The 115,343-nt window shown below is 64.6% G+C and carries 87 protein-coding genes (2 of these 87 cut by a window edge); 32 read left to right on the top strand and 55 right to left on the bottom strand.

Annotated features, from left to right (window positions below):
* The 7 genes from ACS13N_RS25675 to ACS13N_RS25645 all read left to right on the top strand — a co-directional run.
* Window positions 1-68: the final stretch of an LLM class flavin-dependent oxidoreductase gene (locus ACS13N_RS25675; protein WP_438934404.1), read on the top strand. The gene continues 1,276 nt to the left of window position 1, outside the view; 68 of the gene's 1,344 nt are visible here — the last part of the coding sequence; its start codon lies beyond the left edge, outside the window; it ends in the stop codon at window positions 66-68.
* A gap of 73 nt (window positions 69-141) precedes the next feature.
* The gene (locus ACS13N_RS25670) at window positions 142-1,359 is read left to right on the top strand and encodes an acyl-CoA dehydrogenase family protein (protein ID WP_438934403.1); all 1,218 of its coding nucleotides are present in this window, start codon (window positions 142-144) and stop codon (window positions 1,357-1,359) included.
* 22 nt (window positions 1,360-1,381) lie between these two features.
* Window positions 1,382-2,737: an LLM class flavin-dependent oxidoreductase gene (locus ACS13N_RS25665; protein ID WP_438934402.1), complete on the top strand. Its 1,356-nt coding sequence runs from the start codon at window positions 1,382-1,384 to the stop codon at window positions 2,735-2,737.
* Between the two features lie 175 nt (window positions 2,738-2,912).
* Complete coding sequence (locus tag ACS13N_RS25660; protein WP_438934401.1) at window positions 2,913-3,911, top strand: fatty acid desaturase; 999 nt, start codon at window positions 2,913-2,915, stop codon at window positions 3,909-3,911.
* A complete protein-coding gene (locus tag ACS13N_RS25655; RefSeq protein ID WP_438934400.1) occupies window positions 3,889-4,725 on the top strand; it encodes a phosphate/phosphite/phosphonate ABC transporter substrate-binding protein in 837 nt (278 codons plus the stop codon). Before ACS13N_RS25660 ends, ACS13N_RS25655 begins: the two co-directional genes overlap by 23 nt.
* A gap of 420 nt (window positions 4,726-5,145) precedes the next feature.
* Entirely contained in the window at window positions 5,146-5,445 is a 300-nt protein-coding gene (locus tag ACS13N_RS25650) for a 2Fe-2S iron-sulfur cluster-binding protein (RefSeq protein WP_438934399.1), read from the top strand.
* Window positions 5,446-5,467: 22 nt separating this feature from the next.
* On the top strand, window positions 5,468-6,172 hold the full coding sequence (locus tag ACS13N_RS25645; protein WP_438934398.1) for an NAD(P)-dependent oxidoreductase: 705 nt from the start codon (window positions 5,468-5,470) through the stop codon (window positions 6,170-6,172).
* Between the two features lie 69 nt (window positions 6,173-6,241).
* Here the strand turns inward: ACS13N_RS25645 and ACS13N_RS25640 are convergent, their stop codons facing one another.
* Window positions 6,242-6,721, bottom strand: a complete 480-nt coding sequence (locus tag ACS13N_RS25640) for a GtrA family protein (protein WP_438934397.1) — start codon at window positions 6,719-6,721, stop codon at window positions 6,242-6,244.
* Window positions 6,722-7,029: 308 nt separating this feature from the next.
* Here ACS13N_RS25640 and ACS13N_RS25635 point away from each other — a divergent pair, with 308 nt between their 5' ends.
* Window positions 7,030-8,106, top strand: coding sequence for a methyl-accepting chemotaxis protein (locus ACS13N_RS25635; protein ID WP_438934493.1), 1,077 nt, complete (start codon window positions 7,030-7,032; stop codon window positions 8,104-8,106).
* Window positions 8,107-8,212: 106 nt separating this feature from the next.
* On the opposite strand, the gene ACS13N_RS25630 is transcribed toward ACS13N_RS25635, so the two are convergent.
* The 10 genes from ACS13N_RS25630 to msuE all read right to left on the bottom strand — a co-directional run bounded on the left by ACS13N_RS25630 (window position 8,213) and on the right by msuE (window position 18,871).
* Window positions 8,213-9,361, bottom strand: a complete 1,149-nt coding sequence (locus ACS13N_RS25630; RefSeq protein WP_438934396.1) for a sigma-54 interaction domain-containing protein — start codon at window positions 9,359-9,361, stop codon at window positions 8,213-8,215.
* Window positions 9,362-9,385: 24 nt separating this feature from the next.
* Window positions 9,386-10,588, bottom strand: coding sequence for an acyl-CoA dehydrogenase family protein (locus ACS13N_RS25625; RefSeq protein WP_438934395.1), 1,203 nt, complete (start codon window positions 10,586-10,588; stop codon window positions 9,386-9,388).
* Between the two features lie 29 nt (window positions 10,589-10,617).
* A complete protein-coding gene (locus tag ACS13N_RS25620; RefSeq protein ID WP_438934394.1) occupies window positions 10,618-11,394 on the bottom strand; it encodes an ABC transporter ATP-binding protein in 777 nt (258 codons plus the stop codon).
* 11 nt (window positions 11,395-11,405) lie between these two features.
* A complete protein-coding gene (locus ACS13N_RS25615) occupies window positions 11,406-12,659 on the bottom strand; it encodes a monooxygenase (RefSeq protein ID WP_438934393.1) in 1,254 nt (417 codons plus the stop codon).
* A 54-nt stretch (window positions 12,660-12,713) separates the two neighbouring features.
* A complete protein-coding gene (locus tag ACS13N_RS25610; protein WP_438934392.1) occupies window positions 12,714-14,045 on the bottom strand; it encodes an ABC transporter substrate-binding protein in 1,332 nt (443 codons plus the stop codon).
* Window positions 14,046-14,101: 56 nt separating this feature from the next.
* The gene (locus ACS13N_RS25605; RefSeq protein ID WP_438934391.1) at window positions 14,102-15,181 is read right to left on the bottom strand and encodes a branched-chain amino acid ABC transporter permease; all 1,080 of its coding nucleotides are present in this window, start codon (window positions 15,179-15,181) and stop codon (window positions 14,102-14,104) included.
* 3 nt (window positions 15,182-15,184) lie between these two features.
* Complete coding sequence (locus ACS13N_RS25600) at window positions 15,185-16,084, bottom strand: branched-chain amino acid ABC transporter permease (protein ID WP_197495062.1); 900 nt, start codon at window positions 16,082-16,084, stop codon at window positions 15,185-15,187.
* Window positions 16,081-17,016 carry an ABC transporter ATP-binding protein gene (locus ACS13N_RS25595; protein WP_438934390.1) on the bottom strand — a complete coding sequence of 312 codons (936 nt, stop codon included), beginning with the start codon at window positions 17,014-17,016 and terminating at the stop codon, window positions 16,081-16,083. Before ACS13N_RS25595 ends, ACS13N_RS25600 begins: the two co-directional genes overlap by 4 nt.
* An 89-nt stretch (window positions 17,017-17,105) precedes the next feature.
* Window positions 17,106-18,242, bottom strand: a complete 1,137-nt coding sequence (gene sfnG / locus ACS13N_RS25590) for a dimethylsulfone monooxygenase SfnG (protein WP_438934389.1) — start codon at window positions 18,240-18,242, stop codon at window positions 17,106-17,108.
* A 47-nt stretch (window positions 18,243-18,289) separates the two neighbouring features.
* Window positions 18,290-18,871: an FMN reductase gene (msuE, locus tag ACS13N_RS25585; RefSeq protein ID WP_438934388.1), complete on the bottom strand. Its 582-nt coding sequence runs from the start codon at window positions 18,869-18,871 to the stop codon at window positions 18,290-18,292.
* A gap of 639 nt (window positions 18,872-19,510) precedes the next feature.
* Between msuE and ACS13N_RS25580 the strand changes: the two genes are divergently transcribed.
* From ACS13N_RS25580 to uvrA, 3 genes are all read left to right on the top strand, one after another.
* Window positions 19,511-20,398, top strand: coding sequence for a mechanosensitive ion channel family protein (locus ACS13N_RS25580; RefSeq protein ID WP_438934387.1), 888 nt, complete (start codon window positions 19,511-19,513; stop codon window positions 20,396-20,398).
* A 114-nt stretch (window positions 20,399-20,512) separates the two neighbouring features.
* Window positions 20,513-21,397 (top strand): class II glutamine amidotransferase, encoded by an 885-nt coding sequence (locus ACS13N_RS25575; RefSeq protein ID WP_438934386.1) that lies wholly within the window; start codon window positions 20,513-20,515, stop codon window positions 21,395-21,397.
* Between the two features lie 218 nt (window positions 21,398-21,615).
* Window positions 21,616-27,465, top strand: coding sequence for an excinuclease ABC subunit UvrA (uvrA, locus tag ACS13N_RS25570; protein ID WP_438934385.1), 5,850 nt, complete (start codon window positions 21,616-21,618; stop codon window positions 27,463-27,465).
* A 36-nt stretch (window positions 27,466-27,501) separates the two neighbouring features.
* Here the strand turns inward: uvrA and ACS13N_RS25565 are convergent, their stop codons facing one another.
* The 6 genes from ACS13N_RS25565 to ACS13N_RS25540 all read right to left on the bottom strand — a co-directional run bounded on the left by ACS13N_RS25565 (window position 27,502) and on the right by ACS13N_RS25540 (window position 34,688).
* Window positions 27,502-29,058 (bottom strand): TolC family protein, encoded by a 1,557-nt coding sequence (locus tag ACS13N_RS25565; protein WP_438934384.1) that lies wholly within the window; start codon window positions 29,056-29,058, stop codon window positions 27,502-27,504.
* Complete coding sequence (locus ACS13N_RS25560) at window positions 29,045-31,036, bottom strand: FUSC family protein (protein WP_438934383.1); 1,992 nt, start codon at window positions 31,034-31,036, stop codon at window positions 29,045-29,047. The genes ACS13N_RS25565 and ACS13N_RS25560 overlap by 14 nt, the downstream gene beginning before the upstream one ends.
* Entirely contained in the window at window positions 31,017-32,066 is a 1,050-nt protein-coding gene (mdtN, locus tag ACS13N_RS25555; protein ID WP_438934382.1) for a multidrug transporter subunit MdtN, read from the bottom strand. Before mdtN ends, ACS13N_RS25560 begins: the two co-directional genes overlap by 20 nt.
* On the bottom strand, window positions 32,063-32,365 hold the full coding sequence (locus ACS13N_RS25550) for a hypothetical protein (protein WP_438934381.1): 303 nt from the start codon (window positions 32,363-32,365) through the stop codon (window positions 32,063-32,065). Before ACS13N_RS25550 ends, mdtN begins: the two co-directional genes overlap by 4 nt.
* Window positions 32,366-32,505: 140 nt before the next feature.
* Window positions 32,506-33,297 (bottom strand): ethanolamine ammonia-lyase subunit EutC, encoded by a 792-nt coding sequence (gene eutC / locus ACS13N_RS25545; protein ID WP_438934380.1) that lies wholly within the window; start codon window positions 33,295-33,297, stop codon window positions 32,506-32,508.
* Between the two features lie 8 nt (window positions 33,298-33,305).
* Entirely contained in the window at window positions 33,306-34,688 is a 1,383-nt protein-coding gene (locus ACS13N_RS25540) for an ethanolamine ammonia-lyase subunit EutB (protein WP_438934379.1), read from the bottom strand.
* Between the two features lie 276 nt (window positions 34,689-34,964).
* Here ACS13N_RS25540 and fliD point away from each other — a divergent pair, with 276 nt between their 5' ends.
* Window positions 34,965-36,992, top strand: a complete 2,028-nt coding sequence (gene fliD, locus ACS13N_RS25535) for a flagellar filament capping protein FliD (protein WP_438934378.1) — start codon at window positions 34,965-34,967, stop codon at window positions 36,990-36,992.
* Between the two features lie 23 nt (window positions 36,993-37,015).
* Here fliD and ACS13N_RS25530 read toward each other — a convergent pair whose 3' ends face one another.
* The 11 genes from ACS13N_RS25530 to kdgD all read right to left on the bottom strand — a co-directional run bounded on the left by ACS13N_RS25530 (window position 37,016) and on the right by kdgD (window position 51,516).
* A complete protein-coding gene (locus tag ACS13N_RS25530) occupies window positions 37,016-37,351 on the bottom strand; it encodes a cupin (RefSeq protein WP_438934377.1) in 336 nt (111 codons plus the stop codon).
* Between the two features lie 26 nt (window positions 37,352-37,377).
* Complete coding sequence (locus ACS13N_RS25525; RefSeq protein WP_438934376.1) at window positions 37,378-40,155, bottom strand: DNA translocase FtsK 4TM domain-containing protein; 2,778 nt, start codon at window positions 40,153-40,155, stop codon at window positions 37,378-37,380.
* Between the two features lie 114 nt (window positions 40,156-40,269).
* A complete protein-coding gene (locus tag ACS13N_RS25520) occupies window positions 40,270-41,055 on the bottom strand; it encodes an MHYT domain-containing protein (RefSeq protein WP_438934375.1) in 786 nt (261 codons plus the stop codon).
* A gap of 298 nt (window positions 41,056-41,353) precedes the next feature.
* Window positions 41,354-42,664 carry an MFS transporter gene (locus ACS13N_RS25515; protein WP_438934374.1) on the bottom strand — a complete coding sequence of 437 codons (1,311 nt, stop codon included), beginning with the start codon at window positions 42,662-42,664 and terminating at the stop codon, window positions 41,354-41,356.
* Window positions 42,665-42,720: 56 nt separating this feature from the next.
* A complete protein-coding gene (locus ACS13N_RS25510) occupies window positions 42,721-43,602 on the bottom strand; it encodes an SMP-30/gluconolactonase/LRE family protein (RefSeq protein WP_438934373.1) in 882 nt (293 codons plus the stop codon).
* A 4-nt stretch (window positions 43,603-43,606) separates the two neighbouring features.
* Window positions 43,607-44,461: an NAD-dependent epimerase/dehydratase family protein gene (locus ACS13N_RS25505; protein WP_438934372.1), complete on the bottom strand. Its 855-nt coding sequence runs from the start codon at window positions 44,459-44,461 to the stop codon at window positions 43,607-43,609.
* 1 nt (window position 44,462) lies between these two features.
* Window positions 44,463-46,064 carry a galactarate dehydratase gene (garD, locus tag ACS13N_RS25500; protein ID WP_438934371.1) on the bottom strand — a complete coding sequence of 534 codons (1,602 nt, stop codon included), beginning with the start codon at window positions 46,062-46,064 and terminating at the stop codon, window positions 44,463-44,465.
* Between the two features lie 43 nt (window positions 46,065-46,107).
* A complete protein-coding gene (locus tag ACS13N_RS25495) occupies window positions 46,108-47,517 on the bottom strand; it encodes an enolase C-terminal domain-like protein (protein WP_438934370.1) in 1,410 nt (469 codons plus the stop codon).
* Between the two features lie 18 nt (window positions 47,518-47,535).
* Window positions 47,536-48,888, bottom strand: a complete 1,353-nt coding sequence (locus tag ACS13N_RS25490) for an MFS transporter (protein ID WP_438934369.1) — start codon at window positions 48,886-48,888, stop codon at window positions 47,536-47,538.
* A gap of 92 nt (window positions 48,889-48,980) precedes the next feature.
* Complete coding sequence (locus ACS13N_RS25485; protein WP_438934368.1) at window positions 48,981-50,552, bottom strand: aldehyde dehydrogenase (NADP(+)); 1,572 nt, start codon at window positions 50,550-50,552, stop codon at window positions 48,981-48,983.
* A gap of 25 nt (window positions 50,553-50,577) precedes the next feature.
* Window positions 50,578-51,516 (bottom strand): 5-dehydro-4-deoxyglucarate dehydratase, encoded by a 939-nt coding sequence (gene kdgD, locus ACS13N_RS25480; RefSeq protein WP_438934367.1) that lies wholly within the window; start codon window positions 51,514-51,516, stop codon window positions 50,578-50,580.
* Between the two features lie 340 nt (window positions 51,517-51,856).
* On the opposite strand from kdgD, the gene ACS13N_RS25475 reads away from it, so the two are divergent.
* Window positions 51,857-52,753, top strand: a complete 897-nt coding sequence (locus ACS13N_RS25475; RefSeq protein ID WP_438934366.1) for a LysR substrate-binding domain-containing protein — start codon at window positions 51,857-51,859, stop codon at window positions 52,751-52,753.
* A gap of 5 nt (window positions 52,754-52,758) precedes the next feature.
* Here ACS13N_RS25475 and ACS13N_RS25470 read toward each other — a convergent pair whose 3' ends face one another.
* Both ACS13N_RS25470 and ACS13N_RS25465 read right to left on the bottom strand, forming a co-directional pair.
* Window positions 52,759-53,127 (bottom strand): hypothetical protein, encoded by a 369-nt coding sequence (locus tag ACS13N_RS25470; RefSeq protein WP_438934365.1) that lies wholly within the window; start codon window positions 53,125-53,127, stop codon window positions 52,759-52,761.
* 6 nt (window positions 53,128-53,133) lie between these two features.
* Complete coding sequence (locus tag ACS13N_RS25465) at window positions 53,134-54,345, bottom strand: M24 family metallopeptidase (protein ID WP_438934364.1); 1,212 nt, start codon at window positions 54,343-54,345, stop codon at window positions 53,134-53,136.
* Between the two features lie 212 nt (window positions 54,346-54,557).
* On the opposite strand from ACS13N_RS25465, the gene ACS13N_RS25460 reads away from it, so the two are divergent.
* From ACS13N_RS25460 to ACS13N_RS25450, 3 genes are read left to right on the top strand one after another with little or no spacing between them, the layout of a single operon-like run.
* Window positions 54,558-55,751 (top strand): porin, encoded by a 1,194-nt coding sequence (locus ACS13N_RS25460; protein ID WP_438934363.1) that lies wholly within the window; start codon window positions 54,558-54,560, stop codon window positions 55,749-55,751.
* A gap of 17 nt (window positions 55,752-55,768) precedes the next feature.
* Window positions 55,769-57,031: an MFS transporter gene (locus ACS13N_RS25455; RefSeq protein WP_438934362.1), complete on the top strand. Its 1,263-nt coding sequence runs from the start codon at window positions 55,769-55,771 to the stop codon at window positions 57,029-57,031.
* A 34-nt stretch (window positions 57,032-57,065) separates the two neighbouring features.
* Window positions 57,066-57,671 carry a TetR family transcriptional regulator gene (locus tag ACS13N_RS25450; protein WP_438934361.1) on the top strand — a complete coding sequence of 202 codons (606 nt, stop codon included), beginning with the start codon at window positions 57,066-57,068 and terminating at the stop codon, window positions 57,669-57,671.
* 4 nt (window positions 57,672-57,675) lie between these two features.
* Here the strand turns inward: ACS13N_RS25450 and ACS13N_RS25445 are convergent, their stop codons facing one another.
* The 7 genes from ACS13N_RS25445 to ACS13N_RS25415 are packed head-to-tail and all read right to left on the bottom strand — an operon-like array spanning window position 57,676 to window position 64,715.
* Window positions 57,676-58,617: an ABC transporter substrate-binding protein gene (locus tag ACS13N_RS25445; RefSeq protein WP_438934360.1), complete on the bottom strand. Its 942-nt coding sequence runs from the start codon at window positions 58,615-58,617 to the stop codon at window positions 57,676-57,678.
* A gap of 5 nt (window positions 58,618-58,622) precedes the next feature.
* Entirely contained in the window at window positions 58,623-59,792 is a 1,170-nt protein-coding gene (locus tag ACS13N_RS25440; protein ID WP_438934359.1) for a c-type cytochrome, read from the bottom strand.
* Between the two features lie 36 nt (window positions 59,793-59,828).
* Window positions 59,829-60,647 (bottom strand): ABC transporter ATP-binding protein, encoded by an 819-nt coding sequence (locus ACS13N_RS25435; protein ID WP_438934358.1) that lies wholly within the window; start codon window positions 60,645-60,647, stop codon window positions 59,829-59,831.
* Window positions 60,641-61,684, bottom strand: a complete 1,044-nt coding sequence (locus ACS13N_RS25430) for an ABC transporter permease (protein ID WP_438934357.1) — start codon at window positions 61,682-61,684, stop codon at window positions 60,641-60,643. Before ACS13N_RS25430 ends, ACS13N_RS25435 begins: the two co-directional genes overlap by 7 nt.
* Window positions 61,685-61,711: 27 nt before the next feature.
* Window positions 61,712-62,719 carry an ABC transporter substrate-binding protein gene (locus ACS13N_RS25425; protein WP_048935438.1) on the bottom strand — a complete coding sequence of 336 codons (1,008 nt, stop codon included), beginning with the start codon at window positions 62,717-62,719 and terminating at the stop codon, window positions 61,712-61,714.
* 54 nt (window positions 62,720-62,773) lie between these two features.
* Window positions 62,774-63,613, bottom strand: coding sequence for a class II aldolase/adducin family protein (locus ACS13N_RS25420; RefSeq protein ID WP_438934356.1), 840 nt, complete (start codon window positions 63,611-63,613; stop codon window positions 62,774-62,776).
* 10 nt (window positions 63,614-63,623) lie between these two features.
* Window positions 63,624-64,715 carry an LLM class flavin-dependent oxidoreductase gene (locus ACS13N_RS25415; protein ID WP_438934355.1) on the bottom strand — a complete coding sequence of 364 codons (1,092 nt, stop codon included), beginning with the start codon at window positions 64,713-64,715 and terminating at the stop codon, window positions 63,624-63,626.
* Between the two features lie 208 nt (window positions 64,716-64,923).
* Here ACS13N_RS25415 and ACS13N_RS25410 point away from each other — a divergent pair, with 208 nt between their 5' ends.
* The 4 genes from ACS13N_RS25410 to ACS13N_RS25395 all read left to right on the top strand — a co-directional run bounded on the left by ACS13N_RS25410 (window position 64,924) and on the right by ACS13N_RS25395 (window position 69,723).
* Window positions 64,924-66,111 carry an acyl-CoA dehydrogenase family protein gene (locus ACS13N_RS25410; RefSeq protein ID WP_438934492.1) on the top strand — a complete coding sequence of 396 codons (1,188 nt, stop codon included), beginning with the start codon at window positions 64,924-64,926 and terminating at the stop codon, window positions 66,109-66,111.
* A 60-nt stretch (window positions 66,112-66,171) separates the two neighbouring features.
* On the top strand, window positions 66,172-66,816 hold the full coding sequence (locus ACS13N_RS25405; RefSeq protein WP_438934354.1) for a cysteine dioxygenase: 645 nt from the start codon (window positions 66,172-66,174) through the stop codon (window positions 66,814-66,816).
* Window positions 66,813-68,462, top strand: a complete 1,650-nt coding sequence (locus ACS13N_RS25400; RefSeq protein WP_438934353.1) for a rhodanese-related sulfurtransferase — start codon at window positions 66,813-66,815, stop codon at window positions 68,460-68,462. Before ACS13N_RS25405 ends, ACS13N_RS25400 begins: the two co-directional genes overlap by 4 nt.
* A 373-nt stretch (window positions 68,463-68,835) precedes the next feature.
* On the top strand, window positions 68,836-69,723 hold the full coding sequence (locus tag ACS13N_RS25395) for an EamA family transporter (protein WP_438934352.1): 888 nt from the start codon (window positions 68,836-68,838) through the stop codon (window positions 69,721-69,723).
* A 3-nt stretch (window positions 69,724-69,726) separates the two neighbouring features.
* Here ACS13N_RS25395 and ACS13N_RS25390 read toward each other — a convergent pair whose 3' ends face one another.
* From ACS13N_RS25390 to ACS13N_RS25375, 4 genes are all read right to left on the bottom strand, one after another.
* Window positions 69,727-71,727, bottom strand: coding sequence for a putative bifunctional diguanylate cyclase/phosphodiesterase (locus ACS13N_RS25390; RefSeq protein WP_438934351.1), 2,001 nt, complete (start codon window positions 71,725-71,727; stop codon window positions 69,727-69,729).
* Window positions 71,724-72,281 carry a YfiR family protein gene (locus ACS13N_RS25385; protein ID WP_438934350.1) on the bottom strand — a complete coding sequence of 186 codons (558 nt, stop codon included), beginning with the start codon at window positions 72,279-72,281 and terminating at the stop codon, window positions 71,724-71,726. The genes ACS13N_RS25390 and ACS13N_RS25385 overlap by 4 nt, the downstream gene beginning before the upstream one ends.
* The gene (locus ACS13N_RS25380) at window positions 72,278-74,248 is read right to left on the bottom strand and encodes a TonB-dependent receptor plug domain-containing protein (RefSeq protein WP_438934491.1); all 1,971 of its coding nucleotides are present in this window, start codon (window positions 74,246-74,248) and stop codon (window positions 72,278-72,280) included. The genes ACS13N_RS25385 and ACS13N_RS25380 overlap by 4 nt, the downstream gene beginning before the upstream one ends.
* 306 nt (window positions 74,249-74,554) lie before the next feature.
* Window positions 74,555-74,974 (bottom strand): F0F1 ATP synthase subunit epsilon, encoded by a 420-nt coding sequence (locus ACS13N_RS25375; RefSeq protein WP_438934349.1) that lies wholly within the window; start codon window positions 74,972-74,974, stop codon window positions 74,555-74,557.
* 214 nt (window positions 74,975-75,188) lie between these two features.
* Here ACS13N_RS25375 and ACS13N_RS25370 point away from each other — a divergent pair, with 214 nt between their 5' ends.
* Both ACS13N_RS25370 and ACS13N_RS25365 read left to right on the top strand, forming a co-directional pair.
* Window positions 75,189-76,115 carry a LysR substrate-binding domain-containing protein gene (locus tag ACS13N_RS25370; RefSeq protein WP_438934348.1) on the top strand — a complete coding sequence of 309 codons (927 nt, stop codon included), beginning with the start codon at window positions 75,189-75,191 and terminating at the stop codon, window positions 76,113-76,115.
* A gap of 44 nt (window positions 76,116-76,159) precedes the next feature.
* The gene (locus ACS13N_RS25365) at window positions 76,160-76,843 is read left to right on the top strand and encodes an HAD family hydrolase (protein WP_438934347.1); all 684 of its coding nucleotides are present in this window, start codon (window positions 76,160-76,162) and stop codon (window positions 76,841-76,843) included.
* A 58-nt stretch (window positions 76,844-76,901) separates the two neighbouring features.
* Here the strand turns inward: ACS13N_RS25365 and ACS13N_RS25360 are convergent, their stop codons facing one another.
* The 6 genes from ACS13N_RS25360 to ACS13N_RS25335 all read right to left on the bottom strand — a co-directional run bounded on the left by ACS13N_RS25360 (window position 76,902) and on the right by ACS13N_RS25335 (window position 84,001).
* Window positions 76,902-78,134 (bottom strand): TIGR03364 family FAD-dependent oxidoreductase, encoded by a 1,233-nt coding sequence (locus ACS13N_RS25360; protein ID WP_438934346.1) that lies wholly within the window; start codon window positions 78,132-78,134, stop codon window positions 76,902-76,904.
* On the bottom strand, window positions 78,135-79,151 hold the full coding sequence (locus ACS13N_RS25355) for a putative 2-aminoethylphosphonate ABC transporter substrate-binding protein (protein ID WP_438934345.1): 1,017 nt from the start codon (window positions 79,149-79,151) through the stop codon (window positions 78,135-78,137).
* A 57-nt stretch (window positions 79,152-79,208) separates the two neighbouring features.
* Entirely contained in the window at window positions 79,209-80,087 is an 879-nt protein-coding gene (gene phnX, locus ACS13N_RS25350) for a phosphonoacetaldehyde hydrolase (protein ID WP_438934344.1), read from the bottom strand.
* Window positions 80,088-80,115: 28 nt separating this feature from the next.
* Window positions 80,116-81,879, bottom strand: coding sequence for a putative 2-aminoethylphosphonate ABC transporter permease subunit (locus ACS13N_RS25345; protein WP_438934343.1), 1,764 nt, complete (start codon window positions 81,877-81,879; stop codon window positions 80,116-80,118).
* A gap of 7 nt (window positions 81,880-81,886) precedes the next feature.
* Complete coding sequence (locus tag ACS13N_RS25340; RefSeq protein WP_438934342.1) at window positions 81,887-82,990, bottom strand: putative 2-aminoethylphosphonate ABC transporter ATP-binding protein; 1,104 nt, start codon at window positions 82,988-82,990, stop codon at window positions 81,887-81,889.
* Window positions 82,991-83,119: 129 nt separating this feature from the next.
* Window positions 83,120-84,001: a LysR family transcriptional regulator gene (locus ACS13N_RS25335; RefSeq protein WP_438934341.1), complete on the bottom strand. Its 882-nt coding sequence runs from the start codon at window positions 83,999-84,001 to the stop codon at window positions 83,120-83,122.
* A gap of 307 nt (window positions 84,002-84,308) precedes the next feature.
* On the opposite strand from ACS13N_RS25335, the gene ACS13N_RS25330 reads away from it, so the two are divergent.
* Window positions 84,309-86,045, top strand: a complete 1,737-nt coding sequence (locus tag ACS13N_RS25330; RefSeq protein ID WP_438934340.1) for a M30 family zinc metallopeptidase — start codon at window positions 84,309-84,311, stop codon at window positions 86,043-86,045.
* Here the strand turns inward: ACS13N_RS25330 and ACS13N_RS25325 are convergent.
* From ACS13N_RS25325 to ACS13N_RS25310, 4 genes are all read right to left on the bottom strand, one after another.
* A complete protein-coding gene (locus ACS13N_RS25325; protein ID WP_438934339.1) occupies window positions 86,042-86,728 on the bottom strand; it encodes an aspartate/glutamate racemase family protein in 687 nt (228 codons plus the stop codon). The genes ACS13N_RS25330 and ACS13N_RS25325 overlap by 4 nt on opposite strands.
* A 23-nt stretch (window positions 86,729-86,751) precedes the next feature.
* The gene (locus tag ACS13N_RS25320) at window positions 86,752-88,200 is read right to left on the bottom strand and encodes an MFS transporter (protein WP_438934338.1); all 1,449 of its coding nucleotides are present in this window, start codon (window positions 88,198-88,200) and stop codon (window positions 86,752-86,754) included.
* Window positions 88,201-88,358: 158 nt separating this feature from the next.
* Window positions 88,359-89,294 (bottom strand): MurR/RpiR family transcriptional regulator, encoded by a 936-nt coding sequence (locus ACS13N_RS25315; RefSeq protein ID WP_438934337.1) that lies wholly within the window; start codon window positions 89,292-89,294, stop codon window positions 88,359-88,361.
* A gap of 24 nt (window positions 89,295-89,318) precedes the next feature.
* Window positions 89,319-89,618, bottom strand: coding sequence for a PepSY domain-containing protein (locus ACS13N_RS25310; protein WP_438934336.1), 300 nt, complete (start codon window positions 89,616-89,618; stop codon window positions 89,319-89,321).
* Between the two features lie 239 nt (window positions 89,619-89,857).
* Between ACS13N_RS25310 and ACS13N_RS25305 the strand changes: the two genes are divergently transcribed.
* On the top strand, window positions 89,858-91,684 hold the full coding sequence (locus tag ACS13N_RS25305; protein WP_438934335.1) for an ABC transporter transmembrane domain-containing protein: 1,827 nt from the start codon (window positions 89,858-89,860) through the stop codon (window positions 91,682-91,684).
* 197 nt (window positions 91,685-91,881) lie between these two features.
* Here the strand turns inward: ACS13N_RS25305 and acnB are convergent, their stop codons facing one another.
* Window positions 91,882-94,467 (bottom strand): bifunctional aconitate hydratase 2/2-methylisocitrate dehydratase, encoded by a 2,586-nt coding sequence (acnB, locus tag ACS13N_RS25300; protein WP_438934334.1) that lies wholly within the window; start codon window positions 94,465-94,467, stop codon window positions 91,882-91,884.
* A 343-nt stretch (window positions 94,468-94,810) separates the two neighbouring features.
* Here acnB and fdxA point away from each other — a divergent pair, with 343 nt between their 5' ends.
* The gene (fdxA, locus tag ACS13N_RS25295; protein WP_438934333.1) at window positions 94,811-95,164 is read left to right on the top strand and encodes a ferredoxin FdxA; all 354 of its coding nucleotides are present in this window, start codon (window positions 94,811-94,813) and stop codon (window positions 95,162-95,164) included.
* Window positions 95,165-95,209: 45 nt separating this feature from the next.
* On the opposite strand, the gene ACS13N_RS25290 is transcribed toward fdxA, so the two are convergent.
* Together ACS13N_RS25290 and ACS13N_RS25285 are read right to left on the bottom strand one after the other, a co-directional pair.
* The gene (locus ACS13N_RS25290) at window positions 95,210-98,815 is read right to left on the bottom strand and encodes a hypothetical protein (protein WP_438934332.1); all 3,606 of its coding nucleotides are present in this window, start codon (window positions 98,813-98,815) and stop codon (window positions 95,210-95,212) included.
* Window positions 98,812-104,253: a beta strand repeat-containing protein gene (locus ACS13N_RS25285; RefSeq protein WP_438934331.1), complete on the bottom strand. Its 5,442-nt coding sequence runs from the start codon at window positions 104,251-104,253 to the stop codon at window positions 98,812-98,814. The genes ACS13N_RS25290 and ACS13N_RS25285 overlap by 4 nt, the downstream gene beginning before the upstream one ends.
* A gap of 1,443 nt (window positions 104,254-105,696) precedes the next feature.
* Between ACS13N_RS25285 and ACS13N_RS25280 the strand changes: the two genes are divergently transcribed.
* From ACS13N_RS25280 to ACS13N_RS25260, 5 genes are all read left to right on the top strand, one after another.
* On the top strand, window positions 105,697-106,530 hold the full coding sequence (locus ACS13N_RS25280) for a response regulator transcription factor (protein WP_438934490.1): 834 nt from the start codon (window positions 105,697-105,699) through the stop codon (window positions 106,528-106,530).
* Entirely contained in the window at window positions 106,523-108,856 is a 2,334-nt protein-coding gene (locus tag ACS13N_RS25275; protein WP_438934330.1) for a sensor histidine kinase, read from the top strand. Before ACS13N_RS25280 ends, ACS13N_RS25275 begins: the two co-directional genes overlap by 8 nt.
* A 357-nt stretch (window positions 108,857-109,213) precedes the next feature.
* Window positions 109,214-111,346, top strand: a complete 2,133-nt coding sequence (locus tag ACS13N_RS25270; protein ID WP_438934329.1) for a TonB-dependent siderophore receptor — start codon at window positions 109,214-109,216, stop codon at window positions 111,344-111,346.
* A gap of 173 nt (window positions 111,347-111,519) precedes the next feature.
* A complete protein-coding gene (locus ACS13N_RS25265) occupies window positions 111,520-111,750 on the top strand; it encodes a hypothetical protein (RefSeq protein WP_438934328.1) in 231 nt (76 codons plus the stop codon).
* Between the two features lie 86 nt (window positions 111,751-111,836).
* The gene (locus ACS13N_RS25260) at window positions 111,837-112,664 is read left to right on the top strand and encodes a crotonase/enoyl-CoA hydratase family protein (protein ID WP_438934327.1); all 828 of its coding nucleotides are present in this window, start codon (window positions 111,837-111,839) and stop codon (window positions 112,662-112,664) included.
* Window positions 112,665-112,679: 15 nt separating this feature from the next.
* On the opposite strand, the gene ACS13N_RS25255 is transcribed toward ACS13N_RS25260, so the two are convergent.
* Window positions 112,680-113,216, bottom strand: coding sequence for a DUF962 domain-containing protein (locus tag ACS13N_RS25255; RefSeq protein ID WP_438934326.1), 537 nt, complete (start codon window positions 113,214-113,216; stop codon window positions 112,680-112,682).
* Between the two features lie 154 nt (window positions 113,217-113,370).
* Here ACS13N_RS25255 and ACS13N_RS25250 point away from each other — a divergent pair, with 154 nt between their 5' ends.
* Both ACS13N_RS25250 and fusA read left to right on the top strand, forming a co-directional pair.
* Entirely contained in the window at window positions 113,371-114,096 is a 726-nt protein-coding gene (locus tag ACS13N_RS25250) for a Crp/Fnr family transcriptional regulator (RefSeq protein WP_438934325.1), read from the top strand.
* A 124-nt stretch (window positions 114,097-114,220) separates the two neighbouring features.
* Window positions 114,221-115,343: the 5' portion of an elongation factor G gene (fusA, locus tag ACS13N_RS25245; RefSeq protein ID WP_438934324.1), read on the top strand. Its footprint extends 980 nt past the window's final position; only the first 1,123 of its 2,103 coding nucleotides appear in the window; it begins with the start codon at window positions 114,221-114,223; its stop codon lies beyond the right edge, outside the window.

The following is a 115,343-nucleotide window of genomic DNA, read 5'->3' as shown; positions in this document are numbered from 1 at the left end:
GGACCCTACGCGAACACTTCGGGTTGGCGCGGCCAGCCAGTCAGGCGGAGACACGCGCTGCCGCATAGCCGCATAGCCGCATAGCCGCTAGGCACGTTCGTTGTGCCCCGTTTCCAGATCAACCCGCATCGTTTTGACCTTATGAACACACCACGCGATCTCCATCTCCATCACCGGCTTCAGGATGCCATTGCCGCGTTGCCGGCCCTGGCCGAGCGCATCGGTGAAGATGCCGCCGCGCGCGAGGTGCGGCGTGTATTGCCGTACGAGGGCTTCGCGCGTTTTCGCGAGTCTGGGCTGGGTTTGCTGCGGATTCCTGCGGAGTGGGGCGGGCTCGGTGGGTCCCTCGTCGATCTGTTCGAGACGGTTACCACGCTGGCCGCGCACGAATCGAACGTGGCCCACGCGCTGCGCATCCACTACGACCTGACGGAGGTGATCCGCCTGTCGCCGCTCACGGCGTTCCACCAGACGCAGCTCGATCGGCTGCTGGCCGGCGCCATCTTTGGCGGTGGCTCCACAGAGCGCGGTACATCACGCCCGGGGGAGATCACCACCACGCTGCAGCGCGAGGGTGAGCACTACCGCCTGAGCGGCCGCAAGTACTACACCACCGGCACGGCATTTGCCGACTATGGCCGTTTCAATGTGCACGACGAGGCGGGCGCCGACCTGCAGATCATCATTCCCGTGTCGCGCACGGGGGTGCAGGTGGTCGATGACTGGGATGGGATGGGCCAGCGCATGACCGCCAGCGGCAGCATCGTGTTCGATCACGTGCAGGTGCTGGCCGACGAGGTGGCCTCGCGCATCGCCAGCACGCTGGTCGGGCGCCATACGGGTGCGCTGCGCCAACTGCACCTCGTGGCTGTGGCGGCCGGCATCGTGCGCAATGTGGTGGCCGATGCGCAGCGGTATGTGGTCAACCACGGGCGGCCAGTGCTGCACAGCCCCGCCCCCACGGCGCGCGACGACCACTTCATCCAACAGGTGGTGGGCGACCTGACGGCCCACAGCCATGCCATCGACGCCCTGGTGCGCGAGAACGCGCGCGCGCTGGATCGCTCGTCCGAAGCCATCCGCCATGATGCGCCCGACGCCGACACGCTGGTGCTGGAAGGCGCGCTGGCCACGGCAAAGACACAGTTGGTAGTGAGCAAGCTGGCACTGCATGCCGCGCAGCAATTGTTCGAAGCCGGTGGCGCCTCGATGACCGCGCGCACGCACAACTTCGACCGGCACTGGCGCAACCTGCGCACGATCTTCAACCACAACCCGTTGCTGCACAAGGCGCGCGTGGTAGGCGCCTACCACCTGACCGGCGAGACGCAGCACCTGAAGGAAGGCCGCATTTTCTGAACTGTCGATCGGGAGACTGTCGATGGCACGTCGCACTGACCAACTGCGCCTTGGCGCGTTCTTGTATCCAGGCGGACACCATATTGCCGCCTGGCGACACCCCGATACGCAGGCCAACGCCGGCATCGACTTCCGGCACTACGTTGCGCTGGCGCGTGCTGCCGAGGCCGCCAAGTTCGACTTGATCTTCCTGGCCGACGGAGTGGGCACACGGGGTGAGGATGTCGCTTTCCTGAGCCGAACGGCCCATAGTTATCAAGCCCAGTTCGAGCCGATCACGCTGCTGTCGGCGTTGGCGGCGGTGACGGAGCGCATCGGGCTCGTCGGTACGGCCTCGACCAGCTTCAACGAGCCCTACCATGTCGCCCGCAAGTTCGCATCGCTCGATCACATCTCCGGCGGCCGGGCAGGGTGGAACCTGGTCACCTCGTCCAGCGAGTACGAGGCGCTGAACTTCAACCGGGACCACCACTTCGCACATGCCGAGCGCTACCAGCGCGCGGAAGAGTTTGCCGATGTGGTGACGGGCCTGTGGGACAGCTGGGACGACGATGCCTTCCTGTACGACAAGGTGGGCGGCCAGTTCTACGATCCGTCGCGCCGGCATGTGCTGGGGCACAAGGGCACGCACTTCAGCGTGCGCGGGCCGCTCAACGTGGCCCGTGCGCCGCAGGGGCATCCGGTCGTGGTACAGGCGGGCTCTTCCGAACCAGGCAAGGAGCTGGCCGCCCGCAGCGGCGAGGTCGTGTTCACCGCGCAGCAGACGCTCGCCGATGCCGTCGCGTTCTACGCCGATCTGAAGGGCCGGCTTGCCCGATATGGGCGCACGCCCGACGATCTGAAAATCATGCCGGGGGTGTTTCCGGTGGTTGGGCGTAGTGAGAGCGAGGCGCGCGAGAAGTTCGAGGCATTGCAATCGTTGATCGATCCGGTGGTCGGCCTGGCACTCGTCTCCGGGCTGACGGGCGTCAACCTGTCGGGCTATCCGCTCGATGGCCCGATTCCAGAACTGCAGGCAACGAACGGCAGCAAGAGCCGGCAGGCGCTGATGCTCGACCTTGCGCGGCGCGAGCAGCTCACCATTCGCCAGCTCTACCAACGCGTGGCAGGTGCGCGCGGCCACTGGCAGGTGATTGGCACGCCGGAGCAGATTGCCGATGCACTGGAAGAACGCTTCCTCGCGCATGGCGCAGACGGCTACAACGTCATGGCGCCTATCCTGCCCGGTGGGCTGACCGACTTCATCGAACTCGTACTGCCCGAACTGCGCCGGCGCAACCTGTTCCGCAATGAATACGCTGGCACGACCTTGCGCGAGCACCTGGGGCTGCGTCGCCCCGAGCATCCTGCAAGGGCCCAGGCGCAGCAGGTGGCCTGAGCCACAGATGCGCTCCGCGTCACGGTAAAGAACCGTTCCGACTGAACAAAGACATTTTCAGGCGCCATGTGCGCTGGGCTGCAGCGCCACATATCGTTATCGGCAATCCTTCGTTCCGGTCGTGCAGGGTGGGCCCGTAAGCTGTGCCTTCCGTCCACAGCGCGAGCTCACATGCATGGCCACCTACCTTGACGACCGACAGCGCGCGGAGCTTGCGCATGCCGCCCGTCACTGGGTATGGCGCACAGAATTGCCGACATGGTTGCTGATCGCAGTGGTGTATTCGGCGTGGTTTGGCGTTGCCACACATGCGCGTCAGCTTGGGTTGCCGCTAGCCTGTGTGCTGCTGACGCTCTGCACCACGTGGTACCTGTCGTTGCAGCATGAGCTGCTGCACGGCCACCCGACACGCTTGCCGTGGCTCAATGCGTTGCTGGGCGCCGCGCCGCTCGGCATCTGGCTGCCGTATGGCCTGTACCGGCGCTTGCATCTGCAGCACCACGAGGCTGAACTGACGCATCCCGATACCGACCCGGAGAGCTACTTCCTCTACGCTGTCGATTGGCATGCCGCCAGCCCGGCGATGCGCAAGCTGTATACCGTACGCAATACGCTGGCGGGGCGGATGCTGCTGCAGCCCGCGTTTTCGATCCTGGCCGTGGCTGCCGATGCCTTCGCAACGCTGCGCGCGGGTGGTGGGCGCGACAGGTGCATGTGGATCGCCCATGGGCTCGCGGTGGTGGCACTGCTCACATGGCTGCAAACGTCTTGCGGCATGCCAGCGTGGCTGGTGCTGGTGGGCGTGGCCTACCCGGCGCTGTCGCTGGCGGCGATCCGTTCCTTTCAGGAGCATCGCGCCGGCGGTGCCCACGCAACCAGCAGCGTGATCAACGAGGCCGGGCTGGCGTGGCGGCTACTGTTTCTCAACAACAACTACCACCTCGTGCATCACGACCTGCCTTGCGTACCCTGGTTTGCATTGGCGTGGGTCTACCGCCGCCGTGCCGGCGACTACCTCGCGCGCAACGGCGGGTTCCACGTGCGCGGTTATTGGGAGTGGCTGAGCCGCTATGCGTTGCGCGCAGCAGCACCGGTCGCGCATCCGTTGTTCCATGGCCCGACCGACCGGTATACCTACGCGGCACATCCTGATGGTGACTATGGTAAAGCTTGAGCGCTGGGCCGCGGCCCTCCCGATGTACAACGTGTCGCCCGCGTTGCGGGACGATTGGGCCACGCTGATCGAGCGCACTGCCCAGGCATTGGGCCGCGGCAGCGCCCCCGTGATGCTGGACACAGTGGACCCTGGCGAAGGCCCCGATGCGCTGCACGCGTTCTGGCGGCGCGACGACGTACTGTTGTCGCAGACGTGCGGCTATCCGCTGATCCGTGGGCTGGCATCGCAGGTGCGGTTGATCGGCACGCCTCGATTTGCGGTGCCCGGCTGCCACCATGAGGAGTACAGCAGCGCGCTCGTGGTGCGAGCCAAAGATGGTCCCGCCACGCTGGCCGCATGCCGGGGCGCGCGCGCCGCCTGCAACAGCCTCGATTCGCACAGCGGGATGAACGCGCTGCGGCACGCCGTGGCACCGCTGGTGCGCGGCGGGCGGTTCTTCGGTGCCGTGGTGCATACGGGCTCGCATCTACGGTCACTGGCGGCTGTGGCGAGTGACGAGGCCGACGTTGCGGCCATCGATTGCGTGACGTTGGCCTTTGCCGCTGAGCACAGGCCGGAGCTGGTGGCGGGGCTTCGGCAGATCGGCTCGACACGGCGGGTGGCCGGCCTGCCGTTCATCGCATCGCGCCGAGCCGAAGACGCACTGGTGGCACGCGTGAGGCAGGCAATGTGCGAGGCCTTGCAGGATGACGCCGGCCTGCGCGCGCGGTTGCGGCTGGAAGACATCGTGCCAAGCACGATGGCGCACTACCGGCCCATCGCCGTGATGGCGCGGGAGGCGCGCATGCGGGGGTATGGTGAATTGAACTGAGGCTTGCGCAGGTTGCGCCATGTAGCCGCGTTACGTGGTCGATACCGCGCCTCGCTTGGCGGGCGTTTGGCTCTGTCAGGCCCGCCACACGGTCAAGCGAGTGGGTGCATCTTGGGCTCTCATCCGAGAGTTGGAACAGTTTTCAAGGTATCCGCATTTCGCGGTTGAGTTCGCCTTGTGCACCGCAACGAATACCATGGCGCGTGGGCGGCTGAGAGAAGGGCTCTGAACGGCCGGCGCCGGTAGTGGCTGAAAAGGAAGGGAACGAGAGCTTGTCGCACAATCGGCTACGGTTGCAGCTGAAATTGTGACATCTGCTCGGGCTATTTCGATAGGCACAGATGCTGCCTGACGCACTCGCCGTTTCAGTTATCCTTGCCGCTTCGCGTTGTCACCCGCCCGTCGGCCTTTGCCCGCTGCATGACCGAAACCGATCCATCCCACCGCGTCCGCGTCGAACCGCTCGGCGTCAGCTTCGACGCACCGGAATCGCTGACACTGCTCGAAGCCGCTGGCTTCGCCGGTGTGTCGCTGCCGCGCTCGTGCCGCAACGGCACCTGCCGAAGCTGCTTCTGCCGGATCGTCAGCGGCACCGTCCGCTACACGATCGAATGGCCGGGCCTGAGCCGCGAGGAAAAAGCCAAAGGCTACACGCTGCCGTGCGTCGCGATCGCGACGTCGGACGTCATCGTCGACGTGCCCGATGCGACCGTGGCGTAAGTCCGCAGCCTCCATTACGCTCATGACGAATCCACCCACCAGCCCGCCGCCCTCCCTCCCGCGTCATGTCGCGGTGATCGGCGCAGCGGGCGGCCTCGGCCAAGCCATCCTGCGCATCTGCCGCGCCGAGGGCATCCGTTTCACCGCCATTGTCCGTTCCAGGCCCGAGCGGATCGCCGACGTGCCGGCCGGCTGCCGCGTCGCCGTCGTCCGTTCGCTCGCGGACCGCGCCGCGCTCACCGATGCATTCGCCGGCACCGACGCGGTGCTCACCGCGCTCGGCGTCACGCCGACGAGCGACGATCCGTCCTCGCGGCTTTCCGCGAATATGGACGCGGTCAACGCGTCGATGCGTGCAGCGGATGTCGACCGCATCGTCGTGGTCAATACGCTGCTGACAGCGCCGCCGGGCGAACCGCCGAGTCGCGCGATCCGGTTCTTTTCGCACGTGCCCGGCCGGATCGGCCGAGGCGCGGCCGAATTGCAGGCCGTCGTCGACGCGCTCGGCAACGGCGCGTTCGCGTCGCTGCGCTGGACGCTCGTGCGCGCGGCCGTCAATGCGCGCGGCAAGGACGAACGCCCGGCCGCGTCGGTAGACGCGAACGGCACACGCAACAACAGCCTGATGCCGGTGTCGTATGACGCAATGGGAAGATGGATGCTCGAAGAAGCGGCGGCGAACGCGTTCGTACGCCAGGCGCCGAAGGTGTCGCGGCAGCGAAACTGATCCCGCGTTCGGAGCGAACGCGGGCCGCCGGGGGTGTCAGGTTTTCCGTGCCACGCAGCATCGCCAGCATCATAGTGATAGGGCTTCAAAGTGCTCGAGAGGGTCGCTGAGCGCCGAAATCGGTGAGGAAGGCTGTGTCGTGCTGAGCGCCACGCCATCACGGAAGGTCCAGTACCGGTGCGCCAGGAAGGCGAGCGTGGCCGACAGGGCGGAGGCACACATTTGTGCAACCAGGTAGTACAGGCCTACCCGTAGGGCGACTGCCATGATGGCGGCATTGCATCCCACGGCCATGACCGCCACCAGGGCAAAGCGAATCATCGCGTTCACGTGGCCGCGGGCGGTCTGAAAAACCGCGCGCCGGCTGATCACGTAGTAAAGCCCCGCACCGATCGCGTTACTGATGACGGAGGCACGCCAGACCGGCACGTTGGCGTGCACAAGCCCGAATAGGGTGGCGTAGTGCACCAGCGTCGCACCGCTGCCGAATCCGATATAGCGGACAAACTGCTCCACCATGGCAAGAAGATGCTGCCGAGGGGTTTTCATGCGCGCGCTCCTGTTCCCGGATTCGGTGATTGCATCGTGCAATTCCTATACCAGGGGCAAGCACATGGCCAGAGAGGGTGCAGGGCGTACAACGATGCCGCCCAATGACGGCAGGATGGTGCGCGCAAGCAATGCACCATGCACGTTCGTGATGCATCGCATTGCCTGGAGTGCGCGGTTATCGTGCAACCGACCCCGCTAGCTTATGCCGCCCCGCGTTGGCACATATTTCGCATGTGGCCCGACAACAAGCACATCCAGCTCCCGCACGGCTCATGCAGGAGCCCAACGCATGGGGGCGTTATCCAATGGCAAGCGCGGAGCGCATCGTCGAGTTGTCACACCATGTTGGCCGCATTGCCAACCACAAGATTGCCGGTATTGCCGAAATTAACCGTGAAACCAAGTTCCTCGCGCTGAATGCGCTGATTGAAGCCGCACGTGCCGGCGAAACGGGCCGCAGCTTCAGCGTCGTGGCGAATCAGGTCAAGCACGTGTCGGAACGCATTGCTGGCATCACAGGTGAGTTGACGACCGAACTGGCCGGCTCGATCGTCGAGCTGACGCAGTTGGGCGATGCCATGATCCAGAAAATGCGCGGTCAACAAGGCCAGCGCCTAACGGACATGGCGCTCAACATGATCGACATCGTCGACCGCAATCTCTATGAGCGCTCCTGCGACGTGCGCTGGTGGGCGACCGACGCGGCCATTGTTGAAGCAGTCAGCCGTCCCGACGGCGATGCGGCTGCATTCGCCAGCAGGCGGCTTGGCATCATCCTCAACAGCTACACGGTATATCTGGACCTGTGGGTCATCGATGCCGAGGGGCGGGTGATTGCGAACGGCCGGCCGCAAACGTACCCTGGGGTGCGTGGCCGAGTGGTGTCAGGTGTGGATTGGTTCAAGCGTGCATTGGCAACCGCGTCGGGCGATGCATATGTGGCACACGACATCACCGTCTCGCGGACGCTTCAAAACGCCAGCGTAGCCACCTACGCCACCGCCATTCGCGAAGAGGGTCGGGCCGACGGTGCACCGCTCGGTGTGCTTGCCGTGTTCTTCAACTGGGCACCCCAGGCCGAGACGGTGGTCAAGAGCGTGCGGGTCTCTGCTGAAGACTGGCAGCGTACGCGCTGCCTGCTGCTCGACTCCTGCTACCGTGTGATTGCGGCTTCGGATGGCAAGGGCCTGTTAAGCGAGAGATTTCCATTGATGGCAGGTAACGCATCGACTGGGTGCTATGAAACGTCGGACGGCACCCAAGTCGCCTTCGCGCGTACCCCTGGCTATGAGACCTATCCCGGCCTGGGCTGGTACGGCGTGATTGTGCAGAAGCCTGAGCGGGTGCCAGGGCTCCCTGCATTGAGCACGAAGAATCGTTGACAGGGCGTTGTCCAAACCACGGGCCCGATGCGCGGGCGAAGGCTGACGAGCCCCCGGAGCCGATACCGCCGCGGTCCGATGCTCTGGTCGCTACGTTTTAAAGTCGTCAGAGCTTGTCCTCGCAAACGGCCGATGCGGTAACAAGCGGGCCTCTGCGTGACGCACCAACTTCGCCCAACCGAACAAGACGGGCGCGGACTACGTTGCGGCTCACGCCGAGCAGGCGCGCGGCGTCGCTCTGACTGTAGTGGCAATAGCGGAACACCTCACGGAACAAGGCATCCTCGACTACCTGGTAGACATCCACCACGTTTGCGTTGCAAAGCTGCTGGATGGCTTGCTGCAGCAAGCCCGCCTCATTGGTGGTGCCGGCCTTGGCTGATTGCGTGGGGGAACCGGCGGCAGCGTGGGCCGAGACTTGATGGGCCTGTACTGCGGGTGGGCTGGCGGCGCGATTCGACAGACGCAGGGTGCCGGCGTCGATGATGTTTCCGTCACACAGCAGCAGGGTCCGGTGGATGACGTTTTCGAGTTCGCGCACATTCCCGTGCCAGGGCGCGGCCGTCAGCAGGCGCTCGGCTTCGGGCGTGAGGCTTGCGCGCGGATGGCCCAGCCGCTTGCTGTAGAGATCGATGAAATAGCGTGCGAGCGGGACGATGTCGCCGGGTCGTTCCTTGAGCGTGAGGACGTTGAGGCTGACTACGTTTAGCCGATAGTAGAGATCCTTGCGAAAGCGTTTTTCCTGCACCAGTGTTTCCAGATCAACCGTGGTGGCCGCCACGATCCGCAGGTCGACCGGAATGGGCGTGCGCCCGCCCAGGCGCGTGATTTCGCGCTCCTGCAATACGCGCAGCAGCTTGTTCTGCACGGGCAGCGGCAGGTCATTGACCTCATCCAGAAAGATGGTGCCGCCGTTGGCCTGCTCAAACCAGCCGACCTGCGTGCCGAATGCGCCAGCAAATGCGCCGTTTTCATGGCCGAACAGTTCGGCGTCGACCAACGCATCGGAAAACGCGCCGCAGCTCACCACCACGAAGGGCCCGTCCTTGCGCGTGCTGTGGTTGTGCAGGTGGCGGGCGATCAGTTCTTTGCCCGTGCCGGTTTCGCCGGCAATGAGAACGGTGGCATCGCTCGGCGCCACCTGCTCGATTTCATCGAGCAGCGCCCGTGAGCGTGGGTCTTCAAAGATCCACGCCGGTGCGCTCGTCTGGGGCGCGCGGCCCAGCGGCGGAGGCCATACAGGGAACGTCGCCATGATTGCCCATGCAGTTCAGGAGTGTCAGGAATAGAAGGAAGGTTCCGGCAGCGCGCCGTTCAGGGCCCAGTCGCCAAGTTCGTGCAGCTTGTAGTCGACCGGATCGTGCAGCGTTTGCGTGCGCAGGTTGCGCCAGAAGCGGTCGAGCCGCAGCGCGCCGTGCGTGGCACGTGCACCGGTGGTCTCAAACATGCGGCTGCTTACCTCCAGCCCCACACGCGTGGCAGCCACCTTGGCCGTGGCTACGGCCACGGCCACGTGCCCGCGTTCGTGTGCACTCAGCGCGGGGCCTTGCGCCCAGGCGTCATCGAATAGGGTGGCGGCCCGCTGTGCCAGCAGCCGTACGCTTTCCAGGCCGACAAAGAATTCACCATAGTGGGCCAGCGTGTATGGGTCCTGGCTGGCGCGCTCGGCACCGGAGCGGTGCCATGGCCGCGCTTCATGCAGCGTGTAGTGCTGGGCCTGCTCGAATGCACCTTCGCCCAACCCCAGGAACACGTGTACGAAAACAAGCTGGGCCAGCAACGGCCTGAGCGCAGAGAACGGCGTGGTCAGCGGCCCCGGATCGCGCAGCAGCTCGTTTTCTTCCACACGCACCTTTTCAAAGAGGGCGCTGCCGCTGTCGGTCTGGCGCTGGCCGAAGGCGTTCCAGTCGTCGTTGATGGTGATGCCGGCGCGCGCGGTGGGCACCGCTGCAATGAGTAGCTTGCGACTGTGCTCGTCCAGTCCCGAGGCGATCAGCATCTGCGAATCGAGCGCGCCGGAGCAGAAGCTCTTCTTGCCCGAGAATTCGTACCAACCATCGAACTGGCGCACGATGGTGCGGTCGTCCAGCGGGTTGAGCGCGTTGCCCCAGAACCAGTTCCTGCGCGCGGTCTGCTCATACCACGGCTCCCACTGGTCGGGCCGCGCGAACAGGCGCACGGTGGCCAGCAGCAGGTGGTGAAAGCCGTAGACATGGGCGATTGAGCTGTCGACCTTCGCAAACTCGCGCACGGTGTCGAGTGTCTCGGCCCAGGTGGCGCCTTGGCCGCCGTAGTGCTTGGGAATGGCCAGCGACAGCAGGCCGCTTTGCCGCAACGCGTTGCGTTCGGCCAGTGGTGTGCCGGCGGCGGCGTCACGTTCCACAGCCGTGTTTGCGAACTCGGCGGCGAGAGATTTGGCCGACTGCCGGATCGGCACCGCCGGGGCTTTGGTTTCAGGAAAGATGACCGTCTCAGTCGTCATGAAAATTGGGAATACTGTGTAGAGGCCGGCTACGCCAGCGCCGGTGCGTGCCCGGCAACGTCACGGCCGAAATAGAAATGCTGGATGTCTTCGCGCTGGCTCAGCTCGTCGGCGCTACCTTCCAGCACTGCGATACCAGCCTCCAGCACGGTGGCGCGGTCCGCGTATTGCAGCGCCACGGTGGAGTTCTGCTCCGCCACCAGGATCGACAGGCCCTCGTCGCGGTTGAGCTGCCGCAGCCGCGCGAAGATGTCTTGCACCACCAGCGGCGCCAGGCCCATCGACGGCTCGTCGAGCACCAGCAGGCGTGGGCGTGACATCAGTGCTCGACCAATGGCCGCCATCTGCTGCTCGCCGCCGGACGTGAGGCCTGCAGCCACCCGGCGCCGTTCCTGCAGGCGTGGAAAGATCGCGTAGACCCGCTCAAGATCCGCAGCGGTTTCTGCGCGCGAGGCACCACGGCCCAGCGCGCCCGTCACCAGGTTCGCCTCGATCGACAGGTTGGGAAAACAGCGCCGACCCTCCAGCACCTGCACGATCCCCAAGCGTACGAGCTGTGCGGGCGTGGTGCGCGCCACATCGCGGCCGTCGAAGCGGATGGTGCCGGCTGTGATCTGACCACGCTCAGCCGGCAGCAGATTGGAGACCGCCTTGAGCGTGGTCGACTTGCCTGCGCCGTTCGCGCCCAGCAGCGCATGTATCTCGCCGCGGCGCACGGTCAGGCTGACGTCGTGCAGGGCGACGATGGCGTTCTGGTAGGTCGCCTCCACGGCGGCCAGTTGTAGCAGCACGGCGGGATCGCTCATCGCGCTTGTCCTCAGGCAGCTTTCGCCACGGGTTGCGCTGCCGCGCCTGGGCCTGCGCCGATCTGCCAGACATACGGCGGCTCGGTGCCATTGATATGCCAGTCGCCCACGATGCGTGCCTTGTAGATCAGCGGGTTGTGCGAGGCGACCGTGCGCGCGTTGCGCCAGTGGCGGTCCAGCGATTTGCTCGATGCTGTGGCCGATGCGCTGAGCGCGTTGAAGAACTGCGTGGCCGCGCGCAGTACAAAGTCCGAGATCGCCACTTGGCCCTGGGCGGATTCGAGTTCGGCTTCGATATTGGCCTGGCGCTCCTGCTCCGCATCGCCGGCCCAGTGGGCATCGTAGGCGCGCTGCGCTGCAAATGTCGCGCGGATGGCCGTGGCCTCCGCCGCGTAGGCCAGTGCCGATACCTCGCCCACCACCTGTTGCACCTGCACGTCTTGCGCCACCGCTGGCGCGTTGCCGGTGCTGAAGATGCGCTTGCGCTCGCGCACCTGCTGCGCCACCTCCCGCGTGATGGCGCGTGCGATGCCGGCCAGCGTGGCCAGGTGAAAGAGCTGGTAGAAGGCGGTCTGGTATTTGAAGCGGCTGGCAAACGGGAAGATGTTTTCTTCCTGCACGACAGCGTTCTCATACACCGAGGTGCCGCTGCCCGTGGTGCGCTGGCCAAAGCCGTCCCAGTCGTCGTGGTGCGTGACGCCTGGCTGGTGCGAGTGGACGGCGGCGATGATGTCGGTGCCGTCTTCCAGACGTGCGTACAGGTCGACCCAGTCACCAAAGATGCTGCCGGTGCTGTAGTACTTGCGGCCGTTGACCACCCAGCCGCCGTCCCATTTCGAGACGCGCGTGATGACGTCGCCAATGGCCACGTCGCCCACTTCCGTCCAGGCGTTGCCAACCAGATCACCTGCCGCGAAGCGCCGCAGCCAGACTTCGGTGCGGGCGTCGCGCGGGGCGTTCAGGCGGTCTTCCACAAAGGCGAAGTGCCCGCGCAGCGCCTGCACGATGTTGGAATCGGCGTCGGCCAGTTCGATCAGCAACTGGAACAGCTGCGGCAGCGTGGCGCCGTCGCCGCCGTACTCCACCGGCACGCGCACCGCGCCAAAGCGCGCTTCCTTGAGCCACTGGATGGCATCCACGCCCAGTTGCCGGTTGTGTTCGCGCTGCAAGGCGGTGTCGCGAATGCGCTGGAAAATGGGGCGGTACTTCTGCGCAAGGGCTTCGTACTCGGCACCGAAGAGGGTGGCGGCGTGCGCTTGGGTCATGTCAAACCTCCATCAAATTGGGGAAGGTGGCAAGGGGAGAGCCGGCAACGGGCATCAGTCGTTGATGCTGGTGCGCACCTTGATGTTCTTTTCCTTGGCATAGGCCAGCGACGATTTCTCGATGATTGGCCGCAGTAGCTTCCAGTCAGGCGCGATCCAGTCGGAGATCACGTTCCACTTGGTGCCGTCCCACTGCTGGAAGGCCACGCGGCCGTCGCCCTCGTGGTTGTCCCACGTCACGTTGATGGAGTGGAACAGACCCTTGGCACCCAGCGCGGCGGCACGCGCCTCGTCGATCTTCAGGTTCTCCAGGCCCCAGCGGACTTCGTCGCCAGTGAGGGTGCGCTTGCCGAACTTGGCTTGTGCGATGCGGATGGCCTCGACGTTCAAGATGCCGTTGAGCACGCCCAGGTTGTGGTACACGCTGCCGATGCGCTTTTTGTCCTGCAAGTTGCCCTTACCGTTGTCATACAGCGTCTTGGTGATCTGCTGCAGCACCGGGTACTGCGCCCCCGCTGCCACCGTGGTGATGGCGACATAGCCCTTGGCGGCGTCGCCGGCCGGAATCACGTCTTCTTCAGAGTTGGACCACACGTTGCCGATGATGTGGTCGGCTGGAAAGCCCGTCTTCTGCGCCGTCTTCAATGCCACCGGGTTCATCACGCCCCAGCCGCGCAGCACCACGTAGTCGGGTTTGGCGCGGCGGATGGCCAGCCATTGCGATTGCTGCTCGTTGCCCGGGTGAGGCACCTCGATCTGCTGCACCGTAAAGCCGTACTTCTTGGCCAGCAGTTCGTAGATGGGGATCGTCTCCTTGCCGTACGGGGAGCCGTGATACAGCACCACGATCTTCTTGCCCTTGAGCTTGTCGATGCCGCCTTCCTTGGTGCCGATGTAGTTCACGATGCCCGAGGTCTCGCTGTACGGGTTGAGCAGCAGCGGGAAGATGTACTTGAACACGCGGCCGTCGGTGGTATCAGTGCGGCCGTGGTTGATGGTCAGCAGTGGCACCTTGTCGGCTGTCACACGATCCAGCAGCGCGTAGGCAATGCCCACCGATAGCGGGTTCCACGCAGCAATGCCGGGGTGGGTCTTCAGGCGCTCGTACACTTCCACGCCGCGTTCGACTTCGTATTGCGTTTCGCCTTCCTCCCAGGTCAGCTTGACGCCGCCCACACCGCCATCACGCGTGTTGACTAGGTTCAGATAGTCGATGAAGCCGCCAAAGAAACCGGTGCCCCCGGCTGCGTACGGACCTACGCGGTAACTCTGCAGCGGGAAGAACTGCTCATCCGCATGGGCGGCTTGTACGCCGAGTCCGCTCAGGCCGGAAAGGGCCAGTGCGCCGGCCAGCAACGCCATCTTGATGGTGCGGGGAAAGGACATGGTGCAAATGCTCCTGTGTCGATGCGACGTAGGTGGAATGGAGACGGCGAGGGGAATCAGGTTTCAGAGGCGGGCGGCGCCGCTTTGCCTATCCGGCGCAGCATCCGCTGCCACAGGGCGGCAAGGCCCTGGGGCTCGGCAATCAAGAAGGCCACGATGAGCGCGCCGATCACGATGCGCTGGCTCAGGTCCAGCACGCCGGAATCAAACCGGCTGCCGAACACGAAGGCCCCGAAGCGGGATAGCAGCAGCGGAAACACCACCACCAGCGCCGCGCCCAGGAAGGCGCCCCGGATGGTTGCCAGGCCGCCGATGATGATGATGAACAGGATCTGGAAGGAGCGATCGAGGTTGAAGCCCGCCGGCTCCACCGTGCGCAGATAGACAAAGCCCCACAGCACGCCCGCCACGCCAATCACGAAAGACGACACCGCAAACGCCAGCAGCTTGGTGCGCAGCACTGGCACACCGGTCACGCGTGCCGCCAGTTCGTTGTCGCGCACGGCAATGAAGTGGTGGCCGGTGGGCGTCTGCACCAGGCGCCAGACCAATGCCGTGAGCACCGCCACCACCGTGAGCGCGAACAGGTAGCGCAGCACCGGGGTATCGAACAGGAAGCCCCCCACCACGATGGGCGGCGCGTCGATCACGCCCGAGGCATTGTTGTTGCTGAACCAGCCGTACTTGGTCAGCGCCCATTGCACGAAGAATTGCGCGGCCAGTGTGGACACCGCCAGATAGAAGCCACGCAGGCGCAGGCTGGGCAGCCCGAAGACCACGCCGATGGCGGTAGCAGCCAGTCCTGCCAGCCCAATGCTGGCCAGCAACGGCAAGCCTTCGACGCGCAGGTTGAAGTTGTACGCCGCGAACGCCCCCACCGCCATGAACGCAGCCGAACCCAGCGACAACTGGCCTGCGTAGCCGGTCAACAGGTTCAGGCCCACCGCCGCCAGCGACAGCGCCAGGAAGGGGATGAGGATGGCATCCAGCCAATAGTCGGACGCCACCAGCGGCACCACGAAGTAGGCCAGCAGCAAGGTCGCCGCCGGCGTTGCCCAGGTGGGCCAGGGCGCGGTCGTTCGGCCGGTGGCGTCGCGCGGTGCGCGCGCGGAAGAAGAATCCAATGCAGTCGGCATGGCTTAGGCTCGTTCGACGGGGCGCTGGCCGAACAGGCCGCCCGGTTTGACCAACAGGAAGGCCAGCGCGGCCACGTAGGCGATCCAGCTCTCAATGCCGCCGCCCACGAACGGGCCGAGATACACCTCGGCCAGCTTCTCCAGCGCGCCGATGATCAGCCCGCCGACGATGGCACCCAGAATGGAATCGAAACCGCCCAGCACCAGCACCGGCAGTGCCTTGAGCACCACCAGCGACAGCGAGAACTGCACGCCCAGGCGTGCGCCCCACAGCAGCCCGGCCACAAGGGCGATCACGCCGGCCGTGGCCCACACCGTGGCCCAGATGCGCGGTAGGCGCAGGCCCACGGCGATGGCGGCAAAGGTGTCGTCGGCCACGGCACGAAACGCCAAGCCAACGCGGGTGTAGCGGAAGAAGAGCGACAGCACCGTCACCATGAGTGCGGCGGTGGCCGCGGCAAACAGGTCGAAGCTGGAGACGAGAATGCCAGCAACCTGCAGCGGCGCATCGGAGATGCCGAGTTTCAGCTCATGCACCTGCGTGCCCCACGCCAGTTGCGCCACGCCTTCGATCACGTACGACAGGCCCAGCGTGGCCATGAACAGCGTGATGGGCGGTTGGTTGACCAGGGGCCGCAACACGGCGCGCTCGATGGCCAGCCCGAGCAACAACATGAGCGCAAAGGTGAGCAGCAGCGCCAGCGGGAACGGTACCCCGCGCTCCACCAGACTGACGAAGGTGAGCGCCGCAAACAGCAACTGCGCCCCCTGTGCAAAGTTGAGCACGCCCGAGGTCTTGTAGATCAGCACAAAGCCGATCGCCACCAGCGAATACATGACGCCGGAGAGCAAGCCGCCGACCAGCACCTCGGCAAAGAAGGCCGCGTCGAAGTCGCCGATCATGCGGCCTCCGCGACGTTGCTGGCCGCGTCTTGTGTCGCCTCATGCGCCACGCCGAGATAGGCATCGATGACCGCCGGATCGTCGCGCACCTCGGCTGGGGTACCGTCGGCGATCTTGCGGCCGTAGTCGAGCACGGCCACGCGGTCCGACAGGCCCAGCACGATGCCGATGTCATGCTCGATCAGCACGATGGTGGTGCCCCATTGATCGCGTGCGGCACGGATCAGCGCGGCCATCTGTGCCTTCTCCGTCACTGTCATGCCGGCAAGCGGTTCGTCGAGCAGCAGCAAGCGTGGGCGTGCAATCAGCGCGCGCGCAAGTTCAACGCGCTTCTGCAGACCATAGGGCAGGGTGCCGGCCAACCGGTCTTGCACGTCCGCCAGGCCGACGAAGTCGATGACCTGCGCGGCACGTTCGCGTGCGTCAGCCAGCTCGCGGCGTGCGCGGCCAAGACCGATCAGTTGTTCGACGAAGGTGGAGCGCGTGTACTGCACGCGGCCGAGCGCAATGTTGTCGCGCACGCTCAGCCCTTTGAATAGCGCCAGGTTCTGAAACGTGCGCGCGACCCCTAGGCCTGCCAACTGTGCGGGCGATACCTTGGCAAAGGCTCGGCCGTCCAACGAGATGCCGCCGCCATCGGGCCGGTACAGCCCACTGATGACGTTGACGAGCGAGCTCTTGCCCGCGCCGTTGGGGCCGATGATGGCGCGGATCTCCCCCTGTGCCACCGTCAGGTCGATGCCGCTGAGCGCCTGAATGCCGCCGAACGACAGCGTGATGCCCGACAGCCTGAGCGCCGGTGCGACCGCCTTTGCGGAGCTGGAGGTGCTGGACGCGAGGGCTCGCACAAGTTGCGGGTCGTCCGCGCCATGCGCAGCGGTGCCGCGTGCAAGCGGCGGCGGTACGGCCAGTTCAGACGACGTGTGGGGCATGGCGGGTCTCCGCAAAGCGACAGGCAACACGACTCCCCCGCGCCGGCTCGCACGAGCTGGCGCGTTGGGGGAAAGTGCAGGGGTTCAGATCAAGCGACGGACGCGGCAGGCTCCGGCTCGCGGGCGCTGGTGTTGGCGCTGGCGGCCTTGGCCTCCAATTCGCGCACCAGCGGCAGCACCTTGCGGCCGAAGTACTCGACTTCCTCGATGAAGTGGAGGAAGCCCGCGAGCACCAGATCCACGCCAATCGACTTCAGGTGGACGATGCGCTCAGCAATCTGCTGCGGCGTCCCGATCAGGTTGGTGCGGAAGCCATCGTTGTACTGGACCAGGTCTTCGAAGGTGGATTTGGCCCAGTTGCCTTCACCTTCGGGCGAGGCTTTGCCAGCCTGTTTCACCGCATCGCCAAAGGCGTGCACGGCTTCCACGTGGGCGTGCTTGATGATGTCGTCCAGCACGGCCTTGGCTTCTTCTTCGGTGTCGCGCGCGATGATGAAGGCGTTCACCCCGATGCGGACCTTGTGGCCGTTCGCACGGGCCTTCTCCTGGATGTCGTCGATTTGTGCCTTGATACCCTCGGGCGTGTTGCCGTTGGTGAAGTACCAGTCCGACACGCTGGCCGCGTTGTCGCGCGCAGCGCGCGAGCTGCCGCCCTGGAAGATTTCCGGATGCGGCTTCTGCAGCGGTTTGGGGCTCAGCGTGTAGTCGTTGATGCGATAGAAGTCGCCCTTGAAGGTGAACTTGTCCTGCGTCCAGATGCCCTTGAGCACGCGGATGAACTCGTTCGAGCGGCGATAGCGCTCGTCGTGCTCCAGCCATGGTTCGCCCAGCGCCTGGAACTCACCCTTGAACCAGCCGCTGACCACGTTGATGGCGATGCGGCCGTTGGAGATGTGGTCGATGGTCGCCAGTTGCTTGGCGACCACGGCCGGATGCCACGGCCCCGGCAGGATGGCCGCCAGCACCTTGAGCTTGGTGGTGGCGTGCAGGATGGCCTGGCTGAACGACACGGATTCGTGCTGGTGCTCGGCGCCGTAACCGGCGGTAAAGCGGATCTGGCTGAGTGCGTAGTCAAAGCCGGCGTTCTCTGCCGTCTGCGCAAGCTTCTGGTTGTATTCGAGGCTCCAGTCGGTGCGCTGCTGGATGGTGCTGACCACCAGCCCGCCGCTGACATTCGGAACCCAGTAGGCAAACTTGATACCGGCGCTGGAAGAGGATTGGCTCATGGCAAGGGTCCTGTGCTGGATAGGGGAACGAAACGACGCGGGCCGCTTCAGGCAGCCTGCGCGACGGGAGCGATGCGCGCGTCGTCGACACGCGGCACAGTCAGCAGGGGCAGCGCACGCGCCGCCGCCAGCGCAATGCGCTCGCGCAGGGCGTTGCTGGTGATCTCGTAACCGCTGAAATCCTGCTCCGACGCATACACGCCCAGTGGCAGCGTGCGGGCCTGGAAGAAGCTGAAGAGGGGGCGCAACTGGTGGTCGATCACCAGCGCGTGGCGGTCGCTTCCACCGGTGGCAGCCAGCAGCACGGGCACATCAATCAGGGCTTCGTGGTGGACGAGGTCGAAGAGATGCTTGAACAGCCCGGTGTAGGAGCCGCGGTACACGGGGCTCGCCACCACCAGCACGTCGGCCGATTCGATGGCCGCCAACTCCGCCTGCACCGTGCCCGGCAACTGGTCGCGATACGACACACCGCCAATGGCAGGGGCGAGGTCTTCAAGTTTGATCAGGTGAACATCAACCGGTACAATTTCGGCCAGCGCTGCCAGCAACTGTTCAACCAGTACGAGCGTCCGAGAGGGGCTCTGCACGCTCCCCGAGACAGCGACAACCTTGACCTTGCGACTCATCTTGAACACCTCTGCGCTTGTGCAACCAACGGAATGACATGCATGCGTGAGCGCAGCCGGCCTCAACGTATGTCTCAAGGCGTGTCCTGCGCTTGCAAATCATTCTGCTGTGCACCATGCGGGGCGGCATACGTAGAAATCGGAGCATCTATATTTCGCCGCCACCGTTGGTCGCTAAGTGGTTGAGCGATAAAGAGAATTGAACTCAGTGTTCGATGTTGCGCAGGCGCAATGGCCTGTTTTCATATGGAAAGACGGTTTCCGGATGCTGGAAAGCGAGCAATCTGCTGGTGAGTTGCGTGCAGAGCATCACGGTAGAACCCATGGCCTGTGAGGAGGCCAGCGCATTGGAAGTGCGATTGGTGAGGCGATACGACCGACGCGTCAACAAAGAGGAACGCTAGTCAGCTGTGGGCTCGAGCAAAGCAAACGCGAGCAGTGGTTCCACACACCCTGGATGTAGCCGAGATGTGAACAGAGTTGCCTCATGAAGGTGAATAGATTTGCTTCTGTTCGCCACCGTCGCTTGGCTGCAGTCGCCTAGTGTATTTAACATAAGATAGATTATGAGCAAAAATTCGGGGAACCAAGTACCGATGTCTTGTTCCCATCACAAGGCCAAGTCATCCGCATTCAACAATGGAAAACCTTCACGCATACCTTGACCCTATCCTGTGGGGAACCTTCAGTCATTTCGCCATCAGCCTGTGTACGGCATTGCTGATTCTCTTCGGCGGCTGGTGGCTGTCAAAACTCATTGGCCGTTGGCTGAACCGGCTGATGAGCCGCCAGGCCAAGCTTGATGCCACGCTTACGCCCATCCTCTGCGACATCAGCGTCTGGGGCATCCGCATTCTGGCCGTCATCGGGGCGCTGTCCCGGCTTGGCATTGAAACGGCCAGCATCATTGCGGTGCTTGGCGCAGCGGGTCTTGCGATTGGCCTGGCGTTGCAGGGCACGCTCCAGAACATCGCGGCCGGCATCATGTTGCTGGCGCTGCGTCCGTTCCGTGTGGGCGACTACATTGACGGCGGCGGTGGCGAGGTGGCAGGCACGGTGGAAGAAGTCAGCCTGTTCATGACGCGCCTGACCAAACCAGACGGTATCTGCGAATACGTGCCGAACAGCGCGCTATGGAGCCATACCGTGCGCAACTACACGCGCAATCCGACCCGCCGGCTGGACCTGGAAACCGAGGTGTCGCTGCAAGACGATATTGCCGGCGCCATTGAGGCACTCAAGGCGCTGGCCGCCAATGAGCCGCTGGTGCTGCCCGATCCGGCCCCCATGGCGATGGTCATGCGGTTTGACGACAGTGTCGCCGTGCTGAACCTGCGCGTCTGGGCCAAGACCGAGAACTTCTGGGACATGCGCTGGAAGCTCGCCCAGCAAGTTCGCACAACGCTGAAGGACGCACGCTGCACCCTGCCCGTCCGCATGCGCGAACTGCATATCGTGCATGACGCAACGCAAGACGCCGGTCATCAGCCCACTGGGCGCAGTAGCGAGGCCTTTGCGCAACAGTAGTTTGCGGCGTCGCGGGAGTACCTGGGGTGTGCCGGCGCGCAACACTTTTCCTGTGCATTCCCGACCGCATTGCCTAGACTCACTTTCCAGGTATTCACCCTACGAGCAAGCATCATGTGTCGCTGGCTGGCCTACTCTGGCAACCCCATTCAGATGGAGACGGTGCTGTTCCGGCCGACCCATTCGTTGATCGACCAGAGCCTGCGATCGCGCCTGGGGCACACCACCACCAATGGCGACGGGTTCGGCATCGGCTGGTATGGCGGCCATTCCGAGGTGCCCTTCCGGTATCGATGCCTGCACCCCGCCTGGAATGACACCAACCTGCGCGAAGCCGCCCGCGCCATCCGATCGTCATTGTTCGTTGCGCACGTTCGCGCGGCCACCGACACCCCCACGCAGGAAACCAACTGCCATCCGTTCCGCTATGGCCGATGGCTGTTTGCCCACAACGGGTTGATTCGCGAGTACCCGACATTGCGGCGTGACCTTATGATGGAGGTCGCGCCCGAGCTGTTTCGCTGGATTGAGGGCTCGACGGATTCCGAAGTCATGTTCTTCCTCGCGCTTACATTTGGACTGCAGCGCGAGCCGTGCGGCGCCTTGGAACAGATGGTGGGACTGATCGAGCACGTGGGCCACCGGCACGGCGTTGAGCACCCGTTGAACATGACGGTCTGCGTGACTGACGGCGAGCAGATCATCGCGGTGCGCTACTCCAGCGAGCGGGATTCGCGGTCCCTCTTCCACAGCACGTCGTTCCGGCATCTGAGCGAGCTTTATCCTGACACCTCCAAAATTACGGATGCCGGCGATGAGGCTTTCCTCGTGCTGTCCGAGCCGGTGGTGGATTTGCCCAACGCCTGGGAAGAAATTCCAGAGGAAACGCTGGTGATTGCCAAGGGCGGCGTGGTCGAGCACCACCGGTTCACCCCTCGGTTGCCGGTGTCCGAAGTGTCGGGCAAGCAACAATCCTCCTACGGGCTCGCCGCTGGTTGATCGGGCGCTCTCGCCTCTCCAACTTTCTCTTCCCCACTGAAGCCTCCTGACAAAACGTTGTCAGGAGGCTTGCGGTAACCTCGCGCCCGCGATTTGTGCCGTCAGTGAACCGGATCTCAAGAATCCGCTACAGTTTACGGCCCGATTTCTGATTGCCGGCCGGCGCCAGTTTGGCTAGCCGTGCCGGCATCCCCTACGTTCTCCAAGGACCACCCGTTATGTCTTCCGGTGTCATTCGCCTGCGCGGAGCCCGTCAGCACAACCTCAAGAACCTCGATCTGGACCTGCGCACGGGCGAAATGACCGTGGTGACCGGCCCGTCCGGCTCCGGCAAGTCGAGCCTGGTGTTCGACACCCTCTATGCCGAGGGCCAGCGCCGCTACGTCGAGACCTTCAGCGCCTACGCGCGCCAGTTCCTGGACCGCATGGACCGCCCACAGGTTGACCATGTGGAAGGCGTACCGCCAGCCATCGCCATCGACCAGACCAACCCGGTACGCAGCTCGCGCTCGACCGTCGGCACGATGACGGAGCTGAACGACCACCTCAAGCTGCTGTTTGCGCGCGCCGCCCAGTTGTTCGATCGCGATACCGCCTTGCCGGTGCGCCATGACACCCCGGAAACCATCTACAACGAGTTGCTGGCGCGCACGCGCGAGGCCGACCCGCGCCTGGTCGTGACCTTTCCGGTGGAGCTGCCTGCCAACACCAGCGCGGATGAAGTTGCACAGTGGCTCTCCGTCAGCGGCTATACGCGCGTGCAGGCCGAACGCGTCAGTGGTGAACGCAAGCTGCTCGACGTGGTGGCTGACCGCTTTCGCCTGCAAGGCGCCGAGCGTGTCCGCGCGCTGGAGGCCATCGAGTCGTCGCTCAAGCGCGGCGGCGGTCGCGTCAACGTGTACGTGTTGCCTGCAGACGAGGCTGCCGAACCCGAAATCTGGCGCTTTTCCACCGGCCTGCACTGCCCGGAGAGCGATCTGCGCTATGCCGATCCGCAGCCTGCGCTGTTTTCGTTCAACTCGGCGTATGGCGCGTGCGATGCGTGCCGCGGCTTTGGCCGCGTGATCGGCGTCGACCTGGGCCTGGTGATTCCGGACGAGCGCAAGACGCTGCGTGAAGGTGCCATCAAGCCGATGCAGACCCCGGCCTGGAAGGAGTGCCAGGACGACCTGATGCGCTACTCGGCGGCAGCCGACATCCCGCGCGACACGCCGTGGGCCGAGTTGACCGAGGCACAGCGCCATTGGGTCATCAACGGCGACCCGACCTTCAAGCGTGGCGGCTGGAACAAGCAGTGGTACGGTGTGCGCCGCTTCTTCGACTATCTGGAGTCGAAGGCATACAAGATGCACATCCGCGTGCTGCTCTCCAAGTACCGCAGCTATACGACCTGTGAGACCTGCGGTGGTGCGCGCCTGAAAACCGAATCCATGCAATGGCGCCTGGGCAGCAAGGAAAACGCAGATGCCGTCCTGGCACCGGAGCACCGCTTCATGCCGCGCGGCGTGAAATGGAGCCGCGCCCAGCTCGAAGCCCTGCCCGGCCTGACCGTGCACGACGTGATGCTGCTGCCCATCGCGCGCATCCGCCGGTTCTTTGACGAGCTGACGCTGCCCTCTACCCTGCTCGACGATGCGCTCAAGCTGCTGCTGGATGAGGTGCGCACGCGCCTGGCCTACCTGTGCGACGTCGGCATCGGCTACCTGACGCTGGACCGCCAGAGCCGCACGCTATCTGGCGGCGAGGTGCAGCGGATCAACCTGACCACGGCGCTGGGCACGTCGCTCGTCAACACGCTGTTCGTGCTGGACGAGCCGAGCATCGGCCTGCACCCGCGTGATCTGGATCGCATTGTGGAGGCCATGCAACGCCTGCGCGATGCCGGCAACACGCTCGTGGTGGTGGAACACGACCCTTCCGTCATGCTCGCCGCCGATCGCCTCATCGACATGGGCCCGAGCCCAGGCGAGCGTGGCGGTACCATCGTCTTCGACGGTACGCCCGCGGCCATCCGAAAAGCCGACACGCTCACAGGTGCCTATCTGTCCGGCCAGCGCCGCGTGGCCAACGCGACCGACTGGCAGGCCCGCCCCATCAACGGAGCCCCGCGCCTGGTGCTGGAAGGCGCCAGCCAGCACAACCTGCAGGACGTGACGATTGAAGTGCCGTTGCAACGGCTGGTGTGCGTGACGGGCGTGTCTGGCTCGGGCAAGTCGACACTGATCCAGGACGTGCTCCACCCTGCCCTGGCGCGCCATTTCGGCAAGGCGACGGAATCGCCCGGCACGTTCCGTGCGTTGCGCGGTGCGGACCAGATCAGCGACGTGGTCTTCGTCGACCAGTCCCCGATCGGCAAGACCGCGCGCTCGAACCCGGCCAGTTACGTGGGCGCATTCGACGAGATCCGCAAGCTGTTTGCTAAGGTGCCAATGGCGCTGCAACGCGGCTACACGGCGGGCACGTTCAGCTTCAACTCCGGCGACGGGCGTTGCCCAACCTGCGGCGGCTCGGGCTTCGAGCACGTCGAGATGCAGTTCCTGAGCGACATCTACCTGCGCTGCCCCGATTGCGACGGTACGCGCTATCGCGCGGAAATCCTCGAAGTGAAGCTGGAGCGCGATGGGCACAAGCTGTCGGTGGCCGATGTGCTGGAGCTGACCGTAAGCGAGGCTGCCAGCGTGTTTGCCGACGATGCAGACGTGCTGCGTGTGCTGCAGCCCATCGTCGACGTGGGTTTGGAGTACGTGAAGCTCGGCCAACCGGTGCCGACGCTCTCCGGTGGCGAAGCGCAGCGCCTGAAGCTCGCGGGCTTCCTGGCCGAAGCCGCGCAGGCGGCCCAGGCCGCCGCCCGCAAGCGCGTCAAGCCGGATGTGCCCGCCAACGCCGGCCGCCTGTTCATGTTCGACGAGCCGACCACCGGTCTGCACTTTGACGACATCGCCAAGCTGATGCGCGCGTTCGGCAAGCTGCTCGACGCAGGGCATTCGCTGATCGTGATCGAGCACAACCTCGACGTGATCCGTGCGGCTGACTGGATTATCGATCTCGGCCCCGAGGGCGGTGATGCGGGCGGCCTGCTGGTGTGTGCCGGCACGACCGAACAGGTGAAAGCCTGCGCCGCATCGCATACGGGCGCGGCGCTCAAGCAATACGAAGCGAGCATCGGGCAACGGCAGGCTGCTGATGAAGGCGTGCCACTGCAAAGCGCGCTGGCCGCACGCCGCGCACAGCGCGCTGCCGTGGCGGAAGTCCAGGGCGAGAACGTGGTGCGCATCGTCAACGCGCACGAGCACAACTTGAAGGCGATGAACGTTGACATCCCGCACGGCAAGTTCAACGTCGTGACGGGTGTGTCCGGTTCGGGCAAATCGACGCTGGCGTTCGACATCCTGTTCCACGAGGGGCAGCGCCGCTACCTCGAATCGCTCAATGCCTATGCACGTTCGATCGTGCAGCCAGCCGGCCGGCCGGAGGTGGATGCGGTGTACGGCATTCCACCCACGGTGGCCATCGAGCAGCGCCTGTCGCGCGGCGGCCGCAAGAGCACGGTGGCAACCACGTCCGAGGTGTGGCACTTCCTGCGGCTGCTGTACGTGAAGCTGGGCGTGCAGCACTGCATTCACGACGGCACGCCGGTGTCGGCACAGAGCCCCGAGGCCATCTTTGCCCAGTTGATGCGCGACCATCGCGGCCAGCACATCGGCCTGCTCGCGCCGCTGGTGGTGAACCGCAAGGGCGTGTACACCGACCTGGCCAAGTGGGCCAAGGCGCGCGGCTATACGCACCTGCGTGTCGATGGCGAGTTCCTGACCGTCGACCCGTGGCCCCGCCTAGACCGCTTCCGTGAGCACACGCTGGAACTGCCGGTGGGCGACATCGTTGTCTCGCCCGAGAACGAAGCTGCACTGCGCACGCTGATGGAACAGGCGCTGGAGTACGGCAAGGGCATCATGCACGTGCTCGCCCCGTTGGACGGCCTGCAAAACGCCATGCATAGCGGCGGCACCGCGCACGTCGGCAACGTCAAGGTGTTTTCGACCAAGCGTGCGTGTTCCACCTGCGGCACCAGCTACCCTGAGCTGGACCCGCGCATGTTCTCGTACAACAGCAAGCACGGCTGGTGCCCGAGCTGCGTTGGTACGGGCCTGGCACTCACGCGCGAGCAGCGCGCTGCGTTTGACGACACGGTGCTTGGTGGCGATGACCGTGGCCGCGAGCAGACACTGCCCTCGGAAGAGGTCGATCCGGACGGCATGACCGACCTGCCCTGCCCCGATTGCCACGGCACGCGCCTGAACCCGACGGCGCGCGCAGTGACGTTCGCCACCCAACCCATTGTCGACATCGCCCAGTGGACGGTCAGCCAGACCCGCCGTTGGGTGGAAGGCCTAGACCTGACCGGCCGCGACGCCGACATCGCCCGTGACGTGGTGGCCGAGATCCACAGCCGGCTGTCGTTCCTGGAAGAAGTTGGCCTGGGCTACCTGAGCCTGGACCGCGCCGCACCCAGCCTGTCCGGCGGCGAGGCACAGCGCATCCGACTGGCCGCGCAGCTCGGCAGCAACCTGCAGGGCGTGTGCTACGTGCTGGACGAGCCGACCATCGGCCTGCATCCGCGCGACAACCAGATCCTGCTCGACGCGCTGCGCAAGCTGGGTGACAAGGGCAACACGCTGGTGGTGGTCGAGCACGATGAAGACACCATCCGCCGTGCGGACCACATCATCGATATCGGCCCCGGTGCCGGCAAGCGCGGCGGCACGCTCGTCGCGCAGGGCGGTGTGCAGGACTTGGCCGCGCAGCCGGATTCGCTCACGGGCCGTTTCCTGTCGCAGCCGATCGAGCACCCGCTGCAGCCGCGCCGCGAGGTGGTTGCACCGCGTACCGGTGTCCAGGCGGTGCCCGAGCAGTGGCTGACAGTGCATGGCGCCAAGCTGCACAACCTGCGCAACGTCACGGCGACGATGCCGCTGTCGCGCCTGGTGGCGATTACGGGCGTATCCGGTTCAGGCAAGTCGACGCTCGCACGCGATGTGTTGATGACCAATCTGCTCGATGCGGTGGGTCGCTCAGTGCTGTCTTCACCGGCCACACGCCGTGCGCGCAAAGCTGCGCAGGCGGAAGTGCCCGCTTCCAAAACTGCGGCCAAGATGCCACGCAAGCTTGACGTCAAACACGATTGGCACGGCTGCGATGGTGTCACCGGTTGGGAAGCCATCGACCGCGTGCTGGAAGTTGACCAAACCCCGATCGGCAAGACGCCGCGTTCGTGCCCGGCGACGTACATCGGCGTGTGGGACACCATCCGCAAGCTCTTTGCCGACACGCTGGAAGCCCGCGCACGCGGCTACACCGCCTCGCGCTTCTCGTTCAATACCGGCGATGGCCGCTGCCCCGCCTGCGAGGGCCAGGGCGTGCGTACCATCGCCATGAGCTTCCTGCCGGATGTGAAGGTGGCGTGCGACGTGTGCCACGGCCAGCGCTTCAACCCCGAGACATTGGCTGTTACCTGGCGCGGCAAGAACATCGGCGAAGTGCTGACCATGGAGATCGACGAGGCTGTGGAGTTTTTCAGCGCCATGAATAGCATCGCCCACCCGCTGCAGTTGATGAAGGACGTGGGCCTTGGATACCTGACGCTGGGCCAGCCCTCGCCCACACTGTCGGGCGGCGAGGCGCAGCGCATCAAGCTCGTCACTGAACTCTCCAAGGTGCGCGACGACGTCACCCGCCGTGGCCAGAAGGCGCCGCACACGCTGTATGTACTGGACGAGCCGACCGTGGGCCTGCATATGGCCGATGTGGCCAAGCTGATTCGCGTGCTGCACCGCTTGGCGGATGGCGGCCACAGCGTGATCGTGATCGAGCATGATCTCGACGTCATTGCCGAGGCGGACTGGATTCTGGATCTCGGCCCCGAGGGTGGCGACGAAGGCGGCACCATCGTCGCGGCTTGCGGGCCGGAAGCGCTCGCGCGAATCCAGGCCAGCCATACCGGCGCGGCACTCGTGCCGGTGCTGGCGCGTGGCAAGCAGGTTGACCCGCGCACGGCAGACGAGACGGTCTAGCGTGGTGCGCGACGGTCTCTGCGCAGGTAGAGACCGTCAGCGCTGCGTCAAGTCTTGTTGGGCGCCGATGGAGCCCGTGGCCAGCGCCAGCGTCGCGGCGGCAGTGCGCGCGCCGCTGTAGGTGTCGACGTAGGCGTTCTTGGCCAGCAGCAGTTGGTTCTGTGCCATCAACACATCGGTAATCGATCCGACACCGTGGCGATATGCCGCCAGCGCTGCGTCGTATGTCGTCTGGGCGGCAGCCACCAGCGCTTGTGCCGCCTCATGCGAAGTGAGGCTGGTCTGCAGCGTGTTCTGCCCGGCAACGATCTGGCGCACCGCTTCTTGCGTGGTGCGCACGCGCTTGGCTGAAGCGCTTTCGGCATCGTTGCGCGCTTGCGCCAGCACGGCGGCGCGCAACCCGCCGTCATACAGCGGAATGGTCACACCCACAAAGGCACCCACGCCATAGCGCGTGCCATTGAGGTTTACCGTCGGCGCCTGCTGGCCGACGGGCGGGATGGCCGTGACGGCCGCGCGCCCTGAGTTGTAAGACGTGGAGGCCGAGACAAACACCTTGGGCATGAACTCCGCTTGCGCTGCCCGTATCTTCGACTGGCTGGCCTTTTCGGCCGCATAGGCGGTCAGCACATCAGGCCGCCGGGCAATGGCATCGGCAACGATCTGGTCGACCGGGGTGCGCAATGCCGGGTTCAACGTGCGGATGGGCAGGTCGGCAATCTTCGGTTTCGACAGCGGCGAGATACCCACCGCAGAGAGCAGCGACAGATACCGGTCGCTCTCCATCCCTTGCGCCTGGACTTGCGCCAGATTGGCCTGCGCACGGTTCTGCGTGGCCTGTGCGACCTCGACCACCGTACCGATCCCTTGCTTGAAGCGTGCCTTGGCGGCCGCCAGGATCGCATCGGCGTTGCTCAGCCCCTGCGCCGCAGTCACGGTACGCGCGCGCGCCGCCTCGTAGGCGTAGAACGCGACGGTTACGTCATAGATCACCTGCTGGTGCACCGCCGTGAAACCGATGTTGGCGGCAATCGACAACTGCTCGGCGGCATCCACGCGCGCCGCGCGGCCCCCAAAATCGAACAGCAGCCATTGCAACGACAGCACCGACACCGTTCCGTGCACCGTGGTATCGGTACCGGCCGTACCGAGCGGCGTCGACGATGAGCCATGCCCCGTTTGATACCCGGCCATGGCTGTGGCAGAGAGATAAGGCAGATAGGCGCTCTTTGCGATCCCTGCCGTGAGCGCGGCGTTGCGCGCATCGTTCCACGCCACGCGCGTGAGCGGGTTGTTCGATTCGGCAACGTCGATCAGCTCGGGCAGCGCGTAGGCGTGTACGGCGTCGAATGCGGCAGCGGGCGGGATCACCGCCGCAGCAGTGTTGGCTGGCAATGTGTAGCTGTCTTTCGCGACGCTCGAAGACGTGGGCAGTGACGGTGCACCTGGGACGATCTCACCAGTGTCAGTCGTGCGCGGCTGCCATGGGCGATCAGCGCGCTCAGGCGCCATGTCCAGCGCAGACGTCGCACACCCGGCCGTGACGGTGACAGCCAAGCTGAGAAAAACGGCCAACAGATCAGGCTGGCGCATGCGTCAGCGACTCCTTGGAGACAGCATCAGGGACTTCTCGTGCAATGCGGGCAAGGCGCTCGTCAACCAGTGCCAGCAGCGCATCGCGCGTGGTATCGGGGGTGGCGATCGATCCGGTGTCGGTCACCAGCCCGCTGACACCGGCACGCTCGGCCACGGCATGCAACCGCACTTGCGTCGCCGCATCACCGGGCGCGCGCTCTGCGATCAGGAACAGCGGGCTTTCGAGCGCTTCAAGCTCGGCCAGCGCGCGGCGGCGCTGCGCAATCCATTCAGGCGTGGGGCGCACCCAGGCCGGTTCGTACCGGAGCAGCGCAACGTTCGCTTCCAGCGCGCCTTGCTGCGCCATCGCCTGCGCGACCAACGTCCGTCTTTGGCCTGCGCGTACCGTTCGCGTGACCGTCTCCCATTGGCGCAGCAATGCGCCCAACGCGGCATCTGCCTGCCCTGCAATGCTCACCGGCCGAACCCGCGTGAACATCAGGTACACCACCACATTGCCCAGCAGGATGCCGATGATGCGGTCCCGCGCGATGGTCAGATCAAATGCCGGCGCCGCGCCCTGCAGCACGCACAGCAGAAACGCGAAGGCAATCTGGAAGCCCGCATACGCAATCCGCGGCGAGCCCTGCGCAACCCATGCCGACAGCCACATGCCCACAAACATCAGCGCCATCAGCTCGGTGACGGACGTCATGGTCGGTAGCACCCACACGATCGTCGAGATGCCCAGCGCCGCCCCCACCAGACAGCCGGCGATGCGCAGCGTCAGCTTTTCGACGGTCTCCGCAGCGCTGCTCAGCGACACCACGTAGCACGTGATGAAGCAGGTATGGATGCCGGACCAGTCGAGCTGCATGTACAGCAGGTAGCAGAACATCGCCGCGGCGGTGGTCTTCAGGGCGTAGCGTAGGTGGGCGGGGTTGGTGCGCGCATCCGGCAGGAAGAAGCCGCCGCGCGCTTTGGGTGGTGGCGCCTCGGCTTGTGCCGGTTCGCTCTCGACGACTGCAAAGTGGACGATGGCGGATTGCAGTTCCGTCGCCACGGCGCTTGCCAACGGCGGCAGCGTCACGTCAGCGGGCAGCGCCAGTTCGATGTCGACTGGGTAGCCTCCCTGCTCAAGCAGGTTCGCCATGGCGTGCAGTGTTTCGATGACCGGTGTGGCAACCGATACAGGCAACCGTGCCTGCGGTTCACTGGCAGCCAGGTCCGCCGCCATCAGAATGGCCGTGGTGGATGCCACGGCCTGCTGCAGCGCCGCCAGATCGCCTGGCGAGGTTGAGCCATCCACCTTTGACAACCGCAGCCACGTGGCAATCTGTTGGCTGCCTTCGCGCAGGCATGCTGTGAGTGCGGCACGGTCTGCGTCTGCCGCACCCAAGTACTCAGCGGCCAGGCGCAAACGCCGGGCCAGCGCTTGGCAAGCCAGCTTACGCGGGGATGGCCCCATCAGCAGATTCACGACGATGACTACCCCAACCGGAATCGCCACCATCAGCCACGCATAAAGCAGCGCCCGCGTCGCCAGCTCCCCCACCGGCGCAATCCCGAGTTCATCCAGCCCATACCCGACAATCATCGCCAGGATGGCCCCGACCGGGCGCAGCTTGCTGGCCGACGTCAGGAACAGCAGGCCCACCGACAGCACGACCATCCACACCACCCGCCACATTGGGTCATCGATACAAAAGATGGCGATGACGATAATCAGCCCGAGCACCACCGTCACCAGCAGCAACATGGCGATCGACAGCACGATGCTCGTCACGCGGTCGGGGCGGATCATGAAGAACACCACGTAGGCCGAGATGGCGGCAAAGGGCGTGCCGTACATGCTCGTGACCAGCGTCGTCAGCGCGCAGATGACGGCGATGCGGGTGGTGATCTCTGCCCTGCCGGGCGTTGGCGCCAGCAGCCGAAGCACCTCGCCGGGGCGAGGCCACAGCCCGCGTGCGATGTCACCGGCAGGCTGCGCCATGCTTGATCTCGACAATCGCGCTGGCGCCGACCCGCACCAGCCTGTCAGCCGGTTCCTCCAGGCGGATGCGCACCGGGAAGCGCTGCGCCACCCGCACCCAGTTCACCGACGGCTGGACGATGGGCAGCGTGCGCGGCAGGTTCAACCGATCCGTGCCGGAGATACCGGCGCCGATGCCGTCCACCTTGCCGTGGATGGCCTGGCTGCGGTCGATCATGGAGAACACCGTGGCGCAGTCGCCCACCTGGATGGCGGAGAGTGTCGTCTCGCGGAAGTTGGCCACGGCAAACCACTCGCCCGAGTGGATGAGCGTGAAGATCGACTGGTTGGGGGCAACGGTCTCGCCCGCCAGCACGGATAGGCCTGTTACCCAGCCATCGTGCGGCGCGCGCACCACGGTGTCTTGCAGCGCGTGCTGGGCGCGGGCCAGAGCGGCCTCGCGGGCGTGCAGCATGGCAATGGCATCCGCCTCGTCGCCAATGGTCTGCGCACTGGCACGCTTTTGCTCGTTGGCCTGCTGCAGTGAGATGGCGGCATCGCGCTGCGCCACCTGCGCCTGGTCCAGTTGCTGGGCGGGCACATACCCCTGGGCTGCCAGCGGGGCCAACCGGTTGACGGTGCGGGAGGCCAACTCGTAGTTGTGGGCGGCCCGGCTGCTCTGGTCGGCTGCGATGCTGGCTTTGGAGCGCTCGCCGATCAGCGACCGGCGCCGTGTGTCGAGCGAGGCCTGGGCCAGTTCCAGATCGGCTTGCGCCTGTGCAACGGTCAGGCGATACGGCACGGGATCAATCTCGAACAGCAGGTCGCCCTTCTTGACGTGCTGGTTCTCAATCACGGCCAGTTTCACGATGCGCCCGCCCACCGGTGTGGCAACGTGCACGACATCGGCATCGATGGTGGCGTCGTCGGTGGAGGGGTAGCGCGAGGTGTGGACGTAGGCATAAACCGCCACCACTACGCCGATGAGGATGATCGCCAGCGCGATCAGGTAGCCGCGCAGCGCGGGCTTGTGCAGGCCGGCCATTTTCATAGGAAGTGTCCCGAGCCAGACAGCCAGACGATCACGGCAATCACCACCCCGATCGCCACGCAAACAGAAAGCTGGAGCGGTATCCAGCTTGCCCACCCCGTCATGACAAAGATCCGGTGCGCGACCAGCGCACCCGCCGCGCCGATCAACCCGCTCAGCAGCCAGAGCGGGAAATACGCACCGAAGATGGCGTACGAGGGCGCGCCATGCGTGCTGCAGCCTTGAAGTGCCAACCCCAAGCCCGCCAGGGCAGGAACCAGCAAGACGCGCGTCGGAATGGACAGGTTTCGGCGTGGCATCGATGTCTCGGCGCCGCCCGCCAGCATGGCGCTGACTGGATCGACGATGGATCAGGGCCGAGTCACTTTATCAGCACACTTTGTGCTTGACCAGTTGTAACAAACCACGCCGCGCCCCCCACCCTCAAGGCCGATTCGGTCTATGTCTTCAGTTGGGCGGTATTTGACGCGGCAATGAGGTTGGCGGCAGGGGTGTCGTCCTTCAGATCGATGCCGCTGCGGCCGAGCGCCAGTGCGCCCTTGAGCAGGAACACGAGTTTGTCCGCCGCTTGGTCATAGCCCAATCCTGCCGGCCGGACGTTCGAGATGCAGTTGCGCTCGGCGTCGGTACGGCCAACGCGCGGCGCGTGTGTGAGGTAGATGCCGAGACTGTCGGGTGAGCTCAGGCCGGGTCGTTCACCAATGAGCATGACCACCTGGCGCGCGCTCAGCAGTTCGCCAATCTCATCGCCCAGTGCCACGCGGGATTGCTCGGCAATGACGACGGGGCCAATCGACCAGTCCGCCGGCAAGCGTTCGCGCACGCTGTGCAGGAGCGGCACGCCGTGGCTCTGTGCAGCCACTGCCGAGAGGCCGTCGGCAATCACGAAGATGGTGTCGAACGGTATTGCGGGCCGTGCCGCAGCAAGGCTTGCGCGGCTGGCATCGCTCAGGCGTCGGCCCAGGTCCGGCCGGCGCAGATACTGGGCCCGGTCTGCGGCGGCGCTATGCGCGCTCAGGCTGGTGAAGCCCGCTTGCTCAATCGCGGCAGCCAAGGATGGACCGTCGAGCGGCTGGTGTACGGCATCGCGGGCTTGTGCGTGCGCCAGACCAAAGGCGAGCACGGCATCGGTGGTCTGGCTGTTGCCGACCCGGCCCAGTGCGATGCGCGCATCGGTCAACGCACGCAAGTGCGCCCAGGGGTTGGGTTGAACGAGATTTCGCGTCGACATGGCGGGCCTTACAGCGTGTGCGCCAGCTGCAGCAGCGGCTGGCGTGCGGTGGCGTCTTGCAGGCGGCCGGCCATGTCGACAATGCCCATGCTTTGCAGCCACGCCTCGAACTCCGGTGCGGGCCGCAGGCCCTGCGTGTCGCGCAGGTAGAGCGCGTCATGAAACGACGTGCTCTGGTAGTTCAGCATGATGTCGTCGGCGCCCGGCACCCCCATGATGAAGTGGATGCCTGCCACGCCAAACAGCGTCAACAGGGTATCCATGTCGTCCTGGTCAGCCTCGGCATGGTTGGTGTAGCAGACGTCGCAGCCCATTGGCAGGCCCATCAACTTGCCGCAGAAATGGTCTTCCAGACCGGCGCGAATGATCTGCTTACCGTCATACAGATACTCCGGCCCGATAAAGCCAACCACCGTATTGACCAGCAACGGCGAGAACGCCCGTGCAACCGCGTAGGCTCGCGCCTCCATGGTCTGCTGGTCAACACCATGGTGTGCATTGGCCGACAGCGCACTGCCCTGCCCGGTTTCGAAATACATCAGGTTGTTGCCGACGGTGCCGCGCGCCAGGCTTTGTGCGGCGTCATGCGCCTCCGCCAGCAGTGCAAGGCTGATCCCGAACCCCGCATTGGCCTGCTCGCTGCCCGCGACGGATTGGAACACCAGATCCACCGGCGCCCCCTGTTCAATCGCACGCACCGTATTGGTGACGTGGGTCAGCACACAGGATTGCGTGGGAATGGCATAGCGGTCGCGCAACTCGTCGATCAACTGCAGCAGCGAGACGATGGCGCCCAGGTTGTCGGTGGCCGGGTTGACGCCGATGGTGGCGTCGCCGCAGCCGTAGAGCAGCCCGTCGATGATCGACGCGGCAATGCCCTTGGGGTCATCCGTCGGGTGATTGGGCTGCAGCCGGACCGACAATCGCCCAGGCAAGCCGATGGTGTTGCGAAAACGCGTGACCACGCGGCACTTGCGGGCGACGGCAATCAGGTCTTGGTTGCGCATCAGCTTGCTGACGGCTGCGGCCATCTCCGGCGTAATGCCGGGCGCGACCTTGGCCAGGGCCGCACAGTCGGTCTCATGCAGGAGCAGCCAGTTGCGGAATTCCCCCACCGTGAACGACGCGATGGGCCTGAACGCCTGTGCATCGTGGCTATCCAGGATCAAGCGCGTGACCTCGTCGTCCTCATAGGGCACGAGCACTTCGCTCAGGAAGACCGACATCGGCACGTCCGCCAGCGCCATGCGGGCCGCCATGCGTTCGGCTTCGCTGGTGGCGGCAAGACCGGCAAGGTAATCGCCCGAGCGCGCCGGGCTGGCCTTGGCCAGCAGCGTCTTGAGATCGTTGAACACATGGCGCTGTGCGCCGACGGTGTGGGCAAAGTGCATGATGGGATATACGCTTGAGAAGTGCGGCGTTGCAACGTCTACCGTCTCACTTTAGGCGCCGGCAGCCCTGGCGCTTGTTAAGACTGCGGGGTTGGCTCGCTTGCCGTTTGAAACGGCCACCCCCCTCCTCCCAGCCAACCTCCCCTCGCATTCTTTCGGTTTCCTGACGGAATCCGCACAAAAAAGTCTGCCTAGACAGGGTTTGCCCTAAAGAAGTGCGCTCGGCTGCCGTCACATTGTGAAGAAACAACCGTTTGCGCGCGCGCGTTCTCACCCATGGCGACGACCAACACCTACATCCCACCGATCTCCCTCCCGGGCATCGGCACCAACATCGACGTCAACAACCTGGTCACCAAGCTGATGCAGGCTGAAGGCAAGGGGATGGTGGTTCACCAGAACCAGCAGAAGGTCTTTCAGGCACAGCTCTCTGCGGTGGGTTCGCTCAAGAGCGCGCTGTCGTCCTTCCAGACGGCGATGGCCAACCTGACCAACGCCGACACCTTCAGCGGCATGAAGGCCAGCGGGTACGACACGTCGATCCTGAACGTGAACGTGGGCAGCACGGCGCCGTCGGGCACGTACAACGTCAAGGTGACGCAGTTGGCACAGGCGCAGGTGCTGAGCGCGCAAGGTCAGGCGTCCAACAAGGTGCCGGTGGGCAGCGGCACGCCCACCACGATCTCGTTCTCGTTCGGCACGGTGTCGGGGGGCACCTTTACCGACGGCAAGTACACCGGCGCCACGTTCACGCAGAACGGCAACCTGGCGGGCGGCTCCATCAAGATCGATGCCTCCAACAACACGCTGTCGGGCATTCGGGACGCGATCAACTCGGCCAATCTGGGTGTATCGGCCAGCATCGTCAACGACGGTAGCGGCAACCCGTACCGCCTGGTGCTGACCTCCACCGCCGGTGGCGCCAATTCGGAGATGAAGATCTCGGTGTCGGGCGATTCGACGCTGCAATCGCTGCTGGCGCACGATCCGTCCGGCACGCAAAACATGACCGAAGTGGCCACGGGCCAGAACGCCCTGGCCAACGTCAACGGCATCAATGTGCAAAGCCCCACCAACACTCTCACGGATGTGGTGGATGGCACGTCGTTCACGCTGTCCAAGACCGGCAACACAACGGTGACAGTGGGCAACGATGCGGGTCAGGCCAGCCAGTCGGTGCTGAACTTCGTCAAGGCTTACAACGCCCTGCGCATCCAACTCAATTCGTTGACCAGGTTTGATACCGCCAATGCCGCCAACAACGGCGCGCTGGCGGGGGATGTCAGCACCAAGGCGCTGATCAACCAGGTGACAGACGTGCTTGGCCAGGGGATCGGCAATGGCGCATTCCAATCACTGGGCAGCATTGGTGTGACGATGGACAAGGAAGGCACACTGTCGATTGACGACAGCAAGCTCACCGCGGCCCTCAAGAAATCGCCCGGCCAGGTGGCTGCGCTGTTTGCGGGCACCGGCACAGCAACGGACTCGATGCTCAAGGTCTCGGCCTTCTCCAAGACCACGCAGGCCGGCAACTACGCCATCAACGTTACGCAGTTGGCGACGCAGGGCTCACTCAAGGGCTCGGCGGCAGCCAATACGACGATCCAGAGCGGCGTGAACGACAGCCTGTCGGTCACGCTCAGCGGCATCACCACCAGCATCAAGGTGCCGGCCGGCAGCTACACGCCGCAAAGCCTGGCCGCCCAGGTGCAGAGCCAGATCAATGCTTCGCCGGATCTGCAGAAGGCCAAGGTGGATGTCGCGATTGCGGCGGATGCCAACGGCGTGCTGACGTTCACTGACCGCCAGTACGGCTCGATGTCGACGGTGTCGGTGTCGGGCAATGGCGCGGCGTCGCTGCTGGGCGGCAGCCCGACGGCCACGGCCGGGCGCGACGTGCAAGGCACGATCAATGGCGTGGCGGCCACCGGCTCCGGGCAGAACCTGTACGGCGCCAACGGCTCGGCAGCCGAAGGCCTGACCGTGCAGGTGATGGGCGGTGCGCTGGGGGACCGCGGGAGCGTGACCGTCCAGCGTGGCTACGCGGCACAGTTGCATACCGTATCGACCAATCTGCTGGCCGACAAAGGCATGGTGCAGAACGCTGCCGATGCCATCAACAGCTCGCTCACCACGCTCTCCAGCCGGATGACGCAGATGCAGCGCCAGTTGGACGCCAAGCAGGCGCTCTACTACGCGCAATTCAATGCACTGTCGAAGGTCGTTGCCGGCATGACGAACACCAGCAACTACCTGACGCAGCAATTGGCGATGCTGCAGAAACAGCGTACGGGTGGCTAAGCTGACGTGAAACGGCCCGGTATTCAACCGGCGCCGTAATGGACGGCCAGCCAGATCGTCGGCCGGCTGGCGTCGGTCCACGCCACACGATGCCGGCAATGCGCGGGGAGGTGCAGCCAGATGCCAGGCTGTAGCAGGCGCGGCGCAGCTTCCCCTTCGATCTGCACCGCCGCGCTGCCCTCTACCAGCAGCACCCATTCCTCCTGGGCGCTGTCGTACCAGAACCCGGGTGGGCTAGCTTGCCCGTTGGAGACGATGCGCTCGATCTTCAGCCCGGGGCGTTCCAGCAACGCGGTGAAGACCTCCTCGGGGGCGCCGGCCGGCACATCGGTGAAGAGATTGCCCTGGTTCTCGCCCATCGCTTGCCTCCATGTACCAGCGGTGCTCAATCGCTGCTGCCGGGCGCCAGCACTTCGCGTTGGCCATTGCGGCCCATTGGGGAGACCAACCCCGCGGCTTCCATCTGCTCGATTAGCCGCGCGGCGCGGTTGTAACCGATGCGCAGTTGCCGCTGTACGGACGAGATCGATGCCCGGCGCGTGTTCAGCACAAAGGCTGCGGCTTCGTCATAGAGCGGGTCAGCTTCCGCATCACCGCTTTCGCCACCGAACAGGTCGCCGCTAGCAGCAGCCTCACCCGGGTCACCGGCCAGGATGGCCTCGTCGTATTCGGGCTCGCCAAACTGCTTCCAGTGCTCGACCACGCGGTGCACTTCTTCATCGGCCACAAAGGCGCCGTGCACGCGTTGCGGATACCCGGTGCCCGGCGGCAAGAACAGCATGTCGCCCTGGCCGAGCAGCGATTCCGCGCCCATCTGGTCGAGAATCGTGCGCGAGTCGATCTTGGACGACACCTGGAATGCCACGCGCGTCGGAATGTTGGCCTTGATCAGGCCGGTGATCACGTCCACCGACGGCCGCTGTGTCGCCAGAATCAGGTGGATGCCGGCCGCACGGGCCTTCTGTGCCAGGCGTGCGATCAGCTCTTCGATCTTCTTGCCGGCCACCATCATCAGGTCGGCCAGCTCGTCGATCACCACCACGATCAGCGGTAGCGTGGACAGCGGCTCCGGTGCATCGGGCGTGAGCGAGAACGGATTCGGCACCTTGCGGCCGGCCTGCTCCGCGGCGCGGATCTTCTGGTTGTAGCCAGCCAGGTTGCGCACGCCCAGGGCGGACATCAGGCGGTAGCGCTTTTCCATCTCGCCCACGCACCAGTTGAGCGCGTGCGCGGCCTGCTTCATGTCGGTCACCACCGGCGCGAGCAGATGCGGAATGCCCTCGTACACCGAGAGTTCCAGCATCTTCGGGTCGATCATGATCATGCGCACGTCGTCGGGCGTGGCCTTGTACAGCATCGACAGGATCATCGCGTTGACGGCCACCGACTTGCCCGAACCGGTCGTGCCGGCCACCAGCAGATGCGGCGCACGGGCGAGGTCGGTTACCACCGGGTTGCCGGTGATGTCCTTGCCCATGGCCAGCACGAGGTGCGAGGCGTGCGACTGGAAATCCGCGGCGTTCACGACTTCCGACAGGCGGATCATCTCGCGCTTTGCATTGGGTAACTCCAGACCCATGCAGGTCTTGCCGGGAATGGTCTCGACCACGCGGATGGAGGTCACGCCCAGCGCGCGTGCCAGATCCTTCATTAGGCCGACGACCTGTGCGCCACGAACGCCGATGGCCGGATCGACCTCGAAGCGCGTGATGACCGGGCCAGCCGAGGCACCGACCACCGTCACGGGCACCTTGAACTCGGCCAGGCGCTGGGTAATCAGGTTGCTGGTCTCGTCCAAGTGTTCGGGAGAGACGGACTCGGTGTTGGCGGAAGCGGCCGTCAGCAGTGCGGCGCCGGGCAGGCGGTAGTCCACATGGCGCGGCACGACAGGGGCCGGCGCAGGCACGGGGGCCGCCACGGCAGCGGCCTGCGGCACCGCGCGCGAGACCACGTTGCCCACCACAGCGGGCAGAACGATGCGCGGCTTGGTGGCCGGTGCTGCGACGGCCGATGACTCCACCTCTTCCAACGATGGCTCGGGGACGGAGGCCTCAGGCATTGGCAATGCCTCGAGAATCGGCTCCAGTTCGGTGGTTTCGACTTCGATTTCCGCGTCGACTCTAGCTTCGACAGCGATTGGTGCCGGCTCGGGCGTCGCGGGAGCAGGTGTTATCAGACCGCGCAGCTCCGCCAGCAATGCTTCGGCCTCCTGGCGCACCGCCTCCAGATCCACCGTCTGCACTTCGGGTGCTGCTTCCTGTGTCTCAACGGTCTCCACTTCCGGATGTTCTGTCATGACCGTTTCGACAACAGGTTCATCGGTGGCCTTGGGTGGCTCGGGAGGCGTCTCCACTTGCGCGGTGGCAGGCGCCGGTTGCACCTGTTGCGGACGCAGTCCGAGCTGAGGCTGATGAAATGGGCTGCTGACGATCGTGGCGCGCGGCTTGGCGCGAGCCGGTGCGGATGCCGGCGCTGGCGCTGGAGAAGGCGTCGCTGCAGGTGCTGGCGCCGACGCCGTTTTTGTGTCGACGGCAGGGTTGGCAGCCGCAGCCTTCTGTGCGTCGAGCAGCGGCCAGATCTCGCCAGGCTGCGGCGGTGACGGACGCGTGCGCGGCGGCGGTTGCCATGTCGGTTGGCGGCGGGCAGAAACGGCTTCGATGCCACGATGGCGTACGGTCGGCTGCGCAGGGCCGGCGTTGCCGGTCCAATGGGCTTGCGCAGCGCCGCCCAGGCCAAGCGCAGTCGGCTTCAGGCTCTCGTCATGCGGTTCTTCGTGATCCGGGGCGGGCTCGTCGAGTGCATCTTCCTGCACGGCGCGGCTACGGTTGAACAGCTGCCGCCATGATCGTCCAAACACCATGGGTGCCACCCAGGCCAGCACGCCGAGCATCAGCAGGAAGGCGCCAGTCCAGCCCAGCATGTGGGAGAACAGCGCCGACAGCGCGCGCCCTGCCGCTCCACCGGCCTTGTCCTGCGGATCGGCGCCCGAGGTGAGCGCTTCGAGCGTGGCGCTGGTGCACAGCGCCACAACCGTGACCAGCCAGAGCCGCACGGTGCCCCGGCCCTTGAGGAAGCCGCGCTCCCCCGCCAGTGCCCGCGTCGCGTACCGCCACACCATCGGCAGCAGCCACACGGTAGAAATGCCAAACCAGCCAAGCCCCATTTCGAAATGCCATCTGCGAATCCAAGCCCGCGATTGTAGCGGGCGCGAGCGGGCAGAATGAAAACGCCCAGCCAAAAAATACATGGCTGGGCGTTTCGTGCGGCGGCGTTGCGGTCAGCGCGTGCCGCCTGGCACTGCCGTGCGAGCACTGCTTGTGCTGCGCGTGGCCTCGATCAGCAAGATGATCATCAGGATCGTGCCGGCCAGCGCAAACACGGCATAGCCGATGTTGCCGCCCTCAATGGCGAGCAGCGAGGGTGAATAACTCCGCCCAGTGCAGATCATGGTGCCGGCGGTCATGCCGGTGTAGTGCATGCCGCAGACGGCCACCCCCATGATGAGCGCGGCCCCCAACTGCTGCCCACGTGTCTTGACGGTCGTGGCCAACCACAACGCCACGACCGACACCACCACAGCAATCAACGCGGAAAACCCGATGACGGAGATGTTCCAGTCGAACGCGCTGTTGGTATGCACCGCGGCCATGCCGGTGTAGTGCATCACCACCACGCCCAGACCGGTCACGACACCGCCTTCGCCAATGTTCTTCAAGCGGTTGCCCGTGGTGCGCGAGGCCAGCACCAGCCCGGCCCCGGCAAACACCATCACCACCAGCAACGACAGCACGGTCAGAAAGAGGCCAAATTCGATCCGCACGGGTGTCCGGTACGCGGCCATGCCGATGAAGTGCATGGACCAGACGGCGCCGCCGCCCAATGCCACGCTCGCGCAGATCAGCCGATCCGTATCGATACTGCCATTCTTGTTGCGGATGCGTCTGGACCATCGCAAGCCCACGTACGCGCCCACGACTGAGATGAGATACGACAGCCCGACCAGCGGCCAGTCGTATTCGTAGGGCACGATCGCGCCCGGCACCGCTTCAAAGCCGTAGAACATGGCACACCCTCCCGTTTCAATACCAGAAAGCCGCCTGACTGCCGGGCGGCGTCGGCTGGCTGCCCGATGCGCTGGGCAGCCACGTTTTCGTTATGTCTTCGTTGGAATTGAATGGCCACTGTGGGTCGCGATGCAGCCGTCGGAGGGCAGTATGGCGAGGCGATTTTGCCTAGCCAATCACCTGATCTAGGTAACTTTTGCGCCGCGCGGGCGATTGCCGTGCGCCATGAGAAACGCGTTTCGCGGCAAGCCCGTTTTCAGGCTCGCCGCGTGTGCTTTAGAGGACGTATTCAACCGCTCAACTGCCCAGTGCACCTGCAGCAGAACGTTGATCGTCACGCTGCATGGGGATCGGTTGCGCCTGCCCATCGTTCAACATCGTCCACACCACGATGGCCGCGATGATGTCGAACACCGCCAGCGCGACGAACAGCGGGTTGTAGCCGATGGTGGTTGCCAGCGTGCCCACAGCCAGCGAGAACAGCATGCCGCCCAGCCAGCCCGACATGCCCGTCAACCCGACCGCGGTGCCAACCTCGTGCCGACCGAACATATCGGAGGTGAGCGTATAGAGGGCGCCCGAAAGCGTCTGGTGTGCAAAGCCACCGATGCAGAACAGCGCAATTGCCGTGTACGGGCTGGTTGCCAGCCCGATGCAGGCCGGGCCGATCATGCAGACGCAGCCCGTGACCATCACCAGCTTGCGCGAGGTCACAAGCGACACCGAGAACCGCTTCTGGAACCACGGAGCCAGATAGCCGCCCAGCACGCAGCCGATGTCGGCTGCCAGAAACGGGAGCCACGCAAAGAAGGCGATCTCCTTGAGATTCATGTGCCGCTCGGTCGCAAGGTAGAGCGGAATCCAGAAGTTGAACGTCTGCCACGCGGGCTCCGACAGAAAGCGCGGAATGGCAATGCCCCAGAAGCGACGGCTGCCGACGATGCTGCCCCACGAGGGCCTGGGCGCGTTTGCGCTGTCCCCTGGCATTTCCTGGCCGGCACGGATGTAGTCGTGCTCCTCCCCCGACAGCCGCGGATGCTTGGCCGGCACGCGATACAGGACGAACCACAAGACGCTCCATACCAGACCGAGCGCGCCAATCAATGCAAACGCGAAGCGCCAATCACCATGCAAGATGCACCAGACCACCAGCGGCGGCGCCACGACGGCCCCAACCGACGAGCCGATGTTGAACCAGCCGGTGGCAATTGAACGCTCCTTGGCCGGAAACCATTCCGAGGTGGCCCGCAATGCGGACGGGAAACCTGCGGCCTCTGTCATCCCCAGCATTGCACGAAATGCGGCCAGTGAAAGCCAGCCACTCGCCGTACTGTGCAACAGGCACACCACCGACCACGCCGCCGCAAACAACGCGAAACCCAGCTTGGTGCCAAGCACGTCGAGCACGTAGCCTGCAATGGGCTGCATCACCATGTACGCCGCCTGGAATGCGGCCACGATGTAGCCGTATTGCTGCGTGGTGATGTTCAGCACCTTGTTGACTTCGGGTGCTGCGACAGCCAGCGCGTTGCGCGCGAGGTAGTTCATGATCAGGCCGCTCAGGACGAGCCCGATCATCCACCAGCGCAAGCCTTTGATGGGTTTCATGGTGTGTTTGTCTCCTAGGGCGCCCCGGTGTGGTTTTGGTATGGGGCGGACTGCGGTTAGATGTGCATGGCAGGTTCCGGTAGTCCGGTCACGCCCGGGCGCACGGCAAACGTGGCGCCTGAGAGCGGGTTGTCGTCGGTGCGGATCGAAGTGACGAACAGGGTGTCCAGCCCAGGCCCGCCAAAGGCACACATGGCGGGCTTGGCGGCAGGAATGGCGATGCTGCGATCGAGCTGGCCGTCGGGCGTGAAGCGGTGGACGAGGCCGGCATCGTTGCCGCAGATCCAGTAGCAGCCGTCGGCATCCACGGCAGCGCCGTCGGGGCGGCCGGGGTGCGCATGCATGTCGATGAAGACACGGCGGTTATACGGCGTGCCGGTATCGATGTGGTAGTCAAACGCCCAGACGGTCTGGCGGCTGGCATGTGAATCCGACAGGTACATCGTGCGCCCATCGGGGCTGAAGGCCAGGCCGTTCGGGACGATCAGGTCATCGATGACAGCCTCTACGCGGCGCGCGGCGGCATCGAGACGATAGAGCTTGCCGGCAGGTACACCCAGTGCGGTGTCGAACACCATCGTGCCTGCCCAGAGGCGGCCCTGACGGTCGCAACGGCCGTCGTTGAAGCGCATGTCGGGCCGTGCGTGTTCCACCGTGGCGAGGCGTTCAAGCGGTGCAAGCGCGATGCCTGCCTTCGGCTGCTGTGCGCGAAAGACACCAGTCTCCATGGCCAATGCCCAACCACCGGAAGTCATGGCGATGCAGCCAGCCATCTCGGGCAACGCCCATGCGTCGCAGTGACCTGTCGAGGCGCTCCAACGCCACAGGGTGCGCCCGGGAATGTCCGTCCAGTACAGCGCCTGTTCGCCGGCATGCCACACCGGGCTCTCGCCGACGCCGCAGCGCATGGTGCCGATGCGTTCCACATTTGCGTGCATCGGGTCAGTCTCCGAACGGGCCAGCTTTGACGAAGGCACCGCCTTGATACAGCGCGGCCGGATCGTCTGCAGACAGTGGCGGCTGCGCCTCCACCTGCGTGCGGAAGATCTCGCTGGTCTCGGTAGGCACGTAGCCGAGGTGAGCCGCGTTGCGGTTGTCCCACCAGCGGTCTCGGTTGGCCGACATGCCGTAGACCACAGTAAAGCCAACGTTTGGTACGAACATGGCGCGGCGGATCAGCTGTTCCAGATCGTCGTAGCCGAGCCACGTGACCAGCATGCGGCGGTCCTTGGCCTCGGGGAATGACGAGCCAATGCGGATGGCCACCGTTTCGATGCCGTAGCGGTCGAAGTAGAAACTGGCGAGCTGCTCACCAAAGACCTTGCTCAACCCGTAGTAGCCATCGGGCTTGGTCGGCACGGTGTTGTCGATGACGTCACCCTGCTTGTAGAAGCCGATGGTGTGGTTCGAGCTGGCAAACACGATGCGGCGCACGCCGTGACGGCGCGCAGCCTCATAGAGGTTGTAGACGCCCTGAATGTTGGCCGGCAGGATCTCTTCAAATGGGCGTTCAACCGAGACGCCACCCAGGTGAACGATGGCATCCGTGCCTGCAACCAGCGCATCGACGGCCTGCGGATCGGCCAGGTTGCAGGGGACGACCTCCTCGCCCGGGCGTACGGCGCCCAGGTCCGAGATGTCGGAAATGCGCAGCACGTCGGCGTACTTCGGCAGGCGCTCGCGCAGCACCTTGCCCAGGTTGCCGCCCGCGCCCGTCAGCAGCAGGCGGTGGCAGCGGGTGGTGATGCCCGCCAGCGGATCGGTGTGTGCAGGCGTGTCGGTGTTGGTTACGGTCATATCAGGTTACTGGGGCGGGGTTGAACAGCGCGAGCGCATTATGCAAGCCGAGCTTGTCTGCGCAGACCTGCTTGCGGCCGCTGGCCACGTCGAGGATCAGGTGGAACAGCTCCCAGCCGACGTCGGCAATGCTGGCCTCGCCCGTGGCGATACGGCCCGCGTCGAGGTCAATCAGGTCATGCCAGCGCTCGGACAGCGCCTTGCGCGTCGACACTTTGATGACGGGTGCCATGGCCAGTCCGTAAGGTGTGCCGCGCCCAGTGGTGAACACCTGCAGGTTCATGCCCGAGGCGAGCTGCAGCGTGCCGCACACAAAATCGCTGGCCGGTGTGGCGGCAAAGATCAGCCCCTTGCGACGCACTTTCTCGCCGGGGCCGAGCACATCGACGATGGGTGTGCTGCCCGATTTGACGATGGAGCCCAGCGCCTTTTCCACCACGTTGGACAAGCCGCCCTTCTTGTTGCCCGGCGACGGGTTGGCGCTGCGATCGGTCTGGCCGCCGCTCAGGTAGTCGTCATACCACGCCATCTCGCGCAGCAATGCGCGGCCAACGTCTTCGTCGATGGCGCGCGGCGTGAGCAGGTGGATGGCGTCGCGTACCTCGGTCACTTCCGAGAACATGACGGTGCCGCCGGCCCGCACGATCAAGTCGGCGGCAAAGCCGACGGCCGGATTGGCGGTCACACCGGAAAATGCATCGCTGCCACCGCATTGCACGCCCACCACCAGATCGGAGGCGGGACAGGTTTCGCGCTGGCGCTTGTTGAGGTGTTCAAGTCGGCGCTCGGCCATCTCCATGATGGCATCAGTCATGCCGATGAAGCCGTCGAATGCTTCGTCCTGCAGACGCAGCACCGGCGAATCGGCCGTGCCGGCCACTTCAATGGGGATGCGCCCGCCCGGGGCGAGCTTTTCCGGCACGAGGCGCTCGGGCACGAGCTTCTCGCAGCCCAGGCCGATCACCATGATCTCGCCGCCAAAGTTCGGGTTGAGGGCAAGGTTTTGCAGCGTGCGGATCGGCACGATGGCCGCCGGCGCGTTGATGGCGACACCGCAGCCATACACATGATTGAGCGCAACCACATCATCGACGTTCGGGTAGCGCGGCAGCAGCTCACGCTTGATGCGGCCGACCACGTAGTCCGTCACACCGGCCACGCACTGCACGCTGGTCATGATGCCGAGCACGTTCTTCGTGCCGACCGTGCCGTCCGCGTTGCGATAGCCCTCGAAGGTGTAGCCCTCGAGCTTTGCCAGTTTGGGATCGGGGCGCGTGGCCAGGGGCAGTTCATCGAGTGCCGGCGCGGACGGTAGCTTGACGGCGTGCTCGTTGATCCAGCTACCGCGCGGCAGCGGTTTGACGGCGTAGCCGATCACCTCGCCGTAGCGGATGACGGCATCGCCTTCTGCAAGGTCGGCCAATGCCACCTTATGCCCTTGCGGTACGCCTTCGACCAGCACGGTGCCGTCGGCCAGTGCCGTGCCGGCAGGCAAGCCGCGCGCGTTGACGACGATGGCGACGTTGTCGCCGTCATGTACACGGATCGTCAGCGCTTTCTCGGTTTCAGTGCCGGCCTCGGGGGCCAGCGTGGATTCGGACATCACAGACTCCGGAATGGGGGGGCGTATCAAACAATTCAGCCGTTCAGCGCCCCAGGCTCGGGCGCTTGGGATCGTACGACCAGCCCGGCACGAGGTATTGCATGGCCATGGCGTCGTCGCGCGCACCAGGGCCGAGGGTTTTGTATAGGGCATGGGCGGCCATGACGCGCTCCATGTCGATCTCGATACCGAGGCCCGGGCGATCCGGTACGGCCACGTGGCCGCCCTGGATGCGCAGCGGCTCGCGCGTCAGGCGCTCTTCTGCTTCCTGCCAGATCCAGTGCGTATCGATGGCGGTGATGTTGCCCGGCGCGGCGGCGGCCACATGCGTGAACATCGCCAGCGAGACATCGAAGTGGTTGTTGGAATGCGAGCCCCACGTGAGGCCCCATTCATCGCACATCTGCGCGACGCGCACGGAGCCCTGCATGGTCCAGAAATGCGGATCGGCCAGGGGGATGTCCACGGCCTGCAGCGGGATCGCGTGGCCCATCTGGCGCCAGTCGGTGGCGATCATGTTGGTGGCGGTCGGGATGCCGGTAGCGCGTTTGAATTCGGCCATGATCTCGCGCCCGGAGTAGCCAGCTTCCGGGCCACAGGGGTCCTCGGCGTAGGCCAGCAGGTGCCCCTGCCCCTTGCACAGCGCAATCGCCTCGTTGAGCGACCAGGCCCCGTTCGGGTCCAGCGTGACGCGTGCTTGCGGGAAGCGCGCCTTGATGGCGGCAATCGCCTCCATCTCTTCTGCGCCGCGCATCACACCGCCTTTGAGCTTGAAGTCGGCAAAGCCGTAGCGCTGGGCGGCGGCCTCTGCCAGACGGACGATGGCTTCCGGCGTCATTGCGGCTTCGTGGCGCAAGCGCAGCCAGTCATCCGCACCGTTACCGCCGTCCAGATATGGCAGATCGGTCTTGCGGCGGTCCCCCACGTAGAACAGGTAGGCGAGCATTGGCGCGGAATTGCGCTGCTGCCCCGCACCCAGGAGTTCCGCGACCGGCACTTCCAGAAACTGGCCGAGCAGGTCCAGCAGCGCTGCTTCCACCGCGGTGATGACGTTGTCCATGCGCAGGTTGATCTCGTGCGGCTGGCGCAGCACGGCTGCTTCCGAGGCGGACGTCACCTGGTGCACGGTTGCCTGATGTGCCGCATTGCCACCGCCCGCCAGTGCACGACGGATGCTGTTGAGCACGCCGTTGGTGCGGCCGATGGACTGCCCCACCACCAGCGGAATCATGCGCTCCAGTGCCTGGTGGATACCCTCCCCGCCCGGCACCTCGCCAACGCCGGTGCGCCCGGCGTTGTCTTTGAGGACGACAAGGTTGCGGGTGAAGAACGGGGCATGGGCGCCGCACAGATTCAGCAGCATGCTGTCCCGCCCGGCGACGGGGATCACCTGCATCTCCGTCACACGCGGGGTGTGCGTACGTGCGCCGGATTCGATCGATTGCAACGTCACTTCTAGCGCTCCTGTGGCTTACAGCGGTTTGAGTTCCACGCGCTTGATCTCGCCCACCATGACCAGGTAGCAGACGATCGCAACCGCAGCATGGATACCCACGTACACCAACGCTCCGTTGAACGAGCCCGTGGTGTTGACGATGTAGCCGATGGCGATGGGGGTGGTGATGCTCGACAGATTGCCGAAGGTGTTCATCAGCGCCCCCGACAGGCCGGCGATCTGCTTCGGTGCCGTATCGGAGTTGACCGCCCAGCCCAGCGCGCCCAGCCCCTTGCCGAAGAACGACAGCGCCATCACCGCCACCACGATGGACTGCGCATCCACGTAGTTGCAGATCACCATGCTCATGGAGAGCAGCATGCCCAGCACGATTGGTACCTTGCGCGCCACCGACAGCGATGCGCCCTTGCGCAGCAGCGCGTCGGAAATGATTCCGCCCAGAATGCCGCCCAGGAAGCCGCACACCGCAGGAATCGAGGCCACGAAACCGGCCTTCAGGATCGACATGCCACGCGCCTGCACCAGGTACACCGGGAACCACGTGATGAAGAAGTACGTGAGCGCGTTGATGCAGTACTGCGCGATGTACACCCCCATCAGCATGCGGTTGCCGAGGAGTTGCTTGACGTAGCCGAGGTTCGGGCCCTCGGTCTTGGCCACGCCGGCGCGGTCCATGTTGACGAGGCCGCCGCCAGCTTCGATGTACTCGATCTCGGCGCGGTTGATGCCGGGGTGGTCCTTCGGGTCGTGCACGAAGGTCTTCCACACGAAGGCCATGGCAATGCCGATCACGCCCATCACGATAAACACGTGATGCCAGCCGAACTCGTGCACGAGCCACGCCATCAACGGGGCAAAGACCACCGTGGCCGCGTATTGCGCCGAATTGAAGATGGCGGATGCGGTACCGCGTTCGTTGGCCGGGAACCATGCAGCGACGATGCGGCTGTTGGCCGGAAAGGACGGCGCCTCGGCCGCCCCCACCAGAAAGCGCAGGCAGAACACCATGACAATGGCGGCCATGCCGGTAAAGAAGCCGATGGCGCCCTGCGCCAGCGTGAACAACGACCACAGCAGGATGCTGAACGTGTACACGCGTTTGGAGCCGAAGCGGTCGAGCAACCAGCCGCCCGGAATCTGCGAGATCACGTAGGCCCAGCCGAAGGCCGAGAAGATATAGCCGAGCGACACGGCATCGATGCCGAGTTCCTTCTGCATGGCCGAGCCGGCCATCGAGATCGTCGCGCGATCGGCATAGTTGATGGTCGTCACGATGAACAGCATCGCGAGGATCACGAAGCGCACGCGGGTCATGCGCTCGGTGCGCGGCACGCTTTGGGCGCCAACAGTTGGGGCTTTGATATCCATGGTCTCCTCCTTGGTCCGGCGTCATGCGCGCCTGGGTTCAAGCTGCCGGGTCCTGTACGGCCCGGCTTTTTATGTGCTTGTTGACGACCTGATTACTGCCACTGCCCGTCGACCAGACGACGCAGCTTGAGCGGGTTCGCGTCTTGCAACGCCTGCGGCAGCAACTCTGCCGGCAGATCCTGGTAGCACACCGGGCGCAGGAAACGCTCGATGGCCGCCGTGCCGACCGAGGTCGTGCGCGAATCCGTCGTGGCGGGCCACGGGCCGCCGTGCACCATGGCCTGACATACCTCAACGCCGGTAGGCCAGCCGTTGGCCAGGATGCGGCCCGCCTTGCGCTCCAGGATCGGCAGCAGCGAACGGGCGATGGCCGTATCGCCAGTATCCAGGTGCAGCGTGGCCGTCAGCTGGCCTTCGAGCGATTCAGCCAGCACGCGCAGCTCTTCCGCGTCACGGCAGCGAACGACGAGGCCGGTGGCACCAAAGATCTCGTCGTGCAGCGTCGGCTGTGCCCGGAAGCTTTTCGCATCCGTCGTGTAGAAGCCAGCCTGCCCACGGTTGGGCTGGTCACTGCCCTGCCCGCGTGCGACGCAACGCACGTTGGCTTCGCCGCTCAGCTTGTCGACACCGCGCGCGTACGCGGCATGAATGCCGGCAGTCAGCATCGGCTGGGCCGGTGCCTGACCCATGGCCACCGCAGCGGCTGCTTCAAACGCGTCGAGATCCGGCCCATCGATCGCGAGCAGCAAGCCTGGGTTGGTACAGAACTGGCCTGCGCCCATCGTGAGCGACGCAACGTATTGCTGACCCAATGCAGCGGCACGCTTGGCCAGCGCATCGGGCAGCAGGAAGACGGGGTTGATGGCGCTCAACTCGCCATACACGGGAATCGGTTGCGGACGTGCCTGTGCAATGCGCAGCAGTGCCTGACCACCCGCGCGCGATCCGGTAAAGCCCACCGCCTGGATGCGCGGGTCGGCCACCAACGCACCTGCCACATCGTTGTCGGCCAGGATGAGCGAGAACACGCCTTCTGGCAGGCCGCACTGGGCAACCGCTGCCTGAATGGCGCGGCCCACCAGCTCGGACGTCCCTGGATGCGCCGGGTGTGCCTTTACGACGACCGGGCAGCCGGCTGCCAGCGCCGATGCGGTATCACCGCCCGCCACCGAGAACGCCAGCGGGAAGTTGCTCGCGCCAAACACGGCCACTGGGCCCAGCGCGATACGGCGCAGGCGCAGGTCGGAACGGGGCAGCGGCTTGCGTTCGGGGAGTGCAGAATCGAGGCGTGCGCCCACGGCATCGCCGGCGCGCACCACGTTTGCAAACAGGCGGAGTTGGCCGCACGTGCGGCCGCGCTCGCCTTCCAGACGGGCACGCGGCAGTGCGGATTCCGCCATCGCGCGCTCGATCAGCGCATCGCCCAGCGCTTCGATCTGGCTGGCGATGGCTTCCAGGAACGCAGCACGCGCTTCCGGCGCTGTTTCGCGGTAAACGTCAAAAGCCGCGGCGGCCAGTTCAGCGGCACGCGCGGCATCGGCCTTGGAGGCCAGGGTGAATTCGGGTTCGAGCCATTCCCCGGTGGCGGGGTTCATGGCGCGAACCGTGCCGGCACCGCCCGCAACGCGGGCAGCACCCAGCAGCAGTTCGCCGCTCAAGGTCATAGTGGGTTCCTTGTTCAGGTTGCGTTTATGCAGCCAGTTTTTCGACTTCGGCCACGCGCGACACCAGTGCCGACAGTTCGGCCAGTTCTGCGTCGGTCAGATCCGTCAGCGGCGCACGCACCGGGCCCGCGCTGCGGCCAACCACCTTCATGCCGGCCTTGACGATCGACACTGCGTAGCCACGCTTGCGGTTGCGCAGCTGGATGTACGGCAGCACGAAGTCATTGAGCATCTTGTAGACCTTGGCGTTGTCGTACGCACGCACGGCGGCGTAGAACTCCAGGGCAAACTTCGGCACGAAGTTGAAGATGGCCGACGAATACGTCGTCACGCCCATCGTCAGGTACGGCAGCGCAAAAGTCTCTGCGGTCGGCAGGCCACCGATGTACGTGAAGCGGTCACCCAGGCGGGCGTAGATGCGCGTCATCAGCTCCAGATCGCCCACGCCGTCCTTGAAACCGACGAGGTTCGGGCAGCGATCTGCCAGACGCTCGAGGTGATCCGCGTCCAGGATCTGGTTGGCGCGGTTGTAGATGATCACGCCCAACTTGGTCGATTTGCAGACCTGCTCCACGTGGGCGGCCACGCCATCGGCGGAGGCTTCGGTCAGGTACGGGGGCAGCAGCAGGATGCCGTCTGCGCCGGCGGCTTCTGCGGCCTTGCAGTAATCGATCGATTCAGCGGTGCCGCGGCCTGCCGGAGCGATCACCGGGATCTTGCCGCCGGTCTCGGCTACGGCGGCGCGCACAACGCGGTCCGTTTCCGTAGCGGTGAGCGAGAAGAACTCACCCGTACCACCTGCGGCAAACAGGCCGGCAGCGTCGTGGCTGAACAGCCAAGCCAGGTTCTTGCGGTATGCGTCTTCGTCAAACGACAGGTCGGAAGCCTTGAAGTGCGTAACCGGGAAGGACAGCAAGCCGGAACCAATTTGTTGGGCGAATTCTTTGGGGGTATATCGGGACATGTCTCGCTCTGCGTGGGGACCACCGCAGGGGCAGTGGTCACGTGTTGTTGGTGAGCGGATTCTTGCATCGGGAACGATTCAAGTCCAAGCCAACTACTAACTCGATTGATACATATTTTGTATTGATACGGGGTATTCCCTTAGCCACCGGGGCGGATGCTGCAAATGCACATGAAGCGACCGCCGCCCGGCGCCCAGACGCGCTATCGCGCCATGCGGGAAGGTGTCCGTGCCGCATGGCGGGCGCTGTCCGGGGACTGCCGAGCGGGCCAATTCTTGCGCTGCGCATCATTCCAATTCAAGATAGTCATGAACGCCAATCCATACCCGTTTTGAATCGATGTTCGAGCTGAGCCAACTCCGTTGTTTTGTCGCTGTGGCCGAAGAACTGCACTTCGGGCGCGCTGCTGAACGCCTGCATATGACGCAGCCGCCGCTGTCGCGCCAGGTGCGTCTGCTGGAGCACCAAGTGGGCACTGAACTGCTTGAGCGCAACAGCCGCTCGGTCAGATTGACCGCTGCGGGGCGCAGCTTTTTGCCGGATGCCGCGCGCATTCTGCGGCTGGCCGATGAGGCGGCAGCCACTGCACGGCGTGTCGCCACAGGTGCCGCCGGTTCTTTGGCGATCGGCTTTACCGCAACGGTCGGTTACGGGCAGTTGCCCGCGCTGGTGAGCGCCGTGCGAGCGGCATCGCCGGGTGTGCGGTTGACGTTGAAGGAGATGGTGAGCGGCGCGCAGCTTTCGGCCCTCGACGCGCGCGAGATTGACGTTGGCCTGTTACGCCCGCCCGTAGAGCATGGCGAATTGATCGCTGTGCCGTGCTCGCAAGAGGCGCTCGTGCTGGCGCTGCCCGAAGCGGTGGCCGACACCTGGCCGCAGCGCCCCAGCCTGCGCGATTGCGAGGGCAAACCGCTGCTGATGTATTCGCCTTACGAGGCGCGCTACTTCCACCAACTGGTGAGCGGTTTGCTCGAACGCGCCGAGGTCTTGCCCGACATCGTTGAATACGTCAGCCAGATCCACTCGATGCTGGCACTGGTGCGCGCCGGGATTGGCGTGGCGCTGATTCCCGCTGCGGCATCGATGCTGCATTTTGAAGGCGTGGTCTATCGCCCGGTGCGCACCACCCCCGCGAAGCCGGTCGAGCTGTGGCTGGCTTATCGCAAGGACAACGACAACCCGGCGTTTCAGGTGTTGAAAGACACGCTGCGCCAGTCGCTCATCAGTGGCCGCTGATCGCGTCAGAGGACAGCGCGGGCACCCATCAGCGCGCCCGCTACGTTCAACACCACCCCCAACCCATTGAGGAGAATGGCGGCCACCCAGGCAACCGCCGATCGATAGGCCTGCGTCGGCCCGCGACGCAGATGGGCAAGCACGCCACCCGCGCCGAGCACCAGCACGAAGCACAGCATCGCCGCTCGGTACGCCGTATCGAACCCGGCATGCCCCGACCACAGCGCCAGCGCATACAGCGCGAACACGCCGGTGGCAACAGCCAGGTTGGTGGGCGCGAGAGGCCTGCTACCCGCCAGTGCAAGACTGGCGCTCAGTGCATTGAAGGCCAGCGCGATACACAGGTAGGCGATCTGCAGCAGAATGATCTGCATGGTCGCTCACAGGTTCAGCGCATTGCGGATCAGGCTGCGCTGCAAGCGATGGCGCAACCTGGGGCGCCCGAGCACAAGTTCACTCAGCCGTATCGGTGCCTGGGTCAGGCAGCGGTAGCCATTGGCGGTGACGAGCACGGTATCGGAGTGTCGATACCCGCCCTCGCCCGCCAGGTAGATGCCGGGCTCGATGGAGATCACCATGTTTTCCTGCAGCACATGTTCGCTGCCTTCGGCGATCCAGGGTGGCTCGTGATTGCCCAGGCCGAAGCCGTGTCCGCAGCGGTGCAGCCGCACGCTGTCGCCCGCATAGCCGCAACCGGCCAGGAAGCGGTTGACCTGCCAGTCCAGTTCCGAGCAGTGCATGCCCGGTCGTACGAGTGAGAACGCCCGCTCGCGCGCAGCCTCCAACAGGTGGAACAGCTCGCGTGCCCGTGGGTCAGGACGTGTGGTGAAGAACGTGCGCTCGCTCTCTGCCGCATAGCCATTGACACGAGTCAGCACCATCGCCACATGCGGGCCTTCGTTCAGCGTCATATCCAGGCGCGGAATGGCGTGCGGCTCCGCACTCAGCGGCGCCGGCCATGCTCCGCAGATGACGCGCGTAGCGACCGGGTCCCAATCAGGAGTCTCGCGGATGATCTTGCGCGAGAGCGCCTGCCCCGGTGTAAACGTTTCGGCCACCAACGCCCCTTCCGAGGCATTGCGCAGAATTTGCCGGACACCCCAGTCCGCATAGTGCGCAGCGCGCTCGATGGCGGCAATTTCCCATGCGGATTTGATGATGCGGATGCCTTCCATCAGCTCGTGCGGCTCGCCACCGGCATCCAGCAGCACCCGCGCCATCGACATCGGCAAGCTGGGTTCGAACGCGAAACCCGGTTGCAACAGCCCTTTGCCAAGCAACGCGTCATGCCAGGTCTCCCCAGCCGGTGCCGGGTATTCGCGATAGGTCGAGACACGGTCTTGTGCACCCCACGCCTTGCCCAGATGGTCGAGTTCAAGTGCCGGCACCACCAGCTGGCGCCCGCCGTCCGCGCCGAGGATCAGGAAGAACGGCCGCTCCAGTGCATCGAAGGTGGCGCCGGTCAGATAGAACAGGTTGTCTGTGTCGGTCAGCACCAATTGACGCAGACCCGCCGCGCGCATTGCAGCGCACACCGCATCGGCGCGCCGTTGGAATTCCTGGTCCTGCTCCGGTGTGAAGGTTGCTTTCATGGCGTTCCTGCGTCTGCTCAAGATTAAAACGTACCGCATGGTACACATATGATTTGATCAGGACAACTAGGGAATCTCGCAGATATCAACGAATAATTTTGAGAGGATGATGCCTATCTCACAGAGCTGTCCATTGACTGCTCGCGTACATAGCGTACCAATTGGTACGTTATAAAGAAGAATCTGAAAACAGAACCAGGAGGAAGGCAACTATGGGAATTGCAGGCGGCATCCGCGCGGCCAGTGTGATCGGCCTTTCCGTGATGGGCTCGGCGTATGCCCAGTCCAATGTCACGTTGTACGGCACGGTGGAGAATGCCCTGTCGTACACCACGCACGTTAATGCTGCGGGCGACAGCCTGTCGGGCATGTCGGCGGGCATTCTCACCACTAGCCGCTTCGGCATGCGCGGGCGGGAAGACCTCGGGCAAGGCTGGGGGGCCGTCTTCAACCTGGAGCAAGGGTTTTCTCCGGCCAACGGCGCGACACAGCAGCAGGCGTGGTCACGCGAATCGTGGGTCGGCCTGGAGGGCCCGTACGGCCGGGTGACGCTGGGCCGGACCTACGCGCCCATTCTGGAAGCCGCCTACATGGCCGACCCGCTGCGCGAAGGCACCGGCACGGCTTCCGTGGTGGCGCTGGGCCAGCTGAGCGTGCTGGCACCCGGCAACGGCTACCGGCTCGATAAGGCCATCCGGTACACCACACCGGCATCGTGGGGGCCGATCTCGGGCAGCATGCTTTACGCATTCGGCACTCCGGGCAGCAACGTGCAGAAGAGCGACTTCGGTGCGCACCTCATGTATGGCTCGCCTTCGCTCACGCTGGTGGCCGGTTACAACCGCGAAGACAACCCGTGGGATGCCTCAGGCTCGATGATCAACGCCGTGGCGGCCGGCACACCGCGCCCGCCCATCGCCAGCCCTGCCTACCTGAACGACTGGAAGCGCGAGACCTGGATGCTCGGCGCCAACTACACCATCGATAAGCTCAACCTCTACGCCGGCTACTCGCATGACAGCGATCGGCCCTCTTCCGGCACCGCGCGGCGCGCCTACACCACGCACCTGTACTGGGCCGGAGCAGCTTACTGGGTGACCAGCAATGTGGATGCGCGCGTCGGCTTCTACAAGCTGCGGGTGGAGGACACCAACATCCATCCGTATCTGGTGGGCGCGCAGCTTGGCTACTACCTGTCGAAGAACGTGGATGTGTATCTGCTCGGCGCGTTTGTCCATAACCAGGGCGGCGCGGGCACGAGCTATCCGGTGGTGGCGTTTGGTACGTCGGCGGCGGCTTCGGCCTATGGCGCCAATACGCTGGCACAGTCGCTCGGCACCACCAGCAGCGTCACGCCGGGCGCCAATCAGTTTCAGGCGGCCGTGGGCGTGCGGTACCGCTTCTAACCCCAGAGGCACGCGACATGACAACCCTTCGCCACAACCTGGTCGGCGCGGCCGTCGGCAATTTCTTCGAATGGCTCGACTTCACCCTGTACGGCTACTTTGCGCTGGCCATTGCGCGCAACTTCTTTCCAGCAGGCAACGAGGTGCTTTCCACGCTGGCCGCCGTCACCGCGTTCGCCGCCGGCTTTGTCGTGCGTCCGTTCGGCGCTTGGTGTATCGGCCGCTACGCTGACCGGCGCGGTCGCAAAGCCACCATGGTTGCGACTGTCCTGCTGATGGGCGCAGGCACGTTGCTGATTGCCGTTGCCCCACCCTACAAGACAGCAGGCTTACTCGGGACGGCCATGGTGATCGTGGGCCGGCTCCTGTCTGGCTTTGCCGCCTCGGGCGAAAGCGGTGCCGCAGGCGCCTTGGTGATCGAGTCCTGCCCGCCACACCAGCGCGGCTGGTATGGCGCCGTGTTCAGCGCATCCACTTACCTAGCGCTGGCGGCCGGGTCCGGGCTGGCCCTTCTGGTGTTCGGCACGCTGGGCGTGGAACGCACGCTGGATTGGGGCTGGCGTATCGGTTTCGTGGTGGGACTGTGCGTGATTCCAGTGGGGGCCTACCTGCGCCGGCATATGAATGAAAGCCTGCACGCCGGCGCCATGCAGGTCAGCGGTACCGAAGCCCGAACACTGCCGGCCCGTACGCTGGCCGCGCAGATCGTCATGGTCTCGGCATTAACGGGCTTCGGCTCGGCGGTGGTGTACCTGGCCATCGTCTTCATGCCGGCGTTTGCCACGCAGGCGCTCAAGATCGGACAGACCACCGGGGCCATCGGGTCGACGCTGGCGGCGCTTGCCATCATCGCCGGCTCGCTGATCGGCGGGCCCTGGTCGGACCGACGCGGGCGCAGCGGCATCATGCTGTTCGGCATTGTGCTTGCGCTGGGTATCGGCACGCCGCTGTACGAACAGCTGCTCGCCAGCCCCACACCCGGGGCGCTGTTTGCCTTCCAGGCGGTGTGTGCGTTTGGGTTCGGCCTGTTCCTGGGCGGCAGCTTTCCGTTCTTCGCGGAGCGCTTTCCGCCCGGGCAGCGCGCGCTGGGCATTGGGCTGGGCTACAACATCGGCGTGATGCTGTTTGGTGCGGCTTCGCCGGTGGTGTCCACCTATGCGCTCTCGCAGGGCATCGTTCGGGCGCCGCTCTACTACCTGCTGGCAGCGGCCGTAGTGTCTGTGGTGGCCATCCTTTGCATGCGCAAGCCGCCGGTGTGGCAGCGCCCGTTGATCGCGTAGACTGGCGGGCAGTCCAAGTATTGAGCTGTATCCCATGGCCACCACCGCAGCACCGCGTAAGAAGCGCACCGAGACCCCGTTCACACCCAGCGAATCCGCCGTCAAGTCACTGGATGCGGCGGTGCGCTACGTGCTCGACAACGGTATCGGCGACATGTCGTTGCGGCGCGTGGCCGAGGCCATCGGCACCAGCCACCGCATGCTGATCTACCACTTCGGCTCCGCCGACGAGTTCTGGGAGATCGTGCTGCGCGAGATCCGCCACCGCGAGCAGCTCGCGCGCGTGCGCGTCCAGAACGACATCGCTGACCCCGTGGCCGCCATTGAAGCAGCGTGGGACCGCTACGCGTCGGACGCCTACCTGCCCATCATCCGGCTGCTGTTTGAGCTCTACGCACGCGCCATTCGCGAGCCCGAGCGCTTTCATGCTTTTCTCGGCGACGTGGTGGACAGCTGGCTTGCCCCAGTTACCGCACTGTTCGAAGCGCAACTTGGCCTGCCGCCGGCCGAAGCCCGTGCCCGTGCGCGCATTCAGGTGGCGACGATGCGCGGCCTGCTGCTCGATCTTGTCACCACGGGCGATCGTAAAGGCACCACTGCCGCACTGAAGCGCTTTGCGCGGATGATCACCGCGCCCTGAGTGCTCAGGCTGTCAGCGGAAAACCAGTATCAAAGGTCGATGCCACGTCCAGCTTCTGCCTGAGCAGGCCAGACTTCAGATAGAAGTCTGCCGTGCGCTGCTGCTCGGCAATAAGTTGAGCGTCAATCGGGCGCCACACCGTCTGGCGCCGCGCGAACTGCAGCCGCGCCGCCTCGGGCGCAATGCCGATGATGCGCGCCAGCGTGGCCGAGTAGCTGTCGACATGCTGGTACGACCAGACCTGTGCACGCACCACACGCTGCAGGAAATCACGCAGAACATCGCGCTTGGCAGCCAATGCTGCGTCCGTGGCGGCCAGGTAGCTCAGGCCCGACCACAGCCCGCGCCCGCTCACCAACACGCGCGCATGCCCGGCGGTTTCGGCCATCGCCGTATAGGGTTCCCAGGTAGACCACGCATCAATGGAGCCGTTGACCAGGGCAAGCTTGGCATCGGCGGGCGGCAGAAAACGGAAGTTGGCATCTTGCGGCCCCAGCCCGGCAGATTCCAACGCCTTGAGCGCCACCAGGTGCCCGATCGAGCCCCGGTTGGTGCCGATGGATCTGCCCTTGAGGTCCGCCGCCGTCTTCAACGGTGAATCCGGGCGCACCAGCACTGCCGTGCCATAGGGATCCGACCGGTTCGCGCCGATCAGCTTGATGCGCGTGCCGGCTGCCAGCGCGAAGATGGCCGGCGCATCGCCAATCGGCCCCAGATCCACCGCGCCCGCGTTGAGTGCTTCGGCCAGCGGCGCAGCCGCAGGAAACTCTGTCCACTGAATGTCGTAGGGCACGCCTTTGAGCGCGTCTGCCGCCTCCAGCAGTGCGCGTAGCCCGCCCTTCTGGTCGCCGGCCTTGAGCACGGGGCGCGCCTGTGCAAAGGGCAAGGCCGGCGCAGCCGCCAGCAGCAGCGCAGATTGTGCAAAACGTCGTCGAGAAATCGGCATGGTGGTCAATGGATAAAGCCGCCCTTCACATAACGCACCGGTTCGGCGTCCATGCGGGCGATGAGTGTGTCGAGCCCCGCGGCGCGCGGCGTTTCAGCGGCGCGTGAGGCGGAGGTGCAAAGGAAATCGGCGTCGGACCAGGTGGTGCCCGGTTCACCGCGCGCCCGCAGCCAGCCATTGCGATCCGCCAGCAACTGCATGCCTGAGAACGTTTGTGGTGTGGCGCCGGCAATGGCCGCAAAGATGGGCCAGGCATCCTTGCCGTCCACCACGCAGCGCGCCCGCATTGGCGGTGGTGCCGAAGGCAGCGTGCCGTCTGGCGTGACGAGCAATGTTTGGAAGCGCGGGTCTTCAAAAGGCAACTGGCTTGCCGACGCAGCGTCGATGGCAACCACCCGCACGCGTTGTCCATCCCTCCACGCATTCAGCGGTTCGGGCGAGGCATCCGTGCAATGCACGGCCAGCCCCGGCAGCGCCATCGGCACCGGCCAGCCACCTGCACGCACGCCGCCGCTGGCCGCCAGTACTTTCATGTAATCGAGCACGGCCCAGATGTCGTTGTCGCTCAACCGGTTGGCAAAGGCGGGCATGGTGGCTGCGCCTTGCGCATCCTGCATGCCGTGGGCGATGTGCCAGAACAGCTCGCCATCGGCATGGCGGCCGAGCAGCGGGCCGACGACGGTGGGCGGCCAGCGTGTAAGCGTAGCGGCCAATGGGCCTTCTCCACGGCCATCCGCGCCGTGGCAGCTTGCGCAGGCGGCGTTGTAGACCCGCGCGCCATTCGCAATGGATGCCAGGGAGAACGCGGTCGGGCTGGCATGGAAACTGGTCGGCACGGCGGATGACAGCACCACCGCCGAAGGCCACGGCGCCACAACGAGGAGGCCGGCCGCCACCCCCAGCGCCACGGCACGCCAGCGACGCACCCAGACCGCCGCAAGCACGGCCACCAGTGCCAACGCCACGGCAATGAGCGTGATGCCCAGTTGCCGCGCCTGCCCCAAGTCGATCAACAGCGTTTCACCGGCAATGCGCACACCCCAAGGCCACGCCGGCTGGCCGTGCACATCGCCGGTCAAGCCCAACGCATGCCACAGCGTCAGCAGCCCTTGCTGCGCCCACTGCAGGAAGCCGAGCAACGTATTGAGCCAGGCCGTCGGTGGAGGGCCGCTCATGACTGCACTTTCATCTTGGGATGTCCTGCGCGCGCCCTACCAGGTCTGGCCCAGGCCAAGGTGGCCAAGCGCCTCGTGCCGCAGAGCATTCAGGCGTGGATCACCACGATGGCGCGGATAAGGCAGGTCGACCGTCAACTCCGCTGCAATGCGCGCCGGGCGCGGGCTGAAGATGATCACGCGCTGGGCCAGGAACAACGCCTCTTCCACATCGTGCGTAACCAGCACCGTAGAGAAACGCGCCCGCTGCCACAGCGCTACCAGCTCGCTCTGCATGGCCAGCCGCGTGAGGGAATCGAGCTTGCCCAGCGGTTCATCCAGCACCAGCAGTTGCGGATCGTTGACCAATGCGCGCGCCAGTGCCACGCGCTGCGCCATGCCGCCCGACAACTCGTGCGGAAACGCACGGTGAAAGCCCTTGAGGCCGACACGCTCCAGCGCATCATCCACCCGGTCGCGCTCCGCCTTGAGCACGCCACGCGCCTGCAAGCCGAGAGCGACGTTGTCCCACACCCGGCGCCACGGATACAGCGTCGGGTCTTGAAACACGACAACGCGCGACGGATCCGGCTCGGTGATGGGCGCATCGTCCTGCAGGATGCGGCCGCGCGTGGGCGCTTCCAGCCCGGCAATCAGGCGCAACAAGGTGGATTTGCCGCAGCCGCTGGGGCCCAGCAGTGCGACGAACTCGCCGGGCTGCACGGCCAGGTCAACGTTGTCGAGCACCTGCAGCGGGTTGGCGCGGCTGCCAAACCAGTGGCTCACGCCCTGCACGTCAATGCGTGCGCCGGTGGTGGCAGGCGTGACGGGTGCGGCCGCCTCAACCGGCGCTTCGCGTTCAAGCACGGCTACCATTTCAGCGTCCCCTTCTGCCAGACCAGCGCGCGGTCACGCACCTTGAACAGCAGCGTGATGATGCTGGAGAACAGCAGCGCCATCACGATCAGCGCCGCATACATGTTCACGTAAGAGGCCCAACCCTGGGCCCACGTCAGATACCACCCGAGGCCCGATTTCACGCCCATCATCTCGGCCGTCACCAGCACCGTAAACGACGCGCCCAGCCCCATGAACAACCCGACGAATACCTGCGGCAATGCAGCCGGAATTGCCACACGCAGCACCAGGAAGGCGTTGGAGGCACCGAGCGTACGGGCCACGTCGTAGTAGCTCTTGTTCACGCCAGCCACACCGGACCACGTGAGCACCGCCACCGGAAAGCCCGACGCCAGCGCAATCAGAAAGGCCGCCGCCGAATAGCTCGACGGGAAGAAGTAGAAGGTGATCGGCAGCAGCGCCGTGGCGGGCAACGGGCCCAGAATGCGCAGCACCGGATGCACCCAGTACCCCACGGCACGCGACCAGCCGATCGACACGCCCACCAGGAAGCCCGTCAGCGCGCCAAAGAAGTAGCCCAGCCCCAGCAGCTTGAGCGTGTTGATGACGCTGCCGCCCAGGCACGCCCAGTCTTCGGTGTAGACCTCGATCAACGCCTGCGGCGGCGCAAAGAACGGCGTAGGCAGGAAGCCCGATTTGGCTGTCAGCGCTTCCCATGCGCCCAGCACGACCGGTACGGCGATGAGCCACGGCCCGAGAGGCTGTAGCGTTTCCTGCACGGCACGCAGGGGCGCCACGTACGCACCCACCAGCGCCAGAACGAACAGCGCAACGCTCACCAGTAGTGCCGCGATACCAAGTTCTGCTGTGAAGGCCCAATCGCTGAAGCCGATCACATGGTTGGGCCAGCGCCACGTCAGCAATCCGAAGGCGGCCCACGCCAGCCCGGCCACCGTGCCAGAGCGCCATACGCGCGCATGGGTAATCGCGCCGCCAAAGGGGTTGGACAGCGCGGCAGGCGCCTCCAGCGTTTGAGGGGCGGTAGTCGTAGTCATGTCGATGCTCTCCTCATGTCGCGTGCCCTACGCCAGCACGTTCACGTAGACGTGCTGCGCCAGGCGCTGCGGGTCGGTCGTCTTCTTGATGACGCCGATGCGGCGGAAGTCTTCCGCATAGAAGGCGATCTCGTCGCGCAGGTCGACACCCGTCGGGTGGTGCGTATAGGTGAGCGTGGCGTAGAGCTTGCGCAGATCGTCCACCGCCACCTTGGGCGAGTACTTGGCAAACACCTTGGCGGCCTCGTTCGGGTTCTCGTTGACGAAGTCCGTCGCCTGCACAATGGCGCGTGCCAGGCCGGAGGCCGCCTGGCGGTCATTGCGCACGAGTTCGCCACGCGCGCCGATCACGCAGCAGACTTTGCGCGCGTACTCGCCAGTGAGGTTGGTCGCCAGTTCCACATAGGCACCGTTGGTGCGCTTTTCCAGCAGGTAGAGGTTCGGGTCGCCGTCGGCAATGGCCTGAATCTCGCCCTTGTCCACCGCCACGCCCAGCAGGTCCGCCGGGTACTGGCGCCAGGTGATGTCGCGGTCGGGGTCGATACCGTGCTTGGCCAGCAGGATGGTGAAGAAGTGCTTGCCCGGCGCGGCCAGATCGCTCACGCCCACGGTCTTGCCCTTGAGCGCGGCCAGGTTGGTCACACCCGCGGCCTTGGAGCCAACCAGCCGCACGCAGCCGCCGTGCGAGCTGCCAATGATCTTCACGTCAAAACCCGCCTCCAGCGGCTTGAGCCAGCGGTGGATCATCCCCACGGCAGCATCGGCCTTGCCGGTGGCGATGGATTCCAGCAATTGATCGGTCGAGCCGCTGTAGTTGATCAGGTCGACCTGCAGGCCGTTCTTCTCGAAGAAGCCGCGCTCCTGCGCCACCACGATGGGCGTCAGGCAGAACGAGTTCTGGTTCCACGCAAACGTGAGCTTGCGCTGCTGCGAATAGGCCTTGCGGCCCAGGATCAGGGCCGGTGCGGCCAGCGCCGTGGCGGCGGCCGCGTGCAGTACCTTGCGGCGCGAGATCCCCGCATTGTCTTGGCTCATTGAATGCTCCCCGTATGGTGATGCGTTGGATGTGTTCTGCGTTTTGTCTTCTGATCAATCCAGCACGTCCGGCTCCGCGGCGACGAGGCCTGCATACAGGCTCTCGAATGCGTGCAGCGACCCTTCGGGCCCGCCGACCTGGCTGTGCGTGTGCTGCGCGGTGGCCGCGTCGATCAACTGCGGCGTGCCGGCAGCTTCGGCCAGCAGTTGCGTATGTGCGGCGTTGTCCAGCGCGATGTACCACCATGCGGCGGCTTCCACGGTGGGGCCAGCGGTGAGGATGCCGTGGTTCTTCAGGATCACGCCCTTGTGTGTGTCGCCGCCCGGTTTGGTCAGTGCGCGCGCAATGCGTTCGCCCTCGCTGGCGTCGACCACCATGCCGGTGAAGTCGTCAAACAGCGCATGGTCTTCGTAGAACGAGCAGGCATCCTGCGTGAGCGGATCGAGCGGCCGGCCCAGCGTCGACCACGCCTTGCCATACGTCGAATGCGTATGCGCTGCCGCCACGATGTGCGGGTGCGCCTCGTGAATCGCCGCATGAATGGCAAACGCCGCCTTGTTGAGCGGCCGGTTGCCGATGACCGTCTCGCCGCACGCATTGACGAGCAGCAAGTCCGACACCTTGATGCGCGAGAAATGCACACCCAGCGGGTTCACCCAGAAGTGGTCCGGCAGCTCCGGATCGCGTGCGGTGATATGCCCGGCCAGCCCAAGATCAAAGCCATGCCGCGCAAAGATGCGAAAGGCTGCTGCCAGGCGCTCTTGCCGATGGCGCCGTTCTGCCTCAACAGACGTGCGCGCCGCGGGCGGATCGAACCAGAACTTCTGCTGCGGCTGCGGGTTGAGCCGGAGCGAGGTGGATGCCGGGCGCTCGATGGAAAGGACTTCGCTCATGCCCGCGCCCTCACGCCGCCTTGCGCTGTGCATCGCGCTGCGCCACCAGCTCGCGCACACGCGGGATGAGTGTGCGGCCGTAGTCGACCACATCTTCCAGCGGATCGAAGCCGCGGATCAGGAAGGTCGTGACGCCCAGGTCGTAGTAATCGAGCAGCGCATCGGCCACCTGCTCCGGCGTGCCGACCAGTGCGGTGGAGTTGGAGCGTGCGCCGGTTTCCTTGGCGATGGCCGTCCACAAACGTTTGTCCACGCGCTCGCCCTGCTCGGCCGCGGCCAACAGGCGGCGCGCGCCTTCGCTCTGTTGCGGGCCGCCACGGCTGTAGCCCTGCTGCAGGCGCAACGCGCGGGTACGTTCGAGAATGCGCTCGGCGCGGGCCCAGGCAGCCTCTTCCGTATCCGCCAGAATCGGCCGGAACGATACCGAGAAGCGGATGCTGCGGCCGTGCTTGGCGGCCTCCGCACGCACACGCGTGGTCAGTTCACGCACCTGGTCGAGCGATTCCCCCCACAGGGCATACACATCGGCGTGCTTGCCCGCCACCTCCACCGCCACGTCCGACGCGCCGCCAAAGTAGATCGGCACATGCGGCTTTTGCGCCGGCTTCACCTCCGAGAAACCCTGCTCGAAACGGTAGAACTCGCCCTCGTGATCGAACGGTTTGGCCTCGGTCCAGATGCGGCGCAGGATGCCGAGGTATTCGTCGGTGCGGGCGTAGCGCTGGTCGTGGTCGAGGTAGTCGCCATCGCGGCGTTGTTCGCTGTCGGAGCCGCCCGAGATGAAGTGCACCCCCAGGCGTCCGCCGGTGAACTGATCCAGCGTGGCAATCTGGCGTGCAGCCAGCGTCGGGTTGGTGAAGCCTGGCCGGTGCGCCAGCATGAAGTGGATGCGCTCGGTCAGCGCCGCCGCATACGAGATCGTCAACGTGGCCGATGGGCCGGTCGAATGGTGCGGCACCAGAATGCGGTCGAAGCCGGCCTGCTCGTGTGCCTGCGCAAAGGCACGCACATAGTCGCGATCGATCACCGGCCCATTCGGATCAGGCGGATGGATTTCCGACTGCTTCTGGCTCTGGATCATGCCGATGAAATCGACGCTCATGGTGGCTCGCTCCGCATATCGTTAGAAGATCGGCGAGGCTGCATTTGCTGCGTTGCACCTCGCCATGAATGCGAATGAAGTTACGTCACCACCAGCGTTGCACTAACGAATAAATTCAACGCTGCATATTCGGCATGGATCGTTCGCCGTGCGCGGCAACACGGCTACGCTGTGCGGCAACATCACTTGCTTCGTGCGCCGCTTCGCCATGTCGTCCATCCCTCTGCATCGCCTGCCCACGGCACCCGAACGGCTTGCCGAGGTGCTGGCCGCCATCACGCCGCAGTTGGCTGCCACCGCTGCGGAGCACGATGCGCAGGGCACGTTTGCACACGAGAACTTTGCCCTGCTGCATGCCTCCGGGCTGACCGCGCAAGTCATTCCGCAAGCACACGGCGGCGGTGGCGCAGAGCTGGCCACGGCGCGCCGCATCATCGCGTCGGTTGCATACGGCGATGCCGCAACCGCGCTTGTGTTGACGATGACGTATCTGCAGCATCGTGCGCTGGGCCGCGCCGATACGCGCTGGCCTGCACATCTCCGCCAGCAGGTGTTCTCCACTGCGTTGAATGAAGGTGCCCTCATCAACGCCTTGCGTGTGGAGCCGGACCTGGGCACACCCGCACGTGGTGGCCTGCCCGGCACCGTCGCTACACGCGTTGGCGACCACTGGCGCATCCACGGCCGCAAGCTCTACAGCACCGGCAGTCCGGCGCTGCGCTGGCTGGCGGTCTGGGCGCGCACCGATGAAGCAGAGCCGCGTGTCGGCATCTTCCTCGTCCCGCGCCCGTTGCCGGACACGCCCGGCATCCGCATCGAACCCACCTGGAACCACCTCGGCCTGCGCGCTTCGGGCAGCCACGACGTTGTGCTGGAAGACGTGGCCATTCCGCTCGATCACGCTGTTGACATCCGGCCTGCCGCTGAGTGGGCAGATAGCGGCGCGCATGTCGATCAGCAAGCCTGGATGGCCGTCTTGCTCGGCAGCCTGTACGACGCCGTGGCGCAGGCCGCACGCGACTGGCTCGTGCAGTTCCTGAATACGCGTGCGCCCGCCAACCTCGGTGCCCCCCTGGCAACGCTGCCGCGCATGCAGGAAGCCGCAGGCGAAATTGCCGCTGCGCTGCGGACCAACCGCGTGCTGCTCGACCACGCTGCCGAGGCAGCCGATGCCGGCATGCCGCTCTCCACGACCGATAGCGGGCTGCTCAAGTACACCGTCACCGGCAATGCCATCCGCGCGGTCGAACTGGCCCTGCAGCTCTCGGGCAACCACGGCCTGTCGCGCCACAACCCGCTCGAACGCCATTACCGCGATGTGCTCTGCAGCCGCATCCACACCCCGCAGAACGATTCGATCCTGCTGGCGGCCGGCCGCACTGCGCTTGGGGTTTAGCTGGACGCCAGAACCCCAGTCCAGCAAGATGAGCCGAAACCCCACATCAGGAACCTGCCGATGAGCACGCCTGCCCTCGCTACCGCACCTGCACAGACGCAATCCCCGCAATCCATCTTGCCGCTGCGCGATTTCGTGACCGCACTGTCCCGCCTGCTCGATCAGCAGCCGACGGAAGCGGAAATCCTCTCGCGTGCCGGCGCGCTGCTCGGCGCACTCGTCGCGCAGGACAACTGGCTGCCTGCCGAATACGCCCAGCCGCATCCCGAGTACTTTCAGCAGTACCTACTGCATGTCGATTCCGGCGAGCGCTTTTCCATCGTCAGCTTCGTCTGGGGTCCGGGCCAGCGCACGCCCATCCACGACCACACCACGTGGGGCCTGATCGGCATGCTGCGCGGCGCGGAGTACTCGCAGCCGTTCAAGCTCGAAGCCGACGGACGCCCGCTGCCCGATGGTGTGGCCATCCGTCTGGAGCCCGGCCAGGTCGAGCGCGTCTCACCGCGTGTGGGCGACATCCACCGCGTGCACAACGCGTTTGACGACCGCACGTCGATCAGCATCCACGTCTACGGCGGCAACATCGGCGGCATCCACCGCTCCGTCTATACGGAAGACGGCGAGCGCAAGCCGTTCATCTCCGGTTATTCGAATACCCACCTGCCCAATCTCTGGGACCGTTCCAAGGACACGTCTGCCTCATGAGTACCGTCATCGATACCCTCGAAGCCACCGACTCGCCGGTCGCCGCACCGCTGGCCGAGACCCACGTCCCCACGCTCACCTACGCTGACGTGCGCGCCGCCTTGCTGGCCCGCAAGGAAATCGCCCTGGTCGATGTGCGTGAAGAAGACCCCTACGCGCAGGCACACCCGTTGTGGGCGGCCAACCTGCCGCTCTCGCGGCTGGAGCTGGAGGCGTGGTCGCGCATTCCGCGTCGCGATACGTTGATTGTTCTGTATGGCGTGCACGACGGCGTGGACTTGGCCCCGCAAGCGGCCGCCAAACTAGCTGAACTCGGCTACACGCGTGTCTATCTGCTCGAAGGTGGTCTGGATGGCTGGCGCGCGGCAGGTGGCGAGGTCTTCCAGGACGTGAACGTGCCCAGCAAATCCTTTGGCGAATACGTGGAGGCACAACGCCATACGCCCTCGTTCAGCGCGCAGGAGGTCAAGGCGCTGCTCGATGCGAAGCAGGATGTGGTGATCGTCGATGCGCGCCGCTATGACGAATTCCAGACCATGAGCATCCCCACCGCGACCAGCGTGCCGGGGGCGGAGCTTGTGCTGCGCATCCGTGAGCTGGCGCCGGACCCGGCCACGCAGGTCATCGTCAACTGTGCCGGGCGCACGCGCAGCATCATCGGCACGCAATCGCTGGTGAATGCAGGCATTCCCAACCCGGTGGCCGCGCTGCGCAACGGCACCATCGGCTGGCTGCTGGCCGATCAGGTGCTGGACCACGGCATCAACCGCCGCCACCCGGAAGCCGTATCCGCACAGACCCGCGCCCAGGCCCAGGCCGATGCACGCGCCGTGGCAGAGCGCGCCAACGTGCCGCGCATTGCCTTGGCCGACGTTGCCAAGCTGGAAGCTCCCGACCGCACGCTCTACAAGCTGGACGTGCGCACACCCGAGGAATACGCCGCCGGCCACCTGCCCGGCTTTGCCAGCGCCCCCGGCGGGCAGCTCGTGCAAGAGACGGACCACACCGCCGCCGTGCGCGGCGCCCGCATCGTGCTGACCGATGACGACGGCGTGCGCGCCGACATGACCGCCTCCTGGCTCGCGCAGATGGGCTGGGAGGTGTACGTGGTCAACCCGGTCGACGCCAGCGAGCGCAGCGCAACCGGCCCGTGGCATGCCCCGACTGCCGATACGCCAGCGGTACGCACGGTAGATGCTCGCGCCCTGGCCGGTTGGCTGGATGCCGGCGACACAGCGGTCATCGACGTCACGCGCAGCGCCAACTACGTGGCGCGGCACATTCCGGGGGCTTGGTTTGCCGTGCGTTCAGACCTGCCCGGCGCGCTCAAGCGCATCCCGCCGGCCCGCCGCTACGTGCTGACCTGCGGCTCCAGCCTGCTCGCCCGCTTTGCCGCCGTGGATCTGGCCAGGCTCACGCAAGCTGAGGTCTGGGTGCTCGACGGCGGCACGGCAGCCTGGGTGGCAGCGGGTCTGCCGGTGGAGTCTGGCGAAACACACCTTGCCTCCGACCGTATCGACCGCTACCGCCGTCCATATGAAGGCACAAACGCCCCGCGTGCGGCCATGCAGGGCTATCTGGACTGGGAATTCGGCCTGGTGGAACAACTCGGCCGGGACGGCACGCACGGCTTCCGGGTCATCTGACGGCCGTCTGAGGTTCTGATCTCCACCCTTGAGGTTCAGAACGCCGAACTTTGGGTCGGCCAACCCGGCGCTTGAGGTTTTGAACGCCATGTTTGAGGTTCAGAACCCCGCCGTTGGGGTTCTGAACGCCGCATCTGACGTTCTGAACCTCAGGGTGTCGGCTTCGGAACCTGCCCCTCCAAGTTCTGAACGCCGTCGTTGAGGTTCTGAACGCCAACGATGGCCTTTGGAACGCGAAAGGCGGCGTTCCGAACGCGTCGCCTCCTCAAACTCACGTGCTTGCTAACGCCGCTAACAACGAGCGATAACAAAACTCGTTTTGCGCATAAGCCCGCCTTGAGTAGCATCGGGACTTCCTCGCCTGGGTTCCGACATGTCTCCCTTCATCGCGGTCTGCCTGCTCATCACGTATGTGGTGTGGGGCACGACGTATCTCGCCATCCGTTTTGCGCTGACCGATCTGCCACCCTTCCTGATGATGGGCTCGCGGTTTCTGGCGGCAGCGGCGTTGCTTGCCCCGCTGGTCATCCTGCGCCAGCGCGAGCGGCCAGAAGATCGTCCAAGCTGGCGCCAGGTACGTAACTGTGCGCTGATCGGCGCCTTCATGCTGGTGGGCGGCATGGGCATGACCGCCGTGGCCGAGCAGACTATCTCTTCCGGCGCCACTACGGTGATGATCGCGTCGATGCCGCTGTTCTCCACACTGTGGACGCTGCTGGCGGGCGGCCGTCTGCGCGCGTATGAGATTGGTGCGATTGCGCTGGGTAGCATCGGCATTGCGGTGCTGTTCCGTGGTGCGGAGTTCCAGGCCAGCACAGCTGGCGTGCTGGCGCTGACCACGGCCATTGCATCGTGGTCGTTCGGCTCGCAGCTCTCCAAGCGCATCGACATGCCCAAGGGCACAACGGCCTTTGTGCTAGAGATGGCTTTTGGCGGTGCGGCACTGGTGCTGCTCAGCCTGATCGTGGGCGAGAAGTGGCCGCACAGCATCGGCCTGCATTCCGCGCTGGCATGGGGTTATCTGGTGGTGTTCGGTTCGGCCATTGCGTTCACGGCTTACATGGCCCTAGTGGAACGCGTGTCCACCGTCATGGCGACGAGCTATGTCTACGTGAACCCGCCCATCGCCCTGTTGATGGGCGCATGGCTGGCCGACGAGCAGGTCGCACCGCAAACACTAGGGGCCACAGGTATCATCCTGGCGGCCGTGGTGGTGCTGACGGCCGGTGCCACGCGGGCGGCCCGGCGCGCGACGGCCTAAGCCCTATTCCACGAACGACGAAGGCTGCGTGCCAGAGGGCGCGGTTTCGTCGTTCAAGACGGTGTCTTCAACACCGTCCAGGCGCCTGAGCCATGCCATCAACGGCTCGGCCTGCTGTGGGCGCGAGAACAGGTAGCCCTGCCCCAGATCACAGCCGGCCTTGCGCAGCAGCGCGAGTTGTTCGGGGTCTTCCACGCCTTCGGCCACCACTTCCATCTTCAGGCTGTGCGCCATGGCGATGACCGCGCCGGCAATCGCCTCGCCGTCACCCGGCATGCGCTGCACAAAGCTGCGGTCGATCTTGAGCTTCTGGATCGGGAAGCGCTGCAGATACGCCAGCGACGAATATCCCGTGCCGAAATCGTCGATCGACAGGCTGATGCCCGCCATGTGTAGCGCTTCGAGCAACGCGATGTTGGCCTCGATGTCTTCCATCAGCACGCTTTCGGTAATCTCCAGCTCCAGCATGTGCGGCGGCAGGCCCGTCTCGGCCAGCACGTTGAGCACGTTCTGCACCAGGGCCGGATCGCGCGCCTGCCGTGCAGACAGGTTGACCGACACGCGCAGCGTGACACCGTCTTCACGCATCCAGCGCGCAGCCTGCTGACACGCCGTGCGCAGCACCCACAGGCCCAGCGGCACGATCAGGCCGGTTTCTTCCGCCACGGCGATGAACTCGCCCGGGCCGATCAGGCCGATCTCCGGATGGCGCCAGCGCACCAGCGCTTCCACGCCGTACACGTGCGAGCTGGGGACCGCGGTGCCATCCGTGTTGAGGCCCTGCAGGCGAACCTGTGGCTGATACGCCAGCAGCAGCTCGTCGCGGTCGAGCGCACGGCGCAGATCAGCCTCGACGCGCAGGCGGCGGCGGGCCTGTTGATCCATCTCGGAGGTGAAGCTGGCAGCCGCGTTCTTGCCGCGGTTCTTGGCGTAGTACATCGCTGTGTCGGCATTGCGCGTGAGGGCCTGCACGTCGCGTGCGTCATGCGGATACAGGCTCACACCGACGCTGGCCGTTACGTAGATCTGATGCAGATCCAGCGCAAACGGTGCCGCCAGCGCCGCGAGAATGCGCTTGGCCAGACCATCCGCCAGCTCAGCGGCGTCCGTCGGGGTAATCGATGCGCGCCCGGACAGTTCAGCAATGATGGCGAACTCGTCTCCGCCGATACGGCACAGCACGGCACGCAGGTTGGCCTGTTCGATGATTTCGTTCAGGCGGCGTGCCACCTGGCGCAGCAGGCGGTCGCCGTTGTTGTGGCCCAGCGTGTCATTGACCACCTTGAAGTTATCGAGGTCCAACAGCAGTAGGCCGACCGCCCCCGACTGGCCCGCGCGCTTGAGCGACACCTGCAGCCGTTCATTGAAGGCGTGCCGGTTGGGCAGCTCCGTCACCGAGTCGATGTGGGCGAGATAGTCCAGGTGGGCTTCGGCCTGCAACACCGCGCGGCGCATGCGGGCGATCACCAGATAGGCGACGCCCATGGCGCCAATGCCTACCGATACCGTCAGCACGGCATAGCCGAGCAGCTGCATGTACAGCTCGATCAGGCTGGAGCGGATCACCACGTAGCCGATCACGCGGCGCTCGGACTCCACCGGCTCAACCACCTCCAGCGTGGTCAGCGTGGAGATGTCTTCCTCGCGCAGCATGGCGGCATCGGGCGCGCGCACGGGGGCTGCATCGCCATGTTGATACAGCGCCAGCGGCTTGCGCAGCGCCGTGAAGATGCCGGCCGCACGCAGCGACGGCGATGCGCTCAGCGCACCCAGCGTCTCTTCGGCGGCGCGACGGTCGTTGAACAGCAGCGCCGCGACACTGTTGGCGCCGATGATGCGTCCCTGCACGTGCACGTCGCGCACCAGCGCCGCATGCAATGCGATGAACTGGAACACGATCAGCAGGAAGCCGGCAATGGTGAGCGCCGCACCGGCACCCGCCATGTTTGCCCGCACCACGGTGTGCCCCAGGCGGGGCCGTTGTGTCATCAGGGCCAGGTTCATTGCACGCTCCTTGCCAGACGCAGCAACTGCGAGCTGAGCTGCAGGCCAGCCTGCCGCGCCGCGCCCGCGTCGATGTCGAAAACGACCCGGTTGTCCTGCAAGGCTAGTGCAATCATCGGCGTGAGTGCACCCTTGTGACCGTCACCCACCGTTAGCACGGGGGTGGCCGGGTCCAGGCGGACACCGCGGGATGACTGTGCATCCAGCACCAGCAAATGGCAACCGCCAATGGCGCCATCGTTGATCTGTCGGATTTCCAGCCGGTGTCCGCGCACGGGTTTTCCTGTCAGTTTTTCCAAGGCTGCCTGCAGCGGGTGCTCGGCGGTCACGCACACCACCATTGGGGCGCCAGCCAACATCGCGTCGGTCGGCCAGGTGGTGAACAGCGCAAAGTTGTAGATGAAGGCCGCCTTGATCTGGGCTTCGCTGGCCTGCATCTGCGCATAGGTGACCCGCATCCATGCCACCGTTGCCAGTACCACGGCCAACGCCGCGCACAGCCTGCGCAGGCGCTGGCTCGTGGCACGACGGAGGTGGGCGCGCAGTGCGTTCATCGGAAGGTATAGGTGAGCTTCAGGCGAAACGTGCGGCCATCCTGCTGGATGGCGGGCATCAACACCTCCTGCCCAGCCGGGTCGGCATAGCGCCGGTCAAACAGGTTGTAGAGGCTGGCCGACATCTCCAGATTGGGCGCCAGCCGGGTCGTCAGCAAGGTCAGGCTGGCGATCCAGTAGCCGCCCACGCTGCCCGCGGTCGTCAAACGGTTGCTGATGTACTGCGCCTCCAGCCCGGCACGCCAGTCACTGCGCCACAGTGGCGTGCTGGCGTTGAGCTTGAGCATGTGGCGCGGGGAGTCGCTCAGCGTCTGGCCAGTGGTGACGTCTTCCGAGTGCTGGAAGCTGTAGCTCGCGCGCAGGCGGGTGCCGCCAGGCCAGTTCTGCTGGTAGCCGAGTTCTGCGCCGCGCGTGCGCACGCGCGACACGTTGCTAAAGACCAGCAATCCAGTGTTGGGGTCTTCGCTCTGGCTGATCAGGTTGGAGACGTTGTTCTGGAACACCGACAGCGTCGCCTTGCCGTCGGCACTCACCTGCTGCTCCAGCACGGCTTCATACGTGCGGATGCGCTCGGCAACCAGGCTCGTGTTGACCTGCTGGCCACCCAAGGATGCGGTCTGGTAGTTCAGCTCATAGTCGTTGGGCGCACGGTAGGCCATCCCGTAGATGGCCTTGACGGTCGTGGTGGGTGCGGCGTGCCAGATCAGGCCCACACGCGGGCTGAAGATGCCTGGGGCAAAGCTGGTGTGGTCGTAACGCAGGCCGGTATCCAGTACCCAGTTTGGGTTGAGTACGAACTGGTCTTGCACATAGATGCCAACACGGTTGTTGTTGCGATGGTCATCCAGGTAGCTGAAGTACGGGGTGACATCAAAATTGCGCATGGCATCACGGTAGTCGCGCTGCAGCTCCGTGCCAATCGCGAGTGTGTGCTGGTCGAACCGACGCGTGACGAGCTTGAGTTCAGCGCCGTACCAGGCAGAGTCGTACCAGTCGCGGTTCTCAGTCACCGGCGGATAGTTGTAGATGTAGTGGCCCTGCGATACATAGCGGCCCCAGTACAGCCGTGCCGAGACATCGGTGGCATCGTCCAGCGCGTGCTGCCACGTACCGTCGAGCATCTGGCGCGTGTCGATGCTGCGCGAGCGCGGGTCATTGAAGAACTGGTCGTACGGTGCGGTGGGCGTGCCCTTGGTGCGGTCCGCATAGCCGAAGGTCAGGCCAAACTCGCCAAAGCTGCCCTTGGCGAACAGGCGTTTGCTGCGGTCGAAATCCATGCCGCGCGCCATGCCGTCGCTGACACCGGGCTGGTTGAACTGCGCGAAGTACAGGTCACGGCCCGGCGCGTCGTTCACGCTGGCCGAGAGCAGCCATTCGGCGCCGTTGTCTGCGCGGTTGCCCCAGGTCACCCGCCCATCGCGCGCATTGGCGCTGCCGGTGGCACCGCTGACCTGCACACCGCCGATGTCCCGCCCACGCTTGGTGATGATGTTGATCACGCCAAACAGCGCATTCGAGCCATACGCTGCGGAGCCGGCACCGGGCACGTATTCCACATGGTCAATCAGGTCGACATTCAGCAGCGCATCGGTGCCTACCGCTGCTTCGTCAAAGACGGAGTCGTTGGTACGGTAGCCGTCGATCAGCAGCAGGAAGCGCGTGTCGTAATCGCCCGGGCGCAGGAAGCCGCGCGCGCCAAGCGAGGCGTAGTTGCGGTCGTAGTTGGTGTACAGCCCCGGCAGGCTGCCCAGGATGTCGGCCAGCGTGCGCCAGCCATAGGTCTTGATGTCCTCGGCCGTGATCACCTGCACGTTGGCGGGTGCTTCATTGGCCGCTTCAGCGTACTTGGACGCTCCGGTCACCACCTGCACCTGCATCAACTGCTCGATGGGAAGCTCGGTCAGATCGCTCACATCGGTTCCCGCATAGACGGTGGCTGGTGCCAGCAAAAATGCCAGCGCAAACATTTGCGCATTGCCGATCCGCCTGAAATTCCGCAAAAACAGGTGCAGCGACAGGGCAAATGGAACCATGGCACGTACGCGCTTTCGAGGGCCGTGGGGGGCACGGCGGACGAGCGCACGGGCAATCACAACTAGGGGCGACATCGGCAGACCAGCAGAACCGATCACGTCTCTGGAGGACGTTCAACGGGATTTCAATCGTTCTGCTCTAAAACGGAGGGCGGAGGCGGTTCTTTACCCCTCCCGTGGACGGGACGACACAATGTCGTGCTTGTGGTGCGCAGCGGGTGCCGCACACGGCGTGAAAACTCAGCGGCGGCGCTTGCGCAGGCGCTCGATGGCGGCCAGTTGGGCCACGGCTTCGGCCAGTTCCGCCTGGGCACGGGCGTAGTCGATCTTGCTGTGGCTGTTCTGCATGAGTTCTTCGGCGGCCTTGCGTGCCTGCTGGGCTTTGACCTCGTCCAGGTCACGCGCACGCACGGCGGTGTCGGCCAGCACGATCACCTGCTCGGGCTGCACGTCGACGAAGCCGCCGGCCACGAACAGAATCACTTCTTCGTCATTCTCCAGGGTGACGCGCACAGTGCCGGGACGCAGGCGCGTGAGCAGGCGTTCATGGCCGGGTAGGATGCCCAGCTCGCCCTCGGTGCCGGGAATGACCACGAACTTGGCCGCGCCTTCGTACAACCGTTCTTCTGCCGTCACGACATCGACCTTCAGCACCGGCATGGTGTCTCCTGTTCCTGTGTTGCACGCACTGGCTCACAAGGTAGCACGATGTGCGCCCAGCGCCCTACCCTCTCCTGCCCTGTATCACGCGGCGTTTGCCCGGCACGGCCCAGCGCTGCCCGGCCGGTTCGTAAGGTTTCACAGTGTGAAGCGTCATAAAGGCTCTCTACACTGTGCCGCCAAATAGCAAATGAAATGCAGAGGAAATACAAGCATGCTGGGCGATCTGTTGATGTCGTTCTTCGAGGTGGCCCGCCAGGGCAGCGTGACGGGCGCCGCCAAGCGCCTGCGCCTGTCGCAGCCCACCGTGACCGGACGCATCCGCCAACTGGAAGAGATGTACGGTGTGGAGCTGTTCCACCGCCGCGGCAGCCGGCTGGACCTGTCTGACCTGGGCGTGAGCCTGATGCCGATTGTCGAGCGCCTGGCACAGCAGGAAGGCGACGTCGATTTTCTCCTGCGCAATGCAGGCGACCTGCGCACCGGCAACCTGCGCGTGGGCGCCACTGGCCCCTACTACATCCTGCCCAGCGTGGCCGCCTTCCGCGCCCGCTACCCGACCATCGAGATCACCATCGAGTTTGGCAACTCACAGCAGATGCTGGAGGCGCTGTCCGAGGTCCGCATCGATCTGGCTGTGTCGTCGCACGCGGTGGACGATGAACGCCTGCACCGCATCACCCTGGCCGACGACACGATGGTGCTGGTGGTGCCGCTGGAGAGCCCGCTGGCGCGCCGCCCCCATGTGACGCTCGACGACATTGCCGGCTGCCCGCTGTTGATGCGCGAGCAAGGCTCCGTTACCCGCCGCGTGACCGAAGACGCCCTGACCGCCGCCGGCATCGAACCCGCCAGCATGAGCATCATCGGCAGCCGCGAGGCCATCTACGAGGCCATCAGCCTGGGGCTGGGCTGCAGCATCGTGCCCGCACGCGAGGCACCGCGCCGGCCCGACGTGCGCGTGCTGCCGTTTTCCGCCAATGCGCCGGTCATCCACGAGTACCTGTACTTCCTGAAGGAGCGCAGGGATTCACGGCTGGTACGCAGTTTCCTGGATTGCCTGGACAAACATCATCCGAAGAAAAACGCCGATGCGTTCATCGCCAAAGTTCTGGCGATGGACACAGCCACGACGCGTTGAGGCAGTAACCTCGCGGCTTTCCAACTGCCGCTGCTGCCCGTTGTATGCAATCGCTCGCCCTGTTCGACCTGGACCACACCCTGCTGCCCATCGACAGCGAATACGAATGGGGCCGTTTCCTGGTTGCCCAGGGCGCCGTAGACCGCGAGATCTTCGAGCAGGCCAACGAGCGCTGGATGCGCGAGTACCGCGAGGGCACGCTCGACTTCGCACGCCATGCACGCTTCTCGCTTGGGCTGCTGGCGCAACATCCGCGCACGCGGCTTGACGCATGGCGCGCCACCTTCATGCGCGACGTCATCCAACCGGCCATGCAGCCGCGCGCACGACAGCTGGTTGATGCGCACCTGCGCGCGGGCGACCTGTGCTGCATCGTCACCGCCACGCACCGCTACCTGACCGAACCGATTGCCGCCGCCTTCAACGTGCCGCACCTGCTGGCCGTGGAAGGCGAGACGGTTGCCAACCAACCTGACAGCGATTTCACGGGCAACCTGGTCGGCACCCCGAGCTTTGGCGCCGGCAAGATCGTGCGCGTGACGGAATGGCTCGCGCAGCGCGGCCAACGCATGTCGGATTTCTCTCGCACGGTGTTCTACAGCGATTCACGCAACGATCTGCCGCTGCTGGAAGCCGTCTCCCACCCCATTGCCATCAGCCCCGATGACACCTTGCGCGGCGTGGCCGAAGCGCGCGGCTGGCCGGTAGTTGAACTGTTCGTCGCTTGAAAAGAAAACGCCCGCACGGCGCAAACCGTACGGGCATTTCTCGTTGGCTGACGAAGCGTCAGGCCGTGGCCGTCGCAGGCAACGTTGCCTGCGGTGTCCACTGCGGCAATGCCGTGCCGTCGACCAACGCGTCGACATGGCGATGCGCCAGCGCTGGCCCCACGCTCATGCCAATACCGCTATGCATCAGCGCGACGGTGGTGCGGTCATCGATCGGGGTGATCGAGAACGCGCCGCTGCCGGGCACATGGCACTTGGCGCCGTACACACCCTGCCAGCGCTCCACCACGCGCAGCTTGCTGCCGAACGTGTCGCGCGCCAGGTCCAGCATGATGTTGTCGACCGACTCGGCATTGAATGGGCGAGCGTCCTGGCTGTAGTCGTGTGAATCGCCAACGATCCAGTCGCCGTACGGCGTCGGGCTCACCAGCAGGTGGATGCCGTGGCGCTGCAGTTCCGGGCGTTGATGCTCGATCTGCATGGCGAGCGCCTGGGCGGTCGGCAAATCGGCGAATGCGCCGTAGTGCGTGCACGACAGGCCGGTCAGCACCGCGTGTTCCAGCCGGAAGCCGTCTTCAGGCGTCACGCGCAGCATCTGCAGGCGGCAGACCTGCGGTTGCAGCGCACGCAGTTGATCCGCACACAGTGTCTGGTAGTCGTGGCCGCTGCAGACGATCACACGCTGCGCATTGCACGCGCCTGCCGTCGTTTCCAGCCGGCCGCCTTCCACATGGCGCACGAGCGTGCCGAAGTGGAAGCGCACGCCTTGCGTGGCGAGCCACGATGCCAGCGCCGGAATCGCTTCACGCGAATAGAGCTGCACGTCATCAAAGCCTTGCAGTGCCGCACGATGGCGCATGAAGCGACCGTCGTAGAGATTGGCCAGATCGGCACTGCGCAACAACTTCACGTTGTAGCCAAACGCCGGTGCGCGCGTGGCCATGAACTCGTCCAGCACGGCCTCTTCCGCCGCATTGCGGGCAAACAGCAACGCGCCCTTGGCGCGGGCAAAGATGCCGGCCTTGTCAGCCCAGTCGAGATACAACGCGCGGCTTTCGCGCGCGAGGTCGAGCATGATGCCGGGCGGCTGGCCGGTCACGAGCATCTGCCCAAAGTTGCGGATGGAGGCGCCAACGGCGATCTCGCTGCGCTCGAACACCGTCACGCGCAGGCCGCGTTTGACAGCGGCAGCAGCGTGCGCCAAGCCCAAAATGCCAGCCCCGACGATGGCAACGTCGGTGCTGGCATCCAGGCCCCCTTGAGCAACAGAAATCAGGGGAGCTTCACTCACTTACTTCTTCTCCGACTTGCCGTCGTAGCGCTTGGTCCACTCGGCGAGGATGCGGTCACGGTTGGCGCTGGCCCACGTGAAGTCGTTCTTGATCAGGCGCTTCTCGTAGTCGGCCGGCAGCAGCGGATCCGGCTTGGAGAAGCCCGGCGTGGCCACCACGGCAAAGTTCTTCTCGTACAGCGCCATGGCAGCCGGGCTGGCCGAGAAGTCAGCCAGCTTCTTGGCGGCGTCCAGGTTCTTCGTGCCCTTCATGATGCCGGTGGCTTCCACGTCCCAACCCAGGCCTTCCGACGGCAGCACGATGTCGATCGGGGCGCCTTCCTTTTTCGACTTCACAGCGCGGTATTCAAACGCGATACCGATCGGGAATTCACCCGAAGCCGCCATCTTGCAAGGCTTCGAACCCGAGTGTGTGTACTGGCCGATGTTCTTGTGCAGGGCGTCCATGTAGTCCCAGCCCTTCTGCTCGCCCTGCATCTGCAGCCAGGCGCTCACGTCCAGGTAACCCGTGCCCGACGAGGCCGGGTTCGGCATGACGATCTTGCCGGCATACACGGGCTTGGTCAGGTCGGCCCACGAGGTCGGCTTCGGCAGGTGCTGCTTTTCGGCTTCCACCGTGTTGAAGCAGATGGCGGCGCCCCAGGCGTCCATCCCCACCCATGCCGGCGGGTTGGCCTTGTCACGGTACGTCGCACCGATCTTTGCCAGATCAGTCGGTGCGTACGGCGTCAGCATGCCTTCCTTGTCCAGGATGGCCAGGCTCGATGCGGCCAGGCCCCACACCACGTCAGCGCGCGGGTTGTTCTTCTCGGCCAGCAGCTTGGCGGTGACGACGCCGGTGGAGTCGCGCACCCACTTGATTTCGATGTCCGGATTGGCCTTCTCGAAGGCTTCCTGGTACGCCTTCACTTGGTCAGCTTCCAGCGCCGTGTAGACGGTCAGCGTGGTCTTGGCAAAGGCAGACGTGGCCAGAGCCATTGCAGCGGCGGCAGCCAGGAGGGAAAGACGTTTCGTCATGGTTTCCTCGGTGTGGTGTGAAGCTAGGGATGGAACTGCTGAAGTTACGAACACGCGTTACAAACACTGCGGCCGTTCACCGCGCGCCAGGCGTCGGTTGATGTCGGCCACGACTTCGGGCAGATCGGCGATCGTGTCGATCTCGTAATGCGGGCGGCAGGCGGCAAAGCCTGCGGAAATGGCGACGCGATGGCGCGCACGCTCGTCAACGGACAGCGCGGCGAATTGCTCGTACGGCAGGCCCAGCGCGTTGCCCGACATCAGCAGTGCCACCGTCCACATGCCGGCGCGGCGGCCCTCTTCGATACCGGGCACGGTGTCGTCCACCTTCACGCAGGCGGCCACATCGCCAATGGCGAGATCCACCACGCAGCGCAGCGCCTGTGCGGGCCACGGGCGGGCACGCGGTACCTCATCGCAGGCGATCACGCAGTCGGGGGTGTAGCCGGCCTTGGCGGCCAGCTCGACCACGCGGTCCATGACCACACGCGGGTAGCCCGAGCACGTGCCGATCTTCAGGCCTGCTTCGCGCAGCGCGGCAATGGTTTCCAGCGCGCCGGGAATCATGGCCGAATGCGCGCCCACCTTCTCGATCTGCAGCGGCATGAAGCGGTTGTAGATGGCGGTGACGTCGTCATCGGTGGGCATGCGGCCGTGTGCGAGCGAGAAACGTGCGGCAATCGCGCCGTCGTTGCACAGCGTGCGGATGTGGTCCCACTTGCCCAGCCCCATCGGGCCGCGGGCTTCGTCCAGCGTGATGGCCACGCCGAATTCGCCAAACGCTTCCACGAAGATCTGCGTGGGGGCAAACGAGCCGAAATCGACCACGGTGCCGGCCCAGTCGAGCACGGCGGCTTCCAGGCGCAACGGCGTGGCACCGGGGTTGACGCGGTCAGTGCCCGCCTGGCGGGCCGTGATTGGGGAGGAGTCACCCATGTTCATGCTTCCTTTGCTTGCAACGAATTCAATGTGACGAGGTGCGCCAGGCCTGCGTGCGGCGCGTGATGCCGCGCGTGGCGAGTTCCAGCAGCAGAGATACGACGATCGACGTGACCAGGATCAACGTGGACATGGCCGCAGCGGGGCCGATGTCGCCGGCATCGTCCATGTTCAGCACGGCCACGGAGGCGAGCACGGTGTCAGGGCTGTACAGGAAGATCACGGCTGACACGGTGGTCATGGCCGAGACGAACAGGTAGCGTGCGCAGGACAGCACGGCGGGCAGGCACATCGGTAGCGTCACGCGCCAGTACGTGCGCAGTGCCGAGACCTTGAGCGAGGCCGATACCGCTTCGAACACCGGGTCCAACTGGCCCAGCGATGCCACCGACGTCAGGTGGGCCGCCGTGGCGCAGTGCATGATCGTGCAGAGCACCATCAACGTCATGCTGCCGTACAGGCCGTTGAGCGGATTGGCCGGGTGGTTGAAGAAGAACACGTAGCCGAGACCCAGTACGAGGCCGGGCACCGCCATGGGCAGCAGCACCGCAAAGCGGATGGCCGGATGCAGCCAGGCGGTGGCGCGCGTGGTGCGCGTCTTCTCCACGAGCCACGCGCCGGTGAAGATGAGTACGGTGCCAAACACGGTGGTGAGCGCGGCCAGCTTCAGGCTGTTGCGGTAGGCCAGCCAGCCGCCGCCATCCATGTTGTCAAAGTCGTAGTTGCGCAGCGACAGCTCAAGGTTGTACGGCCACAGCTTGACCAGCGATGCGCCGACGGCGGTGGCCAGCATCACCAGAATCCAGCCGACCACCAATACAGTCAGCAGTAGGTACAGGCCATCGCGCAGGCGATCCGGCTGCGGGTGATACGGCTGCGCGCGGCTGGCCAGTGCAGCATGCTGTCGACGCTGCACGAGGCGTTCGACGGCAAAGGTGAGCAGCGCCGGCAACAACAGCATCAGGCCGATGACGGCGCCGCGCGCAAACTGCTGCTGGCCGACCACGGCCTTGTAGGCTTCCACCGCCAGCACCTGGTAGCTGCCGCCCACCACGGTCGGCACGCCAAAGTCCGTGGCAACCAGCGTAAAGACCAGCGCAAAGGCACCAAACAGGCCATACCGCGCACCCGGCAGCGTGACGGTGCAGAATGTGCGCCACGGGCCCGCGCCCATTGCACGGGCAGCGTCATACAGGCGGCCATCCGCCAGCGTGAGCGTGGCAAGCAGCAGCATCAGCGCATAGGGGAAGGTGTAGAAGGCCTCGCCCACCACGATGCCCCAGAAGCCGTAGATGTTGCTGCCGCCGAGCCACGCCTTGAACAGCCCCTGGTTGCCGAACAGGTAGACCAGCGCGATGCCTGGCAGCAAGGACGGTGCAAACAGCGGCAGCATCGCCAGCGTGCGCATCGTGCCGCGCAACGGCATGCGCGTACGCTGCACGGCGTAGGCAAAGGCAAAGGCCAGCGGCACGACGATGGCAGCCACACTGCTCGACACGGCCAGCGTGCGCCCCACCATGGCCAGGAAGTTGGGACCCTGCACAACATGCGCGACGAGCGCCAGGCCGTGTTCATCGGAGCTGCGCGCGCTGGCGACCAGCCCCGTGGCCTGCAGCAGCATCATTGCCGTGGGCAGCAGCAGGCCGAGGGTGAGCAGGAGGAACCACCCCAGCTTCATGCCGGTGAGCACCGGCGCATCGGTACGCCAGAACGGCGTGCGTGCGGCGTGTGTTTGCGGGGTGGCCTTCACGACATTGACCACGTTGGCCTCGGGCGGGAGCATCGACATCACCACCTCAGGCATAGACGCGCAGGCCGTCGCGCTCCAGCGCGATCCACAGCTTGCTTTCGCCAAGACCACCACGGCCACCACGCAGCGCATTCGATGCCACTTCGGCAACCAGCGGCGCGTTGGCCAAGCCGTCGATGGACAGCGTCACGCGCGTGCGGCTGCCCAGGTAGATCTGGTCGACCACGCGGGCGAGATGGCGGTTGGGGGCGTCGTCGTCCGGGTGCAGCGTCACGGCCTCCGGGCGGCAGAACAGGCGGCCAGTGGCCAGTGCCGTATCGGCAAATGCGGGATCAAGCAGCAGCGGCTGACCAGCCAAGGTGGGTGTGCCATCTTCGGTGCGTCCCAGCGGTAGCCAGTTGGCCTGACCGACGAAGCCCGCAACAAAGCCCGTGGCGGGGTGCGTGTAGATTTCCGAAGGCGAGCCGGTCTGCTCGATGCGGCCGTTGGACATGACCGCGATGCGGTCCGCCATCGCCATGGCTTCATCCTGATCGTGCGTGACCATCAGCGTGGTCACGTTCAGCTTGCGTTGCAGACGGCGCAGCTCGATGCGCAGGTGTTCGCGCACCTGGGCGTCCAGCGCCGACATCGGCTCGTCCAGCAGCAGCAGCGACGGCGCGGGCGCCAGCGCACGGGCCAGTGCCACACGTTGTTGTTGGCCACCCGAGAGCTGCGACGGGTACTTCGCCTCGCTGCCAGCCAGGCCCACCAGCGCGAGCATCTCCGACACCCGCGCCTGCATGCGGGCACGGTTGCCGTTGGTGGTGTCCAGACCGTAAGCGACGTTCTGCGCAACCGTCAGGTTGGGAAACAGCGCGTACGACTGGAAGACGATGCCGTAGTCCCGCTCACGCGGCGGCAGGCTCGAAATATCGCGGCCGCCGGCAACGATCTGGCCAGCGTCCTGCGCTTCCAGCCCGGCAATGATGCGCAGCAGCGTCGTCTTGCCGCAGCCCGACGGGCCCAGCAGGCAGACGAATTCGCCCTGCGCCACGTCCAGCGAAACGCCGTCAAGCGCGGTGAAGGCGCCAAAGCGGCGGGCAACTTGCCGCACGGAAAGGAATGGCGTGGCGTTACCCGGGGTCGGGTCGGAAGCAGGCTGGGGCATTGACGGGGCGGCTGAGGCAGTAACAAAAACGGTCGCCACTGTAGCTAGCCGACATGTACCCCATGTGGCAGTTACCCCAAAAACGCCAATGCGCGCATTTCCGGATTTTTGTTCAGGTGGATGACGAAGTTACGGACGCGGCGACCGCACTTCCGCCAGGAAGGCTGCAATCAACCGCGCTTCGCGCCGGTCTTGCAGGCAGTAGAGGTATTCGCTCAGTTCCGGTGCGCCGCCCTCAATGCCCTCAAAGGCCAGCACGCGCAGTTCCCCATGGCTGGGCACCTCCTGGCGGGCGATGACGCTGACGCCCAGGTTGCGCATGATGGCCTCGCGGATGGACTCCCGGCTGCCGATTTCCACCGTGGATGCGGGGCTCACACCGGCCTGGGCCATCATCGTTTCGGTCATCGCCCGGGTGGTGGAGCCCACCTCGCGCACCAGCAACCTGCATTGCGACAGCGCCGTCACCGGCACCGCCCCGCTCGTCTGCGCGGCCAGCGGGTGGCTGCGGTGGACCACCAGCACCAGCGGGTCACGGGCCAGCTCAATGCGCAGGAACCGCGCATCATCCACCCGCTGCGACGACGACGCCACGTCCACCCGGTATTCCTGCAGCGCGTTGAGCATCTGCACCGAATTGCCGGCCTCGATGCTCACGTCGATGCCGGGGTGGCTCTGGCAGAAGCGGTCAACGATATCGAGGATGTAGTACGGCGCCGTGGCCCCGATGCGCAGGTGGCCGGAGCCCATGTCGCCGGAATTGCGCAGGAAGAAGTCGATCTCGGTTTCCTGGTGCACCAGTTGGTCGACCAGCGGCATCAGCCGCACGCCGGCGTCCGACAGCGCCAGCCGGCGCCCGCCGCGGTAGAATAGCTCCACCCCGTAAGCCTCTTCCAGCGCGCGGATCTGCGATGTCACGGTCGGCTGAGACAGCCCGAGCTGCTTGGCAGCCAGCGTGATGCTGCCCAGGCGGGCGACCATGAAGAACGATTTGAGCTGCGCGACGAGCATGAATGGGTGACGTATTCAGCGCCTGAAGCGCCGTAATCAGAAGGAGGCGGCCTATTTTAGCGGACCACCCTGTGGCAAAAGTGCAGGCCGGCGCTCTCCTCCGTTTTCCGCTTCTAGATCCTGGTGCTACGACTTTCTCAACCTTTCCGCCAAGGTGGGCGTGACGATACCCCCACATCGGGGGGAATTGAGCCTTGCCGACCCGTTATTTCCACAGATCGAATCCGTCACCTCGCCTTGAGAATCCGCCAGCGCGCCACAGTCACGAGCCGACAGCGCGCCGGAATTCGGATTTGGAGAGATGAGGATGGAAGGCAGCAAGGGCGGTAGCAGTACGAAGCAATGGACCATCACCATGATGGTGGCGGCGGCAGGCACGCTGGCGGCCTGTGGTGGTGGCGGTGGTGGGGGTGGCAGCTCGGGGGCCACGCCGGCTGCCACGCAAAGTTCAGCGGCCAACATTACCGTGGCCGCGGCGTGCAGCGGCAGCAACTGCGGCGCCCTGGGCAATACCTACGCAGGCTCCGGTGTGGGCGTGTGGCAGGTCACCAATACGGGCAGCACGGCTGGTTCGGTGCCGGTGTCGATCGCCGGGCTCACGGGTCAGAACGTCACGCTCATCTACACCAACCAGGGTGCGGCTGCACAGCCGATGCCGTCGGTGTCGCTTTCCAGCACAGGGCTGCTTGGTCTTGGCGGTGGCACGAGCACCGGCACCACGCCCACCACCGGTGCCTCCGGCAACCTGACCACGGCGTCCGTGAAGAACGACGCGATCAACGCGGCATTCGATCGCCAGCTCTCCGATTTCAACGCGCACGCACTGGATGGCTACGCCTCCGGTTCAGGCCCGCTCAAGACGCAAGGCGCTTCCAACGATACGGTGCTGCGTCCGCAGGCGGTTGCCGCCGTCGGCACCCAGCGCACCTGGAACCACCAGCAGCCGGACGGCACCGCCACCGTGCGCACCGCCACGCTGCAGCAACAAGCAACCGCCACCGACGGGCGCATCGTCAACCTGTGGGTGGAAAACTCGGAGTACGGCAGCAGCAAGATCTCCGACAGCGTCATCAGCACGCTGATCAACAAGTTTGCCTCTGGCACGCAGTCGGTCTACACGCTGGCCACCTCGATCGTCGGTCAACCGTGGGGCAGCTACTCCAGCTCGGCCAGCCTGATCGATCCGAGCCAGGCGCTCGACATCGTGGTGCTGAACATCCAGCCGGATGGCCAGCCCTATGGCCGCGTGGGCTACTTCTGGGCGCGCAACAACTTCACGACCAGCTCGCAGCCGCTGTCGAACCAGTCGCTGTCGCTCTATGTGGATTCGGAAACCATCTACCTGGGCGGCACCGACGGGCTGAACACCGTCATCTCCACGCTCGGCCACGAGTTCACGCACATGGCCAACTTCTACCAGCGCGGCGTGCTGAACGGCTCGCAGTACATGTACGGCACGTGGCTGGAAGAATTGACGGCGATGACGATGGAAGACGTGCTCTCCAGCCAGATCGACCCGAGCTTCAACAACGTGCGCGACAGCCGCTTCCCGGCCTGGCTGCAAAGCGCGTATGACTGCTCGCTGACGGCGTTCGATCCGTCGCTCACGTCGTCGTGCCCGGGGTATCCGATCTCGGGCAGCCTGGGCGGCTTCCTGCTCCGCCAGTACGGCGTGGCGTATTACAAGAACCTGCTGCAGAACTTCTCGTCGACGGACTCGGCCACGGTGCTGAGCGGCGCGATCCAGGCGGGCGGCGGTACGGGCCTGGGCGATGCGCTGGGTCGTTGGGGCACGGCCGTGGCACTGCTGCCGGTGCCGGGCAGCCCGGCAGGTTTTGCGTATCCGGCGCGGTCGGACAGCGGCTTCTCGATCCCGGGGCTCAACGGCCCGAGCTATAGCGGCCAGCGCAGTATGCCGAGTTCGGTGCCGGCCACGCTGCAGGGCTTCGGCCAGTTCCCGGTGGCGCGCGGTTTCAAGACTGGTACGTACAGCGAGACGATCACGGTGCCGGCCAACTCGACGGTGTCGATCATCGCGAACTAAGCGCGCTCAGCGGTGCCTGCTGGCACCGCCATCTCCCCTGCGATACAGGCGCTCAGACGGCGCATGGCAGCGGAGATCGGTGCGATGATCGGTACGTCGAACCGCAGCGCCAGACGCACCGCGGCCTGCCCCAACGGCCCGCCGCCAATGATCACCGCCTGCGCGCCATCCTCAAGACAGGCACGCACGGCATCACTCAGTGCGTCCTCCAACGCCCCCGCATCTGCCGTCAGCCCGCGCGGCTCGCCAGGCGTGAGCTGTACACCGGTATAGAGCGCACCGAGCCCAAGCTCGCGCGCCTTGGCATCAATCGCGGCCACCAGATCCGGCGTGACCGTGGCCACACCAAAGCGGCGCCCGCCCTCTGACGCCTCCAACATCGATGCTTCGCAAATGCCCACCACGGGTATTGGCTGGCATGCCTCGCGAATGCACGCAACGCCGGGGTCTCCAAACGCGCTGATGACCACGCCTGCATACGACGCACGCACGTTGCGCCATGTGTGTTCGACCTCGTCCGCTGCGGCCGCCAGTTCCTGCTCGTTCACGATCATGGATGGCCCCTGCGCGGCCGTGGCACCGATCACGGCGTAACCGGCCGGCGCCGTGCCCTGGGCAATGCGCACCATCATCTCGGTGGTGGCCTCAGACGAATTCGGGTTGATCAGAAGAATGTTGGGCATGTTGATACGGTAAGGAATCCGGGTCAGGCAGCATCGGGCTTGGTTGCCGCGGTCACCGGCGGCGCTTCAGATGGCAAAGGCTCGGCGTCGGGAGACTGGCCGTAGGTTTCCGGCACGCTCTGTACGCTCACGATAAAGAGCACGTACATGGCCGCCACCATGCCGAACACGCCCGAGATACCCCAGTGTTCCAGCAGGCGCCCGGCCACCAGCGGCATGAACGCGCCGCCGACTGTGCCCGTGGCAAGAATGAAGGCGGTACCGAACGCGCGCACCCGCGTCGGATACTGCTCCGGCGCAAAGATCCAGATGGTCGTGTTCAGCAGCAGCACAAAGAACTGGAAGACCGCGCCTGCTGCCAGGATCATCCCAATGTTGTGGGCGAGAAAACCGATGGTCAGCGCCATGACGCACGCGCAGATCGCACCGATCGTCAGCACGCGCTTGCGCGGAAAGCTGAAGCCCAGCAGCGACGCGGCGATCGCACCGAGCAGGCTGCCGCCCTGCATGATCATGGTGAACATCAGGCTCTTGGACACCGTATAGCCCAGCGTGACCAGAATGGTCGGCATGAGCGTGAGCACGGAGATCTGCGCGCCATATGCCATCCAGATCGTGATGCACAGCGGAATGGTGCGTTTGGCCAGCGCACCGCGAAAGATGTCGGTGCTGCGTACCTTCACCTTGGCGGCGACGGCGGCTGCGCGATCGTCGTCTGCCAGGAACGTGCGCGCCGGCACGTCCTTGAGCGTCAGGGCGCCGGCCGCGAGGCGCGACAGCACAGCGTTGGCCTCTTTGATACGGCCCTGCGCGACCAGAAAGCGCGGCGTCTCCGGAATGAATCGACGGTAGAACGCACCCAGCAGCGCCGGCACCATCAGCGCGACAAACAGCCAGCGCCAGGCGTTGTCACCCGGAAACAGCGTGAAGATCATCAGCCCGAACGCCGGCGCAAGAAAGTTGCCAAGCCCGCCTGCCCCCACATTGACGAGCCCCACTGCCGTGCCACGAAACTTGTTCGAACAGAACTCGGCCAGCATGGTAACGGCAATTGCAATCTCCCCACCCAGCCCGAGGCCGACCACCGCGCGGCCGACGGCCATCATGCCAAGCCCAGATGCACCGGCACAGATGCCTGCGCCCAGCGTGAACAGCAGCAGATCGACCGAGAGCATCACGCGGCGCCCGTAGCGATCTGCAATGGCGCCAGAACCGATACGCCCGATGGCTGCAAAGGCAAAGGTGATGGTGTTGAGCAGGCCAATGTCGGTGGGCGTCAGGCCCCACTGTTCCTTCAGCAGCGGCCCGACAATGCCGACCGCGTTCTGCTCGAATGCATCGAACAGGCAACCCATGAGGATCAGCCAGATGATCGTGTGATGTGCGCGGGTCACGCCGATCTGTTCCAGCGCGTTGTCGAGTTCGGCAACGCGCGGGGAATCGGGTCCGGAAGACAGTGCGGGGCCAGCCATGAGAACTCCTGCATCAAAGCGGTGGAAGACGGGCTTCAACGATTTGATATCAGGGTTTCACTTATCAAACTTACGTGAAATAAGTATTTCACCTTAGGATGTGACTTGAGCGGCGGCTTTCAGGGCTGGGTGCCTGGGGATGCCTCCGGCCGGAGGCGTTAGAGTTCGTCGAAGGCTTCGTGGGCCAGTTCGATGGCGGCAAGGCGCTTGCGCCCCGCGGTGCCACAGGCCTCGATCACCTGTGTTGCGATGATGTTGCACAGCGCCAGTACGCTTGCATGGTCATCGAGCATGCCCGGCCCACGGCAGTCGCATTGCAGTGACCACGTTGCGTCGGCGCAATCGGGCGAGCTGCGGTCGCTGATGAACAGGAGCTTGGCACGCGCACGTACGGCACCTTGAATCACAGCGCGCATCTGCGGAGTCTGCCGACGCGTGCCGAACACGATCACGCAGTCATTGCGGCCCAGTCCGGCCATATGCTCGCCAAGGGTCTCGCCTGCGCCCGGGATTGCCGTCACACGCGACACCACCTGGATGAGCTGCCAGCGCAGATAAACCGCAAAACCATGGCTGGCACGGCTGCCGAAGATCAGCACGTGGCCCGCACCGGCGATGGCCTTGGCGATCTCCGCCAGTTCACGCCCATCAAGCCGAGCAAACGTTGCCGCCAGATTTGCCTGCCCCTGCTGAAAATGCACGGCGACCGGATCGTTTACCTGCTCGCCATGCGCTGTGTCTTGAAAGAGCGGAGACCCGCTCGCGCGCTCTTCGCGCACGTGGCGGCGTGCCGCCTCGTAGTTCTCGTAGCCGATCCGCCGGATAAATCGGCTGACCGTGGCAGGCGATACACCGGCCAGATTGGCGAGTTCATTGCCCGCATAGCTGGCTAGTTCGCCCGGAAATTCCAGGAGAAAGTCGGCCAACTGGCGCTCCGTTGCAGGTAGCGACTCAAGCTGGGTGCGGACGCGATGAACGAAGGATTCGGATGAAATCGGCATGCCGCATTCTAGCCAGTTATGAAACCAGCATTGCAAGCATGAAGGGGAAAGCGGACTTGGCGACGTTGTCCCGCGCAAACTGCGCCCGCTCATACGCGGCACGCCATGCGCAACGCGCTACTTGTTGATGGCAGCCGAAAGAATCCGGCCGTTGCGTGCATCCAATCGCACGTCGAAAACGTGACCGGCCTTGAGTACCGCCACGTCGTAGACCAACCCGGATGCCGACCGCTCGAGCCCAGCCCGGATCGCCTTGCCGTGCAGGTAGTTTTCTGCCTTGGCCACGGCGGATGCGAGCGGCCCGTTGCCAAGCGTCCCGCGGATGGCGGGCCCACCCGGGCGACGAGCGATGACGAGGGCCGCAGCGGCCATCAGAACCGCCAGCGTAAGGAAGGTGAGCGTATGGCCTCGGCGCATGCCATGTCTTGGAAAACCTGGGAGCCCGAAGACTAGACGGTCGGACTTAGCGAGCGCTGAGAGCGGGCAGTCTGCGCTGCGATGATGCGTTTGCGCCACCCCACTGAGATCACCCCCGGGCAGATCCGGGCGCGTCCGCTGCCCTTCCGGACATCCCGAACATCGCCGCACACAGGCCAACCGCATGCCAATCCAGGGGCTGAGATAATGGGCGCCTCCTGGATTTGCTGCCGATTCCCATGCCTTCTGCTGCGCCCCTGTCGTCGCGTATCAGCCCCCTTTTCTCGCTCATGCCCTTCTTGCGCCCGTATGCGCGGCGCTGGGCAGTAGCGTTCCTGGCGCTGGTGACATCGGCCGGTGCAACGCTGGCGCTGCCAGTGGCCTTCAAGTTTCTGATCGATCGCGGATTTGCCAGCGGCGAGCGATCGCACATCGACCGCTACTTCATCGCCCTGTTCCTCCTCTCGCTGGTCCTCGCCGGCGCCACGGCGCTGCGCTTCTATTGCGTCTCGTGGCTGGGGGAGCGCGTGACGGCCGATATGCGGCGCGCGGTCTACCGGCACATCGTCGGGCTGAGCCCGGAGTTTTTCGAGACGACGCAAACGGGCGAGGTGCTGTCACGGCTGACGACCGACACGACGCTGATCCAGACCGTGGTGGGGACCAGCCTGTCGCTGGGATTGCGCAACGCGTTGCTGACGGTCGGCGGCGTAGTCATGCTGGTGGTGACAAGCCCCGTGCTCTCGGGCTACATCATCGCCACGCTGATTGTGGTGGTGGCGCCCATCGTCATCTTTGGGCGCCGTGTGCGGCGGCTTTCGCGCGACAGTCAGGACAAGGTTGCAAGCGCCAGCGCGCTGGCGGGCGAAGTGCTCAATGCGATGCCGACCGTGCAGTCGTACACGCAGGAAGCGCACGAGTCCAGGCGTTTCGGTGCCGCCGTAGAAACCGCATTTGATACTGCGCTCACGCGCATCCGGGCGCGCGCCCAGTTGACCGCCGTGGTCATCATCTTCGTATTCGCGGCAATCGTGTTTGTGCTCTGGCTCGGCGCCAAGGCTGTGCTGGCCGGGCAGATGACGGCTGGTCAGCTGTCCCAGTTCATTCTCTATGCGGTGTTCACCGCGGGCGCCGTGGGTGCGGTTGCAGAGGTGTGGGGCGACCTGCAGAGAGCCGCCGGTGCCGCAGAACGCCTGCTGCAACTGTTGGCAACGCGCTCGGCCATTGCGGAGCCGGACACACCCGTCACGCTGCCCGCGCAGGCTGAAGGCATCCGCTTCGAGAGCGTCACCTTCTCCTATCCGTCGCGTCCGGGTACTGCTGCGCTCGCTCAGTTCACGCTCGATGTCGCCCCCGGAGAGCACGTTGCGCTGGTGGGGCCGTCCGGTGCGGGCAAGACCACACTGTTTCAACTACTCCTGCGCTTCTACGAGCCGCAGTTCGGAGATATCCAGATCAGCGGCGTCCCGACGCGACAGGTCTCGCTTGCCGCGCTACGGCAGGCCATTGGCGTCGTGCTGCAGGAATCGGTGATCTTCTCGGGGAGCGTGCTCGACAACATCCGCTACGGCACGCCGGAGGCGACGCTCGCACAGGTACAGCGCGCCGCCGAGATGGCCGCCGCCGCCGACTTCATCAACGCGCTGCCGCAAGGCTACGACACAGTGCTGGGCGAGCGTGGTGTCAGGCTGTCGGGTGGACAACGTCAGCGGATCGCTATCGCACGGGCCATTCTCAAAGACCCGCCCATCCTGCTGCTGGACGAGGCCACCAGCGCGCTCGATGCCGCGAGCGAGCGGCTGGTGCAAACCGCCTTGAACAATGCCGCGCGAAACCGCACCACGTTGGTGATCGCGCACCGCCTTGCCACCGTGCAGCAAGCCGACCGGATCGTTGTGCTGGAGCAAGGCCGTATCGTCGCGCAGGGCCGTCATGCCGAGCTTCTGCAGCGTTCGCCACTGTATGCGCGTCTTGCGGCGCTGCAGTTTGGTACGCCGTCAACGGAGGCCGAAGAGCATGGCACGCCCTCTGAATCGGCCGCCGGAAATGGTGGCACAGCACATTGAGACCCGCTGCCAAGGAATGCCGAGTCTCGTTCATAAGCCGCACGCTGCCTCAGCAAACCTCAGGATCGACGTAAGGTCTTCGTCATCGCTCCACCAAATCTTCTTTGAAGAATAAAAAAAGCGCCGGGGGCATTCAGCCCGCGGCGCCTTTGCGTAGCGCTGCGACGTCAACCACCCGCCGCAGCCCGACTGCCTGCTTACATCTGCACGGTGTCGGCTACTTCCTTGAAGTCTTCGATCTGGTCGAAGTTCATGTACTGGTAGATCTTGTCGCCGTTGGCGGTGAGCACACCCATGTCGGCCATGTACTCTTCCTTGGTCGGGATCTTGCCCAGACGCGAGCAGATCGCCGCCAGTTCCGCCGAGCCGAGGTACACGTTCGTGTTCTTGCCCAGGCGGTTCGGGAAGTTACGCGTCGACGTCGACATGACCGTTGCGCCTTCGCGCACCTGAGCCTGGTTACCCATGCACAGCGAGCAGCCCGGCATTTCCGTACGCGCACCAGCCGTGCCAAACACGCCGTAGTGGCCTTCTTCCGTCAGTTGCTTCTGGTCCATCTTGGTCGGCGGCGCGACCCACAGCTTGACCGGAATGTCGCGCTTGCCTTCCAGCAGCTTCGACGCGGCACGGAAGTGGCCGATGTTGGTCATGCACGAGCCGATGAACACTTCGTCGATCGTCGCGCCGGCCACGTCCGACAGCGTCTTCACGTCGTCCGGGTCGTTCGGGCAGGCCACGATCGGCTCATGGATGTCGGCCAGGTCGATCTCGATGACGGCAGCGTATTCGGCATCGGCATCCGGTTGCAGCAGTTCCGGGGCGGCCAGCCAGGCTTCCATCGCCTTGATGCGGCGTTGCAGGCTGCGTGCGTCCTGGTAACCCTGCGCGATCATCCACTTGAGCAGCGTGATGTTGCTGTTCAGGTATTCGATGATCGGTTCCTTGTTCAGGTGGACCGTGCAACCGGCAGCCGAACGCTCAGCGGAGGCATCCGACAGTTCGAACGCTTGCTCGACCTTCAGATCGGGCAGGCCTTCGATTTCGAGAATGCGGCCCGAGAAGATGTTCTTCTTGCCTTGCTTGGCGACCGTCAGCATGTCTTGCTTGATCGCGTACAGCGGGATCGCGTTGACGAGGTCACGCAACGTGACGCCTGGCTGCATCTTGCCCTTGAAGCGGACCAGCACCGATTCCGGCATGTCCAGCGGCATCGTGCCGGTGGCAGCCGCGAAGGCAACTAGGCCCGAGCCTGCGGGGAAGCTGATGCCGATCGGGAAACGCGTGTGCGAATCGCCGCCGGTGCCGACTGTGTCGGGCAGCAGCATGCGGTTCAGCCACGAGTGGATCACGCCGTCGCCTGGGCGCAGCGCGATGCCGCCACGGTTGCTGATGAAGTTCGGCAGGGTCTGGTGCGTCTTCACGTCCACCGGCTTCGGATACGCGGCGGTGTGGCAGAACGACTGCATCACGAGGTCGGCCGAGAAGCCGAGGCACGCGAGGTCCTTCAGTTCGTCGCGGGTCATCGGGCCCGTGGTGTCCTGCGAGCCGACCGAGGTCATCTTCGGTTCGCAGTACGTGCCCGGGCGCACGCCCTGGCCTTCCGGCAGACCGCATGCGCGGCCAACCATCTTCTGTGCCAGCGAGAAGCCCTTGCCGCTGTTGGCCGGCTGATGCGGCAGGCGGAACAGCGTCGACGGCGCCAGGCCCAGCGCTTCACGCGCCTTGGCGGTCAAGCCACGGCCGATGATCAGCGGAATGCGGCCACCGGCGCGCACTTCGTCAAACAGCACGTCGGACTTCACCTGGAATTCGGCGATGACCTTGCCGTCCTTCAGCGCCTTGCCTTCGTACGGGCGCAGTTCGACCACGTCGCCCATGTTCATTTGCGACACATCGAGTTCGATCGGCAGAGCGCCGGCGTCTTCCATCGTGTTGTAGAAGATCGGGGCGATCTTGCCGCCGAGGCACACGCCACCGAAGCGCTTGTTCGGCACGAACGGGATGTCTTCGCCCGTGAACCACAGCACCGAGTTGGTGGCCGACTTGCGCGAGGAGCCCGTGCCGACCACGTCGCCCACGTAGGCGACCAGGTGGCCCTTTTCCTTCAGCGATTCGATGAACTTGACCGGGCCGCGCTTGCCGTCTTCTTCCGGCGTAATGCCGGGGCGGGCGTTCTTCAGCATCGCCAGCGCGTGCATCGGGATGTCCGGGCGGGTGGTGGCGTCCGGTGCCGGCGACAGGTCGTCGGTGTTGGTTTCGCCCGTCACCTTGAACACCGTGATGGTCAGGCTTTCCGGCACTTCCGGACGGCTCGTGAACCATTCGGCGTCGGCCCAGCTTTGCAGCACGGCCTTGGCGTGCAGGTTGCCCTTGTCGGCCAGTTCCTTCACGTCGTGGAACTGGTCGAACATCAGCAGGGTCTTCTTCAGCGCGTCAGCGGCAACGGCAGCGACGGCTTCATCGGACAGCAGCTCGATCAGCGGCTGGATGTTGTAGCCGCCCAGCATCGTGCCGAGCAGTTCGGTAGCGTGGGCACGCGAGATCAGGGCGCAAGCGGTCTCACCCTTGGCCACGGCGGCCAGGAAGCCTGCCTTCACGCGGGCGGCTTCGTCCACGCCTGCCGGCACGCGGTGGGTGATCAGGTCGACCAGGGTCTGCTCTTCGCCAGCGGGCGGGTTGGTCAGCAGTTCGACCAGTTCAGCGGTCTGTTGAGCCGTCAGCGGCAACGGGGGAATACCGAGCGCGGCGCGAGCGGCCACGTGAGCGCGATAGTTTTCAAGCATGGAAGACCTGCTGAGATGACGTTACAGGGGAAGACTTTTCTGGCACCCCGAGGCTGCTCCGGGCGCGGCTTGGGCGCGATTCTAATCGCAATACCCTACACGGTCAAATGTCTTATATCTTATATAAGAGTTAGAGGTGTGCGCGAAGCCCTACAGGGTTGTTTGACGGGGGCGGCTCTCTTCTTGCGTGTTGCATCCGCCGCTTGCCCTGGCTGAGCCGTCACATCTCGGGCGAGATGGCTACCTTGTATGCAAAATCATGCGGCCCGACGCCGTCAGGCTTCAGATCGATGGGGCATAATTTGGGCCGTTTTTGAACCGGTTCTGAATACCCTGCTTCGCTATGCCTTACGTCGTCACCGAATCCTGCATCCAGTGCAAGTACACGGATTGCGTGGCCGTCTGCCCCATGGACTGCTTCCACGCGGGCCCGAACTTCCTGGTGATTGATCCGGATGAGTGCATCGATTGCTCGATCTGTGTGCCGGAGTGCCCGGTCGGGGCGATCTACCCCGCTGCCGAAGTCCCGGCAGATCAGCGGGACTTCATTGCGCTGAACGCGCAACTCTCGCGCCGCGCGGATTGGCCACGCCTGACCACAGTGCAGGCCCCGCTGGCGGATCACGCCCATTGGGCGCAAGTGAAAGACAAGCGTGATGCATTACGCATCGCGCCCGAGTCACCACCGTCAACCTGATAAAAAAAACGCCACGTGCAGCACGTGGCGTTAGGTCAATCGGCCTTAGATCGACATCACCGCATTCACGAACCAGCCGCGATACCGGTAACCAGGCTTGGCCATGTCGTCACTGAACTTGGTGAAGTTGTAGCCCACGCCCAGGCGGACATGCTTGGCGACGTCATAGTCGACGCTGCCCAGCCAGCCTTGTCGCGTACCGCCGTCGGTTGCCCGCAGCACACGGTATTCGCCCATCACGCTCAGGCCGCCGTAGACGTATCGCCGCACCTGCCCTGCCATCATCGTCGCACGGTTGCTGTACCAGTCGCCACTGCCGCGATCCAGGCGCGCTTCACCGGTTCGGGTGGCCAGCTTGGCGGCAAATTCCCAGTTGGCATCCAGGCGATAGATGCCTTCCAGCGACCAGATGGACGAGCGCTGATCGGGCAACAGGCCTGCGCCTGAGCTGCCGTCCACTTGCCCGGCCGAGGCCAGGTTGTACAGGTACGTGTACTTGCCGATGACCGTCCACCGCACGCTGTTCCACGGCCGCCAGGCGAAGCCGAGGCTTGCTTCGGTGAACCGGGCATCGTTGAGCGGCTGGTTGGCGTCGCTGGTGGTGGACCAATTGAAGCGTCCACCCAGGCGCAATGACTCGTTGATCTCGTAGCCAAGGCGGTTGGCCGCAACCCACTGCCGGCGCTGCTCGGCACCGTCATCGCTGCGGTACTCAAGCTTGCTGGCCCAAGTGGTTCCGGGCTGGGTCAGGCCCACGTTCACGCTGGCGGCCTGCCGATGCACCTTGCCCGCGCCGCTGACGGCATCGAGTTCTGCCTGCTGCAAGCTGAAGCCCGTCGTCCAACCACGTGCCGGATAGAAATCCATGCCGAACGTATGACCGATCCCGGTATTGGGCCCGCTCTTCAGGCTCTGGCTTTCGTTGTAGAGGTTGGTCGTGTTGGAAATGCGCCAGCGCTGGCCAAGCGTGATGCTGCTCGGCGCCTGCGACAGCAGCGGCGACTGGTCGTACACCCCCGTGGAGTCGATCAGGCGCGTGTAGTTGCCGTACAGCGAGTGATCCGGGGTCATCCGGTATTCGCCCGTGAGCTTGGCAGCGTTGCCGCGGTTACCGGCCGTATATTCGGCACCTGCTGATGACTGGTTGGCGAACTGGTACTTCGCGCCCACGGTGGCTGCGTCGTTGCGCGGGTAGGCGCCGCCGTCGTCATCGAGCGTCACCTGCCCGGTGCCGTACACGTCGAGCGTACCGATCAAGCGCCGGGTGTAGCCCAACGCTGCCAGCGTGCCGGTGCCGCTGGCACCCTGGTAGGTCTCGGTAACGCGGCGGATCTCTGCGATCAGGTCGGAGTGTTCTGCCAGGCGCCAGTCGATCTGGGCCTGTGCCTGCTCCAGGGCGTCGGTTCCACGCTCGGATTTGCTGTAGCGGCCCGCAACCCGGATGTCTTCGCGCAACTGGCCCGCGTATTCGAAGCCGTACTCGCGAACAGGAAGGCCGAGGTCAGCACGCGCGACGGAATACCCTGAGCTCACATCACGCCACCAGGCGCCGACCGTCCAGTCTTGCTTCGTCCACCCCAGTTCACGCAGGTTTGCGCGCCCTTCTACTGCTGTCGCATCGCCGCTGCGGTTGCCCTGCGTCTTCGGGTTGATCTGCATGAAGCTCAGACCGCCGTTGTCGGAGTAGAAGATCGGCGCCATCGCAGCCTGCGTCTGCGAGTGCTCCACCTTGAGGTAGGTCCCGCGCCCGGCCTGCAGCGTAGCGTCCACACCCTTCATGGTGTACGCCTGGTCCGTGCGCCCTTCGTTGACGTAGGTGCCCCCCACGGCAAGGTGCTCGCCAAACCAATGCTTGGCGCGCAGCCCACCCGTGACGTTGTTGCTGTCGAACCCGCTCGGCACGTACTCGTAGTCCGCCAGCAGGTGGTTTTCGTAGCCACCGGTGGGCCGGTCACGGAACAGGGTGCTGGTGTTCTGGTCCGCAATCTGGGCCAGCGGCTTCGTCAGCATGACGCGGCCCTGCATCTCGTTGATGTCGTAGTCGATGCCACGCACCAGCGAGATGCGATTGACCACGCTGCCCGTGGAAGGATCGCGCACCTCCAGCACGAGCTGATCCGACCCCGGCAGCAGATCGGTATGACGCAGGTAGTACAGGCTGCCCCCGGTGCCGAGGAATTCCGAGTGCCCCGCCACCGTTTGCGCCTGCGAAGCAAAGACCTTCACCTGCGTGCTCGGGTCGCCCAGCGGCGTGCTGGAGCGGCTGCGCCAGTCGACCGCAGCGCCGTACAGGCTACGCACGTACTGCGCATACTGCGTGCCGGTGAAGCCGGTCTGGTAGTTGCCCCACAGCGCCTGGCTCTTGTCCCAATCGACGCGCAGATACAGCTTGCCCTGCGTGTCGATGTCGCGGTACGTGGTGGAGTCGTCGCCGTACACCGGGTAGTACATGTTCGGGTCGAGGCGACGGAACACGTCGCGCGGGTCCGCCTTGAACAGCCCGTCAAATAGGTTGCCGACGTTACGCTCGGTCGTATCGGCCTGCGCGGTGAACAGGTAGCGTCCGTTCACCTTGCCCTTCGTGTAGAAGGCCAGCCGCCCTTCGTCGAGGAAGCCGTTGCGATAGCGGTCGTCCACGGTCAGGCCGGACGCACCATCACCGCTGATCGAGCTCTTTGACATCGTCAGGTCGGCAATGGCGACGACGAACAGGTAGTTCTCGCGCACATTGATGTCCAGCGGGTAGCTGGTCTCATCACCACCCGGGCCCTTCACGCTGACGGCAAACCGATGCATGCCGGTCGGGAGCAGATACTCGGCCACGAACTTGCCCCGCTGGTCCACCGGCACCGTCTGGCCGTCGATGGTCAGCGCATAGCCATCGGGCACGTTCTGCCCGAACACGCGCACCCTTGAGCCACGAATGATGATGTTCTGCTGGCGCAGCGCGTTGTTGCCGAACGTGCTGTCGAGCAGCGCACGCGACTCCAGCTCGCTGGCGCTCAGCGCGCGCAGCGGGCCGCTGGCGTTCTGATGCATCTGGTCGAGAACGCGCTGCCGGTCTGCCGGAGACACCAGCAGCAGGCTGCGCGGATAGGTCTCGTCGACGCTGCCGTCGGCCGCCGTGGCACGCAGGATGTAGGTAAGCCGATCCCCAGGGCGTACACGCATGCCGTCGGGCAGGCTGCCGTCCCATGTTGCCTGGACCACGCCGCCGGGCGGAATATCCACCGTCGCCAGCGGCGTCACCAGGTCCGTGTCTTCGGCGCGGTAGATGCTGATCTGCATCCGCTTGATGAAGGCGGCGTAGTTGCTATAGACCTGCAGCTTCACTGGTTCGACGATGCGGCCACCCTCGACCGCCGCTTCGGACCCCGCTTGCACGCTCAGCACGGGCGTGGTCTGCGCAGGATCTTCCGTCGCCCAGACCATCCCGCCGTTGGGCAGGTCGATGCTGAAGTGGCTGGCCACGGCTTCCTGGCCGACAACTGCGGGCGGTTTTTCGGCAGACGGCGTCTGTGCCGAGGCGGGCATCCCATAGCCCACGAAAAGGATGCCGGCAATGGCAGCATCCAACGTTTTGAGTCGCATGGTCTTGGTGGCCTTCGAGCGGGGTCGGGACAGGATTCGGGAGGTGAGACGCGCGTTCATTGCTGCGCCTCCTTGCTACCGTTGCCGCGCACTGCTGCGCCATCCTGGGCCGGCGTTGCCGTCGGCAGCCTGACGCCGAAATCGAAGCGTGCCGGCACCCCCTGCGTGATCCGCTTGACCAGCGGATTGGCCGTGGTGAACTCGCTGCGGGGCGGCAGCGTTGCCGGGTCCACCTTCATGATGAAGTTGCGCCCGCGAGCGATGTTCGCCACGTCGATCCCCTCCAGGTGGTATCGGCCGTAGGCATCCGTCTCGATGATGTTGCCCTCGACCGTTGCAATGCGAACACCGGGAATACCGCGCTCTTCAAGACCGCTGTTGACGATGATGTAGTCCACGCGCAGCGTGCCGCCTTCTTCCTTGGTGACTTCGCGTTCGACGCTCAGGGCCTGGGACGAGAGCTGCTTCGCGACGTCGCCCGTGGGCGTGCTTTCGCTGCGGCCATCGGCATGCACGCGGACGTGGCTGCCCTCCGACGTTGTCAGCGTGAAGTCGTCGGTAAAGGCGGCTTCGCGCAGGCGCTGCGAAATCACGATGCGATGCTTGTTCACCGGCTGCGCTGCACTCAGGCGGCCAGACAGGCTGCCCAGCGAGATGCCATGCAGCAGCGGCGCACTGGCGTCGGGCTCGGGGCGCGGGCCGTCGCCGCGGTCCACGGTAGTGGAGCCGGGCACGTACGCGTCGGGGTTGAAGCCGCCCTGCACGCGCAAGCCGGTCGCACCGGCGCTGGCTTGCCAGCCGTCGCCATTGCGATCGTCGAACACGGTGCCGAAGACGCGGGTTTCTTCGAACAGCGGATCGGCATCGCGGCGCACGGTTGCCTGTGCCTGGTTACTGACGCGCATGCCGTTGAGCAGCAGCAGCGCGGTATTGACGTACTCACCGCGAGCAGAAGCCCCCGGGCCCACGCGCAGCATGTAGACCACCGTCATCGAAGCGCCTGCGGTGAGGTCAATGCCTTCGATCCGGATCGGGCTGGTACCGGCCAGACGACCATTGCTCCCTGTCACCGTGAGCGAGTTGGCGATCAGGCTGAAGCCGACTGGCGGCGTATCCACCAGCACCGCGCCGTGGATATCAGTCTTGCTGGGGTTCTGCACCGTTAGCGTGTAGCGCACCACATCCCCAACGTTCACTTTCTGCGGTGCGGCCTGCTTGTTCACACGCAACAGCGCGTCGTCGCTCACGGCAAAGCGGATCACGGCGTCGCTGCAGTTCGTCGGGCTCGTCCGGTCGCAGATGCGATAGCGCAGGGTGTAGCTGCCGCTGGGCGTGCCCGGCGGCACGATCACCGTACCGTCCGGACGGAGCGACATGCCGGGCAAGCCGCCGTTGTCCAGCAGCGTCACGTTGATGTTGCTCGGGTTGGAGATCGGCTTGCCGCCCTGGGTGTCGTTGCCCAGGATGATCCCGATCGGACCGCCGGTCGCACCGTTCACGGGGGTCTGGCGGTAGTCGTCATCGGTTGCCTGCAGCGGCTGCGATGCCACCGTCACGGAAATGTTTGCCGTGGCGCAGTTGGCCGGGTTCAGCTTCTCGCAGATCTGGTAGCCGATGGTGTACGTGCCCGCGGGGGTGCCCGGCGCCACTGACACCAGGCCGGTGTTCGGATCCAGGCTGACCTTCGGGTTCGTCGACGGCGTCGTCACGCTCACGTTGACCGTGCCCGGCGTCGCCTTCGTGCCGTTCAGTGTGTCGTTGTCCAGCACGTTGCCGACCTGCGGGTTGCCGCCCGAGCCATCGACACCGGTGTAGCTGTCGTTGCCCGCTGCGATCTTGCCCGGCGCCACCGTGACCGAGGCGGTCGCGTTTGCGCAGTTGGCCGGGTTCAACTTCTCGCAGATCTGGTAGCCGATCGTGTACGTGCCGGCCGGCGTGCCCGGCGCTACCGACACTTGGCCGGTGGTCGGATCGAGGCTCACCTTCGGGTTGCTCGACGGCGTCGTCACGCTCACGTTGACCGTGCCCGGCGTCGCCTTCGTGCCGTTGAGCGTGTCGTTGTCCAGCACGTTGCCCACGCTGCCGTTGCCTGCGTTGCCGTCAATGCCGGTGTAGGTGTCGTTGTTGGCAATGATCTTGCCCGGCACCACCGTCACGGTTTCCGTGGCGTTTGCACAGTTGGTCGGGTTCAGCTTCTCGCAGATCTGGTAGCCGATCGTGTACGTGCCGGCCGGCGTACCCGGCGCTACCGACACTTGGCCAGTGGTCGGGTCGAGGCTCACCTTCGGGTTGCTCGACGGCGTGGTCACACTCACATTGACGGTGCCCGGCGTGACCTTCGTGCCGTTGAGCGTGTCGTTGTCCAGCGCGTTGCCAACGTTGCTGTTGCCCGCGTTGCCGTCAATGCCGGTGTAGGTGTCATTGCCGGCGACGATCTTGGCCGGTGCCACCGTCACCGTGGCTGTGGTGTTCGCACAGTTGGTCGGGTTCAGCTTCTCGCAGATCTGGTAGCCGATCGTGTACGTGCCGGCTGGCGTACCCGGTGCTACCGACACCAGACCGTTGTTCGGGTCCAGGGTCACCTTCGGGTTGCTCGACGGCGCCGTCACGCTCACGTTGACCGTGCCCGGCGTTGCCTTCGCACCGTTGAGCGTGTCGTTGTCCAGTACGTTGCCGACGCTGCCGTTGCCCGCGTTGCCGTCGATACCGCTATAGCTATCGCTGGCCGCCGTAATCGGGCCCGTTACCACCGAGACCGAGGCGGTAGCGTTTGCGCAATTGACCGGGTTCAACTTCTCGCAGATCTGGTAGCCGATCGTGTACGTGCCGGCCGGCGTGCCCGGCGCTACCGACACTTGGCCGGTGGTCGGATCGAGGCTCACCTTCGGATTGCTCGACGGCGTCGTCACGCTCACGTTGACCGTGCCCGGCGTTGCCTTCGTGCCGTTGAGCGTGTCGTTGTCCAGCACGTTGCCGACCTGCGGGTTGCCGGTGGCGCCGTTCGTGCCCGTATAGGTGTCGTTGCCCGCAACGATCTTGCCCGGTGCCACCGTCACCGTGGCGGTAGCGTTTGCGCAGTTGGTCGGGTTCAGCTTCTCGCAGATCTGGTAGCCGATCGTGTACGTGCCGGCCGGCGTGCCCGGAACCACCGACACCAAACCGGTGGTCGGATCGAGACTCACCTTCGGATTGCTCGACGGCGAGGTCACGCTCACGTTGACGGTGCTCGTCGTCGCCTTGGCGCCGTTGAGCGTGTCGTTGTCCAGCACATTGCCCACGCTGCCGTTGCCGGCCGTGCCATCAATACCGCTGTAGCTATCGTTGCTGGCTGCAATGGGCGCGGCACCCACCACAATGGTGGCCGTCGCCGAGGCGCAATTGGTCGGGTGCACGGCGTCGCACACCGTGTACGGAATCTTGTAGGTACCCGCCGGCGTGCCGGGCTTGACCGTGATCGTGCCGTCAGAGTTGAGCGTGAAGCCCCCCGACGAAGGCACGGGCGTTGTGGCACCCCAGGTCAACGTCACGTTGCCCTTGCCGGTTCCGCTCGTCGGACCAATCGTGCTACCCAGCGTGTCGTTGACGAGCACGCTGCCAAGCGAGCCCCCTGCCGCGCCACTGGGCACGGTGTAGTTATCGTTGCTGGCGGCGATCTTCGGGTCACCAATCGGCGTATCGACAACGCCGGTCGACGTCACGGGGCTACCACCGCCCGAGGGCGTGGCCGTGACGGTCGCGACGTTGTGGATCGGTACACCGGCATCCACATCGGCCTGCGTCACCGTGTAGGTAAAGCTGCCGCAGTTGGCGGAGCCGCCCGGGTTGATCGTTGTCGGCGTGCAGGTCAGCGCTGTGCTGCCGGCTTTCGGGTCCGACACTATCAGACCATTCAGCACGATGCTGCCGCTGTTGACGGCCGTGATGCTGTAGCCGATGGTTTCGCCCACATCCGCCTTACCGTTGCCATTGGCGTCATTGAGTGTGGCCGTCTTCGTGACCGACATGGCGGGCGTGCCCTGCACGGTGGTCGATACGGTCGCGCTGTTGTTGCCCGTTGAGGGTTCCGCAACCGTGGTGTCGGTGGCAGCCAGCTGCACGGTCGCGGTGTTGCTGATGTTTCCAGCCGCGCCCGGGGCATTCACATTGATGGTGATCTGTACGCTGCTGCCGGCCGGCAGGCTCTGCACCGCGCCGGTAATCACGTACCCCGCGGCATCGCTGCCCGTAACGCTGGTACCCAGTGCTCCGCAAATTGCACCGCCAGTCGGGTTGCCGCAGCTCACATTGCCGGCAGTGACACCCGTGATGCCCACGGGCATCGTGTCCTTGAAGGTGGCGCCGGTGGCGGGGTAGGCACCGGTGTTGGTGATGGTCAGCGTGTAGGTCATCGGCTGACCTGCCTGCACGGTGGCGGGCGCCACCTTGGTGATGCCCAGATCCACCACGCGCGGGATGTTCGTGAGCGTGCAGTCCACCCGGTCCGCCAGTTGCAGCAGGTTCAGCGTCGGCGGATTGGCCGGATCAAACGAGCCGTTCGGCAGCACCGTGTTCGACGACGTATTGCCGTTGGTACAGGCAATCGTTCTGTCGTACTGCGCCAGCGTGTAGCGGCTGCCCGGCGCCATCTGCTCGATCAGGGTGAGCGTGTTGCCCGGCATGACTGCCTGGCCGCTGATGTACGGATAGTTGCCGGTACCGGTGCCCGATGTGGAGGTGTTGATGACCTCGCTACCCTTGGCATTGAGCACGCGGTAGGTGAACTGATCCGATGGGTCCAAGCGACCGTTCGGCAGCGCCTTGCGCAGTCGCACCCCGCCCCAACGCACGCCAAACGCCATGCCTTGCAGGCTGGAACCGTTGGTATGGACTTGCCCCATCACGGTAAACGGGGAACCGGTGCGCGTGGTGGAGAACACGGCAGCATTGGCGATGCCCGATTTACCGACCAGCCGCTGGCAGTCGACCATGCCGAAGCAAGCTGATGGCGGTGAGGCGGCCCCCCCCGGCGCGGTAACGGTGGGGTTGTTGCTCAACGACGCACCCAGCCACTCCACCAGATGAAGCGTGCTCCCCCCGGACACCACCCCGAAATCCAGGTTTTCGCCGGTGTTCGTGCTCTCACCATCCGCCAGCACCATTTCGAAGCTGTTGGTCGCTTCCTGGCCTGCGGGGTTGTAGATGTGGATGTCCTGCAGCGTGACCGTGGTGTGGTTCGAGACGCTGCCGTTGTTCGTATAGAGCGCGGCCTTGTTCGGCGTGTAGATCGTGTAGTAGCCGCTGGAGCCGCTGAACTGGGACCCAGTCCAGGATGGCGCCTGCACGCCGCTCAAGCCCGAGCTGGTCCCGATGTTGCTCACGACCGCAGTCAGGGTCATGGTCGAGCCATCCGGCAGATCAAACGTGAGCGGCGTTGAGCCGTTCGTGGTCAGCGATACGCCGTCGAGCTGCAGCCAGCAGATCTCGTCGACGTGGACCCCCTTCGAGTTCGGATCAGCCATGCGGCAAAGGTTGTTGGCAAATGCCGGCGATGCCAACAGCCATGCCAACGATGCCAGTAAGAGCAACCCGCAACGCTTCCACCAGGCACGTCGAAAAGCGCTGTGCCGGCGATACCCCCCACCCTGATATTCCATCTTTGGAACGCCCCGTTATCAGCAAACGACCGCCCGTCATGCGTAACCGTTTGATTTAAATATTTCGACGCATACCCGACGTCGCCGCCAAATGAAATGACAGCAACAAGCAAGTAAAAACGGGAAAAAAGGGGAATAGCAGGATGAGGTCCGCAAAATGAACGAGCGAATGCTGCCCGCACGATAAAATCGCGCTTGCAAATACCGCTTTCAGATTTAGAACCGTGTTATGAGCGTATTTCGTGACAAAGCAGACAGGCCTGCCCGCGTGCGCGCAGCAATGCCTGCCATTGAGCGCAGACCAAGCGCCCTGACACGAAATAACCTCTCATTTTGACCCGCAATGAAGGACTGGCGACAGCTCTCGACGATGGCCACACCCCGCCTCTCGCCAACCACACCAACCCTGGACCGACTCCCGAACCCTTAAAAAGCAGTAGCTCAAGCCGGCTACAGCCAATTTCCCCTACAACCCGCAACGTCGCTTCTGTCTGTTCCTGCGCATTTTCCCAAAAGACACCGAGAATCTTTGCAGCCAACCATTTTTTCTACAGCGCTATTCGCCTCGACTCTTGTACGTAACGCCAGCAGGCCGCACCGGACGGGTTTATGCAACAACACCGTACGACACCACGCTGACATGGCGCGCAATATTACCAATCAAGAGCCAATGCAAAACAAATTCCCCTCTTCAAACATTTCAAACAATTGCAAACAACGCAGTCTGAGTGCTTTTGAAATGCAGGAATCAATTTCGAGGGGCACAACAAATCCCGCCTAAAAATAGACGCTGTGCATTTTGGGAGCATCCGGGTAGGTTTGTTTTTTGATCGGCGGAAAAATGCTTTGCCTGAGCGGATGAACCTTCAAAGTTCCCACAAGATTGGATACCTGCCGGGTTCAACGCGAGGCAAGGACGGTGCGTGCGAACCGGAGATGCGCCAATAGAGGCCGCCAGACTACTGGCCGCGCAAAGAGCACACCTCTCGCGTGCGGTTGATGTGCTTAGCCACGACAGTGAGGGGGTTATTAGCACAGTCACGGCGGCGTTCACCCTATCCGGTGTCCTGTGGGCGGGGTAAGGGGCAGTCCAAGCGGTTGCGCTGTATGCCGGACGATGTTCTCTCCAAGGCCGCATCGCATTTCGCCAACCGCATGCAACCTCCCTCTATGTCACATATGTCCGCCTATATATGTCCGCCTATATATGTCCGCTTATATATGTCCGCTTATACTTCCGCGGAACAACGGCGCATGCGTGGACCACGATGCCCCAATGTTGGCCCTCTTCTCCGCTTGCTCGTCGTCATGCCATCTCGCCCGTCAAATTCGACGTCGCTTCGTGCTGCCCCGGATCTCGCCGGCGCGCATGTCCTTGTCGTGGATGATTGCCCGAACGAGCTTCAGCTACTGATCGAGATTTTGCGTGTTGCACGTTGCCGAATCAGTGTTGCGTTTGACGGCATCCAGGCTTATCACCGGGCGCAGGCCGTGGCCCCCGACCTGATCCTGATGGATGTGCGCATGCCCCGCATGGATGGTTTTGCCTCGTGCCGGTTGCTGACTGCAACGCCTTCCACGCAGGCCATCCCGATCATCATGCTGACGGCAGCCACGGATCTTGATGACCGCCTTGAGGGGCTCGAAATCGGTGCAATTGACTATATCGTCAAGCCGTTCGAACCCGCAGAGGTCATTGCGCGCATCCGGAATCACCTGAAGAAGGCGCTCCAGAGCCGTTCCGAGGAATACCTGCCCACACTTCCCGACAGCCCAGATGCGTCCTTGGTGCGCGCAGCCAGCCAGCTTCTGCTGCGTGACATGCGCAACCCGCCCACCGTTGAAGATCTCGCCAAGCTGGTGGGCACGCACGAAAAGCGCCTATCCCGGGTATTCCGCGATCATCTCGGGAAGACTGTCTTCGAGTATCTGCGCGACACACGGTTGCAAATGGCGCAGCGCTTTCTCGCTAGAACATCGATGGGCATCGCAGAGATCGCTGAAGAGATCGGCTTTTCCAGCGCTGCCAATTTCGCAACAGCGTTTCGCGACCGCTTCGGTATCACGCCATCTGCCTGGAAGCGGCAGCACCGCGAAGTCGACACCACCGACCCCATTCAGGTCCTGAACACCGATGCGTAAATCGTGCAAAGCATGTGCAGCGTTGTATCGCACTGCGCTGTGCTTCCTGCTACTTGCGTGTATGCCCCTTCCGGCAGCTTGGGCCACCACGGCCGAAGGCCCAGGGCTGCTGGAAGATGTATCGATATTCGAAGACGCCACGGCCGCAATGCCGCTCGAAGCGATCGTTGCCCTGCCCAAGAGTGATCGCGGTGGCTTCGTACCGGCCACAAAGGCGCGACTGAACCCTGGATTCTCGCGGTCTGCCTGGTGGGTCCGCCTCACCTTGGTCAATCACGACAATGTCGAGCGCCCGATCGTGCTGGCGCTGCGCGACGCACGTGTCGATCGGGCGGACTTCTACAGCCCCCGCAGCGGCCACTGGACATTGGATGCCGTATTCCCGATCACCGGCACCGACGCGAATCAGGCGCCGCCTCGGTATCCGATGCTCAACGTGACGCTGCATCCAGGCGAGAAGGTCCCTGTCATCTTGCGAGTCACGTCCCGCAAGACATTGCAACTGGAGCCCATGGCCTTTGCTCAGGAGGCATGGCAGGCAAGGGAGATTCGCGCCGCCTTGTGGAACTTTGGGTTCCTTGGCGGCCTGCTGGCATTGGCGTGGGCCGCCTTGCTGATCGGATTCTTTTCTCGCAGTAGCGCGTTCTACCTGTTGGCAGGGCTGACCCTGTGTACCGCCCTGTTTGAGGCATCCACCCGCGGCTATACCCGTGCCTATCTTTGGCCGCATGCGCCCGAATGGTCAGCGCGTGGCGAAATCGTGTTTGTGTATCTTGCCGTTGCGCTCTTCATTGCGTTCATCCTGAAGATTGCTCGCGGCGAAAAGGTCAGGATGCCGGTGCAGGTCATCTACATGGTGATACTGTGTCTTGAGTGCATTGGTATGCTCGGTGCCGCGTTCGGCGATCTCTTGGTCTTTGATCGATTCTGCCTGCAACTGAACGTCGCACTCGGCATCTTCAATGTCTGCATTGCGCTGCTGCTTGCCAAACGCGGCACCCCAACCGGCCGTCTGTTGCTGATAACGGTCTGCTTTGCTCTCTTCAATATCCTGATACGGGCTGTCGAAGAACTCGATACGCTACCCCCAGCGCTGTCATGGCTCAAGTCTGACATCTATCCTAATCCCGTCATGGCGATCATCGGCCTGGCCACGCATCTCGTGGTTCTGGCGGCCTGGATCAACCATGTGGGCCGCCAGCGCACGGAAGCAAGGCAGCGGCTGGAACATTGGCAGCTCACGGAACAGGATCGGCTGCGGGACGAAGTCGCGAAACGAACAGTCGCGCTCAACGAAGCGCTTGGCCAGGCGCAAACCAGCATGCAGCAGAAGATCGAAACCCTTGGGTACGTCAGCCACGATTTGCGCGCACCGCTGTCCACGATCAACGGGTACGCGAAGCTCCTGCTGGATAGCGCGACACAGAGTCAGGCCAAGCTGATCCAATCCATCGACCGAAGCATCCGCTACCAACTGACGCTCATTGACGAGCTGCTGGAATATACGAAGGCTGAACTGCAGCCGCTCGGCATTTCTCCCAGCCCCGTGGACTTGCCAGACCTTCTGGATGACATCACCGGCTATGCCATTGCACTTTGCGCACAACAGAACAACCAGTTCATCTACCGACCGCTGACGCCGCTGCCGAAAACGTTGGAGATCGACGGAATCCGTCTGCAGCAGGTCTTGCTCAACCTCCTCTCCAACGCTTCGAAGTTCACGCACAACGGCGTCGTAACGCTAACCATCGAGGCACACAAGCAGGCCGACGGCTATCGCGTCGGCCTTGAGGTTGCCGACACCGGCATCGGGATCGACGTCGCGAAGAAGACCGACATTTTCGGCGCCTACCAACAGGTCCAGGCAATCAACGGGGGGACCGGACTCGGCCTGTTTATCGCACAGCGCATCGTCAAAGCCATGAGCGGTGAACTGCTTGTCTCCAGCAGACCCGGCGTTGGCACATCGTTCACTTTCGAGATCACCGCGCCGGCCCTTGGACATGCCCTGATCGATGTGGATGATCTGCCTCGGCCGACACCGCCCAAGATCGAACCGGCACGCGCCCGTACGCCGATGCTCCGGCCACCAGCCCAGGACCTTGATGAACTTGCCCAGTTCGCCAGAAACGGTCGCCTGACAGACGTGGAAGACTGGATCAGCAGATTTGCGGATGTCTCCGGCTATGCCAGCTTTCTCGATGAAGTTCAAAAATGCGTCGATGCCTTGGATTTTGCAGCGATCGAGGCGCTGCTCGGTTCGACACAAGACCAGGCTGATCTGACCTCTGTTGATCTGGACCGCATCCTGACCCACCGGGTGTAGGCCAATCAGCCGCGTCACATTCATCCGAATACAGGGACGAGTTTGGTGTCGCGCGCCACACACCTCTGCGCTTCGCCCCGCTACAATCTTCGCGCCCCAATAGGCGTCACACCGAGGCGTCACACCGACGCCTGTCCGCAGCGACGCGCCTCCACAGGGCCACGCCCGCGATCTTTCTGAACGCATCCAATAAAAACGAAGCCCGCGTTGAAACTCATGAACTTGCAACCAAGCTCCGGTCAGCAAAATGCAGGGTATTCGGACCTTCGCTGCACGCCACCGCAGCCGTGCAGCGTAGCGCAACGAAAGATCGGGACGGCAACATATCAAGGTCGACGGGCGATCGCTGCTGGAGCGATGCTTTGCGCAACGGCCGCTGGCCACGCATACGCGCAGATGGCGCAACCAGCGGGCGATACGCAAGCGCCGGTCGCCACGCTGCCGGAGACCATGGCGAAAGGTGCGGCGAACGTGCCGTCAGTCGGGCTCGTCGGTCAACGCACCGCAACAGGAACGAAGACCGATACGCCGATCACGGAGATTCCTCAAACGCTCAACATCGTCACTGAGCAGCAGATCGCGATGACCGGATCGACCGACCTCAACCAGACATTGCGCTACCTGCCAGGGTTCGCGTCGTATGGATCCGACAACCGCTCAGACCTGTATGCGACGCTGCGCGGCTTTAAGCCGGCGCTGTTTGTCGACGGGTTGCAAGCGCCGAATACGACGGTCATCGCAGATTGGCGCGTTGCCCCGTATACGATCGACAGCATCACTGTGCTACGTGGGCCGACGTCGGTGCTGTATGGGGCCGGCGATCCGGGCGCGATCGTCGATGTGCAGACGAAGCAGGCCGACGGCCAGCGCGTGCGTGAGGCAGGTGTGCAGATCGGCAACTACGCGCGCAAGGAAACGATGCTCGACATCGGCGACAAGCTCGACGCCGACGGCAGGTTTGCCTATCGCTTCGTCGGCGTTGCAAGCGACGGCAACGCATTGACCGGCCCGCATGACGAGCAGCGCGTCGCACTTGCGCCTTCACTGCGCTGGCGGCCGGATGCCGACACCTCGCTGACACTCACCGCGACCTACCTGCAGGACCGGAGTGATTTTTCACACAACTTCCTCCCCGCGCAGGGCACTGTGCTGCCGAACCCCAATGGGCAGCTCACGCACGACGTCTACACGGGCGATCCCACATTCAATGACTACCGAAAGAAACAGTGGTCGCTCGGCTATCAGTTCTCGCACAACCTCAATTCGACGTGGACACTGCGCCAGAACGTACGCTGGATGCACTTGTCGCTTGACGATGCATCGGTCTTCGGCGCCGGCCTTGCCCCGGGCAGCAGCACCAACATCACGCGCTACGCAGGGCTGTTCCAGTTCAACTACAGCCGCTTCGATATCGACAACACCGCACAGGCGCGCTTCGGCACAGGGCCGCTCGAACACACCGTGCTGCTCGGCTTCCAGTACAGCCGGCAGACGACGACCGATAGCGAGTGGCTTGCGCTGGCGCCACGCCTGAATATCTACAATCCGGTCTACACGCCGGTCACGACCGCGATCTTCTCGAACCCGACGTTCCTGGGCCACCCCAATCTGTACACGGTGATGCGCACGGTCGGTACCTACGCACAAGACCAGATCAAATGGGACCGCTGGGTCTTGATGCTCAGTGGCCGCGAGGATTGGGTCAACGTGTGCCAGGACGACCGCGGGGCCGGCACGCAGACGAACCAGGACGTCAGCGCGTTCTCGGGCCGCGTCGGCCTCACGTATCGCGGCAACTACGGGCTTGCGCCGTACGTCGGCTATTCGACATCGTTCAACCCGGTCATCGGTGTGAGGATGTTTGGTGGAGGATTGCCGCAGCCAACGCGCGGCACGCAGACCGAGGCAGGCCTGCGCTGGCAGCCGCTGGGCGAGAAGCTGATGTTGAGCGCGGCCATCTACCAGATCAACCAGACGAACGTCGTGACACCGGCGCCGAGAAATCTCGACCCCACCGGCATGTCCTCCATGCAGACTGGTGAGGTGCGTTCGCGCGGCATCGAGTTGAGCGCGGTCGGGAACGTGACGCGCGAGTTGTCGGTGATCGCGTCGTACATCTATCAGGATGTGAAGAACGTGAAGGCGAACGACGCGTCGCTGAACCACTGGCCGGTCGACATTCCGCGGCCGCGCCAGATGGCGTCGCTGTGGGCTGACTGGACATGGCATACCGGAGCCCTTGCGGGATTCGGCATTGGCGGCGGGGTCCGCTACCAGAGCGCGTCGGCGGGTGCGCCGGACAACGCGCTGACGGTTCCGAGCTACACGCTGTACGACGCGGCGCTGCACTATGGCACGCGCAATTGGCGTTTCTCACTGAACGTGATGAATCTGTTCGACCGTCGCTACATCAGCGGTTGCCAGTCGTACGCGGTCTGCGCATTTGGCAATGAGCGCACCGTGCTAGCCAGCGCCAAATACAACTGGTGACGATGCGCCTTTGATTTTCGGAGCCGACGCGGGCGCGGTAATGTCCCAGGTTCGCCTCGAAGGCTGCCGACACGGCAACTGACCGATCAAGCGGCGCAGCTATCCTTGGCGGCGCAGGGCAAACGGCCACAGCTGATATGCTGCCCCAGACCATCACCGAGCGGGAGGGCATCATGACTGTGAAGAAGGTCTCGAAGAAGAAGTACCTGAAGATTCTGAACAAGCGCCTACGTACCGAGCCAGGGACTTCGCCCAGTGCTCTGTTCGTTTTCTACCCACCGGGCGCAAAAGCCAAACATGCCACCGGCATCATCGCCAGCGAACCAAGCGGCAAGCATGAACTGGCTACGATGGCGGCCATTCAGTACAAGGCAGCCAGCGAGTTCATCGTCACCGATGTGTGAAACGAAGTAAGCAAGGCGTGGCCGCCTTTCGTCCCCTGCGGCAGGGACGATAAGATGCGGCAGACCCAACATCCGACATCTCCACCATGACAGAACGCATCCTGCTCAGCATCGAGGCCGGCGTGGCCGAAGTCCGGCTCAACCGCCCTGAGAAAATGAATGCTATCGACCCGGCCATGTTCGAGGCGCTGGTCGCGATCGGTGAACGCCTGATGGGCGAGACTGACTTACGTGCCGTCGTGCTGTCCGGCGAGGGCCGCGCCTTCTGCGCCGGGCTGGACATGGGCAGCATGGCAAGCCTCGGCAAGAACGGCGGCGACTCGGACATCAGCGCTGGCCGGTTGGCCCGGCGTACGCATGGATCGGCCAATCTACCGCAATACGCGTGCACGGTCTGGCGCGAGCTGCCGGTGCCGGTGCTGGCAGCCGTGCATGGCGTCGCTTACGGCGGTGGGCTGCAGATTGCGTTGGGCGCGGACACGCGCTACGTGAGCGCCGACACGCGCCTGTCCGTCATGGAAATCAAGTGGGGGCTGGTGCCCGACATGGGCGGCATGGCACTCACGCGTGGCCTTGTGCGCCCGGACCGACTGCGCGAGCTGATCTACAGTGGGCGCGTCGTCAACGGTGAGGAGGCCTGCGCCCTGGGTCTGGCAACCCACGTGGTGGATGACCCGCGCGCTGCAGCACTGGCGGCAGCCCGCGAGATCGCGCAAAGGAGCCCCGACGCGATCCGTGCGGCCAAGCGCCTGATGCGCGTGGTGGATGACGGTGATACCGCTGCCATCCTGCTGGCCGAATCCGTCGAGCAGGATCGGCTGATCGGCGCACCCAATCAGCGTGAAGCCGTGCTCGCTGGTATGGAAAATCGCGCTCCGGCATTTCAGCCGGCCGCGAAACACTCGGAAAACTAAACGGGAGCGATCCGGTCAGGCGGCGGCGTGCTTGCCGCCCAGCGCCGCACGCATGGCGCGCGAGCGGCTGACCACCTCGTCGCGCAGCGGCGCGCGCAGGCCCATCGCAAACGCCGTCTCCGCCACCAGGAACAGCGGGCCGATCACCAGGCCTGCCAGATCATCCACGAAGGCCGGCTTGCGCCCTTCGTAGTAGTGGCCGACAAACTGAACGATCCAACCGATCACGAACAACCCGATACCGACCGACAGCCACGCTGCCATCGAATGCGCCGCCACATGGCCGCCTACCCAGACGCACGCGCCGACCAGCAGGAACATCACCACCCCAAACGCAATGTCCAGGCGCAGGTAGAACACCGTCACCGCCGCCAGCAGGAGCAACGCGGGCGTTACGGCCACACCGCCGGCCAACTCTGCGAATACGGGCCGCGACAACAGAATCGCCACCGCCAGCACGATGGCCGGGATACCGACAAAATGCGTGGCGATATTGCGGCCATCCTGGTGGTAGGCCGCGTAGTTGGAAAGGTGGTCCGACAGGCTGCGCATCGTGGTCTCCGTGATTTGTGCGTTTGCAGCATGGACGCTGCAGTTGCCCCCTCGTTATGATCCTTTCATCTTAGTCAGCGGATGAAACGGCGCTCTGTCATATAGCCGACAAATTCGCCCTTCTGAAGCCTCATCCTTCGTCACTGCCGGCCCCATGGACCGCCCTGCCCTTGCCCCCACGCCGGTAGATGCTGCGTCGTACCGCGAACGCCTGCACGCCAGCAGCTGGTTCGGCGCACTCGATACCTCGCTGCAGGATGCATTGATTGGCATTGCCGCTGTGCGCCGCCTGGGCGTGGGCGACGTACTGTTCCGGCGCGGCGAACCGCCCGACGGGCTCTATTGCGTGGTGGAAGGCACGATCTGCATCGGCGCCACCAGCGCGGAGGGGCGTGAAGCCTTGTTGGCGGTGCTGGAACCCATCAACTGGTTTGGCGAGATCGGGGTGCTCGACCACCAGCCGCGCACCCACGATGCCCGCGCCGACAGCAACACGACATTGCTGCACATGCCCCAGGCCGCGCTGGTTGCCCAGCTGGACAGCACCCCTGCGCTGCTGCATGCCTTTGCCCTGCTGCTGACACACAAGCTGCGGCTGACCTTCACGGTGCTGGAAGAAACCGCCCTGCTGCCCGCCTCCGTGCGTTTGGCCCGCCGCCTGCTACTGATGGCCGACGGCTACGGCGACCTGCGCCTGGGCACCCGCCGCGTGCTGCGGGTGCCACAGGAGCAGCTTGCACAGTTGCTGGCGCTGTCCCGCCAGACCGTCAATCAGGTGCTCAAAGACCTGCAGGCACGCGGGATCCTCAAGGTCGCTTACGGCGAGATTGAACTGCTGGACTTCGCCGGATTGCGTGATCTTGCCCGGGGTGAGGGTTGAATCACCAATCAATGCCCCTACATGCGGTGAGATAGGACCGATCCTATAATGTGTTCCCACTCGCACATTCGCCCTTCGCATGGTGTGGAGGGCGTGAAGCGAGTCTTTCTCCAAGAGATCCATCATGCCCCGCCAGACCCCCATCGAGCGCTATCGCAACATCGGCATCTCGGCGCACATCGACGCCGGCAAAACCACCACGACCGAGCGCATCCTGTTCTACACCGGGGTCAATCACAAGATTGGCGAGGTGCATGACGGCGCGGCCACGATGGACTGGATGGAGCAGGAGCAGGAGCGCGGCATCACCATCACGTCGGCGGCCACGCACTGCATGTGGCGCGGCATGGCTGGCAACTACCCCGAGCACCGCATCAACATCATCGACACCCCGGGGCACGTCGATTTCACCATCGAGGTGGAACGCTCCATGCGCGTGCTGGATGGCGCGTGCATGGTGTACGACTCTGTGGGCGGTGTGCAGCCGCAATCGGAAACGGTCTGGCGCCAGGCCAACAAGTACAAGGTGCCGCGCATCGCGTTCGTCAACAAGATGGACCGCATCGGCGCGGATTTCTTCCGCGTCGAGCGCCAGATGCGCGAGCGCCTGAAGGGCAACCCGGTGCCGATCCAGATTCCCGTCGGCGCGGAAGATGGTTTCCGCGGCGTGGTCGACCTCGTCAAGATGAAAGAGATCCTGTGGGACGATGCCTCGCAGGGGGTGAAGTTCGAGTACACCGACATTGACCCGGCGCTGCTGCCCATCGCGCAGGAATGGCGCGAGAAGATGGTCGAAGCCGCAGCTGAGGCGGATGAAGAGCTGCTCAACAAATACCTCGGCGGCGAAGAGCTGACCGAGGAAGAGATCAAGCGCGCCCTGCGCAAACGCACCATCGCCGGCGAAATCCAGCCGATGCTGTGCGGCTCCGCCTTCAAGAACAAGGGCGTGCAGGCGATGCTTGATGCGGTGGTCGACTACCTGCCCTCGCCGGTGGACATTCCCGCCATTGAAGGCCACGGCGAGAAAGACGAGCCGCTGGAGCGCCATCCGAGCGACAGCGAGCCGTTCTCCGCGCTCGCCTTCAAGATCATGACCGACCCGTTCGTCGGCCAACTCGCGTTCTTCCGCGTGTACTCGGGCAAGATCAACTCGGGCGATACGGTCTACAACTCGGTCAAGCAGAAGAAGGAGCGCCTGGGCCGCATCCTGCAGATGCACGCCAACCAGCGCGAAGAGATCAAGGAAG

Origin of the sequence: Ralstonia sp. 24A2 (genome assembly GCF_051783885.1) — a bacterium.
In the GTDB taxonomy this organism is placed as follows: domain Bacteria; phylum Pseudomonadota; class Gammaproteobacteria; order Burkholderiales; family Burkholderiaceae; genus Ralstonia.
The sequence above is the reverse complement of the archived record's forward strand: the minus strand, read 5'-3'. Positions and strand labels throughout refer to the sequence as shown.

Coding starts and splice junctions, on each gene's coding strand:
- ACS13N_RS25670 (WP_438934403.1), top strand. CDS start 142: ATGAACACACCACGCGATCTCCATCTCCATCACCGGCTTCAGGATGCC.
- ACS13N_RS25665 (WP_438934402.1), top strand. CDS start 1,382: ATGGCACGTCGCACTGACCAACTGCGCCTTGGCGCGTTCTTGTATCCA.
- ACS13N_RS25660 (WP_438934401.1), top strand. CDS start 2,913: ATGGCCACCTACCTTGACGACCGACAGCGCGCGGAGCTTGCGCATGCC.
- ACS13N_RS25655 (WP_438934400.1), top strand. CDS start 3,889: ATGGTGACTATGGTAAAGCTTGAGCGCTGGGCCGCGGCCCTCCCGATG.
- ACS13N_RS25650 (WP_438934399.1), top strand. CDS start 5,146: ATGACCGAAACCGATCCATCCCACCGCGTCCGCGTCGAACCGCTCGGC.
- ACS13N_RS25645 (WP_438934398.1), top strand. CDS start 5,468: ATGACGAATCCACCCACCAGCCCGCCGCCCTCCCTCCCGCGTCATGTC.
- ACS13N_RS25640 (WP_438934397.1), bottom strand. CDS start 6,721: ATGAAAACCCCTCGGCAGCATCTTCTTGCCATGGTGGAGCAGTTTGTC.
- ACS13N_RS25635 (WP_438934493.1), top strand. CDS start 7,030: ATGGCAAGCGCGGAGCGCATCGTCGAGTTGTCACACCATGTTGGCCGC.
- ACS13N_RS25630 (WP_438934396.1), bottom strand. CDS start 9,361: ATGGCGACGTTCCCTGTATGGCCTCCGCCGCTGGGCCGCGCGCCCCAG.
- ACS13N_RS25625 (WP_438934395.1), bottom strand. CDS start 10,588: ATGACGACTGAGACGGTCATCTTTCCTGAAACCAAAGCCCCGGCGGTG.
- ACS13N_RS25620 (WP_438934394.1), bottom strand. CDS start 11,394: ATGAGCGATCCCGCCGTGCTGCTACAACTGGCCGCCGTGGAGGCGACC.
- ACS13N_RS25615 (WP_438934393.1), bottom strand. CDS start 12,659: ATGACCCAAGCGCACGCCGCCACCCTCTTCGGTGCCGAGTACGAAGCC.
- ACS13N_RS25610 (WP_438934392.1), bottom strand. CDS start 14,045: ATGTCCTTTCCCCGCACCATCAAGATGGCGTTGCTGGCCGGCGCACTG.
- ACS13N_RS25605 (WP_438934391.1), bottom strand. CDS start 15,181: ATGCCGACTGCATTGGATTCTTCTTCCGCGCGCGCACCGCGCGACGCC.
- ACS13N_RS25600 (WP_197495062.1), bottom strand. CDS start 16,084: ATGATCGGCGACTTCGACGCGGCCTTCTTTGCCGAGGTGCTGGTCGGC.
- ACS13N_RS25595 (WP_438934390.1), bottom strand. CDS start 17,016: ATGCCCCACACGTCGTCTGAACTGGCCGTACCGCCGCCGCTTGCACGC.
- sfnG (WP_438934389.1), bottom strand. CDS start 18,242: ATGAGCCAATCCTCTTCCAGCGCCGGTATCAAGTTTGCCTACTGGGTT.
- msuE (WP_438934388.1), bottom strand. CDS start 18,871: ATGAGTCGCAAGGTCAAGGTTGTCGCTGTCTCGGGGAGCGTGCAGAGC.
- ACS13N_RS25580 (WP_438934387.1), top strand. CDS start 19,511: ATGGAAAACCTTCACGCATACCTTGACCCTATCCTGTGGGGAACCTTC.
- ACS13N_RS25575 (WP_438934386.1), top strand. CDS start 20,513: ATGTGTCGCTGGCTGGCCTACTCTGGCAACCCCATTCAGATGGAGACG.
- uvrA (WP_438934385.1), top strand. CDS start 21,616: ATGTCTTCCGGTGTCATTCGCCTGCGCGGAGCCCGTCAGCACAACCTC.
- ACS13N_RS25565 (WP_438934384.1), bottom strand. CDS start 29,058: ATGCGCCAGCCTGATCTGTTGGCCGTTTTTCTCAGCTTGGCTGTCACC.
- ACS13N_RS25560 (WP_438934383.1), bottom strand. CDS start 31,036: ATGGCGCAGCCTGCCGGTGACATCGCACGCGGGCTGTGGCCTCGCCCC.
- mdtN (WP_438934382.1), bottom strand. CDS start 32,066: ATGAAAATGGCCGGCCTGCACAAGCCCGCGCTGCGCGGCTACCTGATC.
- ACS13N_RS25550 (WP_438934381.1), bottom strand. CDS start 32,365: ATGCCACGCCGAAACCTGTCCATTCCGACGCGCGTCTTGCTGGTTCCT.
- eutC (WP_438934380.1), bottom strand. CDS start 33,297: ATGTCGACGCGAAATCTCGTTCAACCCAACCCCTGGGCGCACTTGCGT.
- ACS13N_RS25540 (WP_438934379.1), bottom strand. CDS start 34,688: ATGCACTTTGCCCACACCGTCGGCGCACAGCGCCATGTGTTCAACGAT.
- fliD (WP_438934378.1), top strand. CDS start 34,965: ATGGCGACGACCAACACCTACATCCCACCGATCTCCCTCCCGGGCATC.
- ACS13N_RS25530 (WP_438934377.1), bottom strand. CDS start 37,351: ATGGGCGAGAACCAGGGCAATCTCTTCACCGATGTGCCGGCCGGCGCC.
- ACS13N_RS25525 (WP_438934376.1), bottom strand. CDS start 40,155: ATGGGGCTTGGCTGGTTTGGCATTTCTACCGTGTGGCTGCTGCCGATG.
- ACS13N_RS25520 (WP_438934375.1), bottom strand. CDS start 41,055: ATGTTCTACGGCTTTGAAGCGGTGCCGGGCGCGATCGTGCCCTACGAA.
- ACS13N_RS25515 (WP_438934374.1), bottom strand. CDS start 42,664: ATGAAACCCATCAAAGGCTTGCGCTGGTGGATGATCGGGCTCGTCCTG.
- ACS13N_RS25510 (WP_438934373.1), bottom strand. CDS start 43,602: ATGCACGCAAATGTGGAACGCATCGGCACCATGCGCTGCGGCGTCGGC.
- ACS13N_RS25505 (WP_438934372.1), bottom strand. CDS start 44,461: ATGACCGTAACCAACACCGACACGCCTGCACACACCGATCCGCTGGCG.
- garD (WP_438934371.1), bottom strand. CDS start 46,064: ATGTCCGAATCCACGCTGGCCCCCGAGGCCGGCACTGAAACCGAGAAA.
- ACS13N_RS25490 (WP_438934369.1), bottom strand. CDS start 48,888: ATGGATATCAAAGCCCCAACTGTTGGCGCCCAAAGCGTGCCGCGCACC.
- ACS13N_RS25485 (WP_438934368.1), bottom strand. CDS start 50,552: ATGACCTTGAGCGGCGAACTGCTGCTGGGTGCTGCCCGCGTTGCGGGC.
- kdgD (WP_438934367.1), bottom strand. CDS start 51,516: ATGTCCCGATATACCCCCAAAGAATTCGCCCAACAAATTGGTTCCGGC.
- ACS13N_RS25475 (WP_438934366.1), top strand. CDS start 51,857: ATGTTCGAGCTGAGCCAACTCCGTTGTTTTGTCGCTGTGGCCGAAGAA.
- ACS13N_RS25470 (WP_438934365.1), bottom strand. CDS start 53,127: ATGCAGATCATTCTGCTGCAGATCGCCTACCTGTGTATCGCGCTGGCC.
- ACS13N_RS25465 (WP_438934364.1), bottom strand. CDS start 54,345: ATGAAAGCAACCTTCACACCGGAGCAGGACCAGGAATTCCAACGGCGC.
- ACS13N_RS25460 (WP_438934363.1), top strand. CDS start 54,558: ATGGGAATTGCAGGCGGCATCCGCGCGGCCAGTGTGATCGGCCTTTCC.
- ACS13N_RS25455 (WP_438934362.1), top strand. CDS start 55,769: ATGACAACCCTTCGCCACAACCTGGTCGGCGCGGCCGTCGGCAATTTC.
- ACS13N_RS25450 (WP_438934361.1), top strand. CDS start 57,066: ATGGCCACCACCGCAGCACCGCGTAAGAAGCGCACCGAGACCCCGTTC.
- ACS13N_RS25445 (WP_438934360.1), bottom strand. CDS start 58,617: ATGCCGATTTCTCGACGACGTTTTGCACAATCTGCGCTGCTGCTGGCG.
- ACS13N_RS25440 (WP_438934359.1), bottom strand. CDS start 59,792: ATGAGCGGCCCTCCACCGACGGCCTGGCTCAATACGTTGCTCGGCTTC.
- ACS13N_RS25435 (WP_438934358.1), bottom strand. CDS start 60,647: ATGGTAGCCGTGCTTGAACGCGAAGCGCCGGTTGAGGCGGCCGCACCC.
- ACS13N_RS25430 (WP_438934357.1), bottom strand. CDS start 61,684: ATGACTACGACTACCGCCCCTCAAACGCTGGAGGCGCCTGCCGCGCTG.
- ACS13N_RS25425 (WP_048935438.1), bottom strand. CDS start 62,719: ATGAGCCAAGACAATGCGGGGATCTCGCGCCGCAAGGTACTGCACGCG.
- ACS13N_RS25420 (WP_438934356.1), bottom strand. CDS start 63,613: ATGAGCGAAGTCCTTTCCATCGAGCGCCCGGCATCCACCTCGCTCCGG.
- ACS13N_RS25415 (WP_438934355.1), bottom strand. CDS start 64,715: ATGAGCGTCGATTTCATCGGCATGATCCAGAGCCAGAAGCAGTCGGAA.
- ACS13N_RS25410 (WP_438934492.1), top strand. CDS start 64,924: ATGTCGTCCATCCCTCTGCATCGCCTGCCCACGGCACCCGAACGGCTT.
- ACS13N_RS25405 (WP_438934354.1), top strand. CDS start 66,172: ATGAGCACGCCTGCCCTCGCTACCGCACCTGCACAGACGCAATCCCCG.
- ACS13N_RS25400 (WP_438934353.1), top strand. CDS start 66,813: ATGAGTACCGTCATCGATACCCTCGAAGCCACCGACTCGCCGGTCGCC.
- ACS13N_RS25395 (WP_438934352.1), top strand. CDS start 68,836: ATGTCTCCCTTCATCGCGGTCTGCCTGCTCATCACGTATGTGGTGTGG.
- ACS13N_RS25390 (WP_438934351.1), bottom strand. CDS start 71,727: ATGAACCTGGCCCTGATGACACAACGGCCCCGCCTGGGGCACACCGTG.
- ACS13N_RS25385 (WP_438934350.1), bottom strand. CDS start 72,281: ATGAACGCACTGCGCGCCCACCTCCGTCGTGCCACGAGCCAGCGCCTG.
- ACS13N_RS25380 (WP_438934491.1), bottom strand. CDS start 74,248: ATGTTTGCGCTGGCATTTTTGCTGGCACCAGCCACCGTCTATGCGGGA.
- ACS13N_RS25375 (WP_438934349.1), bottom strand. CDS start 74,974: ATGCCGGTGCTGAAGGTCGATGTCGTGACGGCAGAAGAACGGTTGTAC.
- ACS13N_RS25370 (WP_438934348.1), top strand. CDS start 75,189: ATGCTGGGCGATCTGTTGATGTCGTTCTTCGAGGTGGCCCGCCAGGGC.
- ACS13N_RS25365 (WP_438934347.1), top strand. CDS start 76,160: ATGCAATCGCTCGCCCTGTTCGACCTGGACCACACCCTGCTGCCCATC.
- ACS13N_RS25355 (WP_438934345.1), bottom strand. CDS start 79,151: ATGACGAAACGTCTTTCCCTCCTGGCTGCCGCCGCTGCAATGGCTCTG.
- phnX (WP_438934344.1), bottom strand. CDS start 80,087: ATGGGTGACTCCTCCCCAATCACGGCCCGCCAGGCGGGCACTGACCGC.
- ACS13N_RS25345 (WP_438934343.1), bottom strand. CDS start 81,879: ATGTCGATGCTCCCGCCCGAGGCCAACGTGGTCAATGTCGTGAAGGCC.
- ACS13N_RS25340 (WP_438934342.1), bottom strand. CDS start 82,990: ATGCCCCAGCCTGCTTCCGACCCGACCCCGGGTAACGCCACGCCATTC.
- ACS13N_RS25335 (WP_438934341.1), bottom strand. CDS start 84,001: ATGCTCGTCGCGCAGCTCAAATCGTTCTTCATGGTCGCCCGCCTGGGC.
- ACS13N_RS25330 (WP_438934340.1), top strand. CDS start 84,309: ATGGAAGGCAGCAAGGGCGGTAGCAGTACGAAGCAATGGACCATCACC.
- ACS13N_RS25325 (WP_438934339.1), bottom strand. CDS start 86,728: ATGCCCAACATTCTTCTGATCAACCCGAATTCGTCTGAGGCCACCACC.
- ACS13N_RS25320 (WP_438934338.1), bottom strand. CDS start 88,200: ATGGCTGGCCCCGCACTGTCTTCCGGACCCGATTCCCCGCGCGTTGCC.
- ACS13N_RS25315 (WP_438934337.1), bottom strand. CDS start 89,294: ATGAGCGGGCGCAGTTTGCGCGGGACAACGTCGCCAAGTCCGCTTTCC.
- ACS13N_RS25310 (WP_438934336.1), bottom strand. CDS start 89,618: ATGCGCCGAGGCCATACGCTCACCTTCCTTACGCTGGCGGTTCTGATG.
- ACS13N_RS25305 (WP_438934335.1), top strand. CDS start 89,858: ATGCCTTCTGCTGCGCCCCTGTCGTCGCGTATCAGCCCCCTTTTCTCG.
- acnB (WP_438934334.1), bottom strand. CDS start 94,467: ATGCTTGAAAACTATCGCGCTCACGTGGCCGCTCGCGCCGCGCTCGGT.
- fdxA (WP_438934333.1), top strand. CDS start 94,811: ATGCCTTACGTCGTCACCGAATCCTGCATCCAGTGCAAGTACACGGAT.
- ACS13N_RS25290 (WP_438934332.1), bottom strand. CDS start 98,815: ATGAACGCGCGTCTCACCTCCCGAATCCTGTCCCGACCCCGCTCGAAG.
- ACS13N_RS25285 (WP_438934331.1), bottom strand. CDS start 104,253: ATGGCTGATCCGAACTCGAAGGGGGTCCACGTCGACGAGATCTGCTGG.
- ACS13N_RS25280 (WP_438934490.1), top strand. CDS start 105,697: ATGCCATCTCGCCCGTCAAATTCGACGTCGCTTCGTGCTGCCCCGGAT.
- ACS13N_RS25275 (WP_438934330.1), top strand. CDS start 106,523: ATGCGTAAATCGTGCAAAGCATGTGCAGCGTTGTATCGCACTGCGCTG.
- ACS13N_RS25270 (WP_438934329.1), top strand. CDS start 109,214: ATGCTTTGCGCAACGGCCGCTGGCCACGCATACGCGCAGATGGCGCAA.
- ACS13N_RS25265 (WP_438934328.1), top strand. CDS start 111,520: ATGACTGTGAAGAAGGTCTCGAAGAAGAAGTACCTGAAGATTCTGAAC.
- ACS13N_RS25260 (WP_438934327.1), top strand. CDS start 111,837: ATGACAGAACGCATCCTGCTCAGCATCGAGGCCGGCGTGGCCGAAGTC.
- ACS13N_RS25255 (WP_438934326.1), bottom strand. CDS start 113,216: ATGCGCAGCCTGTCGGACCACCTTTCCAACTACGCGGCCTACCACCAG.
- ACS13N_RS25250 (WP_438934325.1), top strand. CDS start 113,371: ATGGACCGCCCTGCCCTTGCCCCCACGCCGGTAGATGCTGCGTCGTAC.